The organism is Arachidicoccus rhizosphaerae, assembly GCF_900107765.1.
In the GTDB taxonomy this organism is placed as follows: domain Bacteria; phylum Bacteroidota; class Bacteroidia; order Chitinophagales; family Chitinophagaceae; genus Arachidicoccus; species Arachidicoccus rhizosphaerae.
The window spans coordinates 1-90,374 of the sequence record NZ_FNQY01000018.1; the positions used below are offsets into that span (position 1 = coordinate 1).

Annotated in this window: 76 protein-coding genes and 1 tRNA gene; 40 read left to right on the top strand and 37 right to left on the bottom strand. The window is 43.3% G+C overall.

Annotated elements, in window-relative coordinates; translation table 11 throughout:
* Nucleotides 1-275: 275 nt before the first annotated feature.
* Nucleotides 276-1,712: an IS66 family transposase gene (gene tnpC / locus BLU80_RS14010; protein WP_091398774.1), complete on the bottom strand. Its 1,437-nt coding sequence runs from the start codon at nt 1,710-1,712 to the stop codon at nt 276-278.
* A gap of 164 nt (nt 1,713-1,876) precedes the next feature.
* Here tnpC and BLU80_RS14015 point away from each other — a divergent pair, with 164 nt between their 5' ends.
* The 11 genes from BLU80_RS14015 to BLU80_RS14060 all read left to right on the top strand — a co-directional run bounded on the left by BLU80_RS14015 (nt 1,877) and on the right by BLU80_RS14060 (nt 15,380).
* Entirely contained in the window at nt 1,877-2,362 is a 486-nt protein-coding gene (locus BLU80_RS14015; protein ID WP_091398775.1) for a helix-turn-helix domain-containing protein, read from the top strand.
* A 276-nt stretch (nt 2,363-2,638) separates the two neighbouring features.
* Nucleotides 2,639-6,028 carry an isoleucine--tRNA ligase gene (ileS, locus tag BLU80_RS14020; protein ID WP_091399707.1) on the top strand — a complete coding sequence of 1,130 codons (3,390 nt, stop codon included), beginning with the start codon at nt 2,639-2,641 and terminating at the stop codon, nt 6,026-6,028.
* A gap of 4 nt (nt 6,029-6,032) precedes the next feature.
* The gene (locus BLU80_RS19895; protein ID WP_244518932.1) at nt 6,033-6,959 is read left to right on the top strand and encodes a TraR/DksA family transcriptional regulator; all 927 of its coding nucleotides are present in this window, start codon (nt 6,033-6,035) and stop codon (nt 6,957-6,959) included.
* A gap of 161 nt (nt 6,960-7,120) precedes the next feature.
* A complete protein-coding gene (locus tag BLU80_RS19575; protein WP_170831246.1) occupies nt 7,121-7,270 on the top strand; it encodes a hypothetical protein in 150 nt (49 codons plus the stop codon).
* A 120-nt stretch (nt 7,271-7,390) separates the two neighbouring features.
* Nucleotides 7,391-8,302, top strand: a complete 912-nt coding sequence (surE, locus tag BLU80_RS14030; RefSeq protein WP_091399709.1) for a 5'/3'-nucleotidase SurE — start codon at nt 7,391-7,393, stop codon at nt 8,300-8,302.
* Nucleotides 8,299-8,595, top strand: coding sequence for a hypothetical protein (locus BLU80_RS14035; RefSeq protein WP_091399711.1), 297 nt, complete (start codon nt 8,299-8,301; stop codon nt 8,593-8,595). The genes surE and BLU80_RS14035 overlap by 4 nt, the downstream gene beginning before the upstream one ends.
* 90 nt (nt 8,596-8,685) lie before the next feature.
* Nucleotides 8,686-9,297 carry a DNA-3-methyladenine glycosylase family protein gene (locus BLU80_RS14040; RefSeq protein WP_091399713.1) on the top strand — a complete coding sequence of 204 codons (612 nt, stop codon included), beginning with the start codon at nt 8,686-8,688 and terminating at the stop codon, nt 9,295-9,297.
* Between the two features lie 111 nt (nt 9,298-9,408).
* Nucleotides 9,409-9,975 carry an elongation factor P gene (efp, locus tag BLU80_RS14045; protein ID WP_091399715.1) on the top strand — a complete coding sequence of 189 codons (567 nt, stop codon included), beginning with the start codon at nt 9,409-9,411 and terminating at the stop codon, nt 9,973-9,975.
* Between the two features lie 209 nt (nt 9,976-10,184).
* Nucleotides 10,185-10,676 carry an acetyl-CoA carboxylase biotin carboxyl carrier protein gene (accB, locus tag BLU80_RS14050; RefSeq protein WP_091399717.1) on the top strand — a complete coding sequence of 164 codons (492 nt, stop codon included), beginning with the start codon at nt 10,185-10,187 and terminating at the stop codon, nt 10,674-10,676.
* A 316-nt stretch (nt 10,677-10,992) separates the two neighbouring features.
* Complete coding sequence (accC, locus tag BLU80_RS14055; protein WP_091399719.1) at nt 10,993-12,336, top strand: acetyl-CoA carboxylase biotin carboxylase subunit; 1,344 nt, start codon at nt 10,993-10,995, stop codon at nt 12,334-12,336.
* Between the two features lie 167 nt (nt 12,337-12,503).
* Nucleotides 12,504-15,380, top strand: coding sequence for a DEAD/DEAH box helicase (locus BLU80_RS14060; protein WP_091399721.1), 2,877 nt, complete (start codon nt 12,504-12,506; stop codon nt 15,378-15,380).
* Nucleotides 15,381-15,392: 12 nt separating this feature from the next.
* Here BLU80_RS14060 and BLU80_RS14065 read toward each other — a convergent pair whose 3' ends face one another.
* The 3 genes from BLU80_RS14065 to BLU80_RS14075 all read right to left on the bottom strand — a co-directional run bounded on the left by BLU80_RS14065 (nt 15,393) and on the right by BLU80_RS14075 (nt 19,579).
* On the bottom strand, nt 15,393-18,134 hold the full coding sequence (locus tag BLU80_RS14065) for an outer membrane beta-barrel family protein (protein ID WP_170831247.1): 2,742 nt from the start codon (nt 18,132-18,134) through the stop codon (nt 15,393-15,395).
* A gap of 431 nt (nt 18,135-18,565) precedes the next feature.
* Nucleotides 18,566-19,030 carry a VOC family protein gene (locus BLU80_RS14070; RefSeq protein WP_091399725.1) on the bottom strand — a complete coding sequence of 155 codons (465 nt, stop codon included), beginning with the start codon at nt 19,028-19,030 and terminating at the stop codon, nt 18,566-18,568.
* Between the two features lie 96 nt (nt 19,031-19,126).
* A complete protein-coding gene (locus BLU80_RS14075) occupies nt 19,127-19,579 on the bottom strand; it encodes a VOC family protein (RefSeq protein ID WP_211481858.1) in 453 nt (150 codons plus the stop codon).
* Nucleotides 19,580-20,321: 742 nt separating this feature from the next.
* Here BLU80_RS14075 and BLU80_RS14080 point away from each other — a divergent pair.
* Both BLU80_RS14080 and BLU80_RS19745 read left to right on the top strand, forming a co-directional pair.
* Entirely contained in the window at nt 20,322-20,759 is a 438-nt protein-coding gene (locus tag BLU80_RS14080; protein WP_091399727.1) for a hypothetical protein, read from the top strand.
* A gap of 142 nt (nt 20,760-20,901) precedes the next feature.
* The gene (locus tag BLU80_RS19745; RefSeq protein WP_211481859.1) at nt 20,902-21,207 is read left to right on the top strand and encodes a hypothetical protein; all 306 of its coding nucleotides are present in this window, start codon (nt 20,902-20,904) and stop codon (nt 21,205-21,207) included.
* 1,018 nt (nt 21,208-22,225) lie between these two features.
* Here the strand turns inward: BLU80_RS19745 and BLU80_RS14095 are convergent.
* From BLU80_RS14095 to BLU80_RS20145, 5 genes are all read right to left on the bottom strand, one after another.
* On the bottom strand, nt 22,226-23,212 hold the full coding sequence (locus BLU80_RS14095) for a type II toxin-antitoxin system HipA family toxin (protein WP_091399732.1): 987 nt from the start codon (nt 23,210-23,212) through the stop codon (nt 22,226-22,228).
* Entirely contained in the window at nt 23,209-23,538 is a 330-nt protein-coding gene (locus BLU80_RS14100) for a HipA N-terminal domain-containing protein (RefSeq protein ID WP_091399734.1), read from the bottom strand. The genes BLU80_RS14095 and BLU80_RS14100 overlap by 4 nt, the downstream gene beginning before the upstream one ends.
* The gene (locus tag BLU80_RS14105; RefSeq protein ID WP_091399736.1) at nt 23,535-23,756 is read right to left on the bottom strand and encodes a helix-turn-helix domain-containing protein; all 222 of its coding nucleotides are present in this window, start codon (nt 23,754-23,756) and stop codon (nt 23,535-23,537) included. The genes BLU80_RS14100 and BLU80_RS14105 overlap by 4 nt, the downstream gene beginning before the upstream one ends.
* A gap of 144 nt (nt 23,757-23,900) precedes the next feature.
* On the bottom strand, nt 23,901-24,251 hold the full coding sequence (locus BLU80_RS14110) for a hypothetical protein (RefSeq protein ID WP_091399737.1): 351 nt from the start codon (nt 24,249-24,251) through the stop codon (nt 23,901-23,903).
* Nucleotides 24,252-24,437: 186 nt separating this feature from the next.
* Nucleotides 24,438-24,563 carry a type II toxin-antitoxin system YoeB family toxin gene (locus BLU80_RS20145; protein ID WP_211481862.1) on the bottom strand — a complete coding sequence of 42 codons (126 nt, stop codon included), beginning with the start codon at nt 24,561-24,563 and terminating at the stop codon, nt 24,438-24,440.
* A 360-nt stretch (nt 24,564-24,923) separates the two neighbouring features.
* Here BLU80_RS20145 and BLU80_RS14120 point away from each other — a divergent pair, with 360 nt between their 5' ends.
* The gene (locus BLU80_RS14120) at nt 24,924-25,919 is read left to right on the top strand and encodes a GlxA family transcriptional regulator (protein WP_091399739.1); all 996 of its coding nucleotides are present in this window, start codon (nt 24,924-24,926) and stop codon (nt 25,917-25,919) included.
* A 142-nt stretch (nt 25,920-26,061) separates the two neighbouring features.
* Here the strand turns inward: BLU80_RS14120 and BLU80_RS14125 are convergent, their stop codons facing one another.
* Nucleotides 26,062-26,490, bottom strand: a complete 429-nt coding sequence (locus BLU80_RS14125; protein ID WP_091399740.1) for an Hsp20/alpha crystallin family protein — start codon at nt 26,488-26,490, stop codon at nt 26,062-26,064.
* A gap of 334 nt (nt 26,491-26,824) precedes the next feature.
* Here BLU80_RS14125 and BLU80_RS14130 point away from each other — a divergent pair, with 334 nt between their 5' ends.
* Entirely contained in the window at nt 26,825-27,238 is a 414-nt protein-coding gene (locus BLU80_RS14130; RefSeq protein WP_091399742.1) for a BrxA/BrxB family bacilliredoxin, read from the top strand.
* 160 nt (nt 27,239-27,398) lie between these two features.
* Here BLU80_RS14130 and mqnE read toward each other — a convergent pair whose 3' ends face one another.
* Both mqnE and BLU80_RS14140 read right to left on the bottom strand, forming a co-directional pair.
* A complete protein-coding gene (gene mqnE / locus BLU80_RS14135) occupies nt 27,399-28,577 on the bottom strand; it encodes an aminofutalosine synthase MqnE (RefSeq protein WP_091399744.1) in 1,179 nt (392 codons plus the stop codon).
* A gap of 147 nt (nt 28,578-28,724) precedes the next feature.
* Nucleotides 28,725-29,069, bottom strand: coding sequence for a winged helix-turn-helix transcriptional regulator (locus BLU80_RS14140; protein WP_091399746.1), 345 nt, complete (start codon nt 29,067-29,069; stop codon nt 28,725-28,727).
* A gap of 78 nt (nt 29,070-29,147) precedes the next feature.
* On the opposite strand from BLU80_RS14140, the gene BLU80_RS14145 reads away from it, so the two are divergent.
* The 7 genes from BLU80_RS14145 (at nt 29,148) to BLU80_RS14175 (ending at nt 35,078) form a co-directional block, all read left to right on the top strand.
* A complete protein-coding gene (locus BLU80_RS14145; RefSeq protein WP_091399747.1) occupies nt 29,148-29,891 on the top strand; it encodes an SDR family oxidoreductase in 744 nt (247 codons plus the stop codon).
* Between the two features lie 125 nt (nt 29,892-30,016).
* Nucleotides 30,017-30,796: a DUF1223 domain-containing protein gene (locus BLU80_RS14150; protein ID WP_091399749.1), complete on the top strand. Its 780-nt coding sequence runs from the start codon at nt 30,017-30,019 to the stop codon at nt 30,794-30,796.
* 100 nt (nt 30,797-30,896) lie between these two features.
* The gene (locus BLU80_RS14155; protein ID WP_244518934.1) at nt 30,897-31,379 is read left to right on the top strand and encodes an organic hydroperoxide resistance protein; all 483 of its coding nucleotides are present in this window, start codon (nt 30,897-30,899) and stop codon (nt 31,377-31,379) included.
* A gap of 221 nt (nt 31,380-31,600) precedes the next feature.
* Entirely contained in the window at nt 31,601-32,593 is a 993-nt protein-coding gene (locus tag BLU80_RS14160) for a cytochrome P460 family protein (protein ID WP_091399751.1), read from the top strand.
* Between the two features lie 121 nt (nt 32,594-32,714).
* Nucleotides 32,715-33,224 (top strand): hypothetical protein, encoded by a 510-nt coding sequence (locus BLU80_RS14165; protein ID WP_091399752.1) that lies wholly within the window; start codon nt 32,715-32,717, stop codon nt 33,222-33,224.
* A gap of 53 nt (nt 33,225-33,277) precedes the next feature.
* A complete protein-coding gene (locus tag BLU80_RS14170) occupies nt 33,278-34,312 on the top strand; it encodes a sensor histidine kinase (protein ID WP_091399754.1) in 1,035 nt (344 codons plus the stop codon).
* Nucleotides 34,293-35,078 (top strand): LytR/AlgR family response regulator transcription factor, encoded by a 786-nt coding sequence (locus tag BLU80_RS14175; RefSeq protein WP_091399756.1) that lies wholly within the window; start codon nt 34,293-34,295, stop codon nt 35,076-35,078. The genes BLU80_RS14170 and BLU80_RS14175 overlap by 20 nt, the downstream gene beginning before the upstream one ends.
* A 109-nt stretch (nt 35,079-35,187) precedes the next feature.
* Here the strand turns inward: BLU80_RS14175 and BLU80_RS14180 are convergent, their stop codons facing one another.
* From BLU80_RS14180 to BLU80_RS14195, 4 genes are all read right to left on the bottom strand, one after another.
* A complete protein-coding gene (locus tag BLU80_RS14180; RefSeq protein WP_091399758.1) occupies nt 35,188-36,225 on the bottom strand; it encodes an alpha/beta fold hydrolase in 1,038 nt (345 codons plus the stop codon).
* Between the two features lie 46 nt (nt 36,226-36,271).
* Nucleotides 36,272-36,694, bottom strand: a complete 423-nt coding sequence (locus BLU80_RS14185) for a DoxX family protein (RefSeq protein ID WP_091399760.1) — start codon at nt 36,692-36,694, stop codon at nt 36,272-36,274.
* 650 nt (nt 36,695-37,344) lie between these two features.
* A complete protein-coding gene (locus tag BLU80_RS14190) occupies nt 37,345-38,301 on the bottom strand; it encodes a hydrogen peroxide-inducible genes activator (protein ID WP_091399761.1) in 957 nt (318 codons plus the stop codon).
* A gap of 56 nt (nt 38,302-38,357) precedes the next feature.
* Nucleotides 38,358-40,754 carry an outer membrane beta-barrel family protein gene (locus BLU80_RS14195; protein WP_091399763.1) on the bottom strand — a complete coding sequence of 799 codons (2,397 nt, stop codon included), beginning with the start codon at nt 40,752-40,754 and terminating at the stop codon, nt 38,358-38,360.
* Nucleotides 40,755-41,234: 480 nt separating this feature from the next.
* Here BLU80_RS14195 and BLU80_RS14200 point away from each other — a divergent pair, with 480 nt between their 5' ends.
* From BLU80_RS14200 to BLU80_RS14220, 5 genes are all read left to right on the top strand, one after another.
* The gene (locus BLU80_RS14200; RefSeq protein WP_091399765.1) at nt 41,235-42,728 is read left to right on the top strand and encodes a catalase; all 1,494 of its coding nucleotides are present in this window, start codon (nt 41,235-41,237) and stop codon (nt 42,726-42,728) included.
* Nucleotides 42,729-43,057: 329 nt separating this feature from the next.
* Complete coding sequence (mutS, locus tag BLU80_RS14205) at nt 43,058-45,724, top strand: DNA mismatch repair protein MutS (protein WP_091399767.1); 2,667 nt, start codon at nt 43,058-43,060, stop codon at nt 45,722-45,724.
* A 49-nt stretch (nt 45,725-45,773) separates the two neighbouring features.
* Nucleotides 45,774-46,241: a hypothetical protein gene (locus BLU80_RS19750; RefSeq protein WP_211481860.1), complete on the top strand. Its 468-nt coding sequence runs from the start codon at nt 45,774-45,776 to the stop codon at nt 46,239-46,241.
* 92 nt (nt 46,242-46,333) lie between these two features.
* Nucleotides 46,334-46,714, top strand: coding sequence for a YccF domain-containing protein (locus BLU80_RS14215; protein ID WP_091399769.1), 381 nt, complete (start codon nt 46,334-46,336; stop codon nt 46,712-46,714).
* 280 nt (nt 46,715-46,994) lie between these two features.
* Nucleotides 46,995-49,415, top strand: coding sequence for a glycoside hydrolase family 2 TIM barrel-domain containing protein (locus BLU80_RS14220; RefSeq protein WP_091399771.1), 2,421 nt, complete (start codon nt 46,995-46,997; stop codon nt 49,413-49,415).
* A gap of 113 nt (nt 49,416-49,528) precedes the next feature.
* On the opposite strand, the gene BLU80_RS14225 is transcribed toward BLU80_RS14220, so the two are convergent.
* The 10 genes from BLU80_RS14225 to BLU80_RS14270 all read right to left on the bottom strand — a co-directional run bounded on the left by BLU80_RS14225 (nt 49,529) and on the right by BLU80_RS14270 (nt 63,068).
* Complete coding sequence (locus BLU80_RS14225; protein WP_091399774.1) at nt 49,529-50,062, bottom strand: GNAT family N-acetyltransferase; 534 nt, start codon at nt 50,060-50,062, stop codon at nt 49,529-49,531.
* Nucleotides 50,063-50,267: 205 nt separating this feature from the next.
* Nucleotides 50,268-51,122, bottom strand: coding sequence for a type 1 glutamine amidotransferase (locus tag BLU80_RS14230; RefSeq protein ID WP_091399776.1), 855 nt, complete (start codon nt 51,120-51,122; stop codon nt 50,268-50,270).
* Between the two features lie 118 nt (nt 51,123-51,240).
* Nucleotides 51,241-52,338 (bottom strand): carboxylate-amine ligase, encoded by a 1,098-nt coding sequence (locus BLU80_RS14235; RefSeq protein ID WP_091399778.1) that lies wholly within the window; start codon nt 52,336-52,338, stop codon nt 51,241-51,243.
* Between the two features lie 39 nt (nt 52,339-52,377).
* Nucleotides 52,378-53,343, bottom strand: a complete 966-nt coding sequence (locus tag BLU80_RS14240; protein WP_244518936.1) for an ATP-grasp domain-containing protein — start codon at nt 53,341-53,343, stop codon at nt 52,378-52,380.
* Nucleotides 53,344-53,447: 104 nt separating this feature from the next.
* A complete protein-coding gene (locus BLU80_RS14245) occupies nt 53,448-54,152 on the bottom strand; it encodes an esterase family protein (RefSeq protein ID WP_091399780.1) in 705 nt (234 codons plus the stop codon).
* A gap of 173 nt (nt 54,153-54,325) precedes the next feature.
* Complete coding sequence (locus tag BLU80_RS14250; protein ID WP_091399782.1) at nt 54,326-54,946, bottom strand: OmpH/Skp family outer membrane protein; 621 nt, start codon at nt 54,944-54,946, stop codon at nt 54,326-54,328.
* Nucleotides 54,947-55,193: 247 nt separating this feature from the next.
* Nucleotides 55,194-59,486 carry a DNA-directed RNA polymerase subunit beta' gene (gene rpoC, locus BLU80_RS14255; RefSeq protein WP_091399785.1) on the bottom strand — a complete coding sequence of 1,431 codons (4,293 nt, stop codon included), beginning with the start codon at nt 59,484-59,486 and terminating at the stop codon, nt 55,194-55,196.
* Nucleotides 59,487-59,909: 423 nt separating this feature from the next.
* Nucleotides 59,910-60,572 carry an NAD(P)-dependent oxidoreductase gene (locus tag BLU80_RS14260; RefSeq protein WP_091399788.1) on the bottom strand — a complete coding sequence of 221 codons (663 nt, stop codon included), beginning with the start codon at nt 60,570-60,572 and terminating at the stop codon, nt 59,910-59,912.
* Between the two features lie 109 nt (nt 60,573-60,681).
* Complete coding sequence (locus BLU80_RS14265; protein WP_244518938.1) at nt 60,682-61,998, bottom strand: A/G-specific adenine glycosylase; 1,317 nt, start codon at nt 61,996-61,998, stop codon at nt 60,682-60,684.
* 143 nt (nt 61,999-62,141) lie between these two features.
* Nucleotides 62,142-63,068, bottom strand: a complete 927-nt coding sequence (locus tag BLU80_RS14270) for a DMT family transporter (RefSeq protein ID WP_091399791.1) — start codon at nt 63,066-63,068, stop codon at nt 62,142-62,144.
* A 254-nt stretch (nt 63,069-63,322) separates the two neighbouring features.
* On the opposite strand from BLU80_RS14270, the gene BLU80_RS14275 reads away from it, so the two are divergent.
* The 3 genes from BLU80_RS14275 to BLU80_RS14285 are packed head-to-tail and all read left to right on the top strand — an operon-like array spanning nt 63,323 to nt 64,680.
* Complete coding sequence (locus tag BLU80_RS14275) at nt 63,323-63,619, top strand: HesB/IscA family protein (protein ID WP_091399793.1); 297 nt, start codon at nt 63,323-63,325, stop codon at nt 63,617-63,619.
* 48 nt (nt 63,620-63,667) lie between these two features.
* On the top strand, nt 63,668-64,006 hold the full coding sequence (locus BLU80_RS14280; protein ID WP_091399795.1) for a hypothetical protein: 339 nt from the start codon (nt 63,668-63,670) through the stop codon (nt 64,004-64,006).
* Nucleotides 64,006-64,680, top strand: coding sequence for a hypothetical protein (locus BLU80_RS14285; RefSeq protein ID WP_091399797.1), 675 nt, complete (start codon nt 64,006-64,008; stop codon nt 64,678-64,680). Before BLU80_RS14280 ends, BLU80_RS14285 begins: the two co-directional genes overlap by 1 nt.
* A 37-nt stretch (nt 64,681-64,717) precedes the next feature.
* Here BLU80_RS14285 and BLU80_RS14290 read toward each other — a convergent pair whose 3' ends face one another.
* From BLU80_RS14290 to BLU80_RS14320, 7 genes are all read right to left on the bottom strand, one after another.
* Nucleotides 64,718-65,020: a Sec-independent protein translocase subunit TatA/TatB gene (locus BLU80_RS14290; protein ID WP_091399799.1), complete on the bottom strand. Its 303-nt coding sequence runs from the start codon at nt 65,018-65,020 to the stop codon at nt 64,718-64,720.
* Nucleotides 65,021-65,166: 146 nt separating this feature from the next.
* Nucleotides 65,167-66,312, bottom strand: a complete 1,146-nt coding sequence (porN, locus tag BLU80_RS14295) for a type IX secretion system ring subunit PorN/GldN (RefSeq protein WP_091399801.1) — start codon at nt 66,310-66,312, stop codon at nt 65,167-65,169.
* 1 nt (nt 66,313) lies between these two features.
* Complete coding sequence (porK, locus tag BLU80_RS14300; RefSeq protein WP_091399804.1) at nt 66,314-67,579, bottom strand: T9SS ring complex lipoprotein PorK/GldK; 1,266 nt, start codon at nt 67,577-67,579, stop codon at nt 66,314-66,316.
* A 16-nt stretch (nt 67,580-67,595) separates the two neighbouring features.
* A complete protein-coding gene (locus BLU80_RS14305; RefSeq protein ID WP_170831248.1) occupies nt 67,596-67,862 on the bottom strand; it encodes a hypothetical protein in 267 nt (88 codons plus the stop codon).
* An 87-nt stretch (nt 67,863-67,949) separates the two neighbouring features.
* Nucleotides 67,950-69,581: a chaperonin GroEL gene (gene groL, locus BLU80_RS14310; protein ID WP_091399808.1), complete on the bottom strand. Its 1,632-nt coding sequence runs from the start codon at nt 69,579-69,581 to the stop codon at nt 67,950-67,952.
* Nucleotides 69,582-69,630: 49 nt separating this feature from the next.
* Nucleotides 69,631-69,912: a co-chaperone GroES gene (locus BLU80_RS14315; RefSeq protein WP_091399811.1), complete on the bottom strand. Its 282-nt coding sequence runs from the start codon at nt 69,910-69,912 to the stop codon at nt 69,631-69,633.
* A gap of 335 nt (nt 69,913-70,247) precedes the next feature.
* Entirely contained in the window at nt 70,248-71,117 is an 870-nt protein-coding gene (locus BLU80_RS14320) for an SPOR domain-containing protein (RefSeq protein ID WP_091399813.1), read from the bottom strand.
* Nucleotides 71,118-71,276: 159 nt separating this feature from the next.
* Between BLU80_RS14320 and BLU80_RS14325 the strand changes: the two genes are divergently transcribed.
* The 3 genes from BLU80_RS14325 (at nt 71,277) to secDF (ending at nt 76,056) form a co-directional block, all read left to right on the top strand.
* Complete coding sequence (locus BLU80_RS14325) at nt 71,277-71,684, top strand: hypothetical protein (protein ID WP_091399815.1); 408 nt, start codon at nt 71,277-71,279, stop codon at nt 71,682-71,684.
* A gap of 163 nt (nt 71,685-71,847) precedes the next feature.
* Nucleotides 71,848-72,474, top strand: coding sequence for an FKBP-type peptidyl-prolyl cis-trans isomerase (locus tag BLU80_RS14330; protein ID WP_091399817.1), 627 nt, complete (start codon nt 71,848-71,850; stop codon nt 72,472-72,474).
* Between the two features lie 399 nt (nt 72,475-72,873).
* Nucleotides 72,874-76,056, top strand: coding sequence for a protein translocase subunit SecDF (gene secDF / locus BLU80_RS14335; protein ID WP_091399820.1), 3,183 nt, complete (start codon nt 72,874-72,876; stop codon nt 76,054-76,056).
* 267 nt (nt 76,057-76,323) lie between these two features.
* On the opposite strand, the gene odhB is transcribed toward secDF, so the two are convergent.
* Nucleotides 76,324-77,853, bottom strand: a complete 1,530-nt coding sequence (gene odhB / locus BLU80_RS14340) for a 2-oxoglutarate dehydrogenase complex dihydrolipoyllysine-residue succinyltransferase (RefSeq protein ID WP_091399822.1) — start codon at nt 77,851-77,853, stop codon at nt 76,324-76,326.
* A gap of 138 nt (nt 77,854-77,991) precedes the next feature.
* Nucleotides 77,992-80,730: a 2-oxoglutarate dehydrogenase E1 component gene (locus tag BLU80_RS14345; protein ID WP_091399824.1), complete on the bottom strand. Its 2,739-nt coding sequence runs from the start codon at nt 80,728-80,730 to the stop codon at nt 77,992-77,994.
* 211 nt (nt 80,731-80,941) lie between these two features.
* On the opposite strand from BLU80_RS14345, the gene rpsT reads away from it, so the two are divergent.
* The 4 genes from rpsT (at nt 80,942) to BLU80_RS14365 (ending at nt 84,989) form a co-directional block, all read left to right on the top strand.
* On the top strand, nt 80,942-81,202 hold the full coding sequence (rpsT, locus tag BLU80_RS14350; protein ID WP_091399826.1) for a 30S ribosomal protein S20: 261 nt from the start codon (nt 80,942-80,944) through the stop codon (nt 81,200-81,202).
* Between the two features lie 692 nt (nt 81,203-81,894).
* Entirely contained in the window at nt 81,895-83,151 is a 1,257-nt protein-coding gene (locus BLU80_RS14355) for a serpin family protein (protein WP_170831249.1), read from the top strand.
* Between the two features lie 136 nt (nt 83,152-83,287).
* Nucleotides 83,288-84,823: a glutamine-hydrolyzing GMP synthase gene (guaA, locus tag BLU80_RS14360; RefSeq protein WP_091399831.1), complete on the top strand. Its 1,536-nt coding sequence runs from the start codon at nt 83,288-83,290 to the stop codon at nt 84,821-84,823.
* 92 nt (nt 84,824-84,915) lie between these two features.
* A tRNA-Met gene (locus tag BLU80_RS14365) sits at nt 84,916-84,989 on the top strand.
* 164 nt (nt 84,990-85,153) lie between these two features.
* Here the strand turns inward: BLU80_RS14365 and BLU80_RS14370 are convergent.
* Nucleotides 85,154-86,578 carry an AAA family ATPase gene (locus tag BLU80_RS14370; RefSeq protein WP_091399833.1) on the bottom strand — a complete coding sequence of 475 codons (1,425 nt, stop codon included), beginning with the start codon at nt 86,576-86,578 and terminating at the stop codon, nt 85,154-85,156.
* A 446-nt stretch (nt 86,579-87,024) separates the two neighbouring features.
* Between BLU80_RS14370 and BLU80_RS14375 the strand changes: the two genes are divergently transcribed.
* From BLU80_RS14375 to BLU80_RS14385, 3 genes are all read left to right on the top strand, one after another.
* Complete coding sequence (locus tag BLU80_RS14375) at nt 87,025-87,891, top strand: BRO-N domain-containing protein (RefSeq protein WP_211481861.1); 867 nt, start codon at nt 87,025-87,027, stop codon at nt 87,889-87,891.
* A gap of 536 nt (nt 87,892-88,427) precedes the next feature.
* Nucleotides 88,428-88,685 carry a hypothetical protein gene (locus BLU80_RS14380; RefSeq protein ID WP_091399835.1) on the top strand — a complete coding sequence of 86 codons (258 nt, stop codon included), beginning with the start codon at nt 88,428-88,430 and terminating at the stop codon, nt 88,683-88,685.
* Nucleotides 88,686-88,696: 11 nt separating this feature from the next.
* Nucleotides 88,697-89,197, top strand: coding sequence for a hypothetical protein (locus BLU80_RS14385; RefSeq protein ID WP_091399837.1), 501 nt, complete (start codon nt 88,697-88,699; stop codon nt 89,195-89,197).
* A gap of 837 nt (nt 89,198-90,034) precedes the next feature.
* Here BLU80_RS14385 and BLU80_RS14390 read toward each other — a convergent pair.
* Nucleotides 90,035-90,374, bottom strand: a 340-nt coding sequence (locus tag BLU80_RS14390; RefSeq protein ID WP_139188150.1) for an IS30 family transposase, incomplete at its 5' end; no start/stop codon positions are given.

Genomic DNA, 90,374 nt, shown 5'->3' on the forward strand with positions numbered 1-90,374 from the left:
TGTTACTGCTCAGGAGGGTAATTAACTGATTATCAACAAATTTATTCTTAGCAAGGTGTTTTAAATTGAATCGTGTTGTGCAACTGAGCCTCGTGTAGACTGTAGTCTTGAATTCCATTTCACTAATACTAGCATTCCGACTATTGATTTGGTTATGTCGTACCGTTTCTCTGCCTGTGACAGTCTTTTGATTTTTACATACCAGCAACGCCATGCTTATGCAGTTTATTAGTACTGCCCGAGGATGACTTGGTAGGTTTAAAATAGATGTTGGATTAATTGAACCGTGCGCTGATAATTTTTACCAGCTCTTCGTGGACATTTTTTGACTGCTTAATAGCAGTGTCTATGACAGATCTGGCAGTAGCATAATCTTCTGCACCGTTACCGGAATTAAATTGGCCGGAGACCTTTATTTTGACTTTTACATTTCTGATACTTCGTTCGGCCCCGTTGTTGTCTGGAGGAACTTCTTTATCCGGATATTGCAGAAACAAAAATACTTTTTCCTTGTGTTTATTGAGCCGCTTCCACAAGGCGGGTATTTTCCCAAGCGCTTCTGATTGGTCCTGGTCTAGCAGTTTGGTTAGCCGATTATTAATTCTGGTAGTCCGGTTTGGAGTTGTTCCATCCTTATGCAATTTTATGGCATCCTTTATTAGTTTGGTTAGCTCCTTTGGCCACTCAATTTCAGGGTGGGCCTCGACAGCGGCCTTTAGTTCCCGTAGCAAATGGACATTGCAGATCTGGTGGGCGGCTGCCGGTGTAGCTAATTGCATGGATAAGCAGTCATGCACCAGAATACTGTAAGGAAAGCCACCCGGGAAGAATGTTTCCTGGGCAACCTGACCTCTGGAAGGGTGTGCACCAATAAAAGTGTAAGAAGTGTTCTGGTAAGTGTGCATCCACCATTTCCTGCCGTTCACGGTGGCACTGGTTTCATCAGCACCAACAACCTTAGATTTTTTCAGATCTTCTTTAATCTCATTAATTTTTCCTTCGCTATCCACAGCAAACCTTTTAAGCATATTGGCAACGGTACCTTCACTAATGCGTATTTTGTATAGGTCCCACAGCAGTTCTACTATTCTTCCATAAGGAATATACTGGCGGACTGATAAATTAACAACCAATGCACTGATATTGGGGCCGTAGTTAACCATCCCCTGGACGCCCCTGGGAAAGGCTCCGCTGTTGCATTTACCGCAGGAACATTGCTTTACAATGCTTTCATGGTTGATCAGGACCGTAGGAGCAATGCTGATATCTACAACCTGATGTATTTGTCCCGGTTCTGCGGTAATCCTTTTCAGAGATTTGCCACAATCAGAACAGATCTCTGGAATATGGGACACCACCTCATCAGGCTCATCCATACAAAACAGTAATGTACTGCCTTTGTGTCCTGGCTGTCCACCCGTCTTTTTCCCGGATTTCTCCCTGAGATTGACAGGGCTACGTTTAGGCTTATACAGGTCCATTGAAGGAGGTCTGGAACTGTTTGAGCTATTTTTCGGCAACCTTGCGATACGGAGTGCTTCCGTAAGCGCTTCTATCTCTTTGGTCTGTTTCAGCTCTTTCTTTCTTAGATGGGCGTTTTCCCGTTTTAACTGAACCCGTTCCCATTTAATGGCTGCTATTTCTTTGGCTTTTTCCTTAAGCTGTCTTTTATCGTCCTTAAGCCGCGCTTTTAATGACAGATTCTCTGTCATTAACCTTTCAGCCTCTAAAGCGTGCTTACAGACCTTGCGAGACCTGCTCTGGACTTTCCTGGTGCTCCTTATGGTAGTAATTGTAGCGATATGCAAATATATAACGTCATATATAATATACAATGTAAATTAGAAGATTATTTGTAAATTTGCATATACAGCGAATGAAGAAACTAGTAATACATAACCAGTCTAAAATCAAAAAACAGATACTAAGCTATTTTCAAAGCACTGAGGATCTGAAGCTCTCGTATAGACTGCATTGCATCCTTATGTTGATAGAAAATGAAACATTAAGTTGTGAAGATGTCGCAAAACTGCACGGAACTACTCCGCAGACCATTGCCAGATGGATTCATGCATTCAATAAAACCGGTGGCGACATAAGCGTGCTAAAAGATAAAGAAAAACCTGGAAGAGCACCAAGGGTTAGCGAAGTTCAATTAAATATCATTTCAGACGTTCTAAAGAAAGACCCGAGAGAATATGGAATAAAGGCTGACAGGTGGGAAGGATCCACTTTATCTGAATTGCTAAAACAGAAATTCAATATTGATCTAAAAATTAGACAGTGCCAGAGAATAATGAAGAAATTAGGGCTTGCGAATAAAAAAGGCCGTGATTGGTCTAATAGACCTCCTGAGCAGTAACTGATTATTTAATGTATCTGGGATTTTACTTGGCAGTTTAAATCGTAAAATATCCTTAACTTTGCACACATTTTAAGGGAAGAAAGCATAAAATGGTTCGCAAAGCAACTTCAGGCGGTTTTCTGCTAACACTTACCTTGAACTAAAATAAGCAAACAGGGGCCTTAAAAAGCCTTATCAGAAAGCAGATAAAAGAAATTTAAGCGCAGTTCTGTGGTCTTGTCGCCCGCCTTGAAATAAGCAGCAACATAGGCCGCAACTGATACCTAATTATATATGGCACAGGAAAATCGTTATAAGGAGTTTTCAAAACTGGACCTGCCCGCAGTAGAGCAGGCCATGCTGAAAACCTGGCAGCAACAACAGGCATTTGAAAAGAGTATTACTTTAAGAGAAGGCGCTCCCAGCTTCGTATTTTATGAGGGACCTCCTAGTGCCAATGGTATGCCCGGTATCCATCACGTTATTTCCAGAACCATCAAGGATATGGTATGCCGCTATAAAACCATGAAAGGTTTTCAGGTGCGCCGCAAAGGCGGCTGGGACACCCATGGTCTGCCCGTTGAATTAGGGGTAGAAAAGGAGCTGGGTATCACCAAGGAAGATATCGGCAAAAAGATCTCTGTGGAGGAGTATAATAAAAAATGCAGGGAAGCCGTATTGCGTTATAAAGACAAGTGGGATCAGCTGACCACGCAGATGGGATATTGGGTGGATCTTAAAAACCCTTATATCACCTTTGATAATAAATATATCGAGACCCTTTGGTGGTTACTGTCTAAGTTATACAAAAAAGGGTATTTATATGAAAGCATCAGTATCCAGCCTTATTCACCCGCGGCCGGTACCGGCCTAAGTTCTCATGAACTGAACCAGCCGGGTACTTATAAGGATGTAAAGGATACTTCTGCCACGGTTATTTTTTCAGTCGTAAACAACGAACATGCCAAAGCGCTTTTTGAGAAAAGCGCCGGCCGGCCGGTAGGGCTGATGGCCTGGACGACCACGCCCTGGACCCTGCCTTCCAATCTGGGACTGACCGTCGGGAAAAACATCGACTATGCCTTAATTGACAGCTTTAATCCCTATACCGGAGCGCCGCTTATGGTAGTGGTGGCCGAGGCACTGATCGGCCAATATTTTAAGCCGGAAGGTAAGGACGCGGATTTTAATAGCTACACCCCCGGAGATAAGATAATTCCCTGGCGTGAGGTAGGCAGCTTCAAGGGTAAGGAACTGGAAGGTATCCGCTATGAACAGCTGATGCCTTTTGAAGCCAACCATACAGAAAACCCGAATGCTTTCAGAGTCATGCTGGGTGATTTTGTCACCACCGAAGACGGTACCGGTATTGTGCATACTGCGCCTGCCTTCGGGGCGGATGACTATAAGGTCGGTCAGAAATACGGCATCGGTATTCTGATTATGGTGGACCGTGAAGGGAAGTTTATAGACGGCATGGGCTCCTATAGCGGCCGGTATGTCAAAGATTATAAGGACGCTCCGGGTTATGTGGATGTCAATGTAGATATATGCGTTGAACTGAAACAGGCCGGCAAAGCCTTTAAAATCGAAAAATACGAGCATAACTATCCACATTGCTGGAGAACCGATAAACCCATATTATACTATCCTTTAGACGCCTGGTTTATCAAGACCACAGCGCTGAAGGACCGGATGGTACAGCTCAATAAAACCATCAACTGGAAACCTAAATCCACCGGTGAAGGCCGTTTCGGCAACTGGCTGGAGAATATGGTGGACTGGAACCTGAGCCGTTCCAGGTTCTGGGGAACTCCCTTGCCGGTCTGGCGTACGGAGGATGGTAAGGAAGAACGCTGTATCGGCTCCATTGAAGAACTGCAGTCCGCCATTCAGCAGGCCGCAGATACTTTGGGTGGGGATGTGAACAGGAAATTTCTGGATTCAGGGATACTTGATCTGCATAAACCGTATGTCGATGAAATCATCCTGCTCTCTGCATCAGGCAAAGCCATGAAAAGGGTGCCTGATCTGGTAGACGTATGGTTTGACAGCGGAGCCATGCCGTTCGCGCAGTGGCATTTTCCTTTTGAAAACAAGGAAGTTTTTGCTGAGAATTATCCGGCTGATTTTATCTGTGAGGGTGTGGATCAGACCAGAGGCTGGTTCTATACCTTACATGCCATCAGCGCCCTGCTCAAAGAAGAGGTATGGGAAGAACTGCAAAAAGACGGCTTTGAAGTCTCAGAACAAAAATATCCGGGTCTCGCTTACCGTACCGTTGTCTCCAACGGCCTGGTACTGGATAAGTATGGTAATAAGATGTCCAAAAGACTGGGCAATACCATCGATCCTTTTGATACTATTGAAAAGTATAGTGCGGATGCCACCCGTTGGTATCTGATGACCAATACCTCTCCCTGGGATAACTTAAAATTTGATTTAGCAGGTATTGAAGAAGTGCAACGTAAGTTCTTCGGTACCTTATATAATACCTATCAGTTCTTTGCGCTGTATGCCAATCTGGATGGTTTTTGTTTCAAGGAGGCGGCCATACCGCTGGAGCAGCGTCCGGAAATCGACCGCTGGATTTTGTCTGTACTGCATTCACTGGTACGACAGGTAAATATACAGATGGACGACTATGAACCGACCATTGCCTTTAGAGCGGTGGACAATTTTGTAGGGGAGCAGCTCAGTAACTGGTATGTCCGGCTCTGCAGAAGGCGTTTCTGGAAAGGGGATTATGGCGTGGATAAGATCTCTGCCTACCAGACCTTATATGAATGTCTGGAAACCTTGACCCGCCTGATGGCTCCCCTTTCGCCGTTTTTCAGCGATCAGCTGTTCAGAAACCTGAATGCGGTTACCGGTCAGTTTACGGTAGAAAGTGTCCATCACAGTGATTTCCCGGTAGCGGACGATTCCAGGATTGATCCCGCACTGGAAGAAAGGATGCAACTGGCCCAAGACAGTGCTTCACTGATTTTGTCCTTACGTAAAAAGGAGAATATCATCGTTCGTCAGCCTTTACAGAAGGTATTGATACCCGTACTGGATGAAAGCATGCGTGCCCAGCTCTCCAAAGTAGAGGACCTGATTAAATCCGAGACCAATATCAAAGAGGTCGAGTATTTAACGGATGATCACGGTATTATTAAAAAGAAGATAAAGGCTGATTTTAAAGCGCTGGGCAAACGTCTGGGCGCCAAAATGAAGCAGGCAGCCGCCCTGATTGGTCAGTTCACACAGGCGCAGATAGCAGCGTTGGAGTCAAAGGGGCAGTTGGAACTGGACCTGGATGGGGAAAAAATTACCCTGGAAAAAAGCGACGTGGTGATTTCGGCAGAAGACGTACCCGGATGGAGCGTCGCCAGTCGCGGTCAGCTGACCGTGGCGCTGGATATCACGCTGTCAGAGGAATTAAAACAGGAAGGAATCGCCAGAATCTTTGTCAACAGAATTCAGAATATCCGTAAGGAACAACAATTTGAATTAACCGACCGGATTTTTGTGGAAGTGCTTGATAATAGTAAAATTAAAGAAGCGCTACAAAGATATAATGATTATATTTGTTCTGAAATATTGGCAGATCGGTTGTCATATGTTTCAGATGTTAAAAACGGAACGGAAATTGATATAGACGATAATAAGCTAATAATCAAGGTCCAAAAAAACAGTTAGAAGTATGCCTACAACGAAGAAGACTGCTGATAAAAAAACTGTAAAAGCTGCAGCTACCGCAAAACCTGCAGCCAAGAAAGCAGCACCCGCTAAAGCACAGGCCGCCGCCAAAAAAACGGCGCCCGCTAAAAAGGCGCCTGCTGCCGCAAAACCTGTGAAATCAGCTAGCAAACCGGCGACAAAACCGGCGAAGTCGTCCACTGCCAAGCCAGTGGCTAAACCGGCTCCGAAAAAAGCGCAACCGGCCGCTAAAGCACCGGCTAAAAGTACTGCAAAGCCAAAGGCTGCAGCCAGCCCTGTTAAAAAAGCACCGGCTGCAAAACCCAAACAGCCCGAGGCTGTGAAAGTGGCAGCCCCCAAACCTATTTCCAAGCAAACAAAAAGTAAAGAGAGTATATCTGTGGCAATAAAAAAACCGGTGAAAAAGAAGGTCGCGCCCCTCAAAGAGGTGAAGGTACCTAAGACAAGCGTAAAGACCAGCAAACCTTATGAACCCAATTACCAGCCGCTGGAAGACAGAAAAGCCGCGGATGGCGCAAATGAACTGATGATTCGTTATTCAGATGCGGAACTGGAAGAGTTTAAGGTGTTGATTAATAAAAAACTGGCAGATGCCAGTCGTGAAGTAGCCTATCTGCAGGGGATCATTACCCGTAAGGACGATATGGGCGGCGATGTCGATGGTCGTTATATGACCATGGAAGACGGTACGGTCAGCATGGAAAGAGAGCAAATGTCCCAGATGGTGAGCCGTCAGATTTCCTTTATCGATAACCTGAAAAAAGCCTTGATCCGCATTGAGAACAAGACTTATGGCGTATGCAGGGTTACCGGTAAATTAATCGATAAGGCCAGACTGCGCGCTGTGCCGCATGCGACCCTGAGTCTGGAAGCTAAGCTGGGGATCGTTAAACCAAAAGAAGTAAATTAATTTATACCAGAAAGCAGCCAGATAGTAAACCGGCTGCTTTTTTATTGTAAGTGATTTATTTTAGGCAAGGGGTAGGGACAGGCCATGGAACCCTTCAATATTCTACATTCAACAGATAGGCCCCGGGGCCTATCATCAATTAAATATAATATTATTAATGTATGGAAGAGTTATTAGAAAGATTAAAACAGGAAGCAGGGTTAGACGATCAGCAGGCTACAAAATCCGTAGAAGTCGTCAAGGATTTCGTAAAAGAAAAATTTCCGATGCTCAGTGACGCTGTAGATAAAATATTTGCAGCCAAGAACTAAGTATCCGGCGGTAGCAAGACCGCGCAGCTGTTATCCGCAGGTGCAATTTTTTGTGCATCAGCGGATAACGGTTTTTTACCTCTTAAAGTTGCCCGTTATTACCTGCGAAAGGAAAATGCCATGACCAAAAAACAACCCCAAAAGCAAGCCCCAAAAGCCAGCAAGGCCAAACAGGAAAAAAAGTCAACAGTTACCAAAAAGCAGTCTGCGTCATCAAAAGCCAAGGCTAAAAAAGCAGTGGCTAAGTCTACTCCTAAAAAAGGCAGCCGACCTGTTATCTTAATTACCAATGATGACAGCATCCATGCGCCGGGCATAAGAGCCCTGGTTGAAGCAGTCAGCCCGCTGGGTGACGTAATTGTGGTGGCTCCCGATAAACCGCAAAGCGGAATGGGACATGCCATTACCATCGGCTTCCCCTTAAGGCTGTCTAAAGTAAGTATTTTTGATAAAGGGATAGAGAGCTACACCTGTTCCGGGACACCGGTTGATTGTGTGAAGCTGGCTGTGGACAGGGTGCTGCACCGTAAACCGGATATCTGTCTGAGCGGCATTAATCACGGTGCGAATCACTCTATCAATGTGATTTATTCCGGGACCATGTCGGCCGCCCTGGAGGCCAGTATTGAAGGGATACCCAGTATGGGGTTAAGCCTGCTGGATCCCAGCGTGGAAGCTGACTTTGAAGGCGCTAAATTATACACCAGAATGCTGGTAGTGCAGGTGCTGAACCAAAAGATGGACAAGCATTTTTGTCTGAATGTAAATTTTCCCGCTGTTCCGGCGGATTTAATCCAGGGCGTGAAAGTATGCCGGCAGGCCTATGCCAAATATGAAGAAGATTTTGAGGAGCGCACTGACCCGACGGGGAAAAAATATTATTGGCTAACCGGTGAATTTGTTAATTTTGATGAGCAGACGGATACGGATGTCTGGGCATTGGCTAATAATTATGTCAGTGTGGTACCTGTGCAGTTTGATCTGACCAATTACACTTTAAAGGAAACGCTGAAAAAAACACTTACATCTTGATATTTAAAAAAGATAATGTAAAGCTGGGCATACTGATCGGTTTACTAGCGCCTTCGATTGGTCTGTTGGGCTATTATCTGGTGAAGTTCTACCCGACCTTTTCCTTTAGGGAATATATGGTGGCCATTTTTCAGAATAAATCCGTATTGACCGCCGTTTCCAGTATTTCTTTAATGGCCAACGTAATTATATTTACCTTTTATATTAACCGGAAGATTGATCAGACCGCTAAAGGCATCTTTTTGATTACCTGTATTTATATTCTGGCGGTCCTGGTCTATAAGATTACCTGAATCCCGCAGGCATCCTTAAAACAGGGGTTAACGGGACCTGTTCGGTAAATCAGCCTTTCCTTTAGCTGCCTACACTAAATGAACCTTTCAATGGAGTATTTTAGTCACCTGCAAAAAGATAGAAAACTTAGAAAAGTGCTACTCAGTCCGCTACCTCCTTTAAAACTGCAACCCAGAGCGGACATAAGACTGATGCAAAGTATTATGAGTCAGCAGCTGAGTACCACGGTTGCCCGGACGCTTCATCAGCGATTTTTTGCACACTGCGGTTCTGATAAACCGGACATTCGCTTTATTGCTCAGATGGATCCCGCGCTGCTGCAGGCCATTGGCCTGAGCCGGGCAAAAACCAGCTATATCCTGAATGTCGCCCAGTTTTTTACACAACACAGCATTACCGACAGAAAACTAAGAGCCATGCCTTCAGAACAGATCATAACCCTGCTCACCCAGATTAAAGGAGTGGGCCGCTGGACGGTAGAGATGCTGCTGATGTTTACCCTTGCCAGAGAAGATGTATTTGCCGTAGATGATCTGGGGATACAACTGGCGATGACGCAACTGTATAGGCTGGAGCGACCGCTGAAAGGAAACAGGCAAGACTTTAAAAATCAGCTACTTAGCATCAGTGAAAGATGGAGTCCCTATAAAACCTATGCTTGTCTGCATTTATGGCGTTTTAAGGACAATCCACCCTTGTAGCCAAAGGCCCGGAAAATGGCTAATTATGAAAAAAATAGCCCCAATTTGCTTCCTAATCACTACATTTGCCTCTTATAAACGTTTAAAATAATAAAATAAGTAAAAAATTTTATGGCTACAACTTCTGATATCAGTCGTGGTTTAATCCTGAAATTAGATAACAACCTTTACTCTGTAGTAGAGTTCGGAGAAAACAAAACAGCCCGTGCCGCTGCCAAAGTATGGGCGAAACTAAAAGGGGTGGATAACAACCGCACGATTGAAAAGACCTGGAATAGTGGAGAAACCATTTTTCCAGTCAGAGTAGAAAAACACGCATTCCAGTATTTATATAAGGACGAGACCGGCTATAACCTGATGAACAATGAGACATTTGAACAAATTGTTCTGGCCGAAGAAATGATTGATGCGCCTCAGTTCTTAAAAGATGGCAGTGAAGTAAATGTATTTATTAATACGGAAACAGATCAGGCCATCGGAGCAGAATTGCCTGAAAAGATTGTTTTACTGGTAACTTATTGTGAACCAGGTCTTAAAGGGGATACCGCTACCCGTGCCACTAAACCTGCCACCCTGGAAACAGGCGCCACCGTCAATGTACCGCTGTTTGTAAATGAAGGAGAGCTGATCCGTATCAATACAAAGACCGGTGATTACGTTGAAAGAGTAAAGGAATAGTCCGGGTATTTAAACCGACAGATTTATTTTGCAGAGCTGGGTAAAAATTGGTCCGCAAAAACGGTAGGGCATTTTTACCCCGCTTTCGAGTACCCCTTATTTTTTAGGATAAATTAGCAGTAAGCTGACAAAAATCACGTATTTTTAAAAGTAGAAATATCCCGTAATTTTCAATTTAAATTGTAATTATTCATAATTAATTATTAACCATGGAATATAAACAGATCCAGGAACTTATCAAGACCATTAACAAAAGCAATATCGGAGAGCTTTCCATTGAAGAGAAGGATTTTAAAATCACCATTAAACAGAAAAAGGAAAACATCCAGACTTTTGTCAATGCGCAGCCTATTCAGTCTAATTTTCTGCCACAGGCTCCTCAACCTACCAGCCTGCCGCAGCAAGGTGGAGCACCTGCAGCACCGGCTGAAAAGAAACCTGCAGCTGCTGATACCAGCAACCTGGTGGCTATTAAAAGTCCGATGATCGGTACTTTTTATCGCCGTGCTTCTCCGGATAAGCCATTACTGGCTGAGGTAGGTCAGGAAGTTAAACCCGGACAAGCCGTTTGTATTATCGAGGCCATGAAACTGTTCAATGAAATTGAAAGCGAAGTTTCTGGTACGATTGTAAAGGTATTGGTAGATGACGCCTCTCCTGTAGAGTTTGATCAACCCTTATTCTTAGTAGAACCTAATTAATAAAAGTAGTGCCCGGCCCTGAGACCTGGCCTGTTTTTTTTAGCAGCGCCCCGGTGGGAGCGGAAAGCAGAAGATTAGAAGCGTTATCATAATAGCCATTTTGGCCTTGCTGCTTTTTTGACCGGTTCACCTAGCCGTCACTGCACTTGCTCTTTTTTTGGGACGTTCTACCTGTATTTAAAGGATCAAAAGATGGTAAGGATATGGTGTTGGCTCCTGATCAAGGCACGAACTGTTTTTGTAGGCAGGGGCTTAATCAGCCGCTCGCTATAAAAGTCAACGCGGTATCTCATTAATTTATGACCAAATTCAAAAAATGTTTAAAAAGATATTAATTGCCAACCGTGGAGAGATTGCCTTAAGGGTCATTAGAACCTGCCGGGAAATGGGCATTAAAACGGTTGCTGTTTACTCCACTGCAGACAAAGAAAGTCTGCATGTTCGCTTTGCAGATGAGGCGGTGTGTATCGGGAAGCCATCCAGTATGGATTCTTATCTGAATATCCCGCATATCATGGCCGCAGCAGAAATTACCAATAGTGATGCGATTCATCCGGGATATGGATTCCTGGCTGAAAATGCCAAGTTTGCCCAGATTTGTAACGACCATGGCGTTAAATTTATCGGACCTACAGCGGAGATGATCAACCTGATGGGAGATAAGGTGACTGCTAAGGACACCATGATCAAAGCAGGCGTTCCGGTTGTTCCCGGTGTGGAAGGACTATTGGAAAGCCTGGAACATGCCATTGAATCTGCCAAGATTGTCGGCTATCCTGTTATCCTGAAAGCTACCGCCGGTGGCGGAGGTAAAGGGATGCGCGTAGTCTGGAAAGAAGAGGAGATGGAGAAAAACTATACAACGGCAAAAATGGAAGCTGCCGCCTCCTTTAAAAATGACGGGATTTATATGGAGAAGTTCGTAGAAGAACCACACCATATAGAAATCCAGGTGGCCGGTGACCAGTTTGGTACTGTCTGTCACATGAGTGAGCGTGACTGTTCCATCCAGCGCCGTCACCAGAAACTGGTAGAAGAATCACCTTCACCGTTTATGACGCCGGAACTCAGAGAAGCCATGGGCCAAGCAGCTATTAAAGCCGCCGCCTCCATTAATTATGAAGGGGTGGGCACCATTGAATTTCTGGTAGACAAACATCGTAATTTCTATTTCATGGAAATGAATACCCGTATTCAGGTAGAACACTGTGTTACGGAAGAGGTGATCAATTTTGATCTGATTAAAGAGCAGATCAAAATCGCGATGGGAGAGAAGATTTCCGGTAAGAATTACACACCTGTAATGCACGCTATTGAGTGCCGTATCAATGCGGAGGATCCTTATAATGACTTCAGACCATCTCCCGGAACCATCAGAACATTAAATACACCGGGTGGCCATGGAGTACGTGTGGACAGCCATGTTTATTCAGGTTATACCATTCCTCCTTATTATGACTCTATGATCGCTAAGCTGATCGCAGTTGCCAGAACCAGGGAAGAGGCGATTGATACCATGTACAGGGCCCTGAGTGAATATGTAATAGAAGGCGATGGCGTTAAAACGACGATTCCTTTCCACTTACAGTTGATGCAGGATGAGCATTTCCGTAAAGGAGAATTCACCACTAAATTTATGGAGTCGTTTAAAATGAAATAATAAGCCGGGAGTAACTTCCGGATTTTAAACGGTTTATTTGTATGATTAAAAGAGGATAAGCCACTATTCTGGAATGGATAAGTGACGCTATCCTCTTTTAATGTTAGGTCCATTTCGTATTACCATGACCGTCAGGTACCGCAAAATATGAATACGCAGCATTAAATATGAGTTCACAATTAGAGCTGGCCCTGTTATGGGAGCCAGAAAACTTGGAGAAAAATATGGGTTACTTTTCCTTTCTGTCTATTGTGACAAATGGAAAGGTAACGACCTATCGTAAAGGAGATATTGACCGAAAAAATATTAAAAACCTGAGGGCGGGCTTTTCTTCCACCTATAATGATTTCCTGGAATCCATCGGCAAGGAAGTTAATCAGCAGAAAATAGGGGCGGCTCAGTTTATGCTTAAAAAGTCGGGCGGTGACGCGGGCATCCGCAAACTGGTGGCAGAGCAAATCAGCAAGCACACTTATGAACAGGTAGAACGCTTTGCCCGTATGCGGCATGTCATGCGGCATTATCAGTGGGTAAGTGATGAAAAGACTAAAAATAAAAAACTACAGGCCTGCGAGATAACGGATCATAAATTACCGCTCCATTTTGAGCTGGCCAGTCGCGGGGGCCGTTATTACGCGGTTCCCTTTGTAGAAATAGAAGGTCAGACAAGAGCGCTCCAAAAGGAAGACCGGTATGCATTTATGGTGCCTGGCATTCACAAGGGTGTCTGGCATTTTCTGGCCTATAAAGATTACAAGACACTATGCTGGCTGGAAGAAATGGAGCAGAACCCTCAGAACCTTTTGGCAGATAAATTCTCCACGCTGATTCTGCCAAGGCTGGAACAGGATTATCAAATCATAAAAAACGGGCATTTTGACATCCAGGAAGTGCGCTGCGCACCTGCCTGCAGTATTCAGCTCTCCGAGCTGAATGACTCCTTTTTGGTCCTGATGCCTAAATGGAGCTATGATCACCTGCTGGTGGATGGCGGATTTGAAGCAGTCAGGGAAATCCGTCATAAAGGAGCCCTTTACCGCATTTACAGGGATCAGCAGGCAGAAGCGCAGTTTATCCATTATCTTGAAGGACTGCACACCGGCTTCCCCGCCCAGGCTAAAAGAGGCTTTTATTATCTTTCCTTTGCCGAGGCCAGAAAGCGCCAGTGGTTTTTAAAAGCCTATAGAAAGCTGCTGGATGAAAACGTGCAGATTACGGGACTGGATCAGTTGCGTAATTTTAAATACAGCCCGCATCCGCCCACTACCACCCTGCGCCTGATTAATAGCACAGGGGCAAGTGTAGCGTTGGAGGTCAAAGTTTTTTTTGATAAGGAACAGGTGCCGGTATTAAATATCCAGAAAATGCTGCTGGCAGGGCAGCATAATGTGCTGCTCAAAGACGACAGCATTGCTGTTTTTCCCGAAGACTGGCAAATGGAATACGGTCTGTTTATCAAGCATGCCCAGATTGAAAAAGATAAATTATTATTACCCTCCTGGCTGTTCTGGGAGGTACAAAATAAAAAGGAACAGACCCGGGAAATCGCGGGTAAAATCCTGCCGGACAGCTGGCGCAGTAACTGGAAAAAATGGCAGCAGAGTGAAGAAGTGTTATTTGAGGTGCCCAGGGCGGTGCAGGCCTCTTTACGGCCTTATCAACAAAAGGGATATGAATGGATGGTATTGCTTTCTGAAATGCAGGCAGGTGCCTGTCTGGCCGATGATATGGGACTGGGTAAAACGCTGCAGACCATCTGCTTTTTAGCCAGGCAGTGGGAGATTGCCCCCGACAGAAAAAGCATTGTTATCTGTCCGGCGTCCTTGCTGCATAACTGGGAACAGGAAATGAGTAAATATCTGCCCGGTAAAAAAAGTTGTGTCTACCGGGGGCAGAACAGAGATTTTGATGAATTTCTGTCAGGCAGTGCGGATCTTTTAATTGTCAGTTATAATACGGCCAGGCAGGATATCGACCGCTTAGGTGCCTACAGCTGGCAGGTGGCCATTATTGATGAGAGTCATAATATTAAAAATACAGCGGCCAGCATTACCAAATCCGTAGGGATGATCCGGGCCATTCAAAAAGTAGCGCTCAGCGGTACGCCCGTCATGAACAATACCTCTGATCTGTATGCCCAGCTTAATTTTGTGCTGCCCGGACTGCTGGGCACCAAAGCTTTTTTCAATAATGAATATGTGGTGCCCATTGACCGGGAAGCAGATCAGCAGAAAATGCTGGCTTTAAGGAATCTGACCAGCCCTTTTATTCTGAGGCGCACCAAGCGTCAGGTCGCCAAAGACCTGCCCGACAGAACGGAGTCTACGCTGTGGTGTGAGATGAATGAAGCGCAGCGCTTTTTTTATGAGGAGGCGAAGATGAGTATCAGGGATAGCGTATTTCTGGATGTGAAAAATGAAGGACTGGGCAAAGCCCGGTTCAGTATCATTCAGGGACTACAGCGACTGCGACAGATCTGTAATGCGCCCGTTCTTTTAAAGGACGCCACTGAGCTGGTGCCCCAGGAGTCCATAAAAATAGATTATCTGGTGGAGATGCTGCAGGGTATACGGGAGGAAGGCGCCAAGGCGTTGGTGTTCTCACAGTTTACCGGCATGCTGGATCTGATTGCCGAGGCTTTTAATAAAAACGGGATAGATTTTTATCATTTTGACGGGAGCACACCTACGGAAAAGCGTCATGAGATGGTGAGCAGTTTTCAGGAAGAGTCGGATGGTAAAACGGCTTTTTTAATCAGCCTGAAGGCAGGCAATGCCGGTTTAAACCTGACTGCCGCCCAGTATGTGTTCCTGGTGGACCCCTGGTGGAATAATGCGGTGGAACAGCAGGCCATCGACCGGACTCACCGTATCGGTCAGCAAAACCATGTATTTGCCTACCGGATGATTTGTAAGGATTCCATAGAAGAGAAAATTCTGGCTATCCAGCAAAAAAAGAAAATGCTGTCCGATGAGCTGATCAGTGCGGAAGAAGGTTTTGTAAAACAGATTACGGAAGAGGAACTGATGTATCTGTTTAGCTAGCATTCACTGGCTTTAGACGTTCCGGCCGGCTCTGCCGCCACGGGCATGGCCGTCCCCGGAATTCCTGTTTTTATGACCAGAATGCGGCTGACTTTCACCAGCGTCTTCTTTTTGTTCAGCGGATTTACTGCCGCCAAAATGCAGGTGGAGATCCTTTAAGTTATAGGAGAAGGTAAGCAGAAAATAACGCTTGAAAACATCATTTTGGGTCTGCTGGATAAAATTATCTGACCGGACAAAATCCATACCGTTACTTTGATTGAGTAAATCCGTAACAGAAAGGGTGAGTTTTGCTGCTTTCTGAGCAAAGGATTTGGCAAAAGATATATTTAATATCGTGCTGTTGTTTTGTTGTTCTTTAGGCAGCCCTGCATACAGGGTGTAGTGGAAGCCGGCAGAGGATTCCCAGCCTGATTCACTGTACCAGGTGCCGTCAAAGGCAATAAGCTGATCAAAGTAGTTGCCATCTGTTGATTTACTGACCGAATAATTGGTCAAATGATAGGTAGGTCGGGTGGTCAGGTTAATATCCAGGGCTTTTTTAAGATTGGAACGCCATCTGAAAGTTTCTGAGAATACATGCTGGGTCGTATAATTTTTGACGCCGTCAATTAAGCTGACCATATGCTGGCGGTTGATCCTTGTCTGTAAATCCAGGTTAGATTCTATCCAATGGATGGGCAGGCCGACACCCAGATAGGCACTCATCTGATAGTTGCCGTTGATATTAACGGGGATCGAGTACTGACCGCCATTGTCCAGGCGGGTAACGGAATTAACCACGCTGTTTTCTGCCAGCTCAGCGTCTATCTTACCATAAAAAGACCGGCTGGTGACGCTGTCTCTGGTACTGTATTCAATAAAGGCGTTATGATTGAATCTCTGCTTGAGATCGGGGTTGCCGGCACGGATATATAATGGATTGGAATTGTCCACAATAGGCTGCATCTGACTGACGCTGGGCTGACTGGTTCTGCCGCTGTATCTGAATCTGAGCCGGCGCCATTTATTGAATTTATAGCTGAAGCTGGCCGTTGGGTATAAGTTGACATAGTCCTGATGGATGTCCGTGTTTTTTGTACGGTTCAGGCTGCGGACATTCCCCCACTGGGTACCCGAGCCAACGCTGAAACGAACATGTTCATCATGGTAACGGTAACTAAGCGTCGTGCGGGTAGACTGATAGGTATTGCCATATAAATTGGTGAGCACAGAATCGATATCCGTGTATCCCGAACTCAGCGAGTCATAGTTAAAGGCTCTCTGATCAGACTCGCTATTAGAGTAGGCACCGTTGAGCTCCAGTTGCAGCATATGATGCAGCCCCAAAGGTTCCGTATAGTCCAGATTTGCCCGGTAGGACGTATTATTGGCGGTATTGATAAATTTTCTGCGGGTGATTTCCAGGCTGTCCGCCACATAATCAAAGAGCTCCGTATTGCTGGTTCTGATCCGGTCATTGCTGTTGCTGTTCATATTAAGATCCAGGGAGATAGAACGGCCCCTCTTTTTGAACCGGTGGTTATAGGTGGCGGAAAGATTAAAATTATGCTGATTGCCGTCTGAACGTCCGGAATTCACGGTTTTGTTTTTAGGGGTCACCTGCTCTTTGTAAGCACTGTCAATGGTCGTCGTGGAGCTATTGGTATTATGATCAGAAGCGATACTATATCTTGGTCGGATGTACAGCTCATTGGTGGAATCAAATTTTGTTTCCCAGTCCAGATTAAAATTATGGTTTATCTGTTGATTCCAGGAGGACCTTACCGTGTTTTTATTAAAGACCGTATCATTGGTATAAAGATCCTGCCGCCAGGTTCTGGAGTCTCCGGATCCCATATTTTTATTCAGCATATAGCTGGCAGCTATTTTGGACGTTTCACCGATTTTATTACGGTAATTGGCTCCATAGGTAGAACCATGGTTTTTACCAACCCTGGCGCCCCGTGTGTTATCCGCTTTTGCGACAAAGGAGAGTTGTTTATCAGGACCGTATAAAAATGCTTTACCGTCAATCCGGTATAGGGGATTTTTTAAGCTGGCGTCTCTGCTACCAATGGCAACGGAAGGTCTGCCGAACAGACCCTTAAATTTTCTGCGCGTAACGATATTGATCGTGCGTATTCTTTCTCCGTCATCAAAACCGGTAAATTTACTCTGGTCTGTCTGTGCGTCATAGACCTGTATTTTTTTGATCGCATCAGCCGGCAGATTTTTAACGGCCATGGCAGGGTTGTCTCCGAAGAAGGGCTTCCCGTTTACATAGATTTTAGGGACAGGCTGGCCGTCAGACTGAACATTGCCATCTTTGTCCACTTCCAGACCGGCCATTTTACTGAGTAAATCCCCGGCTGTGGCATCCGGTTTTACAGTGTAGGCGTCGGCATTAAACTCTGTGGTATCACCGTTCATGGTGACTGGCCGTACGGCCGTCACTGATACCGTTTCCATATCATTATAATGGTCAGCGAGTGTTATCACACCTAATTGTACACTATCCTTTTGCTGGTCTACGCTGATATACTTGTGAAGGTTTTCATAGTTCTGCACCTGAATATCCAGTATATAGGTATCTGCAGTTAACCCGGTAAAGGAGAATTTTCCGAGGCTATCAGAAATCCGGTACAAAGCCTTCGCGGTATCACTGGCATGCATGAGTTTAATGGTTGCTCCCCGAACTGGTTTTTTTTGACTATCCTGGAACTGACCGTTTAGGATGGTGCCTTTTTTAGAGGCTTGCTGTGCTAGAAGCATAGGGTTTGCGGAAAACAAACAGCCTAACAACAGAAGGATGATCAATAAATGGGATCTTACTGAGTAGGGGGTCTGTTTTTGCTGCATCTTCTCTAAAGGCTGATTTATAGCTTGGTTCAGCCGGACGGGTCAAATTGCCAGCACTGCCAGAACTCAATCTTAAAACCGGATAATAATTTTATGAAAATAAATGTAACGAACTACGCTTAACGACAAAAAGTGTAAAAGCGCCTCTTAAGCCAAGAGATTAGACGAAGTGGGGACTGAAAGGTTTAATACAGTCCCTGTATAAATTTTCGGGGCAGTCGCCATCAATCCGGAAACTAGCCTGTTCACAGTACAATTGTCGATATAAAAATGGGCTCCGCTACCCGGGTTGTATCATAATATATTACCCGGCTCACGAAGCCCGCTCCAATACTGTATGTTGACTAAGCCTGTTCCAGGGTTTTGGCATCGAGCTTAACCATCTGCATCATTGCCTGCATGACCCGGTCAGATTTACCCGGTTCAGCACTTAGTATCCACTCGTTGAATTTTGCCGGTACTATTTGCCAGGCGATCCCGAACTGGTCGGTCAGCCAGCCACATTGCATGGTTTTTCCATTCTTAGACAGGTGGTCCCAGGCCTGGTCGATTTCCTGTTGGGTGTCGCAAAGCAGCATAATGGAGATGGCCGGGCTAAAACTAAATGCCGGGCCGCCGTTTAATGCCATATAGGAAATGCCTGCCATCTCAAAATTAATGGTGAGCGGCACTTCACTTCCTTGTCTGGGTGGTGCTGTTTTGGTATAAAATGTAGAGATGATTTTTACGTTTTTTATAACTTCGCTGTAATACGAAATGGCTTGTTCGGCATTGCCATCGAACCAGAGACAGATTGCAGAATGTTGCATAATATTATTTTTAGGGAATATTTTTTAGATGCTTCATAAATAAGGGACGGGTCATGAATGAAGATAGCGACAGGAATAATGTGTACTTTTTTGCTGCTAAGGTTTTTTTAAGGCCACACTGATCATCCATTGAACGCCGAACCGGTCGGTTAACTGCCCGAAAAGATCGCCCCAAAACATGGGCTGTAATTCTTGTTGTACGGTGGCACCTTCAGAGAGGCCGGAAAAAATATGCCTGGCATCCGGTTCACTATCTGTCCTGATCGCAATAAATTGCGTATTGCCCGGACGAAAACTCAGTTCAATGCCTTTACAATAAGAGTGAATCATGTCTGATGCCTGTAATATCTGTCCACCAGGCAACGGAAGGCAGATGTGCATTAATTTATCTTTTTCTGCCGGGTCTAGAGGGTGCTCAGGGTTCACCGGACTCTGATCTGCTTTTAATTGAAAACTAAAATCACCACCAAAGACAGATCTGTAAAAATCAAAGGCTTCCTGTGCATTGCCATCGAATATCAAATAGGGATTTAAAATCAGAGGTTGCATACATGAATTTTTTACGGTTAGAAAATCAGATTCCTTAAAGACAAACAGCGTAAGCCATTATCAAGCGCCGTGTTTATTCAAAGTTATGGCATTATCTGATATACTTCGACACCTTTTTACGGCAAAACAGAGGGGGGATTGCGACAAAAGCCGTATCTTCATTGAATCAAACCGATTGCCGCTGCTATGTCGTTTGTCAATTCAGACAGACCTCATGGAGTATTCTTATACAGTATATTATTAAGCTAAGTATGGAAATTATGATGGCTGATTTTATTCAATCGTCGAAAACGTACAGGCAAAAGTATAGATGTAATCACCTATAATATCTTAAATTTACCCAGTCAAATTTGGGTAACTGGTAAGGGAACAATAAAGTATTACTATGATGCTACCGGTAATAAATCACAAAAATTGACCATTGACAATGCGGTTAGTCTGACAGATACCAAAATCAACACTTATATCGTGGGTGCTTCTTTCTTAATGTCACACTTCAGTTCTTTGGCACACAGGAAGACAGGGAGAGGTCTAAAGCAGATAGTACCGGTTGATTATATGATTGTTTTTTAAAGGATCGTCTGGGGAATACCATGATGATGGTTACATCACAGGTATTGGCGGTTCGGTAACGGGAGCAGTGGATGGAGTTGTAAACACAATAGCTAACCCGATTGAAACAATTAGGGGATTGGAAAATTGGCTATTTCAAATTCAACTATAAAAAGCTGTCGATTATGGAATGAATTTATATTCACTGTATGCCCATTCCGGAAGTGATGCATTTTCAGTATATGCCATGGTAGCACATGCTTTTACAGATGCGGCAATTGCGTTCTCTCGTCCTTTAAAGGAAGGCGGGGTCGCTAAGGAGGGAGTATTAATGGGCAATGCATTTAAAGGGCTAGCTTCTATCGCTGACATAGGTAAAACAGGCGAAGCGCTGACCCAGGGTGTTCTTCTTATCCAGTTTAAAGGTGCGGAAATCTTAGCACAGGTTGGAATAGAAATGGAGGGTGCTACAATCAATGCAGATTTTGTTGTTGTACAGGATGATAAAGTGATTGCTGTATTTGGATCTAAAGTAAATGGAAGTAAGTTAAGTAACAGACAAAAACTGTTTTTAATGATGGGGATGTTGAGACATTTACAGGCAAAAATTCTGCTCGCGGAAATATAGAAGGTTTGAAAATTAATCCCTCGTAAGTGCAAACGGGAGTTTATCGTTGGAATTCAAAAACAGGTAATTTTATTTTACAGAATTAAAATATATAAAATGACACCAAAAGAAGTAATTCGGAGATTATTTGATTTTCTGACGATTGAATTTAAGGCTTTTTATTTTAAGCCATTATATAAACTGCAAGGATTTTATAGAAAACAAGGTTCTACTATTTTTTTTCTATGATTTGTTGATTTACAACAGAACAGCTATCAGGTCGGGAGTAAAAGGTTTTTTAATTGAACCGTATGCGACAATCCATATTTCTGAAATAGAAGAATATCATAATGAATTAACAACTAATGAAGCATACAAAAAAGATTGGAGTCATTCAACAATTGGCAATAGTGTTGCTAATTTGCTTGCTAATCCAGATGGTATAAATAGGAAAAAAATCAAAGTTTAAATCTTCATGTATTTGACGATGGGCATATTCCTTTAGTGGCAGAACAATTACTAAAACAGTTTAAAGAATTTTCGTTGTCTTTCTTTTTAAACAATAATTCAATTGCTAGGGCTGATGAACTACTTAACAAACATCCTAAAGAAGAATGTGTGTACATGAATAATGATAATTATCGCATAGTCAAAGGGATTATAGCGGCCAAACTTAATAATAATCCATACGTGGAAGAATTGATTAGTATTTATGAAAAAAAAATATTGAAATGGATATGTACAACGCTACCGAAGAAATGCAACGCCTAAAAGAAATATTACCTATAATAGAAGCATAAGAAATATTTTATAGATAGGCTATCATTACTATTGATTGCCTGTTGGATTGGAACGACCGGAATGGTGCATTTCAGGGAGGTGTATGACCTCTATTGCCCGGTAAGGGGAATAATTAGCCGAACGGCAAGGGGGCTGGGGTGACCCAGAATCTGAAGGAAGTCGCAAGCAAAGTGTTGATATGACGCACAGGAATCGTATGAGACTGTTTATCTGGATGAGGAAGTAAATACCTCTAAAGTTCGGCACTTACACGGAAAGATGGGCAGTAGATACGGCATGTATAAGCGTAAGCCGTCAACACCACATAATCAGTAAAAGACTCAACAGACGCAGTTTATCTGACACTCCCAATTGCCGCCTTAAAAAATTCTTCGATAATTTGTTTTTCTGTTCCATATTATAGGTTTAAAGTTAGAAAAAATGGACCAAATCGTCGACCGCTTCACCTTCCTGGGGAGCCTCTCAAAATCTACTTAAACAAAGAATTAAACACTACCTTACTAAAGATGCTTATCCAAAAATTGTCTACTCAAAATCCGTGTAATTTTACAAAAATGTGGGTCTAGAGTATCAAGTCTACGTCTGACTTCCGCCATACTTTTTATTAATGTTTCCGTACTGCTATTGCCGAAAATCCTGCTATGAATAAGCTGCTAAGACACGCACGTATGGATAACAGAAACGCCTTATGTCTTTACAAACTGCTTTAGCCTGCCCTGATAGGCCTGCCAGTAGTTTCGCTTAGTGGTATCATCTAGGAACGAGGCATATACCAATCGTTCTATCAGGTCACTCTTGGACATCATTTCATCTACCATTCTGTCAAAGATTTTCTTAGGAATACCGGCCCTGTCTGAGAGCAGGGAAAACTGATGCTGTATCTTCCCCTGCGCTAAATTTCTGGGTAACAATCCGTCATGTAGAGCGAAATCATTGTCCCTGATATGGATACGGCTGTTCATCAGATCATAGGCGGGACTCAGCTTATAGTCACCCAAAGGTGTCTCCAGCAGCGAAAAGTTCTTAAAATGTGCGTCGCCGTTGGAGAACAGGTAATTGAACATAATAAGCTTCAGCAACTTTGGCGCTTCAATGGCGTAGGCAGGTACGAACCGCTGCAACAATTCAAAAAGCTGCAGGTAATTCCCCTGATATTTATAATCCGTGCCGTGGGTCTGTGGCGTCCGACTCGCCAAGGACGCAAAATCGTCCTGGGCAAGTTTGCTGCCGTCCTTATTGCTGTCAAAACGTTTCGTTACGTATGCCGGCTGACCGTCAGCAAAGAAGATCAATGCGTTTTCTGCCGTATTGATACCATAGGCCTGCCTGGCTATCTGCATGGTCAGATGCTCATTTGCAGGCATCTGATCCCTGCGCCTTCCTGCATTCGGGATGGGCTTCAAGATATGAGAACCCTGTTCACCTTCGTTAATCAGTCTTAGCCTGTTTTTGTCCAATAGGAGCGAGAACTTCTCCTGAACACCAGAAATTGACATTATTTGCCGGTTCTGGTCAAATGCTTCCTCCAGATTGGGATCAGACCCAGGTGAAGCAAAAGGAAGTACATAATCAACTTTTTTTCCGTCGAATACCTTGATAAGACACTTACGGCTATAAGTATTGTAGCCCGGTGCTAAAGTTCCCGGACAATGCGTGATAACCGGTAGATTCATATATCGTTAATTTTTTGTACCCGGACGGCTCCGATAGCATCATTTTTGGCCGTAACCATAAGGAGGCCGAAATAATCATCGGTGTCGATCTGGTTAAGTTGGCAGATGACCTGTTTATTCGAACCCTCGGGCAACATGTTGTAAAAAAATGGAAAAAGGAAATCGGAATGATAAGGCTCCTGCTGTTTGGGAAGCCCAAGGGAGATCGGAGGTTTACCCGCATCTTCCAACCACGAAGTATCGTACTGAAAGGTAAATGTGCCGTCATCATGCTGGGTCAGAATGCCGGCGTGCTTGTTCTTGAATAATATTTTCGCGCTTCTCATATATTAGTTTTTTGTTCCTTTATCTTAAGTGTAACTTCCATCCCTAATGCACCTGCCAACTTCTGCAAAGTTGCCAAGGTCGGATTGCCCTTGCCGCTCTCGAACTGTTTCAATGTTCGCAATCCTACACCGGACAGATCTGCCAGTGTTTCCTGGGTAACCTGTAGCGATTCCCTGCGGGACTTTACTGTCTTTATTATCTTTTCTAAGTGTAACATAAGGCTCTTTTTTATGCAAAAGTAGGGATAAAAAATTATTATTCCTATTAAAAGTGCGTTATATGGCTCTTTTCTAATAGTAAGTTATGAGATAATTAAAACAATAATAAGTGCTTTTTGATGCACTTTTTTGATGGGTGTTTATTAAAGTTTAACCGTTTTGGTTATATAGTGCATTATAATGCATGGAGTAGCTTCCAGACGCTTTATGATAGGAGCGTCAAGATACTCAAGAAATCCGCCAGCTTCAAAGCCGTTCGCTACAACACCGGAAAGGTCGAGAAAGAGGAGGGAGAGCTGCTGCTCGCCCAAAACTTTGGTGTCCTCCGGAGGTTGGAAGATCTCCGGCCGCCATAAATACAGAGACCAGTTGTGTGATCTGGTGGCTGTAGGCCGCATGAGTTTTGAAAGAAGGTTTAAAAAAGCCACTCTGCAGCTACGTTCTTTGGCTATTCTTTTTTTTATTTTTTGGTAATTGCCTCTTTGTTGAGTCACTTTATTTTATCAATAGTTCCGAGAGCTAGGCAATTAATCAATAAAATTGAGAAATAAAAAACAAGGCTAAGATTATCAAATGTCTTGAAAATATCCAGTGTAGTTTTTATTGGAAAATCGTTATTCATAATGTCCATTAGCGGAGTGCACGACTACGGCATTTTCTAAAACTTAGTAAACCAATCGTTACTCCCTGTTAATCCTGCGTGACCATAGCACGGATAACGAGTGTTTGAGTGCTCCGGGGTTGCCTGTTCCGGAAAAAGGATGCTGAGTGTAAATTATGGAGCATGTTGACCACCATTCTGGGATGTTGCCCCACCTTTATTCCCTAAAACTCGCTACATTCGAAGAGGCAGGTGCTGGAAACACAGTTCAGAGACTGAACCGACGCGCCGGTGGTTGATTCTACGATTAGGGATTTTCTATTAACCTAAATTTGATAGTTACGCTATATCGTTTGATAAAGTTATCTGGAAAATAAATTGTAATTACCATACAAAAAATTCGGTTATACTAAATAATAAAGATTGTCGGCAGTTATTTTGAAAGGAGGAGATTTGCGTTCTTTGTATTGAGTATGATAATGGTTTGAAATTAGCCAAATATGCAAGTCAACCTGAGATATATATTGAAAAGGCGTCGTAATTACAAAATGTGTATCTTTAGTGAATGAAGCGAATCTCCATTCTTGTGCCGGAAAGAGCTATTTTAGGCAGCCTGGAAGGGTCCAGGCAGCTATTTACCCAAGTGAATGGTTTTTGTGTACAAAACGGACAGCCCCCACTATTCGATATACAGCTGGTGGGGATAAAGCTGGGCACCAAGGTGAGTGGTGGTCTTTTCACGGTAAATGCTACCCATCTGATAAGCGAAGTGTATACGACAGATCTGATCATTATCCCAGCCATTGACGGAGATCTGGGAGAAGCGATTGAGATTAACCGGACGTTTATCCCTTGGATCAAAACGCAGTTTGAAGCAGGGGCAGAGGTGGCGAGTCTTTGTCTGGGCGCCTTTTTACTGGCAGAAACCGGACTGCTGGCGGGCAGAAAATGCGCAACCCATTGGATGGCATCGACTGATTTTAAACAGCGCTATCCAAGCGCGGAGCTGCTGACGGAAAAAGTAATTACGGAAGATAATGGTATTTATTGCAGCGGTGGGGCCTTCTCCTATCTGAATCTGATATTATATCTGATCGAAAAATATGCCGGTAGGCAGATGGCCTTACTATGTGCCAAGGTATTTGCCATTGAAATTGACCGGGAATCGCAGCTTCCTTTTACCATGTTCAGCGGTCAGAAAAACCATGAGGATCATGAAGTGAAAAAAGCCCAACAATTTATTGAGACTAATTTCAGGGATAAAATTTCTATTGACCAGTTGTGTGATCTGGTGGCTGTAGGGCGCAGGAGTTTTGAAAGAAGGTTTAAAAAAGCCACAAATAATACCGTGCTTGAATATATTCAGCGAGTCAAAATTGAGGCGGCCAAACAGCAGTTGGAACTGGAGGAGAAAAATGTCAATGAAGTGATGTTTGAAGTCGGTTATCTGGATCAAAAAACCTTCAGAGGCATGTTTAAAAAAGTAACGGGTTTGTCGCCACTGGCCTATAAAAATAAGTTCAGAAATCTATCGCCAGCCGCCCTTGAAAGTCATCTATGAGTTAAAGCAGACGGGGCTGAAATACCGAATCCCGTTTGTCCACCCGCAAAAAAAATCCCACAAAGCTAAAAAGCTGTGGGAGTTCTTCAGCTGGCTAGCCGAAGCATTAAACAAAGTTACTTAATTTATCTGGCCGGGATGATTAAAGAATTTCAATCGCTTTAGGGGAAATTTTCACTTCCTCTTTTTTAGGAAGACTTACACTTAAAATCCCGTTTTCGTATTTAGCCACAATTTTATCGGCGTCGATTTTCTCATCCAGGGTAAAAGTTCTTTTAAAACTTCTGGTGCTGAATTCCTGACGGTGGATTTTTGTATCCTCGCTTTTTTGTTCAGCAGTAGTCTGCTTTTCGTAAGAGATGGTCAGCAGATTGTCCTCCACATTTAATTTGAAGTCTTGTTTTTGTAAACCGGGAGCTGCTACTTCCAGTTCAAAAGCTTCTTTATTTTCTTTTACATTCACTGCAGGTACATGCAGTTCTTTTGCAAAATTGCCAGCGGGGAAGCCGCCAAATACTTCTTCAAACAGGTTGTTTAAGGTGCCGTAGTTTCTTTTTGCTAAGGTTGACATATTTAATAATTTTTGAAAGTGAATAATTGTTTTTTAATGTTTGTTTTTTATTCTCCCTGAATGCCTTTTTGATTTTCAGGTTCGTTTTACAGATTTCAAATGCCGTACCAGGGCCAAAAAAGACTTTTTTGAGGCCAAAGAGACAGAAATAATAAAATGAATATGACAAAATGACTTAATTTAATTTGTGCTTATGTCATTATGGCGTAATGAATAGTTCTAAACCAGGAAATGATTCCTCCACAGCTTCCTTTACCTTTGGAAAGGGGGCCGTAATGACGTAGCTCTCGATAAATTTGTATCTTTGTGGTTCATAAAAACAAAAACATTTACTATGTATCCTGAAGAAATAGTAATGCCGATGAAGGCGGAGTTAACTGATTATGGTTTTGAAGATTTAACCACTCCGCAATCTATTGACGCTGCTTTACAGCGCCCCGGTACTACACTGATTGTCATTAATTCCGTATGCGGATGTTCTGCAGGAAGTGCCCGCCCAGGTGTACTGATGGCTGTCCAGAATTCAGAAAAGAAACCTGATCATTTGGCGACCTCTTTTGCCGGTTTTGACGCGGCTGCTGTTAGCAGATTAAGAGAGTTCTTACTGCCTTATCCGCCTTCCTCACCTTCCATTGCCTTATTTAAAGATGGTAAGCTGGTGAATTTCATTGAAAGGCACATGATTGAAGGCAGATCCGCACAGTTAATCGCAGGTGCGTTAATGCAGGCATTTGAAGAAAATTGTTAGTATATCCCATAAGGACTACAAGATATTTATAAAAAGTGCTGTTATTTATGACAGCAGCTTAGAACGCAGTTAGTGAGCTAAAAATTGACGGGCCGGTAAATTCATTTTTACCGGCCCGTTTTGCTGTGTGCAATAACCTTTGAGATTTTTAAAATTCTTATTAATTGTATTGCGGATTATGACTCAGTGCTTCTAGATCCTCCTCACCATAATCCTTAATGGTATGGTAGAGGGTATCTCTTTCTATGGGATGGCGGCCCGCCTGACGAATCAAAGAGACCAGTTCTGCGGTAGACAGTGCAGGTTTTTGTTCCTCACTGCCCGCCATTGTATAAATCTTGGTCGTGTCATCAATGGTACCGTCCAGGTCATCTACCCCGAAGCTTAATGTTAATTGGGCGCTTTGCCTTCCCAGCATGGGCCAGTAAGCTTTCAGATGCGGAAAGTTATCCAGATAAAGTCTGGAGATGGCGTATAAACGCATGTCTTCTACGACGGAGCTCTCCGGCACTTCAGACATATCATTGTTTTTGTTTCTGAATTTAAGCGGGATAAAAGTATTGAAGCCTCCTGTTTCATCCTGCAGGGTTCTTAATTTATCCATATGATCGATACGGTGCATATAGTTTTCAATATGGCCGTATAACATGGTCGCGTTGGAATGCATCCCTAAGTTATGGGCAGCTTTGTGTATGCTGAGCCAGCCTTCGGTATCCACCTTATCGTGACAGATCTGACTGCGGATATCAGGATGGAAGATCTCAGCTCCGCCGCCGGGCAAAGATTGTAGCCCTGCATCCTTTAAGAGCTGCATACCTTCTTCCGGACTGACTTTGGCCTTGCGGAACATATAATCCAGTTCCACGGCTGTATATCCTTTTATATGCAGTTCTGGCCGGTGTTCTTTGATGCGCTTCATCACGTCAATAAAAAACTGCATGGTCAGTTTAGGATGAACCCCGCCTACAATATGTACTTCGGTAACGGGTTTATTGTCATAACTCTTGACAATATGCATCATCTGGTCAGCAGACAGTTCCCAGCCTTCTTCTCTGTTCTTATATAATCTGGAATAGGAGCAGAAGGTACAGGTAAATACACACACATTGGTGGGTTCAATATGGAAATTCCGGTTAAAGTAGGTGTTGTTACCATGTCTTTTTTCCCGGATATAATTGGCCAGGCCACCGGCAAATCCTAAGGAGGCTTTTTCAAATAAGGTGATTCCTTCCTGGAAACTTATTCTCTGCTCTGCTAATATTTTCTCGCCAATCTTTCTAAGCGCTGCATCTTTTTCACTGGAAATCAATTGCTCGACTCCACTTATTGTTTCCGTCATAATCACAAATTTAGTGCACAAATTTACGGTTTATTGCGTAAAAGAACTCATAAATGCACCAGCGTCCTGTTTCAGGACGCTGGTGCATACTGATCAGAGAAATCTCCTCTTATGTTAAGGGCAGCCATGGCGGATACAGGGGGGATATCAGGCTTGCCGGTTTTTCACGACCTTTTCATGCGCTTCTCCCCACCGGATCATTTCCTGGATAATCTGGCCAAAGGTTCTACAATACGCTGTTGGTTCGTATTCAATGAGTACCGGGAGTTCAGGATACACATTTCTTTTAAGTAACTTATTGAGTTCCATGTCTTTTAGTTCTTTAGAGAGCATACGTCTGGTAATACCCGGTATGCTTTTTTCAATTTCACGGAACCGGCGGTTACCATTGCACAGTGAATTGATCACCGGGATACGCCATTTACCACCGATAAAATACAGGGTGTTTTGTAAGGCCTTTAATTCTGCCTGTTGATTTCTGGTTATTGCCATGATTATTTTGGTATACTTAGTGATACGTGTTACAAAAGTATACCATTACCTGCATAATTTTGCATCAAATTTAAAATCATGAAAATATTTGAAAACAAGGTAGCCCTGGTAACGGGCGCCAACAGCGGAATCGGATATGCCGCCGCAGGGCAGCTTGTATCAGAGGGCGCTACCGTTATTATGACGGGCAGAAGAGCCGAAGCCATTCGTGAAGCGGCTCAAAAGATCGGTGGTGTTGCCATGGTGGCTGACCAGGCGAAATTACCGGATACCGACCGCCTTTTTGAAGACGTGAAGTCCAGGTATGGCCAACTGGATATTCTGTTTGTAAATGCGGGTATAACCGGTAAACAGGCCTTTATAGAACAGGCCAGTGAGGAAAATTTTGATGCCGTCATGAATATCAATTTCAAAGGCGCCTACTTTATGCTGAGCCGTTTTATTCCTCTGCTGGCCAGCGGCGCTTCTGTAGTGATTCTTTCCTCCATCGCGGCCAGCACACATATGGCCAGAAGCTCCGTGTATCAGGCCAGCAAGGCAGCGCTGAATTCTATGGCCAAAACAGCAGCCGCTGAACTGGCGGATAGAAAAATCAGGGTGAATCTGGTGAGTCCTGGCCCGCATAAAACGGAAGTCTTGAAAAAGACCGGCCTAAATGAACAGGAACTGTACCAAATCAATCAGCATCTCACCAGCATTATTCCCTTAAAGCAAATGGGCAATCCGGCAGATGTGGCCAAACTGGTGAGCTATCTGTCCAGACCTGAATCAGCCTTTATCACTGGTGCCGAGGTAATCGTAGATGGAGGTATGACGCTTTAGTTGCTTTGCCGGCCGCTTTAAAGTGTCCTGGATCCGTTTGAAGTGTTGATTTGTCCGTTTCGGATGGATACAGGATTGGGTGAGCAGCGAGGGCGGCTAATTTTGACTTCATAAAATAAAAGATCATGAAAGTTCAAAATCAATTAAGCACTATTTTCAGGAGCCTTTGCTTACTGATTGGCCTTAGCTTATTAATGGCTTTGTTTACCAGCCTGCAAGCACAAACCGGGCAAAAAGCACCAGGATTTGCCGTTCTGGAATTATTTACTTCTGAAGGCTGCTCCAGCTGCCCGCCGGCAGAAAACCTGCTGGCAAAAATTCATGCACAGACAAAGGGTCAGCCGGTATATGTTCTGGCATACCATGTAGACTACTGGGACAGAGCAGGGTGGAAGGATCGTTTCAGTCAGCACAGTTTTTCACTCAGACAATATGCCTATAGCAGCAGCCTGTCCGCTCAGGTGTATACGCCGCAACTTGTGATCAATGGTTTAACGCAGGGGATAGGGAGTGAGGAACCTTTTGTAAGGGATGCCATCGCAAAGGCACTTGCCGAGAAGGCCAAGGCGACCATGGAGATGACCCTGGATAAGGCAACTGCAGGGGCGGCAACGGTGACTTATGCGGTTCAGGGGCAGGTGTCGGGGACCCGGCTTGAAATCGCCCTATTGCAAAAACAGGCGGTCAGCCAGGTGCGTGGAGGTGAAAACAAAGGTCGCAGCTTGATTCATAAGGGCATCGTCCGGGCATTAGAAACTTATGAGCTGTCCGGTCATGATAAAGGCACTGTTCGGATTGCCTTACCTGCCGGATTCAATAAGGATGCCTATGACGTGATTGGTTTTCTTCAGCTGCCAGGTTCAGGTGCAATCATTGCGGCAGCGCCGGTATTGATCAGGGATTGATTAAGCTCCCTATGATAATGCAGTCAATATGAACAGCCCCTGTCTATGAATCCTCCCAATAAAAGAACAAGCACATTTATAAATTAAATAAACATTGAAAATGGAATCACAACATCAAATGAAAACGCCGATAACCCATGGCGCCCCAGTTATCACTAGCCAGGTAAATGATTTACAAAAAGTATGGTATACGGGCAGAGTATCGGTTACGGGTGGCAGGGATGGCCGGGCGCGCAGCAGTGACGGCCAGCTGGATCTCGGCCTCAGCCAGCCCGGCAGTAAAAAGCCCGGCAGTAATCCCGAACAACTTTTAGCGGCTGGCTGGTCAGCCTGTTTTACCAGTGCCATGCAGTTAAATGCGCCGGCATTGGGTGTAGCATTACCGGAAGGTACCCGGGTAGAAGCAGAAGTTGATTTAGCCACCGGTACAGGTGGATATTTTATCAGTGCCCGCTTACAGGTCATTTTGCCGGGACTGGATGATACGCTGGCCGCAGAACTGGTGAAAACGGCTCATGGGAGTTGCCCTTATTCCAAGGCAACGAAAGGCAACATTAATGTGGACATCAGGGTGGTTGTTTAAACAGCCGGTTGCTAGTCAAATGAAGTCAGCAGGCAAAGCTTTGAAGGGAAGCTTTGCCTGCTGACTTTGCTCATTCAAGGAAGCTTGTTTTTTAAGAGGCGTTTTTTTTGAGGACAGGCTTTGTCCGGTTCAAAGCCAGATTTGTCCGTTTGGAGGCAATGGTGTTTCCTTAAAACTTCGCCTGTTTATAGCTTTGGTATGAATCATTAAAAACATCTGTTATGTGGCACTTCAATAAAGAAAAACCCGGATTATTCCGGTCAAATATTTTCCGGATCACGGCCGCCTTATCCTCCCTTTTTATACTGATACAATTTATAGGCCCCCGGGTTACCAGGCCTGTCGTGACGCATCCTTTGGTGGCATCACCCGAGGTGACGGGTATCTTAAAAAGAGCCTGTTATGACTGCCATTCCAATGAAACCCGCAAAAATCTATGGACAGAACTGGCGCCTTTTTCCTGGGTCATCGCAGAGGATGTCCAGGAGGCCCGCAGCCGATTTGATTTTTCAACATTCGATACCCTGTCCAAGGCTCAGCAACAAGGGTTTATATGGGAAATGGTAAATATGGTACTGGACGAAAAAATGCCCTTGCCCGGTTATAGTAAGGTGCATCCGGAGTCCGGACTGACTTCCCGGGATATATCGGTATTAAAGGCTTACGCAGTGTCCCTTAACCCGGCGGTATATCATGACAGCCTGGCCATTCTGGATGCCCGCCGTCAACGCGCCGCCGATAAAGAGAGGCCGGTGGATTTGCCCGTGTCGGCTAATGGTGTTGCTTACAGCAGCATTAAAGATTATCAGCATTGGCAGGTGATCAGTACAACCAATCGTTTTGATAACAACCGCAGTATCCGGGTTATTTACGGCAATGATATTGCCGCCGAGGCTGTCAGAACCAATCATATCAAGCCCTGGCCTGAAGGCAGTATCATCGTTAAGGTGGTATGGGATATTATAGAAGAAAAAAACGGAGATATCCTGCCTGGCCGCTTTAACAATGTCCAGATGATGATCAAAGACAGCCATCAATTTAAACAAAGTGAAGGTTGGGGCTTTGCCAAATTTACCGGCGAAGGCCTGGTGCCTTATGGGAAAGACGCCTCCTTTAACGCCGCCTGTTTTAATTGTCACAAGGCTGCCAGTGAATATGGGTATGTATTCAATATACCGCTTCCTGATGGTGAAAACATGGCTGTAAACCATTAGTATAAAGCGGCTTGTAAAACGCAACCTTACAGCTATGGACCGACGGCGTATGGGGGATCAGAACAGCCAAAGCAATAAAAAACAACCAGCAACTTAACATTTACCGTTACAATAAATCGTCATGAAAAATTGGATATATATTTTGGGATTTGCCCTGCTAGTGACCGGATGTCATAAGCGGGAAAGGGCTTTAGTGAAGAGATCTTTGTTGAATGCCCATGGCAAAATAGTGTATACTGTTTTTGCCAATAGAGCGGATAAGACCATGAGTATTGTCTATATAGATAAAATGCACCCGCTCCGGGGCGCTGAGGCTGAACCCAAATTTGTAAGTGGCGCGGTGCTGGAGGTAGTGACTTATGCGCAAAATGATAATAAATATTGGTACGGAAGTTATCTCAACGGGCCGCTGAGATCTGTGGAGCAACTGACCCTTAAAAAGTTAGACTCTTTCCCCCGTATTGGTGTAACTGCTAAAAAAGCCCGTGATCCCAGTTTAGATCCGGACAACTGGCAGTATTCATTAATAGAAGGTAATTCTCCTGCCACGGGGCACCCGCATCCAGGTCGCCGTCAGATTTATGAGCGCACCCGTCAAATCATTTCCAAAAGCGCTGTGTTTTTCCCTTAATTCAATAAATTTGCTGAACAAATGCACCTTGCATTGACTTTAATCTCATCTGGATGAAGACATCTGATCTGAAAATTTCTCCGGCCGTTATCTGGACCAGCTCCATCATCTTAGGGGTTTTGTCCTCTGTGCCGCAGCTGGCATCACATAGTTTTAACTGGAAGGAAGCCGTTGTAAATGCAGCGCTGACTTCCGGTTTTGCTATTATTATGTGGTATGTGAACCTTTACTTCTTTGACAGCTATCATAAGAAGATCTCTCAAAGAAAAATCTCTAACAAGCAAATCTCTTACAGCAGGTTATTTATTACATTCGGGGTGGGCATCGTAATTATGTTTGTGCTAGCCTGGCTGCAGCAACTGATTCTCTCTCATATTAATTTTGGCCCTGTGATGCTCATGATTGAAGTGCGCGGGCTTTTAATTAATCTGATCTGTTTTACATTTTTATATCTGCTGCAGCAAAACTTTGAAAACCGGCATATCACACTTGAACTGGAACAAATGAGAAATGATAACCTGGCTGCCCAATATGAACTGCTTAAGCAGCAGATTAATCCTCATTTTCTGTTTAACAGCTTAAACACCTTAAAATCTATGGTAGATAACCAGGAGCCGGAGGCTGCTGGTTATATTATTAAGTTGTCGAATTTTTACAGGTATACCCTGGAGAGCAGAAAATCAGATCTCATTACGCTCAAAGAAGAAATGAATATCGTGGGTGCTTTTATTTATTTGCAAAAAGCCAGATTTGCGAATGGTTTTGAATTTATAAACCAGCTCGAGGTAGATGCAGAAAATACTTTGTTACCGCCATTCTCCCTGCAGCTCTTGCTGGAAAATTGCCTGAAGCACAATATCGTGTCCGAAGAAAATCCCTTACAGATCAGGCTATACAGTGAGAACGGTTGGCTGATTTTGGAAAACCAGGTACAGTTAAAGTCAGGGGACCATCATTCACTGGGGGTTGGACTGGAAAATATCAGGCTAAGATACCAGCATCTGACAGAACAGCAAGTGGTGGTTCAGCAAAGTGAGACATTATTTACTATTAAACTTCCCATGATCTATGAAAATCCTCATCATTGAAGATGAACCCAGGGCGGCGAGTTCGCTGGAAAAAATAATTATGCAGTTAAGGCCGGAGGCACAATTGCTGGGTAAATGCCAGTCGGTCTCGGCCTCGGTCAAACTGCTCCGTCAGGATATTGAACCGGAACTTATTTTTATGGATATTCAACTGGCTGACGGACTGTCTTTTGAAATTTTTAAACAGGTGGACATACAGGCACCTGTTATTTTTTGTACGGCTTTTGATGAGTATTCCATTGAAGCCTTCAAGAAAAACGGAATCGATTATATCCTTAAACCCTTCTCTGAAACAGATATCGCCCAGGCGCTGGAAAAAGTAGAAAGACTGGGGCAGTTCTACCGCTCAAAGGATAGCGGCTCTCAGTCTTCGCAGGTGCTGCCGGATTTGAATGAACTGGTGGCAAGGCTGTCAACACCATCTGGTAAGACCAGCTTTTTAGTGTTTCAACAGCAGAAATATATGACCATTCCGACTGTGGATATCGCTTATTTCTTTGTACAGCATAATGCCACCTGTATTGTCTGCTACGATCAGAAGGTCTATGTGCTGAGTCAGTCCCTGGATCAGATTGCCTCAGAGGTTTCGGAACGGGAATTTTTCAGGGCCAACAGGCAGTATCTGGTGGCCTTTAAAGCCATCAAGGAAGTGGAACCTTTTTTTATGCGCAAGTTGTATGTAAAACTGGTGATTGAAACCAAGGAAAAGATCCTGGTCAATAAAGAAAAGGCGCCTAGGCTGCTGGCATGGCTGGAAAATAGATAGGGGGGCACCGTTTTTCCGGGAAGCAGTGAACAAAAATAAAACACAAAAAGAAGCTGCAGTTAAAACCTAGTAACCGCAGCTTCTTTTTGCTGTATCTTTTTATGATTTTTTATTCTGCCAGATGTGCCGCCTGGATAATGGCTGCTGCAAATGCTGCAGGGGCTTCCTTGGGCAGATCATGGCCTATGCCCCCCTGGATGGTGTGATGGTCATATTTGCCCGTGAATTTATTTCTGTAAGCTGCAGGCTGTGGATGAGGCGCACCGTTGGCATCACCTTCCAAAGTGACCGTTGGTACAGTAATATCAGGTAAGGCGTTTATTTTAGCTTCCATTTGACGATAGCATGGATCTGCTGCTGTCAGTTGTAAACGGTACCTGTAATTATGGATGGTAATAGCGACATGATCGGGATTATCCAGCGCTTTAGCTTCCTTGTCAAAGGTCGCCTGACTAAAATGCCAGTCCGGGGAGGCTAGCTGCCAGATCAGTTTTGCAAAATCATGAGTATTTTCTTTGTAACCCTGTTCACCTCTTTGAGTGGCAAAATAAAACTGGTACCACCAGGCCAGTTCAGCCTTGGGCGGCAAAGGGGTGCTGCTGCTCTTTGGATCACCGATCAGATACCCGCTTACCGCTACCAGCGCTGTGCATCTTTCAGGATAAAGGGCTGCTATAATGTCCGCTGTCCTCGCACCCCAGTCAAAGCCACCTAAAATGGCTTTTTTAATATGCAGGGCGTCCATAAAATCCAGCAGATCCTGTGCCAGCGCAGCGGGTTCCCCGCTTCTGGTGGTGGTATCAGATAAAAAGGTGGTGGATCCAAAGCCTCTGGCATAGGGGACATAGACCCGGTAACCTTTGGCTGCCAGCATCCTGCTGCTCTCTTTATAGCTTTCAATGCCGTAGGGCCAGCCGTGCAGTAAAATTACGGGCTGCCCATTTTGAGGCCCGTAGACAGCGTATCCTACCTCTAATTTGCCGGCTTTGATCTGAAGGGTACTGTCCTGGTTAACCTGAGATAGCTGACGGGCAAAGCCAGGGTGCGAGGCGGTGATGCCAAGGATTGTAAAAAACAGCGTAAGTATAAAAGTCACTGTTGTATGGCAGGCATTACCCAGGCTGTTTAATTGATTATTTGTGTTCATGGTTATAATATTTTGAATGGTTGAATGATGATGAATCCGGATGGAGTTAGGATACTTTTTTTGAATAGCCTTTGGAGATGATTAGTGGCTGATGGTGCCACACAGGGTACAGTTTCCTGAACTGCCAGTAGGTAATGCTTATGATGGTAAAAGCGATCATGGCATCAATGGTGGCCGCAAACCCAAGAACGGCCATTTTGGAGAAGAAGGCAAAAAGGATATCAAAAAAGATTCCGGCAAAGACCCATTCTTTTAACCTAAGCAGTCTGTTGGGGATTAACAGTACGACGATGCCGGATAATTTAGCGATGCCCAATAAGTAGATAAAATGAGGGGGATAGCCCAGTTTAACCGTGATGTCCCAGACAAGGGGATTTTTAGTCAGTTCACAAATGCCGCTGGTGCCAAACCATAAGGAGATCAGAATGACTCCTGTGTAAAAAGTGATTTTTGAGATTTTGTTGTTCATGATCTTAAAGTTTAAAAAATTGAAAATTGTTGTAGTGTTGTCTCATCTTTGTTTGCTGACACAAAGTTGTTGCAAGAGCCAGGTTTTTCATAGGGCGGATGGCTCTAAACGGACAAAGAAGTGCCTGAACCGGACAAGCGGCAGGATATACATTGCTATGGAGATAATAAGCCGGCGCGGTGTTTGTTTACCCTTGGTATGGATACCCTATTGATACGCAGGTAGTGATACGGCTCCCTCTGCCAGCAGGATACCGGTGGAAAGGTATATCAGGTTATGGAGGGATTAAATACTAGCAGGAGACTGGCGTTAAATGGGAGGCTGATGGCCGTATACCTTTTTCGAAGCTATGCAGTTGTTCAAATGGCTGGGATGAGTCGGCAATAACAGGGCCAGCAGATATACGGATTTTTTAGCAATCCCAGATGGTGGAGCTTGTGGTATGATGGTGCTTTGATGCTAATGAGCGAGTCTGAACCATCGGTATTTATAATAACTGCGTATCATTAGCCTTATTTGTTATTTGACTAAGGATACGCAGTTACCTGATGGGGTGGACGATTCCTGTTCACCCGATGTATGCCCTAACGTAACAGTTGAAGGGACAGGTGCTGCCCTTTGTCAGGCACCTCATTTTTTCTATTTGTTTGTTACACATGCAATCCGCCACCCAGCACCGGGACAATGGACTTTTTGGCATTGCTGCGCAGCTTGGTCGGGATGCTGTCCAGTACCGCATGTTTGATGGCACCTACCAGTTTTCTTTTGACAAAATCCCGGTGGGTGACAATGCCCACCTCTCTGACCGGCGCCGGAGATTTAAACATCCTGAGTCTTTCCTTCTGGTCGGCCGTCAGACTGTAGGTGGCCAGCTCAGGTAAAATAGTAATGCCTTCACCGGCATCTACCATTCTGCGAAGGGTTTCCAGGCTTCCCGCCTCATACTCAAAGTGCGGTCCGGCAACACTGCGCTTTCTTAGTTCGCACAGGTTAATGATTTGAGAGCGAAAACAGTGTCCTTCTTCCAGTAATAACAGATCATTGGGGTCTATATCCGCCGATAAAATAAAATGCTTTCTAAGTAGTTTATTCTTGCCGGAGGAATAAACCATGAGTTCCTCGTAAAACAGCGGATCCTCTTTGATTCCTTTTTCATGCAGGGGCGTTACCAAGATACCCATATCGATCTGTCCTTCTCTGAGTTTTTTTATCAAATGCTCTGTAGTAAGCTCGATAATGGTCAGCTTTACCTGCGGGAATTTCTTGGTAAATACCGGAACAAATAAGGGCAGTAAATAGGGGGCAAGGGTCGGGATCACGGCTACTTTAATTTCTCCCGATACCAGGTCTTTTTTCTCCTGGATCATTTCTGTCAGCACGTCCTTTTCCGCCAGGATCCTTCTGGCCTGTTCAATAATTTCTTCTCCGGCAACGGTAGGGACAACCGGCTGCTTACTGCGGTCAAATATTTTGACCGCCAGTTCTTCTTCCAGTTTCTGTATCTGCATACTGAGGGTGGGCTGTGTAATATGACAGCTTTGCGCAGCATCCGCAAAATGACGATAGGCATTAACGGCAACGATATATTCTAATTGGGTAAAGGTCATGATTGTTATAATCTATTAAGTGAACAAAGTTATTCAATTATATTGATATTTATGGCTTACAGACGGCTTTGTATTTCTTCGCTGGAGCTCTCTATCTTTTTGGTTTTAAAGGATTTACCTTTCATGAAATTGTATGTTAAAGATAATTTAAACATTCGGCTTTGTCTGGCCTGTCTAAGGAAAATCTCATTATCATCGTATTTGATCGTCCCTGTAATATTGCGGCCCAGGAAGAGGTCCGTTAAGCCGGCTCTGATTTTTAAATTGCCATCCATTAGCTTTTTTTCCACTCCTATATCCACCTTGGAGATATTGCCGACAAAAATATTGCCTTCAATGGCGTGGTTTAAATAAAAGGCGCTCAGATTGGCGCTCCACGTTGTACTGATTTTAAAATCCTGAGCGGTTTGCAGATAGACTAAGGGTTGCTTGATGGCAAAACCGGCAGTTTTAATATCTTCATAACGGTACTGCAGGGTGTTATTGGTTTTCCACCATTTTGTAATCTGTAAGGGAATGCTTAAAGTAGCGCTATATCTTTTGGTAGAGCCATTGTTGCCACGGGTGATTTCCACAAGGGCGGTATCCTGACTCATATGTGTAATCTGAGAAATCTCATCCTTGAAATCACTGTAAGCGATGGATAAATTGTATTTATTGGCAAGGGTGAGCCCTATCTCATAATTGTCAGAGAACTGCGGTTTCAGATTTGGATTGCCCGTTTCAATGGTATAATTATCCAGATAGGAAATATATGGGTTCAGGTCATTATAATAAGGCCTTTGAATCCTCTTATTATATGACAGGCTTAAATAGTTGCTGCCTTTTTCATTTAAGTCCCTTTTGACAAATACCGTCGGAAACAGATTAAAATAACTGTTTTCATTGACGCTGTTTTGTTCAGCCGCCAGCGTAGCGCTGGTCTTTGTGTTTTCCCCTCTTACTCCTAATTGAATCTCCGTATTGAATACTTTAGCCTCCAGCGTTATAAAGCCTGCCAGAATATGTTCTCTGTAGTGATACTGATAATAAAGAGAAGGGTCTGCGGTCCAGTTGTCATCCAGTATACGGGTAAAATTATTGATGTGGTCAATTTCAGTGCCGGTGTATTTACCACCAAAATGAAGCTTGGTGGTAGGGCTGAATACCTGCATATATTTAATATCCGCTGTCAGTATTTTGTCCCGGTTGGGCATCCCGTATCTGAAGCTGCTGTCTCTTGTGGCCATGCCACTGGCATCATAGTCCTGGCTGATGGCAAGGCTGGAGCTATTATCATGGGTCATGGTATAATCCGCCTTAATCTCCAGTTGGGAACCGGACGTGTCGGTGTCTAAATGGTAATTAAAGGTGAAGTTGTGCAGATTACGGGCGTTCTGATCCGTAAAATGTCCGTCAGAGCTATAGTTGTCAGCTGGCAAGGCTGGATAATTGATATCGCTGGTAGAATGCGTTACACTGCTGGAATGGTTAAATGATCCGTTATACCCCAGGGCAAGATACTGGCCTGCACTCAGATCATAGGTGGCGCCCAGTCTTACATTATGTCCGTTATAGCGGTTAATAATCAGATTGGAGGCCGCATATAATCCGTCATTGGGGAAATTTCTGCTTTGATGGATATCATTAAAGGCTTTTTGCTGATAGTGGCTGTAATTACCGGTAAGGGTCAGTTTATTATTATGGTAGTTCATCTGAAGCCCCTGGTCATTACCCGGATACCGACCGATGGAATAACCGGCGCTGAGATTCCCGGTGAGGCCTGCCGTACGTTGTTTTTTCAGGATAATATTGATGATGCCGCCGGTGCCTTCCGCATCATACTCCGCTGATGGATGGGCAATGATTTCAATGGACTGAATATCAGACGCACGTAAATTGTTCAGATAGGAAGTCAGGTCATCTCCACTGAGTTGTAAGAGTACGCCGTTGACCATCACCCGGACTCCGGAATTGCCGTTAATGGAAATGCTGCCGCTACGGTCCACAAATAAGCCGGGAGCCATTTCCATCACTTCCATAGAGTTTTTGCCGGCCACCAGCGCATTGTCCTGAACATTCATGACAACGCGGTCAATTTTACGGGTAACCAAAGGAACAGTGGCTTTGACCGTCACCGTTTCCAATTGCTCTGTTTTTTTATATAAAGTAATATGCAGGGCGGAGTCGCTGATTTCTACCCACTCTTTGGTAGGGGTATAACTGGCTCCGGTCGCAATTAAGTAATAGCGGTTGCCCACAGGCAGATCCATCACGAAGGAACCGTCTTCCGCAGAAATTCTTTCTGCAACTGCCTTGCTGGCCGTATCGGTTGGCATAAAACGAAGGGTGGCAAAAGGTACTGCCTGGCCGTTTTCATCGGTGACATATCCTAAGAGTTTTGCAGCGGACTGTTGCGCAAAACTTTTAAAGCAGGCAACGGTTATTAAAAGAAGAATTAAATACTTTTTCATTGTAGTTTATTTAGTACTATTAATACCACAAAACTATGCATCTATTGGTACTATGCAATACATAGTATTAGATTAATGATACATTTTTTAAATTGTATATTGTATTAATTTTATATTCAATTAAATATATCGAATCAATAAAATGTTAAATCGAATGAAGAAATTTGTTTACATAGATATTCTTGATTATTCAAGTATGGAGAGGCCGCTGATAATGGGTGTATTTTGCCTGAAAAAGTCAGGGCCCGTCTGTGCTTAAAGGAAAATAACCCCGGCAAATGTCATGAGAGGCGGATAGGAACTGTTTGAAAGGGGATTTAATTGATTTTATCTATATCTATCTATTTGACTTATAATTGATATAGAAAATGTCTATGTAGTATCGATGCTATCAATAGTTAGTTATGGCCGCTTGTCTTTACTTTTGTCCAAGCAAATCATCGATATACATACATTTAAAAATTTTAAACTAAATAAATCATGAACGAGAAAAAATTAACCAGCGCTTCGGGGATTCCCTATACAGATCATGAGGATACCAAAGGAGTAGGCCCCAGAGGCCCCTTATTATTGGAAGACTTTATTTTACATGAGAAACTGGCTCATTTTAACAGAGAAAGGATCCCTGAGAGAATTGTACATGCCAAAGGATCTGGCGCCTTTGGCACTTTTACCGTCACCCATGATATTACAAAATATACCAAGGCAAAGCTGTTTAGTGAGGTGGGTAAGCAAACCAGAATTTTATTTCGTTTTTCCACGGTGGCCGGCGAGCGTGGCAGCGCAGATACGGAAAGAGATCCCAGAGGTTTTGCCATGAAATACTATACGGAGGACGGCAACTGGGACCTGGTGGGCAACAACACCCCCATCTTCTTTATTAAGGATGCCAAGAAATTCCCGGATTTTATTCATACACAAAAAAGAGACCCTTTTACCAACTGCAAAAGTGCAACCGCTGTTTGGGATTTCTGGAGCCTGTGCCCGGAGAGTCTGCACCAGGTTTTATTTGTGATGTCAGACAGAGGCACTCCTGTGGGATACCGACATATGCATGGATATGGCAGCCATACTTTTTCCTTGATAAATAATGAGAACGAGAAAGTTTGGGTCAAATTCCATCTGCGCACCGAACAGGGAATTAAAAACTTTACCGGTGCTGAGGCTAATCAAATGAAAAGCGTGGATAGTGATTTTGCCCAGCGGGATTTACTGGAAGCGATTGAAAAAGGCGCCTTCCCCAGATGGAAGATGTATATTCAGGTAATGACTTTAGAAGAAGCCAAAACGCATCCGTTTAACCCCTTTGATGTTACCAAGACCTGGTCTCAACAAGCGTTTCCTTTAATTGAAGTCGGTGTTGCGGAACTCAATGAAAACGCAGACAATTATTTTGCCCAGATAGAGCAGGCTGCATTTGCGCCCGCACATATTGTGGATGGCATTGGATTTTCTCCGGATAAAATGCTCCAAGGACGCATATTAGGTTATACCGATGCTCAGCGCTACCGCCTGGGTGCCAACTATGAACAGATCCCGGTCAACCGTTGCCCGTTTGCTGTCAATAATTATCAGCGTGATGGCCATATGCGTGTTGACGGTAATGGGGGCAGATCTGCTAATTATTATCCCAACAGTTTCAGCGATGTGCGTCCGGATATGTCATATGTCCGTCCGGCCGATCAACTGGACAGTAATGTTGCAGATTGGTTTGATCGCAACGGTGAGGGAGAAAATGACCATTATTCTCAGCCCGGAATTTTCTTCAGAGAAGTACTGGATCAGACAGGCAAAGAACATTTAATTGAGAATATCACAAGCGCCATGTCGGGTATAAGTGGTCCCAAAAGAGAAGAGATTATCAATCGCCAGCTTTGTCATTTTTTCAGAGCCGACATTTCCCTTGGAATGGGCGTGGCTAAAGGCCTGGGTATGGATGTCGCTTCTTTAATGGATAAGATGCCCAGAGGATAAATGATAGGTTCAGTCGGCAAATTTATTATAAATTGCTCATTTTTAGGGGATTAAAAATCCCCCGGGATCTAAAAACAAATGTCCCTGCCAGTGGCGCTTTTTTAAAGAAAAGCACCGCTCTGGCAGGGCATTTTACGGTCGGGTAAAATATAGAATATTTGTAATTAGTTAGTTATAGATACTTTTATTTTAAATATATTGTAGCTCTTTTTAAAGACGCCCTTTGCAGGCTTTTATTAAAAGCGGCTGAACCCCCATGATTTCCACTTTTTATACACAATTTTAATGGGCAATTTTAATTTCCTGTCCGGACGCCTATCTTTGTCCCTATGGCAAAAACTAAAGGTGAAACACCCTTAATGCAGCAGCACCGGGAAATTAAACAAAAATATCCCGATGCTATTTTGCTGTTCAGGGTGGGGGATTTTTATGAAACCTTCGGGCAGGATGCGGTGAATGCTGCCGGTGTACTGGGTATCACGCTAACCAAACGTAATAGCGGTAATCCGGATGCAATGGAGCTTGCCGGCTTTCCGCACCATGCACTGGATGCGTATCTGCATAAACTGGTAAAAGGTGGTTACAGGGTGGCCGTCGTAGATCAGCTCGAAGATCCTAAGGCCGCTAGAGGCATCGTCAAAAGGGGGGTGACCGAACTGGTCACACCGGGACTTGCTATAGATGATAAATTATTGGAAAACGGCAGCAATAATTTTTTAGCTGCTATTCATTATACGGATCAGGGGCTGGGTGCCGCTTTCCTGGATATTTCAACCGGGGAATTTTTTGTGGCAGAAGGGACGCAGGAGTATATCGAGAAACTTGTCCAGTCACTGCGCCCGGCGGAGATTATTTTTCAAAGGAGTTATCAAAAAAAGCTTAAAGAACAATTCGGGCAGGGTGTATTTACTTATACGCTGGAAGCCTGGATTTTTGAGCTGGGTTTTGCCGCTGAGGCTTTACTGAAGCATTTTCAGGTCCATAGCTTAAAAGGCTTTGGGATTGATCAGTTGGATAAAGGCATTATTGCCGCCGGCGCCATTTTGCATTATTTAAAAGAGACACAACATCCGGATCTGGATCATATTACACAGATTCAGCGTATTGAAAAGGATGATTTTCTCTGGATGGATCGTTTTACCATCCGCAACCTGGAGCTTTTACCAACAGGCAGGCAGCCCGGGGAACAGACCTTGTTGCAAGTGCTGGATAGCTCCCGTACGGCAATGGGAGCCCGCTTATTGAAAAGATGGCTGATCATGCCCCTCATTGATGAAGGCAAGATTCAGCGTAGATTAAACAGTGTAGAGCAGCTGGTCTTAAGCCCTGATACCCTACAACCTTTGCAAAACCTGCTGTCGGGTTGCGGAGACCTGGAAAGACTGGCCAGCAAGGTGGCCATGAAAAGGGTAGGCCCCAGAGAAGTCGTACAGCTAGCGAGCAGCCTGGGTGTCTGTAAGGACATTAAAGCTTTAATGGAAGTACAAAAAGATGCCTATCTAAGCAGTCTGGGAGCCGGACTAGATCCCTGTCAGGCAATTCAGGATAAAATAGCCATGGAGCTCGTAGCGGAACCGCCTGCACTTGCCTCCAAGGGGGGCATTATAGCGGCCGGCGTATCTGAACAGCTTGATGAGCTCCGGGAGATCTCTGCCAACGGGAAGGGCTATCTGGAAGCCATGCAAAAAAGAGAGGCGGAGGCCACCGGTATTTCTTCTTTAAAAGTGGGTTTCAATAATGTATTCGGCTATTATCTGGAAGTGACCAACCTGCATAAAGATAAGGTGCCGGAAAACTGGATTCGCAAACAGACCCTGGCGGCTGCAGAGCGGTATATCACCGAAGAACTGAAAGGGTATGAAGAAAAAATAACAGGCGCACAGGAAAAAATAGCGGTCATAGAAGCGGATATTTATAACCGTTTACTGGAGCAGCTGGCTACTTATACCAGGCATTTGCAAAGCAATGCACAGCTGCTGGCCACCCTTGACCTGCTGGCCGGTTTTGCGGGGAATGCCTTAAAATATAATTACCATAAGCCGGTATTACATAAGGGTACGGCCCTGAAGCTAAAGGCAAGCCGTCATCCGGTCATTGAAAGGTATTTACCGCCAGGGGAACCCTATGTAGATAATGATATTTTCCTGGACGCGGAAACGCAGCAGATTATTATTTTGACCGGGCCAAACATGAGTGGTAAAAGCGCCCTGCTCAGGCAAACCGCCCTGATTACGCTGATGGCTCATATGGGGAGTTTTGTGCCAGCCTCGGAGGCGGAGGTGCCGCTGACGGATAAAATATTTACCCGCGTGGGGGCAAGCGATAATCTGAGTGGCGGCGAGAGTACCTTTATGGTGGAGATGAATGAAACGGCCAGTATTATCAATAATATTTCTGCCAGAAGCCTGATATTACTGGATGAAATAGGCCGGGGCACATCGACTTATGACGGCATTTCCATTGCCTGGAGTATTGTAGAGTACCTGCATGGGGCCCCAGGAAAGCCAAAGACTTTATTTGCGACCCATTATCATGAACTCAATGATCTGGAAACTTATCTGCCCCGGGTAAAAAATTATCATATCACCAATAAAGAGATCGGTCAAAAGATTATTTTCTTAAGAAAACTGGCTCCCGGTGGCAGCACCCACAGTTTTGGTATCCATGTCGCAAAAATGGCGGGTATGCCGCCTTCCTTGACAGGCAGGGCTACGGAGATTTTAAAGCAGCTGGAACAAAACAGAGATGAAGGCGGTTTGGGGCAGGGCGGTCCTAAGGAACAGGAGGGAAAAGAGCATAAAGGCATGCCCAGCGTGGAAGCGGCTACAGAAGGGATCAAAAAAGCCAATGCGCCACATCTGCAACTCAGCATTTTTGATACCCATACAGAAGTTTTTGATGAAATCAGAACAGCACTCAATGAAATTAATATCGATGAGCTGACACCGGTGGCCGCTCTGCTGAAGCTCAATCAGATCAAGGGTTTGCTAAAATAAAGAAATTGGGATATATTCACACAAAAGAACGCAAAGATTAGAAGCAGATATGATTAAGTATACCACAAATTTTGTTGATAAACTGGAAGCGATATTAGAAGAATCCAAATATACGGTTCGCTATGAAAGAGGTAATTTTCAAAGTGGCTGGTGTCTTTTGGATCATAAAAGAGTCGTGGTATTAAATAAGTTTTTAAATACGGAAGGCCGGGTGAATACCCTGGTGGAGCTGATCCCGCAGTTAAAAATAGATTATGATATGCTGACACTGAATTCCCAGAAGTTATTTGACTTTCTGACTGAAAACCGCCTGGAAAAGCTGGGTATTGAAAAAGATACCGCGGCGCAACAAACGGAAGCATTAGAAACAGGGGAAACAGCTGAAAGCGCTGTTGACAGTGCATCGGAAGCAGCAGCAACGGCAGATGCTGAAGCTAATATACAAGATAGGGAAACCGGTGAGGATCAGGAGGTGTCAAAACAGGCGCCGGAAGACTTAGACGGGGGAGAAGCGTAGCGCCTTGGATTAAAAATGACCTTTGCTTAAAATTAAAATAAAGACTACCTTCCATCTGAACTTGAGCGACGAATCAATTAAATAAAATCCATATGAATTTATTAGGTAACATAATCTGGCTCATTTTTGGCGGACTGCTGGTGGCCATTGAATACTTTGTAGGCGGCATCATTTTATGTCTGACCATCATTGGTATTCCTTTTGGTTTGCAGAGCTTTAAAATCGGCGTCGCCTCACTCGCCCCTTTTGGTCTTAAAATAGTTGAGAAATCCTCCCTTAAAGGACAGTCAACCGGCTGTCTGACGACATTTTTGAATATTCTCTGGATCCTGTTTGGTGGTCTTTGGATTGCGCTGACTCATTTGGTATTCGGGGTGATTTTATGCATTACCATTATCGGTATTCCCTTTGGACGTCAGCATTTTAAATTAATGGCGCTCTGCCTGACACCTTTTGGAAAGGCGCTCGTCTGATTACTGCAGCCAAATCCATTTAGCAGAATTGTCAATAACACTTTTTTATAAAGCGTGCGCCAAGCGCATGCTTTATTGTATTAATTGCCTATTTTTGATGCAGAAAAATAGTTATGGCAATCCCTTGTAAAATTTGCATGGAATCTGCGCGTACTGTTTCTCTCAATCACTATTCACTAAATGGCTGACTTTCTTTTGAGCGCAGATGGTTATTAGAAAATAATGGCCCATTCCGCAAAAGACAGGCGGCATTTACCCATTTAAAACATTAATACGATCGATGAAAAAAAGTCTACAGTTGCTCTCGGCTGCCGGGTTATTACTAGGCAGTCTGATGACAGCCCGGGCACAGAGCACGCGTGTGTTATTTGACAATGACTGGCAGATTCAGTTGGATACGGCCAATCAGTATGAAGCTTCCCGCCTGGCCAGCAAGCCCTGGCAAAAGGTACAGTTGCCTCATGACTGGAGTATTGAACAGCCTTTTGATGAGTACAGTCCCAGTACGAATGGCGGCGCGTCTCTAAGAGGGGGCACCGCCATGTACAAAAAAGAATTTACGGTTCCGGCCGCTGATAAAGGCAAACATCTTTTTATCGATTTTGATGGGGTTTACATGAACAGTACGGTCTGGGTAAACGGGCATGAGCTGGGAACAAGACCGAATGGTTATATATCCTTTCAGTATGAGCTGACTCCCTATTTAAATTTTGGCGGGAAAAACGAGATCAAAGTATTGGTCCATAATCATCAGCCCAATTCCAGATGGTATAGCGGAAGTGGTATCTACCGCAATGTCTGGCTGGAGAAAAAAGGAGATATCTATGTAGATAACTACGGTACTTATATTACAACGCCAAAAGTTTCCACGCAGCAGGCCTCTTTACAGCTGCAGACCAAGGTAAAGAACGCATTAAATAAGACGGCCGCAGTAGAAGTAAAAACCGTCATTTTTGATGATGACAAAAGAGTGGTAAAAATCCTGACAGATAAATTCAGTCTGCAACCCGGAGAGCTGTTGGAGCGGACGACAAAAGCAGATATACCTGCTCCAAAATTATGGAGTCTGGAAACACCGCACCTGTATAAAGCCGTGACGGAAGTCTATCAGGGGGGCAAAAAAGAAGATACTTATACCACGAACTTCGGGATCAGAAGTTTTCATTTTGACCGCGAGAAAGGTTTTTTCCTGAACGGTCAGTCCGTGAAAATTGTAGGGGTATGTATGCACCATGATTTAGGCGCCCTGGGTTCTGCCATTAACTACAGAGCCATGGAGCGTCAGCTGGAAATCCTGAAAGAAATGGGGATTAACGGCATCAGAACTTCGCATAACCCGCCAGCGCCCGAGTGGCTGGAATTATGCGACAAAATGGGTTTTATTGTCATGGATGAAGCCTTTGACATGTGGAAGGAGAAGAAAAATGATTTTGATTACCATCTCTATTGGGATCAGTGGCATTATAAGGATTTAGTGGATCAGGTCTTAAGAGATCGCAATCACCCCAGTGTGTTTGTCTGGAGTATCGGTAATGAAATTCCGGAGCAGTGGGGCGGACAAAAAGATACCAGCGGTCGCAGCATTGCCAGAGAGCTTAATAGAATTGTAGATAGCCTGGATAACCGTCCAACAACGGCCGCACTCAATCATCCCCAGAAGGATAATAATATTGCCATCACAGGAACGCTGGGGTTGATAGGCGTGAACTACCATCATCAGGGCTGGGCAAAATTACCCGAGGAGTTTCCCGGTCAGACATTTATTTTGACAGAAACCGTTTCATCTTTGCAATCCAGAGGAGAATATCTGATGCCTTCGGATTCTATCAGACGCTGGGCGGGTTTTACAAAAAAGAAAAATGGCGGAACGCCGGATTATATCTGCTCTGCCTATGAAAACAGCTCCGCACCATGGGGATCTACGCATGAAGAAAGTTTAAAACTGTTATTGAAATATCCGTTCCTGAGCGGAATGTATATTTGGACCGGTTTTGATTATCTGGGTGAGCCTACACCGTATCCATTCCCGGCCAGAAGTTCTTATTTTGGCATCGTGGATCTGGCCGGATTCCCCAAAGATGCCTTTTATCTGTATCAAAGTTTATTTACCGATAAGGATGTATTACATATATTCCCGCACTGGAACTGGAAACCTGATCAGAAAATAGATATCTGGGCATATTACAACCATGCAGATGAAGTAGAACTTCAGTTGAACGGGAAGTCCCTGGGTATCCGTAAAAAGACCGGTGATCAGCTGCACGTACAGTGGGATAGCATCGCCTTTACCCCGGGAACATTAAAAGCTATTTCCAGGAAAAACGGCAAGATCGTTAAGGTGACTGAGATTCACACGGCGGGCAAAGCTTATAAACTGGTTGCCACCGCAGATCGTTCCACTATTAAAAATGATGGTCAGGATCTGGCTTTTGTGAAGATTCAGGTGGAAGATCAAAATGGCAATCTGGTGCCTGACGCAGATAATGAGTTGCATTTTAGCCTGAGTGGAGACGCTCAAATAGCTGCGCTGGATAATGGTAATGAAACAGACCTGACGCCTTATTCTAATAAAGAGTCCCGTAAGGCCTATAACGGTTTAGGGCTGGCCATTATAAAGGCCCATGAACAAAAAAGTACGGTAACACTTACAGTCACCAGTCCCGGTCTTACACCGGCTACGGTTCAAATAGAAATCAAATAAGAGGGTGATACCATAAAAAAAGCTCCAATTATGTTGGAGCTTTTTTTATGGTATTTTGTGATTAAGGGGCCAGCTGATTTACGGATATATCCGGCTAAACAGTGACGGTCCCGTCATGATAATTTATAAATAAACTCGTCGATTTCTTTATTTCTGGCACCGGCAAAGCCCCTGTCTTCACCGGTTTTAATAAAGCCATTTTGAAGTAATACCTGCTGTGACCCGGTATTATCAAAGGCAGTCCGGCCGTATATCGGTCTCATTTTTTCCAATAATAAAAACTGGCGAAGGGCTTCTGTTGCAATCCTTTGTCCCCAATAGTTCCGGCTGATCCAATAAGTAATCTCCGCTTGCTGTTCTATTTCAAATTTAGAAATACTTCCTACTACGCTATCCGCTAAAAGAATGGTTTGTAGATTTTTAGTAGAGTCATTTAAAAAAGGGATGTATTTGTCCAGGTAGGCTTGTTGGCTGATGGAGTCCTTAGGTGTAAAAGCTGCCATGAAGCGCGCCTTTTCATCCAGCTGAAAATTAAAAAACAGTTCCAGATCTTGCTGAACTGTTTTTCTTAACCGGATATTTGGATGCTGTGCTGGTTGACCCGGCGTAATTGACTTAGAAAAGTTACCTGTGGCATTGGACGACATAGAACCCTGTTTTAATTTTTCAAAATCCGGATATGGTTATTTCATCAAATATAAGCTTTCTGGCTGACGCTTTTGGGAACCGTAACCATCACCTAAAAAAACTACTATTTGCCAGGGATTCGGTCCTCATTATAGAAGTTAAATTACTTAATATTTATTGGAGAGGATGGTGGAAAATCAAACTGTATATAAGTTATATAAATACTTATACGATACTAAGAGAACGTTTCTTTTCGAGTGCTTTGTCTAGGAAGGCAGGAAGAATAATTTTCTGGGTCAGCAGAATTTTATCCGGATCGTCCAGTTTACCCAGCATATCCCAATACTTAGCTTCCCCGTGCTCTTCAATAACGCGGGCTTTATTGATATCTTTTAACAGGTGGTCACGCATACTGATGGCGTCCGCTTCCGGATGAAACTGGGTGCCAATCATCTCATCAGAAAACCTGACTGCCATGATGGCTCTTTCCAGCGGCACATGGGGCCTTTCTTTTTCCAGGGCCAGTACAGTGGCGCCAATGGTATTTAGCTGATCAAAATCCGGTTGTACCACCTGATAATCCCGACTGTCTACCCCGTAAAAAGGTTCAGGCAGCTGTTCAAATATCGGTTCATGTAAGCCGCCCCAGATTTTATGCATCGGAAATACCCCGAAAGAGGTTGATTTTCTTTTGCATACCTTACCGATTTTAAAGAATCGGCAGGCGAGCTGGAAAGAATGGCAGATAAAGAAAATATGCTTTTTATCTGCTGCTCTGGCCTGGGTATTGTAATAATAAAGTTGATTGATCAGACTGAAGAATTTATTTTCCCATTGCCAGCCTTCTTCATCAAAGGGAGATCCCGGTCCGCCACTGGAAATATAAATATCGAAGGAATTATCCGGCACTTCATCTTTTTGCCGGACATCAAAAACGGTTATTTCAAAGGGAACTCCATGGTCGTTTTGGTATTGCTGCAGGATATTCAATATACAGCGAAGTCCCTGATTAGGAACACCGTTGTTTAAATCCAGTACTGCAATATTTATTTTTTTTCTTTCGGAATCTTTGACATCCATGCCGCAAAGTTACAACAATTCTATTTTTAGGGTCTGAAGCATGGTGTAAGGGAGCAGCAGCAGCAATTTTTTAACGAAGTTTTAATTTGTAATATATTTTATACAAATTAGTTATGTATTATTTTAAAAACTCATCTGCTACAAATTTAACGACATCTTCAAACCGGCCGCTTTCCTGAAAAATACGCAGTTGTTTATCGGCCCCTGTTCCCTCGCGAAGGATCTTCTCCACGTCGGCAATGGCTTTTCTGCTGCCCAGATCATCTACCACATCATCTATAAATTCCAATAGTTCTCCGATCAGGAGCCTGACAGGCACTTCTACCTCCTTACCAAAATCAATCAGCAGGCCGTCGAGTCCGTAGCGGGAGGCGCGCCATTTATTTTCATTGATCAGCGAGCGTTTATAAACCATGTAATTCATATTCTGGTTGCGCAGCTTGTAGAGTTTGGCACAGATTGCCTGGAACAGGGCGGCCAGAGAAATACATTCATCCGTCGTCAGTGCTACATCACAAACCCTGAACTCAATGGTATTATAAACAGGATGTACTCTTAAGTCCCACCAGATTTTCTTGGCATTGTCAATGCAATTGGTTTTGACCAGGACTTTTATATAATTATCATACTCTTCAATGGATTCAAAAAAATCAGGGATCCCCGTTCTTGGAAACTTATCAAAGACTTTGGAACGGTAGGATTTAAAGCCGGTATTTCTGCCTTCCCAGAAAGGAGAATTGGTAGACAGTGCATAGATATGCGGGATAAAATACCGGACAGAATTGGCAATATGGATCGCCATTTCTCTGGACTCCACACCTATATGAACGTGCATGCCAAAAATAAGATTAGAGCGGGCCGCATCCTGCATCTCATTGACGATTTCATGATACCGCGGATTCTCTGTAATGGATTGTTTATGCCATAAAGAGAAAGGATGCGTACCGGAGGCGCCTGCCAGCAACTGTTCGGAGGCGGCAATCTCGGCAATAGTCGTTCTAAGATGACGGATATCTGCCCTGGCTTCTTCGATGTTCTGGCAAATGGACGTACCGACTTCCACGACTGCCTGATGCATCTCTGCTTTTACCTTTCCCTCCAGTGCCAGTTCTGTTTTTTCAACAATCCTGTTCTGATGACTTTTGAGTTCAAAAGTCTGAGGGTCGACAATCATATATTCCTCCTCAATCCCGATGGTAAATTGTGCTAAGTTCATGTTGGGAAAATTGAAAAACCACTATTAAGGTATAAAGTTTTACGGATTTAAGGGCTCTTTTTTTATTACCTGACGAAGGTACTTCCCCCAGGTGAGATTATCTATACCTTCTTTAAAATCCTGTGCTTTTTCTATAGCAAACCGGGCCATATGCTCTACTACCCATTCAAAATTTTCTTCACCAACCGAGTTTCTGTCGGCGTCCGGCGCCGGATTACAAAAATCAATGGCATAAGGAATCCCGTCACGCACCGCAAATTCTACCGTATTAAAATCATAACCCAGGTACTGATTGATCTTCAGTACATCGCTTTCCATACGGTGGAGCAGCCACTCGCTGGGGGCAAAACTGGCCTGGTAGCGCAAATGAGCCGGATTTCTGGGCTCATAGCCCATGATCTTTACGTATTTGCCGCCAATTGAATAACAGCGGTAATACTGGTCAAAAGCGATTTCCTCCTGCAGCAGCATGACCAGTCGCTTGGTCTGTTGATGCACTTTAAAAAAATCATCACGGTCATCCACCCGGTAGACAGACTTCCAGCCACCGCCCGCAAAGGGTTTCATATAGGCCGGAAATCCGACATAGCTGAATATGCTTTCCCAGTCCAGCGGGTAGGCCAGGTTGCGGAAAGACTCCTGGGTCGTATCTTCCGGAAGTTCAAAGGAGGGCAGGATGGCGGTCTTTGGCAGGGCTATATCGATTTTTTCTGCCAGGCAGTTATTAAAAAATTTTTCATCCGCACTCCACCAAAAAGGGTTATTGATAACGGCTGTACCCTGCAGAGCCGCATTTTTGACATAGGCCCGGTAAAACGGTACATCATGAGAGATCCTGTCCACAATAACGTGGTAGGTGGTGGGCATCCCCTGAAAGACTTTATCGATGATAACGGCCTCGGCTTTAAACCGGCCTTGTCCCAGTTCATTTACCCGGTTGATAAAGGCCTCGGGAAAACTGTTTTCCTGACCAAAGAGAATCCCGATTTTTCTGATGTCATGCATAATGGAAGGGTATTTTAAGGGGTTAAGGTGATAAATAGGGGCTTTTGCACATTCGGTGTTGGGTTAAGTCTTGGAAGCGCTCTTTTAATCGTCCTGTTTTTGGATTATAAGGTAGAGATATAATGGGGAAACATCTGTTTCCAGATGGGCCAGTCATGCGGCTGGTCGCCTCTGATGTCCAGCCAGTGAGGTATTTTTTTCTGTTCCAAAATGCCTCCCAGCCGCTGGTTTTGTTCCAGGCAGCTATCGGCCCAGGTGGTGCCCAGCGTGAGTTTTAGATTCCATAAATCTGGATGATTGTCATCTCTTAAAAAGGCCATCGGGTTGTTATAATAAACCGTATCATCCAAGTAACCGTCCGTAAAGGAACTGATATCAAAAATACCGCTCATGGAGAGGATCGCCTGGGTAATATCCGGATGGCGCAGGCCAAAATTAGCAGCGTGATAACCGCCGAAACTACATCCGGCTGTGATAATATCCCGCCTTCCGGTCTCAGCCGTAGCCCTGGAGTACACTTCCTCCAGTATAAACTGGTCATAGCTTTGCTGAGCCAGCGCACGCTCTGCCGGTGCAATCTCTTTATTATACCAGCTGCGGTGATCTATATTGGAAGGGCAATACACGGTGATATCGCCGTTATCAATAAACCACTGCACGCTGTCAATCAATCCCCGGTCCTTGGCTTCATAGTATCTGCCCATGGAGGTGGCAAATAAGATGACAGGCCGCCCTGCGTAGCCAAAAACAAGCAGTTCGGCTTCCTCCTGTAAATTGGGAGAATACCATTTATGATAGGCTTCTTTCACGCTTATATTGTGCGGATGGTCTATGGTTTAATCCCTTCATCCGCTCCTCCCTACTAAGATACAAAAAGATTAGAATTCCTCATCAAGCAGGCTTTTTTTATGAGAATAAAAAAAGCCCGTCTCTTTTTAAAGAGGCGGGCCGGTTATTTTTTTGGATACAACAAGGGACAGTCTTATTTAGACTTATCACTTTTATTTTCTTTATCATATTCCGCATTCAGGGCAGAGAGCAGTTCAGCGGTAATATCCAGGGTGGAGTCCTTATAATAAAAATTATCATTTTCATTGGTTCCTACAATGTAGCTGTAACCCTGCTGCTGGGCATATTGTTTCAGATACTGCTGGATTTTGTTTCTTACTTTTTGTAGCTGTACATCTCTTTCCATGCTTAAGGACTGCCCCAGCCTTTGGGCTTTATCCTGATTTTTTTTGGTCAAATCATCGATTTCCTTGCTATAGGCTACCTGTTCCGCCTGGCTCATGGAAGGACCTTTTTGATTAGCCTCCTGGATTTTAGCGGCTACTTCTTTGCGCAGATCATTGATCTGGTCTTCTACCTGTTTGTTTTTCTTGATCAGGGATTCTTTAGCATCTTTCATGTACTTATAGCTATCATCGATGGAATCCATCTCAAAATAAGCGATACGCTGCGCCTCATGAATACCACCGGTGGTGTCCTTACTGGTGACGACATGATGGCTGGTGGATTTTTGTTTTCCGCCAAACTGCAGGAAAAACAAAATAATGACAGCAACGATCAGCACTATGTTAGATACAATAAAAAATTTCTTCATGCTTCAGTAATTTCTTCTTTGCGTTTTTAAGTGTAAAAATGCCTGAATTGCAGGCCACTGGGTTTCAGATGTGAAAATAGCAATAATTGCACTAAAAACTGTTAAGGGCCTCCTTTAATTTGATTTAAATTGGCCGCAGAGTAGTTCAGCGGGCGGGGGAGAAGGCGTTTGTTAAAAAAAGAGGGCACCTACCAGGGTGCCCTCTGTATATCCTTCTGGTCTTTGGCTATCCGAGGATAGCTACAGACTATTCTTCTTCATCGAAACTCATGGCCTCTCTGGCGGTAGCCAGCAGTTCATATTCTTCCTTGCTGCCTACGATCAGGTTTTCAAATTCATGTAAACCTGTACCTGCAGAAATCAGGTGTCCGGTAATTACATTTTCTTTCAGACCGATCATTTCATCAGATTTACCCTGGATAGCGGCAGAGCTTAACACCTTAGTGGTTTCCTGGAAGGAGGCCGCTGAAATCCAGCTAGGCACACCCAGAGAAGCCTTGGTGATACCCAGCAGTACCGGATGAGCGGTAGCCGGCTGTGCATCTCTTACTTCTACCAGTTTTTTATCTTCTCTGCGCAGTAGCGAGTTTTCTTCTCTCAGCTCACGCACACCGACAATCTGGCCTGCTCTGAAACTCTGAGAGTCACCTGCCTCGGTCACCACCTTCTTATCGAAGATCTTGTCATTTTCGTCGTTAAACTCAAAGCGGTCAACCAGGTCATTATCCAGGAAGCGAGTATCTCCTGCATCCACGATTTCTACCTTTTTCATCATCTGACGAACGATGACCTCAATGTGTTTATCGTTGATTTTAACCCCCTGAAGACGATATACCTCCTGGATTTCGTTTACAACGTATTCCTGAACAGCATAAGGTCCTTTGATAGAAAGGATATCGATGGGTGCGGTCTGACCATCAGAAAGCGGCGTACCGGCTTTCACGAAGTCACCGTCCTGCACCAGGATCTGACGGGTTAAAGGAACCAGGTATTTTTTCACGATACCATCTTTGGCTTCCACGACGATTTCCCTGTTACCACGTTTGATATTACCGAAGGCCACCACACCGTCAATGGCAGAAACAACTGCCGGATTGCTTGGGTTACGGGCTTCAAACAGCTCCGTAACACGTGGAAGACCCCCTGTGATATCCCCGCCTTTACGCATGGTACGTGGGATTTTCACGATAACCTGACCGGCTTTGACTGTTTCGCCTTCTTCAGCGGCCAGTCGGCTTCCGGTAGGTAAGTTATATTCTTTCTGATCCTTACCATCGATGATGATGGAAGGCAGTTTGGTTTTATCCTTGGATTCGATGATGACCTTTTCACGGTGTCCGGTCTGGTCATCCGCCTCTTCACGGTAAGTAATGCCATCGATGATATTCTCAAAGTTGACGGTACCTGCCTGTTCGGCGATAATAACGTTGTTGAACGGATCCCATGTACAGATAACCTCTCCTTTTTTGATCTTCTGACCGTTTTTCACGCTCAGGGTAGAACCGTAAGGAATATTATGGGTATTGAGCAGACGATCATTTTCTACGTCAGAAATACGGATTTCACCGGTACGACCGATAACAATTTCAACTTTGTCGCCTTCATTGTTTTCTGTCTGAACCGTACGCAGACCGTCGAACTGAACGGTACCGTCAAATTTAGCCAGTAAGGAAGATTCTACGGAAGAAGAACCGGCGATACCACCCACGTGGAAGGTACGCAGTGTCAGCTGTGTACCCGGCTCACCAATAGACTGGGCAGCGATGATACCAACGGCGTCACCTTTCTGGGCCATGTATCCGGTTGCCAGGTTTTTACCATAACATTTTACACAAACTCCGCGTTTAGCCTCACAGGTCAGTACAGAGCGGATCTCTACAGTATCCACACCCACTTCTTCGATTTCAACGGCTTTATCGTGGGTAATTTCTTCCCCTGCCTTAATGATTAACTCACCAGTCAGCGGATTATAGATATCATGTAAAGACGTTCTGCCTTCAATTCTGTCAGAAAGCGGAGAAATGATCTCTTCATTGTCTTTCAGGGCAGAAGTAGCAATACCACGCAGGGTACCACAATCTTCTTCCGTGATTACCACGTCCTGAGAAACGTCTACCAGACGACGGGTGAGGTAACCGGCATCCGCCGTTTTCAGCGCCGTATCCGCCAGACCCTTACGGGCACCGTGGGTAGAGATGAAGTAATCAAGTACGTTTAGGCCACCTTTAAAGTTAGACAGGATCGGGTTCTCAATGATTTCAGAACCGGTGCTGCCTGATTTTCTGGGTTTTGCCATCAGACCACGGATACCGGCCAACTGTTTTACCTGTTGTTTACTACCACGGGCTCCGGAATCCAGCATCATGTATACAGAGTTAAAGCCCTGTTTGTCGGTCTTCATCTCATGAATCAGGGTTTCTGTAAGACGTGTATCCACACGGCTCCAGATATCGATCACCTGGTTGTATCTTTCATTGTTGGTGATCAGACCCATATTGTAGTTTTCCCATACCTCGTCTACTTCCAATTTAGCATTGTTCAGCAGTTCTTCTCTGGTATCAGGAACAATCAGGTCATTGATGGAGAAGGAGAGTCCTCCTTCGAAGGCCATACGGAAACCTAACTGTTTGATATCGTCCAGGAATTTCGCGGTAGCAGGAACGTCTGTAATCTTAATAATATCCCCTACGATTTCACGAAGGCTCTTTTTGGTCAGCAGGGCATTAATATAACCTACTTCCTTTGGAACAAACTGGTTGAACAGAACACGACCGACAGTCGTTTCTACCAGTTTAGTTACCAGGCTGCCGTTTTTCTCACGGACTCTGGTACGCAGTTTAATAATTGCATGTAAATCCACACGTTTTTCATTACGTGCAATTAATACTTCTTCCGCACTATAGAAGGTCATCCCTTCCCCTTTTACAATTTCTTCAGGCGTGCTTCTCTTTTGCTTGGTAATATAGTATAGCCCAAGAACCATGTCCTGAGAAGGCAGGGTAATGGGTGTACCGTTTTGTGGGTTCAGGATATTGTGAGAGGCCAGCATTAACAGCTGTGCTTCCAAAATAGCGGCATTGCTCAGTGGAACGTGAACGGCCATCTGGTCACCATCAAAGTCGGCGTTGAAGGATGCCGTAACCAGCGGGTGCAGCTGAATGGCTTTACCTTCAACCATCTTAGGCTGGAAGGCCTGGATAGACAGACGGTGCAGCGTTGGGGCACGGTTAAGCAGTACCGGATGTCCTTTCATGATGTTTTCCAGGATATCCCATACAATTGCCTCTTTCTTATCCACTAATTTTTTGGCCGATTTAACGGTCTTTACAATACCTCTTTCTATCAGTTTTCTGATAATAAATGGTTTGAACAGCTCAGCGGCCATATCTTTTGGCAGACCGCACTCGTGCATTTTCATTTCTGGTCCAACCACGATAACGGAACGACCGGAGTAGTCCACACGTTTACCCAGCAGGTTCTGACGGAAACGACCTTGCTTACCCTTTAAGACGTCACTTAAAGATTTTAAGGCGCGGCCACCTTCTGCTTTAACGGCATTAGATTTACGTGAGTTATCAAATAAGCTATCCACCGCTTCCTGCAGCATACGTTTTTCGTTACGCAGGATCACCTCAGGCGCTTTGATCTCCATTAGTCTTTTCAGACGGTTGTTACGGATAATCACCCTGCGATAAAGGTCATTCAGGTCGGAGGACGCAAAGCGGCCGCCGTCCAGAGGAACCAGGGGACGCAGTTCTGGTGGAATAACCGGGATGTATTGCATCACCATCCACTCAGGGCGGTTAGTGATACGGGTAGAAGCGTCACGGAAAGATTCCACAACACTTAATCTTTTTAAGGCGTCAGCTCTACGTTGCTGGCTGGTTTCATTGGCAGCGGCATTACGCAGATCAAAGCTCAGCTGGTCTAAATCCAGCAGGTTCAATAAATCAGCTACGGCTTCTGCACCCATTTTGGCCACAAATTTCTGCGGGTCATCATTGGGCAGGAACTGGTTATCCTTTGGAAGGGTTTCCAGTAAATCCAGATATTCCTCTTCCGTTAACAAATCACCGACCTTCATGCCCTTTTCTTCCAGGACACCTGGTTGGATGATGGCATATCTTTCATAATAAACAATGGTTTCCAGCTTTTTGGAGCTGGTACCCAGTAAATATCCAATTTTGTTGGGCAGGGATTTAAAATACCAGATATGAACAATGGGGACTACCAGTTTGATATGACCCATACGCTCACGACGTACTTTTTTCTCTGTTACTTCCACACCGCAACGGTCGCAGACAATACCTTTATAGCGTATACGCTTGTATTTTCCGCAGGCACATTCATAATCTTTAACCGGTCCAAATATTCTTTCGCAGAATAAACCATCACGTTCTGGCTTATAGGTACGGTAGTTGATGGTCTCAGGTTTTAAAACCTCGCCAAAACTGCGTTCTAAAATAGAATCCGGAGATGCCAGACCAATCGTAATCTTAGAAAAAGTGGATCTTGGTCGATTGTCTTTTTTGATTGCCATATATGATTTCAAATTTGAAAATGAAAATTTCTGCTTTTTTCCCTTAATTCAATGGGTTATAACGGGTTCAGACATGCACAAATAAAAAACTGTAACTACATTTTAAATCAATGTGTTACAGACTATTTGACACAGGTTGCCCTGTAGAGTGCCCTACTAAATTCCGAGAAAAACGCAAAAAGTCAATGTACATAGACTTGCAAAGGTAATATTAATCTATCAAAACAAAAATTAAAATTTGGCCTTTGATAGCCGTTAAATTGCCGTTAAAATGAAAGGCCTTGCAGGCCTGTTAAGCTCTTTCTTTCCGGGCGATTGCAAAGACTAACCCAGAGATTTTTGGTAAGTTCTGTTATCTGCTTATTTATGGGCTCTCACAACCAAAAATGTAAAAAACGGTTGAGCGGTAAATGACACGATATTCTAATAAGCGGCTGTAAATCGTTGTCTTATAAATCTGGGGTGTTCCAGTTCGTCTACAATGGCCATGGAAAGATCTTCAATGGAAATAGCGCTGCGGCCCTGCGTGTCAAAGACGGGATGATCCAGGCCGGTGCGGTAATGTCCCCGCCGCACACCGGCGGTTGTTTTATTCATTTCTATGGCCGGGCTGACGAAGGTCCAGTCCAGGGTTGTATTTTTTTGTAGTTGATGTAGATAGTCCCTGGCTGCGGAAGCGCCGGCAAAAAAGGCCTTGGGAAAATCCGGACTGTCCACCAATTGATGTCCGCTATTGTCATAAAGACTACCAGCCCCTCCAATGACAATCAATCTTTTTATGCCTGCCGCGGCTACGGACTGCTCAATATTTGTAGCGCCTTCCATATATGCTTCATATAAATCCGGATTGGTCCAGCCGCCGTTAAAAGCGCTGATCACGGCGTCCTCTGCCTCAAGGGCAGGAGCTAACTCTTTTTCCCGGGAGGCGTCGGCTTTATGTAAATGAACCAGTGTGTGCGTTTTAAGAGGAGCCGGCAAATTTTGCAAATGTCTGGCTATAGCTGTCACTTCATGGCCTCTTGTTACGAGTTCCGCTAATATATGGCTGCCAACAAAACCTGAGGCACCAATTAGGGCTACATGCATTATTGAAATTTTAGGGTTATCATTATTTTCCCAATTTGAAGATGACCCGCAAATGGCTGGCCGAAATTGAGAAAAAAGCGGTTAATACCTGAGAAAAAACGAATCCCTGTTATTTTTGTTTTGGAATGGCCTCGATTTGCAAATTCTTTAACAATTTGGGAAAAGCCAGGTCATTCACTTTTTTTGCTGAGTACCAGTTATTTATAGGAAATATGGACGGCCGGCTGGTAAGACATAACTTATAGATATAGCCATGGATTTTCTGATGGGTTAATTGTTGGGTTACCGTACAAATGGCTTCAATGCTCAGTGGACCGGAGGACGGGGCTATACTGAGCAGGTTTTCAAGCATTCGAATTAACAGGGAAGGCTTCAGGCTCCATTCAGGGACAGACTCCGTTTCAATGGGATAAAATTCATGGAGATTCTCCCAGATATCTCCGGCAGGTCTTTTTTGTATATAATAGAGTGGGGGATGGCGGTCGGCTTTTTTGTTCAGGTGCGCTTTATTATCCAGAGTTGCTTTATTAGGTTTCAGGACAGGATCTGCACTTTGCAACTCCATAACAATCCAGCTGATATAGCGGTTTTTCTTTTGGAGGGTTTTTTCTTTTTTGGGAAGGGACATAACGCGCCCGGTTCGCTTAGCCTGGCATATATCTCCCATGGGGCAGGAGCCGCATAAGGGGGCAGCCGGCTTACACTGCGTGGCACCAAAATCCATAATGGCCTGATTATATATGGCTGGCTTTGTCTGACTTAGATTTTCTGCTGCTATTTTTTGAAACAGCTGTTTTCCCTTTGTGCTGTCAATGGGGGTGTCCACCCCATAAAACCGGGACAGTACTCTAAATACATTGCCGTCTACCACTGCGTAAGGCTTATTAAAGGCGAAGGCAGAAATGGCGGCTGCCGTATAAGGTCCAATACCCTTAAGGGACAGAATCTGGTCATAATTGTCTGGGAATATACCCTTATAGTCTTTCACAATGGTTTTAGCCGTGAAGATCAGGTTTTTACACCTGCTGTAATATCCAAGCCCTTCCCAGTCTTTAAAAACCTGATCTTCCGGAGCCGATGCCAGTTGTGCAATACTGGGATAATGGCGGACAAATTTTTCATAATAAGAGAGCCCCTGTTCCACCCTGGTTTGTTGTAATATAATCTCGCTTAACCAGATTTTATAAGGGTCTTTTTCCCCTTTCCAGGGCATCAAGCGGTGGTTATCCTCATTATGCCATTGTAATAATCTTTCAGTGAAGGGGAGCATGGCTGAGCTGCCAGCGGGGGCAATAGACTTTGACGGCATCTTTTGAGGTAAACCGGCTGCTAGCGCACGCTCAGCACGCGGTTTTTGCGGCAGGTTTGTAGGATTCCCTGCTTTGCCTTTTGTTTGTATGATGCCCTTCTTTTTATTGCCTGCCATCTTAAATCTACTTTTTGCTTTGTCAGCGTCCCTGTTATTAGTACACAACACACCCGCTGCAGCAAATCTACTATTTGCCCTTAGCTATACCAAAACATAAGTCCCAGACAAAGCCTTACTGATTTAAATAATGGGCAGGACGTTTATTTTTGGTGTTTGATCCGAAACTGCCACCATTTGGGTATGGGAGCCACTGCGGTCCCGGGTCTTTTTTTAGCCAGGGAAATGGTTTGTAAAAAGACCGCAAATAATATAAAGAGAAAGCCTATATAAAAAGTATTAGACAGGTCTCTATTCTCCTGATAAATTACAAAAGCCAGCAGGATACCGTAGACGGGTTCCAGGGTAAGGGTCAGGTTCATGGTAAAGGCACTGAGCTTTTTTAGCGCCTGGGTATAGAGGATAAATGTAAATATCGTACAGAACCAGGCCAGTACGATCAGCCAAAACCATTCCGCACCAACGGGTTTCCAGGTGATCGCCGGAAAAGCACGGTTATAGAAGGGCATCAGGGCGCTAAGGCCGATGAAACCTCCGGTCAGCTGATACAGGGTGAAGGATTCGGGTTGATATTTATCGACAATCTTTTTATTTAATATGGAAACAGTGACGGTTAACAGACAGGCCAGAATGCCGATATAAAAACCGGTGGAAAAATGTAAATTGGTCTGATAGATCATAAAGATACCTACCAGGGTCAGCAGTCCGAAGAACAATTCTTTGATATTGATCCTGCGACCAAAAAACAGCGGTTCTAAAATGGCCGATACAAAGCCCGATCCAGAAAGACAGATCAGTGCGATGGACACATTGGCATATTTGATACTTCCGTAAAAGCAGAGCCAGTGCATGGCCAGCAGCACACCTATGCCACCAATGGTTAAGAATTCTTTGGCAGAGATTTTTTTGATTTTGCCCATCGCTCCAAATAAGATCCACATGGTGACCACCGTCAGAAACATACGCCACCAGACCAGCCAGCCTTCATTCAGGCTGATGGTACGTCCCAGGACTCCGGTAAAACCCCAGAGAAAGACCGCGATATGTAATTTGATCAGTGCACGTTTCATGTATGATAGTAGTTATTTGTACGAATGGTGGTTCTTTAACAGGCGCTTTACGGATGTTGAATAACAAGATGCTCAGTTTACCTTATTTTTGCCTTTTGTCTTCTTTTGGGTCCTTAAAAACCAGCCTTTAAAAAATGCTGCAAAATTACTACAATACCAAAGACTTTGGGTGCATTTTAGGAAAATAACAATCTGTCAACGAACCGGCGTTTGTTTGCAAATCGTACCTTTGGCTAAATAGAAGCTTAATCATCATGGATTTAATAGAAGTAACGCCGGCGGCTCTGGAGCAATTAGAAGCATTACGAACAGCGGCTGCCGAGCAGGGTAATCCGTATTTAAGGATTGGGGCAAGGGGAGGCGGCTGCGGGGTAGCCGTGACCTACTACTTGGGTTTTGATAAGGCAGAATCTACAGACCAGATATTTACAACCGCAGGCTTAGACTGTGTAATTAATAAAGCGCAGTTAATGCAGTTACAGGGGATCACGCTGGATTATCTGGATTCTGACTTGCAACAGGGATTTAAATTTATACCTGCAGGTCGTTAGCGGGCATTCATCAGTGAATGGTGCCAACCTGTAGATTAAAAAAAGAATATGAAGTCAATCCTCTATCAATTTATTTTTTTGCAGCTGATTCTTTTAATGGGTCTTTTTAGTATGAGAAAAAAGGAGTATTTAAAGAAGTGGAGCTGGGTGTCTGCTGATAAAAAACACCGGGTTGCGGGGAGTATTTTTATGATTGAGGGAATACTGCAAATTTTTATCGGCTGGTGCTTTCATGACGGAACTCAAAATAATATAGGGACGCTGTTGTTTTATATGGGTGGTCTTATATGGCTCACCGGAGGGATTTTATATTTTATTTTTGGCAATAAGACCAGGGGGGATACGCCTCAGGTTAAGTTATCAAAAAAGAGGGCAGAAATCAACTGATGCGAAAACAAAAAAGGGCTGCAGATTTAGGTGATTTATCCAAAGGCTACAGGAACAAAAGCGGCGCTTTACTGCTCATGCTTGTGCTGCTATCGCTATCCATATCGAGCCGGCTTTTCGGGCAACCTAAACATATTAACGCGCCTGTCATCCGCCATGAATTAGACCGTATATATCGTGAAGATCAGTTGAACCGCTATAAGCTGGTCGCTATGGATCAAAACTGGAATGACAGTCTGCAGGTGGCTTACGATTCGCTGTGGGCCTTACAAAAAAGCCTGGACAGGCAGCACATGCTGACAATAGATCAGCTGCAAACCACCTACGGCTGGGATGACCTGATGCGGCTGCCAGATACAGCAAAGCAGGTTATATTTCTTGTGATTCAGCATAGTGATTCACTGCATATGATAAAGTATCTGCCGCTTATTAACAGATCTGCTCAAAAGGGAGATCTACCCAAAGAGGATTACGCCTTATTGCAGGACAGGGTGAGCCTTATGCAAGGAGGGAAACAATATTTCGGGTCTCAGATTTATTGGGATAGCAAACAAAATCAATATCTGCCTTTACCGGTTTTAGGAGGCAGGGAGGCTGCAGAGAAAAGAAGGCGAGTGCTGGGGATAGAGACCCTGGTTCATTATCTGGACAGATGTAATAAGGCCCCTAACTAGCAGCAGGAAGCCTCAGCTCTTATTAGCCAATTCAATCCTACACATTTTTATCTTCAGAGACCGGCTCGCTATCCAGATCTGTAATGCTGCTGGCTTTAGTCGTTTTAGTAGAGCTAATGGAAGATATCACTTCTTTTTTAACTGCACCCATTGGATTTTTTACAACGTTCAGCGGTTTTTTAATGCTATCCATCTCATCCATAACGGAGTTTTTGCTGTCATTAAAAGTTTTTACACCTTTACCCAGCCCACGCATAAGTTCCGGCAATCTTTTGGTGCCAAATAATAGCAGGATTACAATTGCGATCAGTAATAGTTCCTTAGGTCCGATTTCCCCCATTTTCTACAATTTTATGATCCGCTGACAGGTTTTAATTAGGATGCCCGTCAAAGGAAGCAGGACAAATATAGCAGATTATAACGTCTTATCATCTGAGCGCTGCTAAATTTATCCTCTTTTTAGGGCTTAGAAAATAATGCATCCGTTTACCTGCGGCGTCTTTTGCCGCTTTCCGGTAAAGTTTCTGAGATCATATGATATTTACCTTGCCCGTAATGATCAATCATATCCCAGATTTTAGCAGCGGTGGCCTTTTGCTCATCCAGGTCCGGCATCAGGGTATTCCAGGGTATTTCGCCCGGGTTTTGATAATCAGATTTTACCATCTGTCCCTTAAATTCCCTTAAATCAAAGAGTTCATTAAATGGAATCTTAGTGCCGGTGGCACCATTATCATAGGCCTTATATCTAGTCATCAGGCTTCTGAGATCCGGAAAATAGAGCCAGAATAAGGCATGCTCACTATTGGGGATGGTCTCACCGGTGGAGAGCTTATATGGGACAATGGGCGCAATCCCTAAGATCCGAACCATCATTTTGCCATAGCTCTTGTCATAAAACCAGTCCTCTTTCAGGCAGAAAGTGAAGACGGAATCCAGATCAATGGATTTAGAGCGGATCTGATAGCCGCTGATATTGCCATCCAGATCATAAACGGCTGAAGTATCCAGGCCATTGCCCATGGATTCTTTAACCTGATCCGGGGTCATGGGCGTGGTAAAACGATCATCTTCCGAGCTAAAGGCGGTTATTTTTCCCTCATTGATCGCCTGGAGCATGAGGGTTATAAATTGGTGAGCCCCAAAGTCATCCAGTGCATACATCAGATGGCGGTTATCAGGCTTACGGGTATCGATATTTTCCCAGACCCGGACATTAAAAGTGATGTTTTCCTGCCGTACACTGGGGTAGGGCAGCGCATTGCTTTGCTGATAGGGAGCTTGTTGATAGGGGAAATCATTGCGCAGCGGCATTTTCCCCTGAGGCAGTTCGGTACCGGTATTGATTACCTGGACCGGGAGACTGTCTCCTGCTCCCTGGGAGAAAAAATTGCCGGGCAGCTTAGTGGTGTCCGTTCTTTTACTGTCGTAGGTGCCGGCCGCTTTTTGCCCATAAGTAACAGGAGCGGTAAGGCCGGTACAAAGTAATAATATACTCAACCTTGCTGCCAAGGGTATCTGAAGTCGGAATGTCGCAAATGAACCTAATCTGATCATGATCGTAAATTGAGCTAATAGCTTATATATAAGGACGCTTCTAAATCCTTCAACTCCTTTGTTGCTGGGATTCATATTATTTTTTAGGGGTTCCCGGCGGGATGTCAATTACGCATCTAAAACCAATATAGGATCTGGAAGAATCCATATATTCGTAAGATCTGGCATTCACCTGGATGCCGTCAGCCGGATCTTTCCAACTGCCCCCTCTCACTGTCTTTCTTTTTTTATCCTGGCTATCTTTATCGGTTGCATTGATATAGATATTGGGGTTAAAATCATTGTCATAGGCCTGATAACCATTGATATAGCTGGTGGCTGTCCATTCAGAGACGTTTCCTGCTATATTATACAGTCCAAAATCATTAGGCAGATAGCTGTCCACTCTGGCCGGGTAAAGCGCCCCGTCATCTGTATAATTACCCTTGCCGTTTTTAAAGTTAGCCATCATGCAGCCTTCCGCATTTTTCAGGTAATTACCCCAGGGGTACAGGAAGTTATTATGGCCTCCTCTGGCGGCGTATTCAAATTCAGCTTCCGTTGGCAAACGGTAAGCATTCTGAACGGCCAGTTTCTTTCTGCCCAGATATTGATTCAGGTAATTAGTACGCCAATGGGCAAAGGCGGTTGCCTGTCTCCAGTTAACCCCCACGACCGGATACTGCGCGTAAGCAGCATTCTCAAAGTAATCCCTGGCCATGGACACGTTATAAGAGTAGTCAAAATCCTTTATCCAGACCAGGGTGTCCGGATAAATGGGGACATCATAACTATAAATAAAATTCTTTCTGGGTTGGTCGGGATGATGAGCCGCTGCGTTATAATCAAACCCCTTAGCCCGGTAAATAAGTTTAGAAGGGTCTAATTCAGGCTGATCATTGAGTAAATCCTGACTGGGGAGCATTATACTGCTGAGTCTTTGTTGGATATCGTCATCCGCGAAGTTGATCTTTTTTGCTTTAGACCAGTCTACTGCGGTATCACCTTCTTTGGATACGTGTACATACCCCAGAATCATTGCTGCTGTAGAATCCCGCACCCAGTTGACAAACTGATGATACTGCGCATTGGTGACCTCATATTTATCCATCCAGAATCCGTTAACAGAAACACTGGTCGTCCCGGCGGAGCCTGATTCAGCACTCCCCAGGGTAAAAGACCCGGTAGGGACATATACCATATTGGAGGGCAGATCCATGCCTTTGGGTATCTTATCGTATTTTATGCCATGTACCACGCCGTCATCAGAGGCAGAGGCGCTGATTTTATTAGAAGAGCATCCTGCTAAAGCGGTCAGCAGCAGAAAGATGCCAAATACTAAATGCGTTTTTTTTCCAGTCATATAAGCTCTAAAACTGCTATAAGCGCAGCCCTGTTTTTAATGATTGACGTCCTTTAAAATATTTATGGATGCAAATAGCAGCATCTCTATGCCAGGTAGCCTGTATTAAAGTAAAAAAACAGGTCCATCCCGGCCAGAGCTGCTGGCTGTTGATTATAAAAACGCTGATTATAATTTGTTTATTGTGCAGGGCGGCCTCCCTGGCTGGATTTATATATAAGGAAGGGAAGAAGCCTTGCTGGGTGGCCTTCACTTCAGTCAGACGCGGGCCTATCCGCTCCATAATAAAAAAGGCCGCGCTGTAAAAGCGCGACCTGGTCAAAATTATAATATAAATATAAATTATAATATATAATAGCTGCAACAGATATTAGTAGCCCATACCCATGGAAGGATCTGGCATTGGTGCAGCAGCAGCCTTAGGCTCCGGTTTATCTGCAATGACACATTCTGTAGTCAGCAGCATACCTGCGATAGAAGCTGCATTTTCCAGCGCGATACGGGTTACTTTCGTCGGATCGATAACCCCTGCTTTTAACAGTGGTTCGAAAACCTCAGTACGGGCGTTAAAGCCATAATCAGCTTTGCCTTCTTTGATGGTCTGAACAACGATGGATCCTTCCACACCACAGTTCTTAACGATCTGACGGATAGGCTCTTCGATAGCACGCTTAACAATAGCGATACCGGTTGTTTCATCAAAATTCTGACCTTTTAATTTATCCAGAGCAGCGGATGCGCGGATATAAGCAACGCCACCACCAGGTACGATACCTTCCTGAACGGCAGCACGTGTTGCGTGCAGGGCGTCATCAACACGGTCTTTCTTTTCTTTCATTTCTACTTCAGTAGCAGCACCTACATAAAGGACAGCAACACCGCCGGCTAATTTAGCCAGGCGTTCCTGTAATTTTTCTTTATCGTAGTCAGAAGTAGAAGTTTCCAGCTGTGCTTTAATCTGAGAGACTCTGGCCTGGATATCAGCTTTCTTTCCTTTACCATTGACAATGGTTGTATTGTCTTTATTAATGGTAACGGAAGCAGCACGACCCAGTGCAGGTAAATCTGCATTTTCCAGGGTAAAGCCCTGTTCTTCACTGATTACAGTGCCACCGGTTAATACGGCGATATCCTGCAGCATTTCTTTACGGCGGTCACCAAAACCTGGTGCTTTAACAGCAGCAACTTTCAGCTGACCACGTAATTTGTTCACAACCAGTGTAGAAAGCGCTTCGCCTTCTAAATCTTCTGCGATAATCAGTAAAGAAGCAGAGGATTGAACGATTTTTTCCAGTAAAGGCAGGATCTCTTTTAAGTTAGAGATTTTCTTGTCAAAGATCAGGATGTAAGGATTTTGCATCTCTACTTCCATTTTCTCTGTATTGGTAACAAAGTAAGCAGAGATATAACCGCGGTCAAACTGCATACCTTCAACTACATCTACGGTAGTTTCTGTACCTTTTGCTTCTTCTACGGTAATCACGCCTTCCTTACCTACTTTGGTGAAAGCCTGGGCAATCAGTTTACCGATTTCATTATCATTATTGGCAGAGATCGAGGCTACCTGCTCAATTTTCTTACTGTCGTTACCAACGGCCTGAGATTGTTCACGCAGGTTGTCGATGATTTTGCCAACGGCTTTATCGATACCACGTTTGAGGTCCATTGGATTAGCGCCTGCAGCAACGTTTTTCAGGCCTTCACTGATAATGGCTTGTGCCAGGACAGTGGCAGTCGTAGTACCATCCCCTGCAATATCTGCAGTTTTGGAGGCTACTTCTTTGACCATTTGAGCACCCATGTTCTCAATGGCATCTTCTAATTCAACTTCTTTGGCCACGGAAACCCCGTCTTTTGTAACGGAAGGTGCACCAAATTTCTTTTCAATTACTACATTACGTCCTTTGGGACCTAAGGTAACTTTAACGGCGTTTGCCAGCGTATCAACGCCTTTTTTCATCTTATTTCTGGCGTCTATATCAAAATAAATCTGTTTTGCCATAATGCTTTATTCAACTTTATTGTTTACGAATGTTTTTACCTGAGACTGCTTAGAGAATAGCAACGATGTCGCTTTCACGCATAATCAAATATTGCTTGCCTTCAAATTCTAGTTCCTGACCTGCATATTTGCCATATAAAACGGTGTCGCCGGTTTTAACGGTCATCGGTTCGTCTTTTTTACCAGCACCTACAGCGACAACAGTTCCGCGCTGAGGTTTTTCTTTTGCTGTATCCGGAATAATGATTCCACCGGCACTTTTTGTTTCGGCCGCTGCTGGCTGAATAAGAACCCGGTCATGCAGTGGGGTTACATTTAATTTTTTTGCCATAGAATGAAGTATTTAATGGTTTGTGATTAGAATAATTTATACTTTTTTCAAACAACTACTGGTTAGCAATTTTATTGCCACTGGGCCTGAATGGGTCAAAATTTCACTTAATGGCAATAACTGACTGCCATTTGGTTCATTTTGGCATATTTATACACGTATCTGGTTTAGGAATTATCTTTATACGTGACAAAATTGCATATCTGGCAGCCAACCCAAGGATGTGACTGCCCCTGTTGATGAGTATGAACAGTCCGCAATAAAAAAGGCGTTGCTGTTTATGTCAGCAACGCCTTAATGTCTTTAATTTATTGATTCTTAATGATTCTCCTCAATTATTCAATCGTGACCGCATGCCCGTAGTAGGATTTAAGAGAATCTTTTAACCGGACGGTATCCGTGGCCTGAACGTTATCCATCGCTATATATAAACGGTAAAGCGTTCCTGTGGCACTGCTTGAAGAATCCATGGAGACGACATTTCCATAGCTTTTTAACTGATCAATGCGCTTATCGGCCTGGGCCTTAGTGGGATAGGTCTGAAATATAAAATGGTAGCTGCCTTCCTTACGTACTGGTTTTTCAGGCTGCACCGGGACGTTTACCTTGGGTTTGGTTAAGGTATCCGCCACTGCCGCCGTATCCGCCGGGCTATCTTTAAAGAAGTTAAAGGAAGATTTCGGGATATAGTAGGCGCCAAAGATAATGACCCCAATAATTAAAAGAATTAAGACCCAACGGCCAATCACTTTTTTATTGACTTTGCGGGTGGCATAGTTGGTGGCAGAGGTTAGGGGAGAATTGCTGTAATTATCTTCATAATGCTTCTTTTCTCTTTCCTTGGTCTCTTCCAGTTTTTCGGTACTCAACTGATAGCCGCCACTTTTGTCGGCGTATATAAAGCCGATACCATCAATCACAAAAGGAGTGGAGCCGATATTCATCAGCTGTCTTGTCTGATCCAGGAAATATTCAAGGTCAGCACTGGCAATTGAATGAGATTTTTGGGTAGCCTCTGCCAGATAATCCACAAATTCCGGGGTAGTAACTGCTTTTTTGTCATAAACAAAAGCAGGGGAACTGATAATATTACCGTCCTCATCCTTGGAAATGGCATCCGGTAAAGTAAGGGTGCCTATTTTCTCCAGCGTAACAGTTTTATTCAGCTCCAGATACTCTCTGATATAACGGGTAGATAAGCTCAAAATTTGCCTATTTTTAGGTTCCTGTATTCAATTTGGATCATTATGGTTTGCAAGTTTAGTTCATTTTTCAGTAGAAAAATCATATTCTACTAAATTTTTTTGCGTAATTATTTTATAACATTGAGTTTTTAGCAACAAAACTTTGGATAACTTTGACCCATGTTAACGCCCGAACAGGAGAAATTTTTACAGTATTGGGAGGCTAACCGGGAAAAGGAGAAAAAGCTCCTCCGGCAGGCCCGGGCCGGATTGCCCCTGGGGCTGACTTTTGCAGCCGCAATTTTAATCTGTGTGTTTAGCGGTTGGTATAAAAGAGCGATGATGGAGTTGTCCACAGATGTAAGCCCGGCACTCCTTATTTTTGCCGTACTTCTGATTGCCATTACCTATGCTATTTTCTCCCAAAAGCAAAAATGGGAGATGAATGAACAATCTTATCTGGAAATTAAGGCCAGAATGAATAGAGAGCAGGCAGCACAAAATGGACAGACGCTCCCGGGACATGAACCGAAGGGTGAAATTGTAGATGCAGTGCCACCGGCAAAAGCAAATCCGGAGCAGGAATAAAAACAGGCAAATACACCTGAATGACAGGCAAAAACACTTGTACAAAAAAAAGATGCCTTGAAAATGCTTGTAGATAAGGCAATTTTTTTAAATTTATTGCACAAATATTGTAGCGTTAGTTTAACATAACCCGTTATAGGTGTTAAATTCAAAAATATCTTCAATGAAAAAATTCCTAATGTCGGTCAGCATGTTGGCCGCAATGTGTGTGACGATGAGTTCTTGTCTGAAAAATGATTCAGATAATTATGTAGCTCCTGTAGATCCTTCTGTAGAAGCACCGGCCTTACAGGCCTTTATAGATTCCACGGGATATAATATGGTTACGCAGTCTGATTCTTTGTATTTATATGTAAGCAATGGAACAAACTTTGAATTGAAAGGGTACAAAATGCCTTATTTATATTATGAGATTGTAAACCCAGGAAACTTAACCCAGGGAAGCACTGATACTTCTGATGCTGCTATTGGCGGTTCAGTAGGCGGTAATACGACAATTTATAATACCTACACTGATTCTACGTTAATTGCCTCTGTTACCTATAAGGGAACCTTATTGAATGGGACTGAATTTGGCAAATCCGATGAGCCTGTTTTATTCGCGATTCCAAATATGATTTACGCCTGGCAGGCGCTTGTAGGAAAAGTTGGAAAAGGCGGTGAAATCCGTATTTTAACTCCATCCCTGTATGGTTATAGCAATTCGGCCAAAACAGGAATTCCGGCAAACTCTCCTCTTTATTTTGACGTTAAAGTGGTAGGCTTTGTGAAAAACAGCTATGGCAAATAAATAGCACTATCGCTCGGAGATATTGTATCATATATAGTATTTAAAAAAGTTGTGGCCGGTCAATCATCTGAACCGGCCATAATTATTTATTGGTGCGAACTAAGGATTTTGGATACATTAACCATTAAGGCTTACTAATATTTTCAATATTTTACTCCCTTCGTGAAATCCTTTGCCTGAAATCCCTTAGCTTAGCAACCGGAAAAAAAACTAACCGCTGAAAGCATCTACATACTTCCTGCGGTTAAGGGTGAGGGGTCGGACGAAGGGACTGATGCTGAAAACCGCTAGAAATGGCATTTTCCTCCAAAAAATGACTTATAATTTTTATTTAACACAATTCAATCGCAAACCCTATCTTTGCGCAAATTTAGTAAAACAAATTACCCTACGAATTTTATGCAATTAAAAGGATTAGTACGTTTCTTTACCGTGGCTTTGGTGCTGATTTGTATTTATCAGCTCTCCTTCACCTGGATGGTGCATAGTCATGAGAACAAAATGGAAGATAAGGCAAGTGCCTGGGTAAAAGCAAGTTATGCCACGCCTGAACAAAAATATGCTGGCAATCTGGAGCAACAAAAGCTGTATGCTGATTCGCTGGAGATTATTGAGAGAAATCAGGTGAGACATTTATTGGACAGTACCCGCAATGACAAAATCGGTCCGTTTGGCATGACGACCTATCAGAAAGCCAAAAACAGTGAGCTGATGTTAGGTCTTGACCTGCAAGGTGGTATGAGTGTAACCATGGAAGTGGGCCTGGACGGTTTGGTCCATGCCTTGTCCAATTACTCTAAAGATGCCTCTATCAATCAGGCTATTGATCAGGCTAAAGCGATCAAGGCCAATGATAATACAGACTTTATCTCCCTATTTGCAGATCAATGGAAAAAAGTTAGTAATGGTAAAAAACTGGCTCCTTTCTTTGCCCAGAAGAGTAATAAAGAACTGACTTATGAGTCTACGGATGATCAGGTGTTTATTTATTTGCGTAAACAGGCAAAAGCAGCCTTTACCAATACCTATAAAATCTTAAGAACTCGTATTGACCGTTTCGGTCTTTCTTCTCCGACTATCAATCCGGATGAAGCTAAAGGCATTATCACGATTGAACTGGCTGGTGTCAATGATGCAGAACGTGTCCGTCACTATCTGCAGTCAACGGCCAACCTACAGTTCTTTGAAGTATATAACATCTCAGAAATCGGTGCTGACTTTCAAAAAGTAGATGGCTTACTGGCTAAAGCAGGTGGTCATGCTGATCAGAAAGACACTGCTGCAGCCGCGGCTGCTACGACTGCTGCTGCAACTGCTGCAACGACACAGGCGCCTAAGGCAGATACGGGTAATACTTCTTTATCTGCATTGGAACAGACGGCTACAGACACCAATGCAACCTTTGCTGATTCTTCCAAAACAGCTACGGGAGCAGTGGACAGCGCAAAACTGATTCGTGAAAAATATCCATTCAGTTCCATGTTCCTGGATATTGCCCGTCCTTATCAGGATGAACAAGGACATGTTGGATATCCATCCTATGTAGGTCTTGTAAGTAAAGCCGATACCGCTAAACTGAATAAATTATTAGCCAGCGATATCGTTAAAGCGGCTTTCCCTTCCAATCTCGTATTCATGTACGGTAAACCGGATGAGAAGGATACTAAAATGAACGGTGTTTTAACCTTATATGCGATTAAAACCCTGGATAACGGTCAGGCCAGACTGGAAGGGGATCATATCACGGATGCCAGCCAGGGTAATAACCAGATGGGCCAGGTAACTGTAAATATGAAAATGGATGAGTCCGGTGCACGTATCTGGGCGGACATGACCAAAAAGAACGTAGGACGTCCAATTGCGATCGTGCTGGACAATATTGTATACAGCGCTCCGAACGTAAACGGGGAAATCACCGGCGGTAGTTCAGAAATTACCGGTAGCTATACCGTAGCTGAAGCGCAGGATATGGCCAATATCCTTGAATCCGGTAAATTACCGGCGCCTGCTAAGATCGTTCAGGAACAGATTGTAGGACCTACCCTGGGTCAGGCAGCGGTAACCGGTGGTATGATTTCATTTGGTTTATCCTTTGTTGTCATCTTTGCCTTAATGTTACTGTATTTTAATACAGCCGGCTGGATTGCCAATATTGCTCTTACGCTAAACCTTTTATTTACCATTGGTGTACTGAGTTCACTGGGCTTTACCTTGACCGCTCCGGGTATTGCGGCCCTGGTACTTACGGTGGGTATGGCCGTGGATACCAACGTTATTATCTTTGAGCGTATCAAAGAGGAACTGGTCAGAGGAAAAGGATATCTTCATGCGGTGGAAGACGGGTATAAACGCTCTTACGCTCCTGTACTGGATGCGCACGTAACGACCCTGCTTACGGCTATTATCCTGTTCTATTTTGGTTTAGGTCCTGTACTTGGATTTGCGACAACACAGATCATCGGTATTCTGCTGTCTTTATTCTGCGGTATCTTAGTATCTCGTCTGGTATCTGATATCTATACCAATAAACAAAGACACTTTAATTATTTTACCAAAATTTCTAAAAAGGTATTTGCACACCGTGCCATTCCTTTTGTAAAATACCGTAAGGTAACTTATATCATCTCTATTTTTGTAGTAATACTGGGTGTGGCTTCGTTTTTCAACGGGTTCAACGAAGGGGTAGAATTCTCCGGAGGTCGTAGTTATACGGTCAAATTTGAGAAAGCGCCTAACCAGGACAAAGTGAGAGATGATCTGAAAGCGCTCTTTAAAGATGCACCGATTATCAAGACCGTAAATGTACCGGAACAGTTAAATATCACCACCTCTTACCTGATTCATGAAACCGGAAAGGATGTGGATGCAAAGGTTGAACAGGAGTTATATAAAGGTTTACAGTCATTTTTGCCTGAAGCAACCACCTTTGCCAGCTTCAAGAATACCTATATTCAAAGTTCACAGACCGTACTTCCAACCATCTCTAAAGATCTGAAGGCAGGAGCTACAAAGGCTACGGTATTTGCAATTATCGTTATCTGTCTGTATATCTTTATCAGGTTCAGAGACTGGCGTTTCTCATTGGGTACCATCGTATCACTGTTACATGACGTTTTAGTAACGTTGATTGTATTTAGTTTCTTCAGAAACATTGTTCCGTTCCCGCTGGAAATTGACCAGCACTTTATTGCGGCGGTACTGACAGTTATCGGTTTCTCCATGAATGATACGGTAATCGTTTATGACCGTATCCGTGAAGATGCCGGTATCCTCCATACCTTGGACAAGGAAACGATTATCAATAAGGCGATCAATGAAACGCTGAGCCGTACCATCATGACTTCCTTGACAGTATTCTTATCCATCCTGATTCTGTTTATTTTCGGTGGAGAAGTGGTCAGAGGATTTGCTTTCGCTATGCTGATCGGGGTAATCACCGGTACCTATTCCTCTATCTTTGTAGCAGCACCGATCCTGATCGATTTTGCTAAAGATAAGCCACTGGGTAAGGTAAAAGACCACTCTGTGATGGAGCGTAAACACCATGAAAAGTTACATGCTGGTGATGCAAAGGCTAATTAAACTTAAGTAGAATAAAGCCTGATCGTTTTACAGACGAATCAAATCAAAAAATATATACCAAGACCCCGTTCAGCATATCTGAACGGGGTCTTGTAGCTTTGGGATTCTTTGACAAGATAAGATTGAAAGATTGCCCCGTCCTAAAATCGCTATACACTATACATCCTGAATAGAGAAAACCGGCTGATCTTTTTCTAAAGAAAATGACCAGCCGGTTTTTATATATCGTTCGGGTGAAGACTGCCTTATGAGTGTGTTACCTTCGGATTAGAGTTCCAGTAATGCTTTTACGGGATCTTTGCTATAAAGCAACAGTTCCGGATTTTCCAGCAGCTCTTTGACCCGCACCAGGAAGCTGACTGATTCTTTTCCGTCAATAATGCGATGATCGTAACTTAAGGCTACATACATCATGGGACGGATAACCACCTGGCCACCGATCGCCATCGGTCTTTCCTGGATTTTATGCATTCCCAAAATGGCGCTCTGTGGTAAATTGATAATAGGCGTGCTGAGCAGGCTGCCAAAAGTACCGCCATTGGTGATGGTAAAGGTCCCGCCTGTCAGCTCTTCCATACCGAGTTTACCGTTACGGGCTTTGGTGGCCAGTTCTACAACGGTCTTTTCGATATCGGCCATGCTCATTGATTCGACATTACGCATAACCGGTACTGTCAGGCCTTTAGGGGTGCTGACAGCTATGGAGATATCGGCATAATCGTGGTATACCAGTTCATTGCCATCAATATAAGCATTGACAGCCGGCCATTCGCTTAACGCAATGGCGCAAGCCTTTGAGAAGAAGCTCATAAAGCCCAGTCCGACACCATGCTGTTCTTTAAATTTATCTTTATATTGTTTGCGGACTTCCATAATACGGGTCATGTCTACTTCATTAAATGTAGTAAGCATGGCAGTGGTATTTTTGGATTCCACCAGTCTGCGGCTAATCGTTTTACGCAGATTACTCATTTTTTCCCTGCGTTCATTTCTGGAGTTCAGCGGCTGACCGGCAAAAGTCTGTTTGCCAGGATTGGCCAGTGCTGCCAGTACGTCCCCTTTCATGATTCTGCCGCCATGGCCGGTAGCCTTTATGGTTGAAGGGTCCATGTGTTTGTCTGCGATAATTGCAGAGGCCACAGGACTTGCTTTTAAATCATTCGGGATGGTGGTAACGGGCGCCTGGGCTTTAGGTGCAGCTGCAGTAGCCGCTGGTACCGCCACATCGGTGTCGATTTTAGCAACCAGATCGCCGATTTGCAGTACATCGTCGATTTTAGCCACCAGGCTTAGTTTACCGGATTCTTCGGCATTCAGTTCAAAAGTTGCTTTTTCGCTTTCCAGTTCGGCGATAGGTTCATCTCTTCTGACAAGATCTCCATCCTGCTTCAGATAATTGACCAGGGTTACTTCTGTGATAGATTCGCCAATAGTAGGAACAGTCATATCAATGACACCTTTGCCTACGGCCTCGGCCGTAGCTGCCGGTTCAGCGGATGGGGCTGCGGCAGGCGTCTCAGCAGGAGCTGATGCACTGGCTGGCGTGCTGGGTGCTGGCGCTGCGGCAGTTTCATCAATTTTGGCCAGGACGTCACCTATTTGCAGGGTTTGTTCTTCTTCTGCTACCGTTTGTAAAATACCTGCCTGTTCAGCATTGACTTCGAAAGTGGCTTTTTCACTTTCCAGTTCAGCAATGACCTCATCTCGGTTTACATAATCCCCGGTTTTTTTGACCCATTTGATTAAGGTTACCTCACTAATGGATTCCCCCACAGTGGGGACTTTGATATCTATCATATACTTCTAAAATTTACAGGACACTTAAAGGTAAATGGTTTGACGCATTTAGCCATCTAAATAGACCTTACTATTGTTTTTTTGCTTTTCAGACATTTTAACTGTCTGCTGAGAGACCTAAGTTAAGCTAAAAACTGCTTATAAATTAAAGGCGGTCTCCAGGATTTCCTCCTGTTCCACTTTATGGACTTTTGCATAACCGGTGGCAGTGGATGCACTGGCATTTCTGCTGATAATGCCATAAGGGAAAGCCTTAAAGGTCGTCTGCAAAAATGTCGCTGCGCCCATATTCTGCGGTTCTTCCTGCACCCAGAACCAGACGGCACCACTGTATTTTTCATGCAGGGCTACCAGCTGTTGTTCGGGAGTCGGATAAATCTGTTCCAGACGGATAAGGGCGATATCTGTTCTGTTTTCCTTTTGTCTTTTTTCTTCCAGATCAAAATAGAGTTTACCACTACAAAGCAATACTTTTTTGATCTGGGCAGGGTTGCCGGCCGCCTGGGCGTCATCGATGACTTCCTGGAAGCGGTGTTGACCTGCAAAATCCTCTGATTTGCTGTAAGAACCCGGATGCCTTAAATTGGCTTTAGGACTCATGTTAATCAAAGGTTTCCTGAAATCCCATTTCATTTGCCGGCGCAGGGCATGGAAGAAGTTGCCGGCTGTGGTAATATTGGTGACGACCATATTGTATTCAGCACAGCTCTGCAAATATCTTTCCAGACGGGCACTGGAGTGATCCGGTCCGCTGCCTTCATAACCATGCGGCAATAACAGTACGACACCACTCATCAAACCCCATTTGGATTCTGCGCTGGAAATGTATTGGTCTATCACCATCTGTGCTCCATTGGCGAAGTCTCCATACTGTGCTTCCCATACAGCCAGATTATTCGGGTTGGCCAGTGCATAACCATATTCAAACCCTAATACAGCATATTCACTGAGCAGGGAGTTGTATACCCTGAACTCAGAACGCTGATTTTCAGAGAGATGATTTAATCTATTGTATTCCAGGTTGGTGTTTTCGTCAAAAAGTACGGCGTGGCGCTGGGCAAAGGTCCCTCTTTTGACATCTTCCCCTGAAAGGCGCACCGTGAGTTCTTCGATTAAAAGGCTGGCATAGGCCAATAATTCAGCAGTACCCCAGTCAATCAGGCCGTCTTTATCAAAAAGTGCTTTTTTATCCTGTAAGAGCTTTTTGATTTTGCGTAGGGGCTGAAAATCCTCCGGCCAGCTCAGTATTTTATCCATGAGATCATGAACGCTGGTCTCGGTAATACCGGTGACTGGTGACTGTTGAAAATCCGCAGCCTCTGCGTAACGCAGTTTCTGCCACCACTGTTCAGGAGCCTGTAATTTATAAGGAAGCGGTTTTTGATGTACTTCATCAAAACGCTCCTGCAGGTCGTTCCAGAACTTGGTCTCCATTTCTTTTGCCAGTTGCTGGGCGTCTTTTTCCCCGTTATTGGTGAGGAAATCCATATATACTTCCCTGGGATTAGGATGTTTATCAATCAGGGAGTACAAATGGGGTTGGGTGAACTTAGGTTCATCTCCTTCGTTATGACCGTGACGGCGGTAACAAAGGATGTCAATATATATATCCTTGTGGAATTTTTGTCTGAAGACAGTAGCGATTTCTGCAGCTTTTACAACGGCTTCGATATCATCGCCGTTGACATGAAATACAGGCGATTTGGTTATGCCGGCAATCGCTGTACAGTAGTCTGAGCTGCGTGCGTCCTTATAATCCGTAGTAAAGCCAATTTGATTATTAATCACCAGGTGGATCGTCCCGCCCACATTATAACCTTCCAGTTCACTCATCTGGGCGACTTCATAAATGATACCCTGACCCGCTACGGCGGCGTCTCCATGGATTAATATAGGGAGGATCTTATTGTAGTTAAAGTTATACAGTACGTTGGCTTTTGCTCTGGCAAAACCAAGGGCTACCGGGTCAACGACTTCCAGATGGGAAGGGTTGGGGCATAACTGTAAATTGATTTTTTTTCCGCTGGCGGTAATAAAATCACTTCTGAAACCTAAATGGTATTTAACGTCTCCGCTTCCCTGCGTCTTATCGGCAGGTATAACGCCTTCAAATTCACTGAATATTTGTTCATAGGTCTTGCCCAGCGTGTTGGCCAGTACATTTAAACGACCTCTGTGAGCCATCCCTATAACGGCCTCATCTACATTGTCATTAGTGGCTTCATGTATAATGGCGTCCAAGGCAGGAATTAAAGCCTCACCACCTTCTAATGAAAACCTTTTCTGACCTATATATTTAGTATGAAGGAATTTCTCGAAAATAACGCCCTGGTTGATCTTCTCTAAATTTCTTTTACGTTTGTCCAGGCTGGGGACTTCCAGGAATTTCTTTTCTACCTGGTCAATCAGCCAGGTGTAGATTTCGGGATCGGTAATATAACCGCATTCAACCCCGACGGAGCCGCAATAGAGCTTTTTAAGCTTGTCAATGATTTGCTGCAGGCTGCCTGATGGTAGCCCGATAAACTGACCTGCCTGGAATTTTTCAGTTAAGTCCTTGTCTGTCAGTCCGAAATATTTTAATTCAAGATTCGCATGACGATCTTTTCTGGAACGAATCGGATTGGTCTGGGCAATCAGGTGTCCCTTATGACGGTAGGCTTCAATCAGCCTGTATACGGAGAATTCCTTGGAAAGCTGATTGGCATCCACACTGCCGGTACCGGTTACTGCCAGATCTCCGGCAACGGCATAGTCAAATCCTTCGAAAAATTTTCTAAAATCCGGGTCTACTTTTTGGGGGTCTTCTGTAAAATCTTTGTACAATCCTTCAATGAATGAAGGGTGAGAATTGGTTATATACGAGAAATCTTTCATATCTCTCCAGGGTATTTGTGAGATGAGTTATAATAGAATGCAAATATCAAATATTCCCTTCTAATAAAAGCCTAATGTTAGGTTTTTTTTTCAACAAACAGTTGTGTGTATAAATGGGTTGCTGCTTAGAAATTAAAAAAAATTTTTCCTTTCAGAAATTTGCTCTACATTTGCAGTCCGAAAAAACAGTTACTCAAAAAAGAAATTTTTAATGGCAAATCATAAAGCTACCAAAAAAGACGTACGTCAAGCAGCTAAACGCAGGGACAGAAACCGTTATTACGGTAAAACCACCCGTAACAATATCCGTAACCTTAAAGCGTCTGCCGATGATGCAGCTTATGATGCTGCATTGCCTTTAACTTTCTCTATGATCGATAAATTGGCAAAACGCGGTGTGATTCATAAAAATAAAGCTAATAATCTGAAAAGTAAATTAGCCAGAAAAACTGAATTTAAAAAACCCGCCTAAGGAGGGTGATTTGAGTTAGTTTTTTCAATTATCTTATTTAAAACCAGGTAGTTAAGTTTTATTAACGGCCTGGTTTTTTTATGCCTGCTTGTGATGAAAGATAGGGGCTTGCACGGAAAAATCTTATTTGCGGCCACGCTTGCCCTGCTTGAAATTTAGCTTGCTCAAACCGGGGCTTGCTTTAAGATGATTTTTTATATTTTAGAAGAACTTATTTAATCTTGTATTGTAATTGTAATACAATCAATGCTTTACGTGCTTTAATTAATATAAGTTCCGGGGTTGTTTTTGAAAAGATTAATCAGTTGCCATCACTTTAAGCCGCTTTTCAGGTGTAATTTTTGGAGATGGGTATCTATAATCTTATTCTCCCACCCCAAGGCTTAGCGTGATTCATGGTCGTAAAGCCCAACTGTAGCGTTTGGGTTTTTCAGGCGTTATATAAAGATAAAGGCCAGATTATAGGGGAGTCACTAAAACGCAACAAAGTTTTGGGCAGACCGAAAAGAAATATTTCGTTTTGTTTAAGCAAGGATTTTTGGTTTTGTATGTTGTGACATTGATTATAATGTCCGTTTGTTTTTGCATTTACTAGTGATAGGTGATCGGCTCATTTTTTGAAAAATTTTGGAGGTAAATATCAAAAAATGGGTAAAAAGCGGATAAAAACTATTTATGAAAATATTTATAATATGAAAAATCTGATTATGTTTTCAACGCTATTGGGACTCGGAGTAATAGGAATCTCCGGTTGTAGTAAAGCGGTTCATTCAGGAAGTTCGGGGCGGTCAGGGGAGAGTGGTCATGCGCCCGTAAAAACGATCAGCATCAGTCAGGCGTCCCAAAAAAGCGTCAATGACTTTTCTTTTAATCTGTTGCATCAGGTGGAGGCAGCTGCGCCTACAACCGATAATTTCTTTATTTCTCCTTTAAGTTTACATATGGATCTGGGTATGGTGTTAAATGGCGCAGAAGGAACAACCTATGATGAAATGCTGCATACCCTGGGGTTAGAAGGTAAAAGCCTGGAACAGGCGAATACGGATTATCAAACCCTGCTCACGGATTTACCCAAGGCAGACCCTGAAGTGCAGCTGGGCCTTTATAATTCTATCTGGTATAAAAATACTTTTAGCTTTAAGCAGGATTACCTAGACCTGATAGGGGCGGATTTTGATGCTACTATAAAAGGGCTGCCCTTTAAAAAGGAGGATGCTTCGTACATAAATGACTGGGCCAGTGAGAAGACGAATGGCAAGATTAAAAAAGTCCTGAAGGAAATAAATCCGGAAGATGTCATGTTTTTAGTGAACGCCCTGTATTTTAAGGGAGACTGGGCCTTAAAATTTGATAAGTCTAAGACAAATGCCGCAGATTTTACCCTGGAAGACGGTCGCACAAAACAGGTACAGATGATGCATCAGACCAGTTCATTTAAAATGTTTGCAGGCCTGGATTATAGTGCAGTCAGGTTACCTTATGGCAATGGGCAGTTTGTTATGACCGTGCTTTTACCTGCGTCCGGTAAAAGTCTGAATGAGGTATTTGGTAAGGTAAGTAGCGCGGATTGGGGTGATATGCAGCAACATATGCTAAGTCGTGAATTAAATCTGGGCCTTCCCAGATTTTCTATTCCTGCCTATGAATTCAATTTCAATGATGTTTTAAAGTCCATGGGGATGAAAGCTGCTTTTGATCAGAATAATGCAAATTTTGGCAAAATGACCGCTAACCATATTTTCGTAAATTTTGTAAAACAAAATACGTATCTGAAAGTGGATGAAGAGGGTACAGAGGCCGCAGCGGTGACCACGACCGGTATGGCAACAACTTCAGTTCAATTGCCCGTATCCTTTATCTGTGACCGCCCATTTGGCATCATTATCAGTGAACAGACCTCTAATACTATCTTATTTATGGGTAAAATTATGAATCCCGAGTCGGATTAATCAAGTGGCAGGCCTGTCCTGAACCGATATATAATGGCTAAAATGCCATAAATAATAAAGCCGGTTTTTAATTAGACCGGCTTTTTGTTTAGCTTTGCGGCAAATTCCGGTAAATACTTCCTAATATTCAAACATTATGACTGAAAAAATTATCATTTTAGATTTTGGTAGCCAATATACTCAATTGATTGCCAGGGCTGTAAGAGAAGCTAATGTATATTGTGACATTGTTCCTTTTCATAGCCAGATTGATTTTAATGAGCATATTAAGGGAGTGATTCTAAGTGGCTCTCCATGTAGCGTCAATGAACAGGATGCGCCAATGGTGGACATTCAGGCTATATTGGATAAAGTGCCTGTGCTGGGTGTTTGTTATGGAGCTCAGCTCGCTGCCAAGGTATTTGGCGGTCGGGTCGAGAAATCTGATAAAAGAGAGTATGGCCGGGCCCAGATGCTGCGTCAGTTAGAAGACAAGCTTTTGCTGGGGCTGTCCGCTAAAAGCCAGGTTTGGATGAGTCACAGTGATACCATTAAAGCCTTACCGGAAGGCTTTGAAGTGCTGGCAACAACAGAAAGTATCCCGGTGGCTGCTTTTAAAAAGAGCACCGCTGAACCAAATTCTTTATATGGGTTACAATTTCATCCTGAAGTCTACCATTCTACCGAAGGCAAGAAAATCCTGTATAATTTTCTGGTAGGTATCTGCGGATGTGCCCAGGACTGGACACCGGCATCTTTTGTAGAGGAAACGGTGGCTTCACTGAAAGAAAAAATCGGTGACAAACATGTTATTATGGCCCTCAGCGGCGGAGTGGACAGCACCGTAGCTGCTACCTTAATCAGCCGGGCCATTGGCGACAGACTCCACGGTATTTTTGTAGATAACGGGGTACTCCGCAAAGATGAGTTTAATCAGGTACTAGAAACCTATAATGAAATTGGCCTGAATGTAAAAGGTATAGATGCCAAGAATCTGTTTTATAAGGAACTTGCCGGAGTGTCTGACCCGGAAGGTAAAAGAAAAATAATCGGTAAACTCTTTATTGATGTTTTCCATGAGGAGGCCCAAAAAATTAGTGAAGCTTCATTTTTAGGACAAGGAACGATCTATCCGGATGTTATTGAAAGTGTATCGGTTCATGGCCCTTCTGTTACCATCAAATCCCATCACAATGTAGGAGGTCTTCCTGCTACGATGAATCTGGAACTGGTGGAGCCCTTAAGAGCCTTGTTTAAGGATGAAGTTAGAAGGGTGGGACTGGAGCTTGGTATTCCATCTGACATGATTAACCGTCATCCTTTCCCCGGACCGGGACTGGCCATTAGAATTTTGGGAGAAGTGACAGAAGAAAAAGCTAAACTTCTACAGGAAGCAGATCATATTTATATTAAGGCATTAAAAGAGCGCAATCTTTATAATGAGGTCTGGCAGGCAGGGGCCATTTTATTGCCTGTGAAAAGCGTTGGTGTAATGGGGGATGAAAGAACCTATGAATTTACGTTGGCACTTAGAGCGGTTAGCTCTGTAGACGGTATGACGGCTGACTGGTCACATCTGCCTTATGAATTTCTGGCTGATGTGTCCAACGCCATTATTAATAATGTAAAAGGCATTAATAGGGTGGTTTATGATATCAGTAGCAAACCGCCAGCTACTATTGAATGGGAATAGAAGAAATTATTATCCAGAATTTTTTGCAGAAAAGGGATTTTCCTATTACTTTTGCAACCCATTAGCACCTATCGGTGTTTATGGGTAACCACGGCGAGGTAGCTCAGGTGGTTAGAGCGCAGGATTCATAACCCTGAGGTCTCGGGTTCAATTCCCGATCTCGCTACTCCTCTAAATATCCTAAGTATCAATTACTTAGGATATTTTTTTGCCTGAATTTAACTGCAATCTTCTCACTGTATTGCTTCCTGAGACCCATTTTGATACCCAACAAAAATATACAACTTATACCATTTAGCCGTGCAATGAGAGCAGTCTAAAATAGGGTTACTATTTAAATAGAATATCCATTTCCAAATCGTTTTGAATCATGGACGAAGCATAACTATTTGATACTAGACCAAAAGTTGTAACCAGTGTGAGATATATGGCGGATTTTGTTTTTGTCTGTTCCTTAAAAGCGTCAATTTTTGTGGCTAAGGTTTCGGCATATGATTTGGTGATGGTGAACGGCCGAATGGAAAATTTCATCTCGCATAAATTAATTACTCTATCTCTTCTATCAATTACAAGATCGATCTGTGCCCCTTGATTATCTCCTTGACCAATCCAGGAAGAGGTTCTTGTTTCAATAGCGGATATACCCAGTGCATCTTTGATTTGGTCTATATGCTCAAGGCAAACTTGTTCAAAAGCATAGCCGCTCCAAGCTCTTTTTTTAGGATTATCTAATTGCTTGATCCAATTATTCCGGTCCAGTTCGCTTGAATTTTTTATCCATTTTAGGTAGAAAAGTGAATAAGGGTCCGTTAATTGGTAGAGGCTCATTTTTTCTTTTTTATTGAAAGGAGCATATTTACGAATGAAATGACTTTCCTCTAGTTCTTTCAACATAAGGGTCGCTGCTCCATTATTGGTTATACGAGCAGCCTTTATAATCTCATTGCGCGTAAGTCCTTTGCCCTTTACACTCAGTGCTTCAACGATTGAAATATAGCCTTCTGCCTTCCGAAACAATGCGTGAAAGAGGTTGTTGAATTCACCTCGAAGAAGGCCGTCCTGTTGGAAACATAATCGGTCGATATTTTGGTCCGCACTCTGACTGGTATCAATTTGATCAAGATAAAATGGTATACCACCCATGACCATATATATTAATAGAATTTGATAATGATCAAATTTGGCCGATCGATTCTTGAAATAAGCCTCGCACTGACTTAGTGTAAATGGATTAAGCCGGATTCGATGGGTAATTCTATTATGCAGCCCACCCTTGTTGTTGATCAATTTATTTATCATCCAGGCTGCAGCAGATCCGCATACTACTAAAATGATGTCGTTTCTCGGGCTGGCCCAGGAATTCCAAAAATGTTCCAGTGCTTGAATAAAGCCTGACCTTGCAGTATCTAACCAAGGCAGTTCGTCAAGAAACACAATCTTTTTTTTATTTTTGCTTTTCTCTAGTAAGGTGACTAATTGCTGAAATGCTTCCAACCAATTTTTTGCTATGGGATGATGTTCTGTAGATGAATCAAATTTTTTGATTGCAATGTTGAAATTTAATAATTGCTGAGCTGTATTACTATTGGCAATACCTGTTAATTGGAACTCAAACTTATTATTGAACGCATTGCGAATCAGGTAGGTTTTTCCGACTCTTCTTCTTCCGTATATTGCGACAAACGAAGATGAGGCGTTTTCTTTTAATTTAGAAAGCAAAAGATATTCTTTTTCCCGTCCAATGAGCTTATCCATCTGGTGAATTTTGCTGTAAAATTAGCTGATTTTATAGATATAGCGAAATATAAGATCATATTTTGCTATATCTATAAAAATATATAACATTTAGCTATTTATAGTTATATAATTAGCTAAATATTATTAAAATTTAGTGGTTTAGCTATTTATGTATATATAATCAGCTAAATGTTATTAATAATTTGACTTTTAGCTAAAGATGTGGATTTGTTAGGGAAAGTATGGATTAAGTATATATGGAACGTGCAAAGGATGATATTAAATGTTTTATTAAGGAGCCAAAAGTTTTGGATATATGGTCTCCTTCTTATTTCCACAAATTGGTAGAGCAATTGAAAATAAATTCAAACCAATCGTATAATCATTTAAACTCATCTTTTATTATGCTAAATCATTATTTGTAACTTCCTCCATTAGTGTAATTAAGGAATGCAACTGTTCAAGTGAAAATTCGTCCACGCTACTCCTCTAAAAGCCTTACTGTCTTTGACTGTAAGGCTTTTTTTATCTGGGACGAAGAACTTGAAAAATGGTATTTTTCTATCGTCGATGTGATAGGGGTACTCACTGATAGCCCTAACCCGAGGAAATATTGGAGTGTTCTCAAAACACGACTTAAAAAAGAGGGGAATGAGTTGACTACAATTTGTAGTCAACTGAAATTGAAAGCATCTGATGGGAAGTTTTATAATACTGACGTCGCTGATACTGAACAGTTATTTCGTCTTCTGCAATCCGTACCGTCCAAAAAAGCGGAGCCATTCAAATTATGGTTGGCAAAAGTAGGAAGAGAAAGAATAGATGAAATTGAAGATCCTGAAATCGGTATTGACCGCATTATGGATACTTACCTGAAAAAAGGGTACAGCAAGGACTGGGTTAACCAACGCCTGAAAAGCATAGAAGTACATAAGGGCCTTACAGATGAGTGGGATTTACGGGGCATAAAAAAAGGCCAGGAATATGCTATATTGACCGATGAAATCACTAGGGGGTGGAGTGGCTTTTCTGTGAAGCAATACAAAAAACATAAAGGGTTAAAAACTGAAAGCCTTCAAGATAATATGACGAACCTTGAATTGGTGCTGAATATGTTAGCCGAAGCCACTACAACAGAAATTAGTAAAGAAAAGCGACCGAAAAACTTTAAAGAAAGTCAAAATATTGCGAAACAAGGCGGAACAATAGCCGGCAACACAAGGAAAGAAATTGAAGCCAAAATAGGCAAAAACGTAATAACTCCTTTAAATGCAAAAAATGCACTTAATAGTAACGGTAATTCCATAACAAATAGCAAGAAAAAATCGTAAGGCCATTCAATCGCCTCTCAGAGGATCTTTGCGCCACGGAAACTGTTCCCGAAATCGAGGATTGAAAAAGAGACTGTTTTATCTTGCAAATTCAATAATTGTAATTTCCTCCAAGAGTGCAATTTGCAATTAAAGAACGCAACTGTTCAAGCGAAAATTCATCCACGCTATAAGGATTTTTCTATATAATTAATTGTCTATCAGGAAATTATTATATCTTGGTATTTAATTGCATAAAATGTTGTGATTTAGTTAAATATTTTTATTTATTTGATTATTAGCGTTTTAAGGTATTCAATTCCCGTTCATCTAGTCCGACAATTTAACAGTATTCTCCTTCTGATTTTATTGCTTTTCTTTTATACTTTCTTCTATTAACCCGACTAAGAAAGACGCCAATTCCCGTTCAATTATGACTATTTTTTCATTGACAATCATTAGTGAATTTTTTGGAATAGATTCTGGATTTTCTGGCCGCTCAAAACGGACCGGCCCTTTGGAATTTGAGTAAACCAAGTGAGGGATACCAAAAGAGGATGGGTACAAGATCCCCAAAATATTTTTCCATCAAATTAGAGTGTTACCATGCGAAAGGAGCAACTGGCTTATTGCTTGATACAGATGTTCTGCCGGCAGATTTTAAATTAATGGGAAATGAGTTTGATCTCGCTACAAATCCATTTAATGGGGCTAGTTTTGCAGAGAGAGGACAGGCCATTTTAATTTCTCTCGGGATAGGGCTGGCGATAATACCTAAAATAATGATGAACGGCGCTAGTAAAATTAGAAATTAACATTGAAATTAATGAAAGTAAAATATAAAACTTTACTGATTTTTTTGGGTATAATAGCCTTTTTTGCATTTGCCTTTTGGGGAATCATGGTAGGGTCTGGCAATTATGGGTATGCTCAGAGATATGTATTTGATGTAAGTAGCGGAAATTTGATCAAAGCAATAGAAGATTTAAAAATGGATAGTCTAAATTTTAGTTTATCTGACAACATTGATGAATTGGATTCTATTGATACTGCGAATTCACATTTTCATGTGGAAGTTTACTTGAAGAAACAGGACATCTCATTTGTTTTTTTCATTGAATTGGATGACAGGAAGCTAAATAGTTCAGAACTTTATTTGGTTTCAGTAAATAATTGGACAGGTATTGGAGACAGGAAAACCATCAACGGAGATTTCAAAAGAGATGAAAATCTTAAGGTGAAAAGAATTTTTGAAGAAGAAATATTGAATAATCTTAAATTGAATTATCATAATTTTGGGAATAATATGTTTATTTTTTGGAAGTAATTCAACTGTTGTTATAAGAATTTATTAAATTATTTCGATGTAAGGCAATCAACCGGAGAGTTAACCTCTCTTGATGATTGGTTTTTATACAGTTTCGGGGTAAGAATTTAGGAAGTATTAAAAAATTTATCATGCGGCTGTAGAGTCATCGTGTTCAGTGGGGAGCTCGGTGACCAAACAATATATGAAACAATAAGAATGAAAATGTTTTAGTACTGAGTTTTAATCAGGACAAAGGTGACTGAATATCAGTAAGAGCCTGAGCAACAAAGCGGCAATGGGCTTGGATAGAGTCGGATACCGGCATGCAAAAAGGCGGAGAATAGATCTGCAACACCTTTGATTTTTATATTGAACTAGCAAGACTTAAACAAGAAATATTTTTTTCGAGACTGTCAAAAATATTGTGTAAACAGAAAATTTAAAGTCGGCATCTATCCTCAAAGAAAGTCAAAAACGAGGGTGTAATTTGAACTGTGTCATATCAAATTAATTTTAAAACCTGATATGCGCCACGGGTACTGTGCTCGAAATCAAGGATTGAAAAAGAGACTGTTTTATCTTGCAAAATCATTGTTTGTAATTTTCTCCAAAAGTGCAATTAAAGAACGCGACCATTCAAGACAAAATTCATCCACGCTACTCCTCTAACCCAACAGTTCTTAAAGTTGGAGTGATGATAGGTATAGGTGCATTTCTAATAATTACAGATGGGTTAACTACCCCTTTTTATAACATTATAATTTAGGAAAGCAATAATGACAATTTCTATATAGTGAAGCCTGAAGTAATTTAATTGTTTTATTTGATAAATTAATAGATTTTTGATTCCTGTGTTCAAGGAATAAGTGCAACGCTACCTTCGAATCGTAAAAATACTTCATTTGCGGTGGCATAGCCAAATTTTCTTATTGGTCTGTTATTGATCGCCTTTTCGACCCTTTTTATTTCCTTGTTATCAATTTCATTAAAGTCAGTTTTTTTGGGGAAGAATAGTCTGATTATTCCGTTCCTGTTTTCAATTGTCCCTTTGTCTTGTGACGTATATGGCCTTGTGAAGTAAGTCTTGACATCTAATGCTTTTGCAATCTCTTCATGTTGTGCGAATGCCAAATCGTTGTCAAAAGTCATTGTTTTTATCGGTGGGTATTTTTTCATTCTTTTAATGATTTTTTTG

Coding starts and splice junctions, on each gene's coding strand:
- tnpC (WP_091398774.1), bottom strand. CDS start 1,712: ATGACAGAGAATCTGTCATTAAAAGCGCGGCTTAAGGACGATAAAAGA.
- BLU80_RS14015 (WP_091398775.1), top strand. CDS start 1,877: ATGAAGAAACTAGTAATACATAACCAGTCTAAAATCAAAAAACAGATA.
- ileS (WP_091399707.1), top strand. CDS start 2,639: ATGGCACAGGAAAATCGTTATAAGGAGTTTTCAAAACTGGACCTGCCC.
- BLU80_RS19895 (WP_244518932.1), top strand. CDS start 6,033: ATGCCTACAACGAAGAAGACTGCTGATAAAAAAACTGTAAAAGCTGCA.
- BLU80_RS19575 (WP_170831246.1), top strand. CDS start 7,121: ATGGAAGAGTTATTAGAAAGATTAAAACAGGAAGCAGGGTTAGACGAT.
- surE (WP_091399709.1), top strand. CDS start 7,391: ATGACCAAAAAACAACCCCAAAAGCAAGCCCCAAAAGCCAGCAAGGCC.
- BLU80_RS14040 (WP_091399713.1), top strand. CDS start 8,686: ATGGAGTATTTTAGTCACCTGCAAAAAGATAGAAAACTTAGAAAAGTG.
- efp (WP_091399715.1), top strand. CDS start 9,409: ATGGCTACAACTTCTGATATCAGTCGTGGTTTAATCCTGAAATTAGAT.
- accB (WP_091399717.1), top strand. CDS start 10,185: ATGGAATATAAACAGATCCAGGAACTTATCAAGACCATTAACAAAAGC.
- accC (WP_091399719.1), top strand. CDS start 10,993: ATGTTTAAAAAGATATTAATTGCCAACCGTGGAGAGATTGCCTTAAGG.
- BLU80_RS14060 (WP_091399721.1), top strand. CDS start 12,504: ATGAGTTCACAATTAGAGCTGGCCCTGTTATGGGAGCCAGAAAACTTG.
- BLU80_RS14065 (WP_170831247.1), bottom strand. CDS start 18,134: ATGCTTCTAGCACAGCAAGCCTCTAAAAAAGGCACCATCCTAAACGGT.
- BLU80_RS14070 (WP_091399725.1), bottom strand. CDS start 19,030: ATGCAACATTCTGCAATCTGTCTCTGGTTCGATGGCAATGCCGAACAA.
- BLU80_RS14075 (WP_211481858.1), bottom strand. CDS start 19,579: ATGCAACCTCTGATTTTAAATCCCTATTTGATATTCGATGGCAATGCA.
- BLU80_RS14080 (WP_091399727.1), top strand. CDS start 20,322: ATGAATTTATATTCACTGTATGCCCATTCCGGAAGTGATGCATTTTCA.
- BLU80_RS14095 (WP_091399732.1), bottom strand. CDS start 23,212: ATGAATCTACCGGTTATCACGCATTGTCCGGGAACTTTAGCACCGGGC.
- BLU80_RS14100 (WP_091399734.1), bottom strand. CDS start 23,538: ATGAGAAGCGCGAAAATATTATTCAAGAACAAGCACGCCGGCATTCTG.
- BLU80_RS14105 (WP_091399736.1), bottom strand. CDS start 23,756: ATGTTACACTTAGAAAAGATAATAAAGACAGTAAAGTCCCGCAGGGAA.
- BLU80_RS14120 (WP_091399739.1), top strand. CDS start 24,924: ATGAAGCGAATCTCCATTCTTGTGCCGGAAAGAGCTATTTTAGGCAGC.
- BLU80_RS14125 (WP_091399740.1), bottom strand. CDS start 26,490: ATGTCAACCTTAGCAAAAAGAAACTACGGCACCTTAAACAACCTGTTT.
- BLU80_RS14130 (WP_091399742.1), top strand. CDS start 26,825: ATGTATCCTGAAGAAATAGTAATGCCGATGAAGGCGGAGTTAACTGAT.
- mqnE (WP_091399744.1), bottom strand. CDS start 28,577: ATGACGGAAACAATAAGTGGAGTCGAGCAATTGATTTCCAGTGAAAAA.
- BLU80_RS14140 (WP_091399746.1), bottom strand. CDS start 29,069: ATGGCAATAACCAGAAATCAACAGGCAGAATTAAAGGCCTTACAAAAC.
- BLU80_RS14145 (WP_091399747.1), top strand. CDS start 29,148: ATGAAAATATTTGAAAACAAGGTAGCCCTGGTAACGGGCGCCAACAGC.
- BLU80_RS14150 (WP_091399749.1), top strand. CDS start 30,017: ATGAAAGTTCAAAATCAATTAAGCACTATTTTCAGGAGCCTTTGCTTA.
- BLU80_RS14155 (WP_244518934.1), top strand. CDS start 30,897: ATGGAATCACAACATCAAATGAAAACGCCGATAACCCATGGCGCCCCA.
- BLU80_RS14160 (WP_091399751.1), top strand. CDS start 31,601: ATGTGGCACTTCAATAAAGAAAAACCCGGATTATTCCGGTCAAATATT.
- BLU80_RS14165 (WP_091399752.1), top strand. CDS start 32,715: ATGAAAAATTGGATATATATTTTGGGATTTGCCCTGCTAGTGACCGGA.
- BLU80_RS14170 (WP_091399754.1), top strand. CDS start 33,278: ATGAAGACATCTGATCTGAAAATTTCTCCGGCCGTTATCTGGACCAGC.
- BLU80_RS14175 (WP_091399756.1), top strand. CDS start 34,293: ATGAAAATCCTCATCATTGAAGATGAACCCAGGGCGGCGAGTTCGCTG.
- BLU80_RS14180 (WP_091399758.1), bottom strand. CDS start 36,225: ATGAACACAAATAATCAATTAAACAGCCTGGGTAATGCCTGCCATACA.
- BLU80_RS14185 (WP_091399760.1), bottom strand. CDS start 36,694: ATGAACAACAAAATCTCAAAAATCACTTTTTACACAGGAGTCATTCTG.
- BLU80_RS14190 (WP_091399761.1), bottom strand. CDS start 38,301: ATGACCTTTACCCAATTAGAATATATCGTTGCCGTTAATGCCTATCGT.
- BLU80_RS14195 (WP_091399763.1), bottom strand. CDS start 40,754: ATGAAAAAGTATTTAATTCTTCTTTTAATAACCGTTGCCTGCTTTAAA.
- BLU80_RS14200 (WP_091399765.1), top strand. CDS start 41,235: ATGAACGAGAAAAAATTAACCAGCGCTTCGGGGATTCCCTATACAGAT.
- mutS (WP_091399767.1), top strand. CDS start 43,058: ATGGCAAAAACTAAAGGTGAAACACCCTTAATGCAGCAGCACCGGGAA.
- BLU80_RS19750 (WP_211481860.1), top strand. CDS start 45,774: ATGATTAAGTATACCACAAATTTTGTTGATAAACTGGAAGCGATATTA.
- BLU80_RS14215 (WP_091399769.1), top strand. CDS start 46,334: ATGAATTTATTAGGTAACATAATCTGGCTCATTTTTGGCGGACTGCTG.
- BLU80_RS14220 (WP_091399771.1), top strand. CDS start 46,995: ATGAAAAAAAGTCTACAGTTGCTCTCGGCTGCCGGGTTATTACTAGGC.
- BLU80_RS14225 (WP_091399774.1), bottom strand. CDS start 50,062: ATGTCGTCCAATGCCACAGGTAACTTTTCTAAGTCAATTACGCCGGGT.
- BLU80_RS14230 (WP_091399776.1), bottom strand. CDS start 51,122: ATGGATGTCAAAGATTCCGAAAGAAAAAAAATAAATATTGCAGTACTG.
- BLU80_RS14235 (WP_091399778.1), bottom strand. CDS start 52,338: ATGAACTTAGCACAATTTACCATCGGGATTGAGGAGGAATATATGATT.
- BLU80_RS14240 (WP_244518936.1), bottom strand. CDS start 53,343: ATGCATGACATCAGAAAAATCGGGATTCTCTTTGGTCAGGAAAACAGT.
- BLU80_RS14250 (WP_091399782.1), bottom strand. CDS start 54,946: ATGAAGAAATTTTTTATTGTATCTAACATAGTGCTGATCGTTGCTGTC.
- rpoC (WP_091399785.1), bottom strand. CDS start 59,486: ATGGCAATCAAAAAAGACAATCGACCAAGATCCACTTTTTCTAAGATT.
- BLU80_RS14260 (WP_091399788.1), bottom strand. CDS start 60,572: ATGCATGTAGCCCTAATTGGTGCCTCAGGTTTTGTTGGCAGCCATATA.
- BLU80_RS14265 (WP_244518938.1), bottom strand. CDS start 61,998: ATGGCAGGCAATAAAAAGAAGGGCATCATACAAACAAAAGGCAAAGCA.
- BLU80_RS14270 (WP_091399791.1), bottom strand. CDS start 63,068: ATGAAACGTGCACTGATCAAATTACATATCGCGGTCTTTCTCTGGGGT.
- BLU80_RS14275 (WP_091399793.1), top strand. CDS start 63,323: ATGGATTTAATAGAAGTAACGCCGGCGGCTCTGGAGCAATTAGAAGCA.
- BLU80_RS14280 (WP_091399795.1), top strand. CDS start 63,668: ATGAAGTCAATCCTCTATCAATTTATTTTTTTGCAGCTGATTCTTTTA.
- BLU80_RS14285 (WP_091399797.1), top strand. CDS start 64,006: ATGCGAAAACAAAAAAGGGCTGCAGATTTAGGTGATTTATCCAAAGGC.
- BLU80_RS14290 (WP_091399799.1), bottom strand. CDS start 65,020: ATGGGGGAAATCGGACCTAAGGAACTATTACTGATCGCAATTGTAATC.
- porN (WP_091399801.1), bottom strand. CDS start 66,312: ATGAATCCCAGCAACAAAGGAGTTGAAGGATTTAGAAGCGTCCTTATA.
- porK (WP_091399804.1), bottom strand. CDS start 67,579: ATGACTGGAAAAAAAACGCATTTAGTATTTGGCATCTTTCTGCTGCTG.
- BLU80_RS14305 (WP_170831248.1), bottom strand. CDS start 67,862: ATGGAGCGGATAGGCCCGCGTCTGACTGAAGTGAAGGCCACCCAGCAA.
- groL (WP_091399808.1), bottom strand. CDS start 69,581: ATGGCAAAACAGATTTATTTTGATATAGACGCCAGAAATAAGATGAAA.
- BLU80_RS14315 (WP_091399811.1), bottom strand. CDS start 69,912: ATGGCAAAAAAATTAAATGTAACCCCACTGCATGACCGGGTTCTTATT.
- BLU80_RS14325 (WP_091399815.1), top strand. CDS start 71,277: ATGTTAACGCCCGAACAGGAGAAATTTTTACAGTATTGGGAGGCTAAC.
- BLU80_RS14330 (WP_091399817.1), top strand. CDS start 71,848: ATGAAAAAATTCCTAATGTCGGTCAGCATGTTGGCCGCAATGTGTGTG.
- secDF (WP_091399820.1), top strand. CDS start 72,874: ATGCAATTAAAAGGATTAGTACGTTTCTTTACCGTGGCTTTGGTGCTG.
- odhB (WP_091399822.1), bottom strand. CDS start 77,853: ATGATAGATATCAAAGTCCCCACTGTGGGGGAATCCATTAGTGAGGTA.
- BLU80_RS14345 (WP_091399824.1), bottom strand. CDS start 80,730: ATGAAAGATTTCTCGTATATAACCAATTCTCACCCTTCATTCATTGAA.
- rpsT (WP_091399826.1), top strand. CDS start 80,942: ATGGCAAATCATAAAGCTACCAAAAAAGACGTACGTCAAGCAGCTAAA.
- BLU80_RS14355 (WP_170831249.1), top strand. CDS start 81,895: ATGAAAAATCTGATTATGTTTTCAACGCTATTGGGACTCGGAGTAATA.
- guaA (WP_091399831.1), top strand. CDS start 83,288: ATGACTGAAAAAATTATCATTTTAGATTTTGGTAGCCAATATACTCAA.
- BLU80_RS14370 (WP_091399833.1), bottom strand. CDS start 86,578: ATGGATAAGCTCATTGGACGGGAAAAAGAATATCTTTTGCTTTCTAAA.
- BLU80_RS14380 (WP_091399835.1), top strand. CDS start 88,428: ATGGGTACAAGATCCCCAAAATATTTTTCCATCAAATTAGAGTGTTAC.
- BLU80_RS14385 (WP_091399837.1), top strand. CDS start 88,697: ATGAAAGTAAAATATAAAACTTTACTGATTTTTTTGGGTATAATAGCC.